Annotated in this window: 102 protein-coding genes and 8 pseudogenes (2 of these 110 running past the window's edge); 51 read left to right on the forward strand and 59 right to left on the reverse strand. The window is 70.1% G+C overall.

Going from position 1 to position 112,334, the window contains the following annotated elements:
* The 6 genes from AB0472_RS19665 to AB0472_RS19690 all read left to right on the forward strand — a co-directional run.
* Positions 1 to 442, forward strand: partial view of a hypothetical protein gene (locus tag AB0472_RS19665; protein ID WP_366357735.1) — the 3' portion only. It extends 68 nt beyond the left edge of the window; the window shows 442 of its 510 coding nt (coding positions 69–510); its start codon lies off the left edge, out of view; its stop codon occupies positions 440 to 442.
* Complete coding sequence (locus AB0472_RS19670) at positions 439 to 2,160, forward strand: V-type ATP synthase subunit A (protein ID WP_366357736.1); 1,722 nt, start codon at positions 439 to 441, stop codon at positions 2,158 to 2,160. The genes AB0472_RS19665 and AB0472_RS19670 overlap by 4 nt, the downstream gene beginning before the upstream one ends.
* Positions 2,161 to 2,249: 89 nt before the next feature.
* A complete protein-coding gene (locus AB0472_RS19675; protein ID WP_366357737.1) occupies positions 2,250 to 3,629 on the forward strand; it encodes a V-type ATP synthase subunit B in 1,380 nt (459 codons plus the stop codon).
* Positions 3,626 to 4,246, forward strand: a complete 621-nt coding sequence (locus AB0472_RS19680) for a V-type ATP synthase subunit D (RefSeq protein WP_366357738.1) — start codon at positions 3,626 to 3,628, stop codon at positions 4,244 to 4,246. Before AB0472_RS19675 ends, AB0472_RS19680 begins: the two co-directional genes overlap by 4 nt.
* Before the next feature lie 680 nt (positions 4,247 to 4,926).
* A complete protein-coding gene (locus tag AB0472_RS19685; protein ID WP_366357739.1) occupies positions 4,927 to 5,133 on the forward strand; it encodes a hypothetical protein in 207 nt (68 codons plus the stop codon).
* A 249-nt stretch (positions 5,134 to 5,382) separates the two neighbouring features.
* The gene (locus tag AB0472_RS19690) at positions 5,383 to 6,057 is read left to right on the forward strand and encodes a CBS domain-containing protein (protein ID WP_366357740.1); all 675 of its coding nucleotides are present in this window, start codon (positions 5,383 to 5,385) and stop codon (positions 6,055 to 6,057) included.
* Between the two features lie 31 nt (positions 6,058 to 6,088).
* Here the strand turns inward: AB0472_RS19690 and AB0472_RS19695 are convergent, their stop codons facing one another.
* The 6 genes from AB0472_RS19695 to AB0472_RS19720 all read right to left on the reverse strand — a co-directional run bounded on the left by AB0472_RS19695 (position 6,089) and on the right by AB0472_RS19720 (position 13,498).
* A complete protein-coding gene (locus tag AB0472_RS19695) occupies positions 6,089 to 6,364 on the reverse strand; it encodes an acyl carrier protein (RefSeq protein WP_366357741.1) in 276 nt (91 codons plus the stop codon).
* Between the two features lie 5 nt (positions 6,365 to 6,369).
* Positions 6,370 to 7,905, reverse strand: coding sequence for a dihydrolipoamide acetyltransferase family protein (locus tag AB0472_RS19700; RefSeq protein ID WP_366357742.1), 1,536 nt, complete (start codon positions 7,903 to 7,905; stop codon positions 6,370 to 6,372).
* Between the two features lies 1 nt (position 7,906).
* The gene (locus AB0472_RS19705; protein WP_366357743.1) at positions 7,907 to 8,956 is read right to left on the reverse strand and encodes an alpha-ketoacid dehydrogenase subunit beta; all 1,050 of its coding nucleotides are present in this window, start codon (positions 8,954 to 8,956) and stop codon (positions 7,907 to 7,909) included.
* Entirely contained in the window at positions 8,953 to 9,954 is a 1,002-nt protein-coding gene (gene pdhA / locus AB0472_RS19710; RefSeq protein ID WP_366357744.1) for a pyruvate dehydrogenase (acetyl-transferring) E1 component subunit alpha, read from the reverse strand. Before pdhA ends, AB0472_RS19705 begins: the two co-directional genes overlap by 4 nt.
* A complete protein-coding gene (gene acsA, locus AB0472_RS19715; protein ID WP_366357745.1) occupies positions 9,951 to 11,819 on the reverse strand; it encodes an acetate--CoA ligase in 1,869 nt (622 codons plus the stop codon). The genes pdhA and acsA overlap by 4 nt, the downstream gene beginning before the upstream one ends.
* A gap of 164 nt (positions 11,820 to 11,983) precedes the next feature.
* Positions 11,984 to 13,498, reverse strand: a complete 1,515-nt coding sequence (locus AB0472_RS19720; RefSeq protein ID WP_366357746.1) for a DUF1254 domain-containing protein — start codon at positions 13,496 to 13,498, stop codon at positions 11,984 to 11,986.
* A 663-nt stretch (positions 13,499 to 14,161) separates the two neighbouring features.
* Here AB0472_RS19720 and AB0472_RS19725 point away from each other — a divergent pair.
* The 5 genes from AB0472_RS19725 to AB0472_RS19745 are packed head-to-tail and all read left to right on the forward strand — an operon-like array spanning position 14,162 to position 18,863.
* A complete protein-coding gene (locus AB0472_RS19725; RefSeq protein WP_366357747.1) occupies positions 14,162 to 15,340 on the forward strand; it encodes a 4Fe-4S dicluster domain-containing protein in 1,179 nt (392 codons plus the stop codon).
* Entirely contained in the window at positions 15,337 to 16,155 is an 819-nt protein-coding gene (locus AB0472_RS19730) for an FAD/NAD(P)-binding protein (RefSeq protein ID WP_366357748.1), read from the forward strand. The genes AB0472_RS19725 and AB0472_RS19730 overlap by 4 nt, the downstream gene beginning before the upstream one ends.
* Position 16,156: 1 nt before the next feature.
* A complete protein-coding gene (locus AB0472_RS19735) occupies positions 16,157 to 17,059 on the forward strand; it encodes an oxidoreductase (RefSeq protein ID WP_366357749.1) in 903 nt (300 codons plus the stop codon).
* Positions 17,056 to 18,387, forward strand: a complete 1,332-nt coding sequence (locus AB0472_RS19740; RefSeq protein ID WP_366357750.1) for a nickel-dependent hydrogenase large subunit — start codon at positions 17,056 to 17,058, stop codon at positions 18,385 to 18,387. Before AB0472_RS19735 ends, AB0472_RS19740 begins: the two co-directional genes overlap by 4 nt.
* Positions 18,384 to 18,863 (forward strand): hydrogenase maturation protease, encoded by a 480-nt coding sequence (locus AB0472_RS19745; protein ID WP_366357751.1) that lies wholly within the window; start codon positions 18,384 to 18,386, stop codon positions 18,861 to 18,863. Before AB0472_RS19740 ends, AB0472_RS19745 begins: the two co-directional genes overlap by 4 nt.
* Before the next feature lie 18 nt (positions 18,864 to 18,881).
* On the opposite strand, the gene AB0472_RS19750 is transcribed toward AB0472_RS19745, so the two are convergent.
* A complete protein-coding gene (locus AB0472_RS19750; protein ID WP_366357752.1) occupies positions 18,882 to 19,340 on the reverse strand; it encodes a cyclic nucleotide-binding domain-containing protein in 459 nt (152 codons plus the stop codon).
* 377 nt (positions 19,341 to 19,717) lie between these two features.
* Between AB0472_RS19750 and AB0472_RS19755 the strand changes: the two genes are divergently transcribed.
* Complete coding sequence (locus tag AB0472_RS19755; RefSeq protein WP_366357753.1) at positions 19,718 to 20,743, forward strand: 6-phosphofructokinase; 1,026 nt, start codon at positions 19,718 to 19,720, stop codon at positions 20,741 to 20,743.
* A gap of 40 nt (positions 20,744 to 20,783) precedes the next feature.
* Here the strand turns inward: AB0472_RS19755 and AB0472_RS19760 are convergent, their stop codons facing one another.
* A complete protein-coding gene (locus AB0472_RS19760; protein ID WP_366357754.1) occupies positions 20,784 to 21,674 on the reverse strand; it encodes a universal stress protein in 891 nt (296 codons plus the stop codon).
* Between the two features lie 268 nt (positions 21,675 to 21,942).
* Here AB0472_RS19760 and AB0472_RS19765 point away from each other — a divergent pair, with 268 nt between their 5' ends.
* Together AB0472_RS19765 and AB0472_RS19770 are read left to right on the forward strand one after the other, a co-directional pair.
* Positions 21,943 to 22,995 carry a class I fructose-bisphosphate aldolase gene (locus tag AB0472_RS19765; RefSeq protein WP_366357755.1) on the forward strand — a complete coding sequence of 351 codons (1,053 nt, stop codon included), beginning with the start codon at positions 21,943 to 21,945 and terminating at the stop codon, positions 22,993 to 22,995.
* A gap of 478 nt (positions 22,996 to 23,473) precedes the next feature.
* Positions 23,474 to 24,349, forward strand: coding sequence for a universal stress protein (locus AB0472_RS19770; RefSeq protein ID WP_366357756.1), 876 nt, complete (start codon positions 23,474 to 23,476; stop codon positions 24,347 to 24,349).
* Between the two features lie 331 nt (positions 24,350 to 24,680).
* On the opposite strand, the gene AB0472_RS19775 is transcribed toward AB0472_RS19770, so the two are convergent.
* The 4 genes from AB0472_RS19775 to AB0472_RS19790 form a co-directional block, all read right to left on the reverse strand.
* Positions 24,681 to 25,565 carry a universal stress protein gene (locus AB0472_RS19775; RefSeq protein ID WP_366357757.1) on the reverse strand — a complete coding sequence of 295 codons (885 nt, stop codon included), beginning with the start codon at positions 25,563 to 25,565 and terminating at the stop codon, positions 24,681 to 24,683.
* On the reverse strand, positions 25,549 to 25,899 hold the full coding sequence (locus AB0472_RS19780; RefSeq protein ID WP_366357758.1) for a DUF1918 domain-containing protein: 351 nt from the start codon (positions 25,897 to 25,899) through the stop codon (positions 25,549 to 25,551). The genes AB0472_RS19775 and AB0472_RS19780 overlap by 17 nt, the downstream gene beginning before the upstream one ends.
* Before the next feature lie 134 nt (positions 25,900 to 26,033).
* A complete protein-coding gene (locus AB0472_RS19785; RefSeq protein ID WP_366357759.1) occupies positions 26,034 to 27,428 on the reverse strand; it encodes a nicotinate phosphoribosyltransferase in 1,395 nt (464 codons plus the stop codon).
* 110 nt (positions 27,429 to 27,538) lie between these two features.
* Positions 27,539 to 28,234, reverse strand: a complete 696-nt coding sequence (locus AB0472_RS19790; protein ID WP_366357760.1) for a CBS domain-containing protein — start codon at positions 28,232 to 28,234, stop codon at positions 27,539 to 27,541.
* Between the two features lie 459 nt (positions 28,235 to 28,693).
* Here AB0472_RS19790 and AB0472_RS19795 point away from each other — a divergent pair, with 459 nt between their 5' ends.
* Both AB0472_RS19795 and AB0472_RS19800 read left to right on the forward strand, forming a co-directional pair.
* Positions 28,694 to 29,563 (forward strand): universal stress protein, encoded by an 870-nt coding sequence (locus AB0472_RS19795; RefSeq protein WP_366357761.1) that lies wholly within the window; start codon positions 28,694 to 28,696, stop codon positions 29,561 to 29,563.
* A gap of 103 nt (positions 29,564 to 29,666) precedes the next feature.
* Entirely contained in the window at positions 29,667 to 31,145 is a 1,479-nt protein-coding gene (locus AB0472_RS19800) for an AAA family ATPase (RefSeq protein WP_366357897.1), read from the forward strand.
* 224 nt (positions 31,146 to 31,369) lie between these two features.
* On the opposite strand, the gene AB0472_RS19805 is transcribed toward AB0472_RS19800, so the two are convergent.
* On the reverse strand, positions 31,370 to 31,828 hold the full coding sequence (locus AB0472_RS19805) for an Hsp20/alpha crystallin family protein (protein WP_366357762.1): 459 nt from the start codon (positions 31,826 to 31,828) through the stop codon (positions 31,370 to 31,372).
* Between the two features lie 292 nt (positions 31,829 to 32,120).
* Positions 32,121 to 32,603 (reverse strand): MarR family transcriptional regulator, encoded by a 483-nt coding sequence (locus AB0472_RS19810; RefSeq protein ID WP_366357763.1) that lies wholly within the window; start codon positions 32,601 to 32,603, stop codon positions 32,121 to 32,123.
* Positions 32,604 to 32,665: 62 nt separating this feature from the next.
* Between AB0472_RS19810 and AB0472_RS19815 the strand changes: the two genes are divergently transcribed.
* The gene (locus tag AB0472_RS19815; protein WP_366357764.1) at positions 32,666 to 33,577 is read left to right on the forward strand and encodes an alpha/beta hydrolase; all 912 of its coding nucleotides are present in this window, start codon (positions 32,666 to 32,668) and stop codon (positions 33,575 to 33,577) included.
* Positions 33,578 to 34,020: 443 nt separating this feature from the next.
* On the opposite strand, the gene AB0472_RS19820 is transcribed toward AB0472_RS19815, so the two are convergent.
* Positions 34,021 to 34,236, reverse strand: coding sequence for a hypothetical protein (locus tag AB0472_RS19820; protein ID WP_366357765.1), 216 nt, complete (start codon positions 34,234 to 34,236; stop codon positions 34,021 to 34,023).
* A 38-nt stretch (positions 34,237 to 34,274) separates the two neighbouring features.
* On the opposite strand from AB0472_RS19820, the gene AB0472_RS19825 reads away from it, so the two are divergent.
* A complete protein-coding gene (locus AB0472_RS19825) occupies positions 34,275 to 34,916 on the forward strand; it encodes a carbonic anhydrase (protein ID WP_366357766.1) in 642 nt (213 codons plus the stop codon).
* Positions 34,917 to 35,162: 246 nt separating this feature from the next.
* On the opposite strand, the pseudogene AB0472_RS19830 reads toward AB0472_RS19825, so the two are convergent.
* The 3 genes and pseudogenes from AB0472_RS19830 to AB0472_RS19840 all read right to left on the reverse strand — a co-directional run.
* Positions 35,163 to 35,525: pseudogene (locus tag AB0472_RS19830) on the reverse strand (fatty acid desaturase); the annotation flags it as partial.
* A 43-nt stretch (positions 35,526 to 35,568) separates the two neighbouring features.
* Positions 35,569 to 35,715, reverse strand: a pseudogene (locus AB0472_RS19835) (helix-turn-helix domain-containing protein); the annotation flags it as partial.
* 292 nt (positions 35,716 to 36,007) lie between these two features.
* Positions 36,008 to 36,931 (reverse strand): AraC family transcriptional regulator, encoded by a 924-nt coding sequence (locus tag AB0472_RS19840; protein WP_366357767.1) that lies wholly within the window; start codon positions 36,929 to 36,931, stop codon positions 36,008 to 36,010.
* A gap of 853 nt (positions 36,932 to 37,784) precedes the next feature.
* Between AB0472_RS19840 and AB0472_RS19845 the strand changes: the two are divergent.
* From AB0472_RS19845 to AB0472_RS19870, 6 genes and pseudogenes are all read left to right on the forward strand, one after another.
* Positions 37,785 to 37,931, forward strand: a pseudogene (locus AB0472_RS19845) (SDR family oxidoreductase); the annotation flags it as partial.
* A gap of 257 nt (positions 37,932 to 38,188) precedes the next feature.
* The gene (locus AB0472_RS19850) at positions 38,189 to 38,506 is read left to right on the forward strand and encodes a hypothetical protein (RefSeq protein ID WP_366357903.1); all 318 of its coding nucleotides are present in this window, start codon (positions 38,189 to 38,191) and stop codon (positions 38,504 to 38,506) included.
* 501 nt (positions 38,507 to 39,007) lie between these two features.
* Complete coding sequence (locus AB0472_RS19855; protein WP_366357768.1) at positions 39,008 to 39,517, forward strand: cupin domain-containing protein; 510 nt, start codon at positions 39,008 to 39,010, stop codon at positions 39,515 to 39,517.
* 71 nt (positions 39,518 to 39,588) lie between these two features.
* Positions 39,589 to 40,221, forward strand: coding sequence for a LysE family transporter (locus tag AB0472_RS19860; protein WP_366357769.1), 633 nt, complete (start codon positions 39,589 to 39,591; stop codon positions 40,219 to 40,221).
* A gap of 139 nt (positions 40,222 to 40,360) precedes the next feature.
* On the forward strand, positions 40,361 to 40,945 hold the full coding sequence (locus tag AB0472_RS19865; protein WP_366357770.1) for a TetR/AcrR family transcriptional regulator: 585 nt from the start codon (positions 40,361 to 40,363) through the stop codon (positions 40,943 to 40,945).
* Between the two features lie 485 nt (positions 40,946 to 41,430).
* Complete coding sequence (locus AB0472_RS19870) at positions 41,431 to 42,417, forward strand: zinc-dependent alcohol dehydrogenase family protein (protein ID WP_366357771.1); 987 nt, start codon at positions 41,431 to 41,433, stop codon at positions 42,415 to 42,417.
* On the opposite strand, the gene AB0472_RS19875 is transcribed toward AB0472_RS19870, so the two are convergent.
* The 6 genes from AB0472_RS19875 to AB0472_RS19900 all read right to left on the reverse strand — a co-directional run bounded on the left by AB0472_RS19875 (position 42,414) and on the right by AB0472_RS19900 (position 49,219).
* Positions 42,414 to 43,475 carry an IS630 family transposase gene (locus AB0472_RS19875; RefSeq protein WP_366357772.1) on the reverse strand — a complete coding sequence of 354 codons (1,062 nt, stop codon included), beginning with the start codon at positions 43,473 to 43,475 and terminating at the stop codon, positions 42,414 to 42,416. The two genes, AB0472_RS19870 and AB0472_RS19875, sit on opposite strands and share 4 nt — an antisense overlap.
* Before the next feature lie 441 nt (positions 43,476 to 43,916).
* Complete coding sequence (locus AB0472_RS19880) at positions 43,917 to 44,969, reverse strand: threonine/serine dehydratase (protein WP_366357773.1); 1,053 nt, start codon at positions 44,967 to 44,969, stop codon at positions 43,917 to 43,919.
* Positions 44,970 to 45,327: 358 nt separating this feature from the next.
* Positions 45,328 to 46,062: an SDR family oxidoreductase gene (locus AB0472_RS19885; protein WP_366357774.1), complete on the reverse strand. Its 735-nt coding sequence runs from the start codon at positions 46,060 to 46,062 to the stop codon at positions 45,328 to 45,330.
* Between the two features lie 562 nt (positions 46,063 to 46,624).
* On the reverse strand, positions 46,625 to 47,560 hold the full coding sequence (locus tag AB0472_RS19890) for a LysR family transcriptional regulator (protein ID WP_366357775.1): 936 nt from the start codon (positions 47,558 to 47,560) through the stop codon (positions 46,625 to 46,627).
* A gap of 238 nt (positions 47,561 to 47,798) precedes the next feature.
* A complete protein-coding gene (locus tag AB0472_RS19895) occupies positions 47,799 to 48,686 on the reverse strand; it encodes a pyridoxamine 5'-phosphate oxidase family protein (protein WP_366357776.1) in 888 nt (295 codons plus the stop codon).
* 74 nt (positions 48,687 to 48,760) lie between these two features.
* The gene (locus AB0472_RS19900; RefSeq protein WP_366357777.1) at positions 48,761 to 49,219 is read right to left on the reverse strand and encodes a VOC family protein; all 459 of its coding nucleotides are present in this window, start codon (positions 49,217 to 49,219) and stop codon (positions 48,761 to 48,763) included.
* Between the two features lie 110 nt (positions 49,220 to 49,329).
* On the opposite strand from AB0472_RS19900, the gene AB0472_RS19905 reads away from it, so the two are divergent.
* From AB0472_RS19905 to AB0472_RS19930, 6 genes and pseudogenes are all read left to right on the forward strand, one after another.
* Positions 49,330 to 49,866, forward strand: a complete 537-nt coding sequence (locus tag AB0472_RS19905; protein ID WP_366357778.1) for a CGNR zinc finger domain-containing protein — start codon at positions 49,330 to 49,332, stop codon at positions 49,864 to 49,866.
* A 324-nt stretch (positions 49,867 to 50,190) separates the two neighbouring features.
* Positions 50,191 to 50,823 carry a hypothetical protein gene (locus tag AB0472_RS19910; RefSeq protein ID WP_366357779.1) on the forward strand — a complete coding sequence of 211 codons (633 nt, stop codon included), beginning with the start codon at positions 50,191 to 50,193 and terminating at the stop codon, positions 50,821 to 50,823.
* A pseudogene (locus AB0472_RS19915) lies at positions 50,807 to 51,241 on the forward strand (transposase family protein); the annotation flags it as partial. The gene AB0472_RS19910 and the pseudogene AB0472_RS19915, both read left to right, overlap by 17 nt.
* 282 nt (positions 51,242 to 51,523) lie before the next feature.
* Positions 51,524 to 52,516, forward strand: coding sequence for an NADPH:quinone oxidoreductase family protein (locus tag AB0472_RS19920; RefSeq protein WP_366357780.1), 993 nt, complete (start codon positions 51,524 to 51,526; stop codon positions 52,514 to 52,516).
* 343 nt (positions 52,517 to 52,859) lie between these two features.
* Positions 52,860 to 53,552, forward strand: a complete 693-nt coding sequence (locus tag AB0472_RS19925) for an alpha/beta hydrolase (RefSeq protein WP_366357781.1) — start codon at positions 52,860 to 52,862, stop codon at positions 53,550 to 53,552.
* Between the two features lie 550 nt (positions 53,553 to 54,102).
* Positions 54,103 to 54,528, forward strand: coding sequence for a transposase (locus tag AB0472_RS19930; protein ID WP_366357782.1), 426 nt, complete (start codon positions 54,103 to 54,105; stop codon positions 54,526 to 54,528).
* 905 nt (positions 54,529 to 55,433) lie between these two features.
* On the opposite strand, the pseudogene AB0472_RS19935 reads toward AB0472_RS19930, so the two are convergent.
* Positions 55,434 to 55,592: pseudogene (locus AB0472_RS19935) on the reverse strand (pirin family protein); the annotation flags it as partial.
* An 82-nt stretch (positions 55,593 to 55,674) separates the two neighbouring features.
* On the opposite strand from AB0472_RS19935, the gene AB0472_RS19940 reads away from it, so the two are divergent.
* Complete coding sequence (locus AB0472_RS19940) at positions 55,675 to 56,847, forward strand: site-specific integrase (RefSeq protein ID WP_366357783.1); 1,173 nt, start codon at positions 55,675 to 55,677, stop codon at positions 56,845 to 56,847.
* A gap of 369 nt (positions 56,848 to 57,216) precedes the next feature.
* On the opposite strand, the gene AB0472_RS19945 is transcribed toward AB0472_RS19940, so the two are convergent.
* Complete coding sequence (locus tag AB0472_RS19945) at positions 57,217 to 58,119, reverse strand: tyrosine-type recombinase/integrase (protein WP_366357784.1); 903 nt, start codon at positions 58,117 to 58,119, stop codon at positions 57,217 to 57,219.
* Between the two features lie 101 nt (positions 58,120 to 58,220).
* On the opposite strand from AB0472_RS19945, the gene AB0472_RS19950 reads away from it, so the two are divergent.
* The gene (locus AB0472_RS19950) at positions 58,221 to 58,640 is read left to right on the forward strand and encodes an RICIN domain-containing protein (protein ID WP_366357785.1); all 420 of its coding nucleotides are present in this window, start codon (positions 58,221 to 58,223) and stop codon (positions 58,638 to 58,640) included.
* Between the two features lie 95 nt (positions 58,641 to 58,735).
* Here AB0472_RS19950 and AB0472_RS19955 read toward each other — a convergent pair whose 3' ends face one another.
* From AB0472_RS19955 to AB0472_RS19970, 4 genes are all read right to left on the reverse strand, one after another.
* Positions 58,736 to 59,389 carry a response regulator transcription factor gene (locus tag AB0472_RS19955; RefSeq protein ID WP_366357786.1) on the reverse strand — a complete coding sequence of 218 codons (654 nt, stop codon included), beginning with the start codon at positions 59,387 to 59,389 and terminating at the stop codon, positions 58,736 to 58,738.
* Positions 59,386 to 60,645: a sensor histidine kinase gene (locus AB0472_RS19960; protein WP_366357787.1), complete on the reverse strand. Its 1,260-nt coding sequence runs from the start codon at positions 60,643 to 60,645 to the stop codon at positions 59,386 to 59,388. The genes AB0472_RS19955 and AB0472_RS19960 overlap by 4 nt, the downstream gene beginning before the upstream one ends.
* Before the next feature lie 128 nt (positions 60,646 to 60,773).
* On the reverse strand, positions 60,774 to 61,916 hold the full coding sequence (locus AB0472_RS19965) for an extracellular solute-binding protein (protein WP_366357788.1): 1,143 nt from the start codon (positions 61,914 to 61,916) through the stop codon (positions 60,774 to 60,776).
* Between the two features lie 163 nt (positions 61,917 to 62,079).
* Positions 62,080 to 63,117: a LacI family DNA-binding transcriptional regulator gene (locus AB0472_RS19970; RefSeq protein ID WP_366357789.1), complete on the reverse strand. Its 1,038-nt coding sequence runs from the start codon at positions 63,115 to 63,117 to the stop codon at positions 62,080 to 62,082.
* Between the two features lie 330 nt (positions 63,118 to 63,447).
* Between AB0472_RS19970 and AB0472_RS19975 the strand changes: the two genes are divergently transcribed.
* From AB0472_RS19975 to AB0472_RS19995, 5 genes are all read left to right on the forward strand, one after another.
* Positions 63,448 to 64,395: a sugar ABC transporter permease gene (locus tag AB0472_RS19975; RefSeq protein ID WP_366357790.1), complete on the forward strand. Its 948-nt coding sequence runs from the start codon at positions 63,448 to 63,450 to the stop codon at positions 64,393 to 64,395.
* Positions 64,392 to 65,213, forward strand: a complete 822-nt coding sequence (locus AB0472_RS19980; RefSeq protein WP_366357791.1) for a carbohydrate ABC transporter permease — start codon at positions 64,392 to 64,394, stop codon at positions 65,211 to 65,213. Before AB0472_RS19975 ends, AB0472_RS19980 begins: the two co-directional genes overlap by 4 nt.
* 31 nt (positions 65,214 to 65,244) lie before the next feature.
* Entirely contained in the window at positions 65,245 to 66,510 is a 1,266-nt protein-coding gene (locus tag AB0472_RS19985; protein WP_366357792.1) for an extracellular solute-binding protein, read from the forward strand.
* 130 nt (positions 66,511 to 66,640) lie between these two features.
* The gene (locus tag AB0472_RS19990) at positions 66,641 to 69,661 is read left to right on the forward strand and encodes a family 78 glycoside hydrolase catalytic domain (RefSeq protein ID WP_366357898.1); all 3,021 of its coding nucleotides are present in this window, start codon (positions 66,641 to 66,643) and stop codon (positions 69,659 to 69,661) included.
* A gap of 82 nt (positions 69,662 to 69,743) precedes the next feature.
* Positions 69,744 to 72,557, forward strand: a complete 2,814-nt coding sequence (locus AB0472_RS19995; protein ID WP_366357793.1) for a family 78 glycoside hydrolase catalytic domain — start codon at positions 69,744 to 69,746, stop codon at positions 72,555 to 72,557.
* A 50-nt stretch (positions 72,558 to 72,607) separates the two neighbouring features.
* Here the strand turns inward: AB0472_RS19995 and AB0472_RS20000 are convergent, their stop codons facing one another.
* The 3 genes from AB0472_RS20000 to AB0472_RS20010 all read right to left on the reverse strand — a co-directional run bounded on the left by AB0472_RS20000 (position 72,608) and on the right by AB0472_RS20010 (position 74,802).
* Positions 72,608 to 73,540, reverse strand: a complete 933-nt coding sequence (locus AB0472_RS20000) for a carbohydrate ABC transporter permease (RefSeq protein ID WP_366357794.1) — start codon at positions 73,538 to 73,540, stop codon at positions 72,608 to 72,610.
* 5 nt (positions 73,541 to 73,545) lie between these two features.
* Positions 73,546 to 74,406 carry an ABC transporter permease subunit gene (locus AB0472_RS20005; protein ID WP_366357795.1) on the reverse strand — a complete coding sequence of 287 codons (861 nt, stop codon included), beginning with the start codon at positions 74,404 to 74,406 and terminating at the stop codon, positions 73,546 to 73,548.
* Positions 74,407 to 74,535: 129 nt separating this feature from the next.
* Positions 74,536 to 74,802, reverse strand: a complete 267-nt coding sequence (locus AB0472_RS20010) for a hypothetical protein (protein WP_366357796.1) — start codon at positions 74,800 to 74,802, stop codon at positions 74,536 to 74,538.
* A 3-nt stretch (positions 74,803 to 74,805) separates the two neighbouring features.
* On the opposite strand from AB0472_RS20010, the gene AB0472_RS20015 reads away from it, so the two are divergent.
* Positions 74,806 to 74,982, forward strand: coding sequence for a hypothetical protein (locus AB0472_RS20015; RefSeq protein WP_366357797.1), 177 nt, complete (start codon positions 74,806 to 74,808; stop codon positions 74,980 to 74,982).
* A 247-nt stretch (positions 74,983 to 75,229) separates the two neighbouring features.
* Here the strand turns inward: AB0472_RS20015 and AB0472_RS20020 are convergent, their stop codons facing one another.
* The 13 genes and pseudogenes from AB0472_RS20020 to AB0472_RS20080 form a co-directional block, all read right to left on the reverse strand.
* Entirely contained in the window at positions 75,230 to 75,577 is a 348-nt protein-coding gene (locus AB0472_RS20020) for a hypothetical protein (protein WP_366357798.1), read from the reverse strand.
* Positions 75,578 to 75,678: 101 nt separating this feature from the next.
* Positions 75,679 to 76,704: an alpha/beta hydrolase gene (locus AB0472_RS20025; protein WP_366357799.1), complete on the reverse strand. Its 1,026-nt coding sequence runs from the start codon at positions 76,702 to 76,704 to the stop codon at positions 75,679 to 75,681.
* Positions 76,705 to 76,776: 72 nt separating this feature from the next.
* The gene (locus tag AB0472_RS20030; protein ID WP_366357800.1) at positions 76,777 to 77,799 is read right to left on the reverse strand and encodes an alpha/beta fold hydrolase; all 1,023 of its coding nucleotides are present in this window, start codon (positions 77,797 to 77,799) and stop codon (positions 76,777 to 76,779) included.
* The gene (locus AB0472_RS20035) at positions 77,796 to 78,209 is read right to left on the reverse strand and encodes a cupin domain-containing protein (RefSeq protein WP_366357801.1); all 414 of its coding nucleotides are present in this window, start codon (positions 78,207 to 78,209) and stop codon (positions 77,796 to 77,798) included. The genes AB0472_RS20030 and AB0472_RS20035 overlap by 4 nt, the downstream gene beginning before the upstream one ends.
* A gap of 14 nt (positions 78,210 to 78,223) precedes the next feature.
* Positions 78,224 to 78,571: a carboxymuconolactone decarboxylase family protein gene (locus tag AB0472_RS20040; protein WP_366357802.1), complete on the reverse strand. Its 348-nt coding sequence runs from the start codon at positions 78,569 to 78,571 to the stop codon at positions 78,224 to 78,226.
* A 189-nt stretch (positions 78,572 to 78,760) separates the two neighbouring features.
* On the reverse strand, positions 78,761 to 79,717 hold the full coding sequence (locus AB0472_RS20045) for a helix-turn-helix transcriptional regulator (protein WP_366357803.1): 957 nt from the start codon (positions 79,715 to 79,717) through the stop codon (positions 78,761 to 78,763).
* Positions 79,718 to 79,819: 102 nt separating this feature from the next.
* Positions 79,820 to 80,359 carry an NAD(P)H-binding protein gene (locus tag AB0472_RS20050; protein ID WP_366357804.1) on the reverse strand — a complete coding sequence of 180 codons (540 nt, stop codon included), beginning with the start codon at positions 80,357 to 80,359 and terminating at the stop codon, positions 79,820 to 79,822.
* Between the two features lie 554 nt (positions 80,360 to 80,913).
* A complete protein-coding gene (locus tag AB0472_RS20055; RefSeq protein WP_366357805.1) occupies positions 80,914 to 81,537 on the reverse strand; it encodes a flavodoxin in 624 nt (207 codons plus the stop codon).
* A gap of 71 nt (positions 81,538 to 81,608) precedes the next feature.
* Entirely contained in the window at positions 81,609 to 82,382 is a 774-nt protein-coding gene (locus AB0472_RS20060) for an SDR family oxidoreductase (protein WP_366357806.1), read from the reverse strand.
* A gap of 41 nt (positions 82,383 to 82,423) precedes the next feature.
* Complete coding sequence (locus AB0472_RS20065; protein WP_366357807.1) at positions 82,424 to 83,275, reverse strand: aldo/keto reductase; 852 nt, start codon at positions 83,273 to 83,275, stop codon at positions 82,424 to 82,426.
* Between the two features lie 70 nt (positions 83,276 to 83,345).
* Positions 83,346 to 84,323: an aldo/keto reductase gene (locus AB0472_RS20070; protein WP_366357808.1), complete on the reverse strand. Its 978-nt coding sequence runs from the start codon at positions 84,321 to 84,323 to the stop codon at positions 83,346 to 83,348.
* Between the two features lie 293 nt (positions 84,324 to 84,616).
* The gene (locus AB0472_RS20075) at positions 84,617 to 85,756 is read right to left on the reverse strand and encodes an XdhC/CoxI family protein (protein WP_366357809.1); all 1,140 of its coding nucleotides are present in this window, start codon (positions 85,754 to 85,756) and stop codon (positions 84,617 to 84,619) included.
* Positions 85,757 to 85,932: 176 nt separating this feature from the next.
* Positions 85,933 to 86,313, reverse strand: a pseudogene (locus tag AB0472_RS20080) (molybdopterin cofactor-binding domain-containing protein); the annotation flags it as partial.
* Between the two features lies 1 nt (position 86,314).
* Between AB0472_RS20080 and AB0472_RS20085 the strand changes: the two are divergent.
* A pseudogene (locus tag AB0472_RS20085) lies at positions 86,315 to 86,920 on the forward strand (Tn3 family transposase); the annotation flags it as partial.
* A 300-nt stretch (positions 86,921 to 87,220) separates the two neighbouring features.
* Here AB0472_RS20085 and AB0472_RS20090 read toward each other — a convergent pair.
* Positions 87,221 to 88,198 carry an aldo/keto reductase gene (locus AB0472_RS20090; protein ID WP_366357810.1) on the reverse strand — a complete coding sequence of 326 codons (978 nt, stop codon included), beginning with the start codon at positions 88,196 to 88,198 and terminating at the stop codon, positions 87,221 to 87,223.
* A gap of 345 nt (positions 88,199 to 88,543) precedes the next feature.
* Here AB0472_RS20090 and AB0472_RS20095 point away from each other — a divergent pair, with 345 nt between their 5' ends.
* On the forward strand, positions 88,544 to 89,431 hold the full coding sequence (locus AB0472_RS20095; protein WP_366357811.1) for a helix-turn-helix transcriptional regulator: 888 nt from the start codon (positions 88,544 to 88,546) through the stop codon (positions 89,429 to 89,431).
* 140 nt (positions 89,432 to 89,571) lie between these two features.
* On the forward strand, positions 89,572 to 90,417 hold the full coding sequence (locus tag AB0472_RS20100; protein WP_366357899.1) for an aldo/keto reductase: 846 nt from the start codon (positions 89,572 to 89,574) through the stop codon (positions 90,415 to 90,417).
* Positions 90,418 to 90,790: 373 nt separating this feature from the next.
* On the opposite strand, the gene AB0472_RS20105 is transcribed toward AB0472_RS20100, so the two are convergent.
* Complete coding sequence (locus tag AB0472_RS20105) at positions 90,791 to 91,204, reverse strand: nuclear transport factor 2 family protein (protein WP_366357812.1); 414 nt, start codon at positions 91,202 to 91,204, stop codon at positions 90,791 to 90,793.
* Between AB0472_RS20105 and AB0472_RS20110 the strand changes: the two genes are divergently transcribed.
* Entirely contained in the window at positions 91,203 to 91,343 is a 141-nt protein-coding gene (locus AB0472_RS20110) for a hypothetical protein (RefSeq protein WP_366357813.1), read from the forward strand. The two genes, AB0472_RS20105 and AB0472_RS20110, sit on opposite strands and share 2 nt — an antisense overlap.
* Before the next feature lie 162 nt (positions 91,344 to 91,505).
* A complete protein-coding gene (locus AB0472_RS20115; protein ID WP_366357814.1) occupies positions 91,506 to 91,871 on the forward strand; it encodes a hypothetical protein in 366 nt (121 codons plus the stop codon).
* Positions 91,872 to 92,088: 217 nt separating this feature from the next.
* On the opposite strand, the gene AB0472_RS20120 is transcribed toward AB0472_RS20115, so the two are convergent.
* From AB0472_RS20120 to AB0472_RS20130, 3 genes are all read right to left on the reverse strand, one after another.
* A complete protein-coding gene (locus tag AB0472_RS20120) occupies positions 92,089 to 93,942 on the reverse strand; it encodes a CocE/NonD family hydrolase (RefSeq protein ID WP_366357815.1) in 1,854 nt (617 codons plus the stop codon).
* A 392-nt stretch (positions 93,943 to 94,334) separates the two neighbouring features.
* Positions 94,335 to 95,183, reverse strand: a complete 849-nt coding sequence (locus AB0472_RS20125) for an aldo/keto reductase (RefSeq protein ID WP_366357816.1) — start codon at positions 95,181 to 95,183, stop codon at positions 94,335 to 94,337.
* 97 nt (positions 95,184 to 95,280) lie between these two features.
* Complete coding sequence (locus AB0472_RS20130) at positions 95,281 to 96,606, reverse strand: MFS transporter (protein WP_366357817.1); 1,326 nt, start codon at positions 96,604 to 96,606, stop codon at positions 95,281 to 95,283.
* Positions 96,607 to 96,849: 243 nt separating this feature from the next.
* Here AB0472_RS20130 and AB0472_RS20135 point away from each other — a divergent pair, with 243 nt between their 5' ends.
* Entirely contained in the window at positions 96,850 to 97,770 is a 921-nt protein-coding gene (locus tag AB0472_RS20135) for a helix-turn-helix transcriptional regulator (protein WP_366357818.1), read from the forward strand.
* Between the two features lie 23 nt (positions 97,771 to 97,793).
* Here AB0472_RS20135 and AB0472_RS20140 read toward each other — a convergent pair whose 3' ends face one another.
* Positions 97,794 to 98,708, reverse strand: a complete 915-nt coding sequence (locus AB0472_RS20140) for a helix-turn-helix transcriptional regulator (protein ID WP_366357819.1) — start codon at positions 98,706 to 98,708, stop codon at positions 97,794 to 97,796.
* Between the two features lie 253 nt (positions 98,709 to 98,961).
* Between AB0472_RS20140 and AB0472_RS20145 the strand changes: the two are divergent.
* Together AB0472_RS20145 and AB0472_RS20150 are read left to right on the forward strand one after the other, a co-directional pair.
* Positions 98,962 to 99,134 (forward strand): annotated as a pseudogene (locus AB0472_RS20145) (IMP dehydrogenase); the annotation flags it as partial.
* Positions 99,135 to 99,175: 41 nt separating this feature from the next.
* The gene (locus AB0472_RS20150) at positions 99,176 to 100,063 is read left to right on the forward strand and encodes an aldo/keto reductase (protein WP_366357820.1); all 888 of its coding nucleotides are present in this window, start codon (positions 99,176 to 99,178) and stop codon (positions 100,061 to 100,063) included.
* Between the two features lie 67 nt (positions 100,064 to 100,130).
* Here the strand turns inward: AB0472_RS20150 and AB0472_RS20155 are convergent, their stop codons facing one another.
* From AB0472_RS20155 to AB0472_RS20185, 7 genes are all read right to left on the reverse strand, one after another.
* Positions 100,131 to 101,483: an MmgE/PrpD family protein gene (locus tag AB0472_RS20155; protein ID WP_366357821.1), complete on the reverse strand. Its 1,353-nt coding sequence runs from the start codon at positions 101,481 to 101,483 to the stop codon at positions 100,131 to 100,133.
* Positions 101,484 to 101,522: 39 nt separating this feature from the next.
* A complete protein-coding gene (locus AB0472_RS20160) occupies positions 101,523 to 102,608 on the reverse strand; it encodes an SMP-30/gluconolactonase/LRE family protein (protein ID WP_366357822.1) in 1,086 nt (361 codons plus the stop codon).
* 63 nt (positions 102,609 to 102,671) lie between these two features.
* Complete coding sequence (locus AB0472_RS20165; protein ID WP_366357823.1) at positions 102,672 to 103,418, reverse strand: alpha/beta fold hydrolase; 747 nt, start codon at positions 103,416 to 103,418, stop codon at positions 102,672 to 102,674.
* Positions 103,419 to 103,438: 20 nt separating this feature from the next.
* The gene (locus tag AB0472_RS20170; RefSeq protein ID WP_366357824.1) at positions 103,439 to 104,170 is read right to left on the reverse strand and encodes a 2,3-bisphosphoglycerate-dependent phosphoglycerate mutase; all 732 of its coding nucleotides are present in this window, start codon (positions 104,168 to 104,170) and stop codon (positions 103,439 to 103,441) included.
* 29 nt (positions 104,171 to 104,199) lie between these two features.
* Positions 104,200 to 105,477 (reverse strand): MFS transporter, encoded by a 1,278-nt coding sequence (locus tag AB0472_RS20175; RefSeq protein WP_366357825.1) that lies wholly within the window; start codon positions 105,475 to 105,477, stop codon positions 104,200 to 104,202.
* A gap of 193 nt (positions 105,478 to 105,670) precedes the next feature.
* Positions 105,671 to 106,048 (reverse strand): carboxymuconolactone decarboxylase family protein, encoded by a 378-nt coding sequence (locus tag AB0472_RS20180; protein WP_366357826.1) that lies wholly within the window; start codon positions 106,046 to 106,048, stop codon positions 105,671 to 105,673.
* Between the two features lie 50 nt (positions 106,049 to 106,098).
* On the reverse strand, positions 106,099 to 107,025 hold the full coding sequence (locus AB0472_RS20185) for an NAD(P)-dependent oxidoreductase (RefSeq protein WP_366357827.1): 927 nt from the start codon (positions 107,023 to 107,025) through the stop codon (positions 106,099 to 106,101).
* A 277-nt stretch (positions 107,026 to 107,302) separates the two neighbouring features.
* Here AB0472_RS20185 and AB0472_RS20190 point away from each other — a divergent pair, with 277 nt between their 5' ends.
* The 5 genes in view from AB0472_RS20190 to AB0472_RS20210 are tightly spaced (at most 50 nt apart) and all read left to right on the forward strand, a layout consistent with a single transcriptional unit that may run on beyond the window.
* Complete coding sequence (locus AB0472_RS20190) at positions 107,303 to 108,724, forward strand: aldehyde dehydrogenase family protein (protein WP_366357828.1); 1,422 nt, start codon at positions 107,303 to 107,305, stop codon at positions 108,722 to 108,724.
* A gap of 50 nt (positions 108,725 to 108,774) precedes the next feature.
* Positions 108,775 to 109,962 (forward strand): CoA transferase, encoded by a 1,188-nt coding sequence (locus tag AB0472_RS20195; protein ID WP_366357829.1) that lies wholly within the window; start codon positions 108,775 to 108,777, stop codon positions 109,960 to 109,962.
* A gap of 31 nt (positions 109,963 to 109,993) precedes the next feature.
* Positions 109,994 to 111,076 carry a zinc-binding dehydrogenase gene (locus AB0472_RS20200; protein ID WP_366357830.1) on the forward strand — a complete coding sequence of 361 codons (1,083 nt, stop codon included), beginning with the start codon at positions 109,994 to 109,996 and terminating at the stop codon, positions 111,074 to 111,076.
* 6 nt (positions 111,077 to 111,082) lie between these two features.
* Entirely contained in the window at positions 111,083 to 112,243 is a 1,161-nt protein-coding gene (locus AB0472_RS20205) for an iron-containing alcohol dehydrogenase family protein (RefSeq protein ID WP_366357831.1), read from the forward strand.
* Positions 112,244 to 112,292: 49 nt separating this feature from the next.
* Positions 112,293 to 112,334 carry the start of a MaoC family dehydratase N-terminal domain-containing protein gene (locus AB0472_RS20210; protein WP_366357832.1) on the forward strand. It continues 1,137 nt past the right edge of the window, so only the first 42 of its 1,179 coding nucleotides appear in the window; the start codon lies at positions 112,293 to 112,295; its stop codon lies beyond the right edge, outside the window.

The following is a 112,334-nucleotide window of genomic DNA, read 5'->3' on the forward strand; positions in this document are numbered from 1 at the left end:
CGAGGCCGCGGTGGAGCGTGCGCGTGCCGACGCCGCGCAGACCCTGCGTGCCGCGCGCGCCGACGCCGAGCGAGTCCTCGCGCAGGCGCGGGAGCTGGGCGCCGGGGACGGACGCGCCGAGGCCACCCGGGTGCGGGTGCGCGCCGCCGAGGACGCCTGGAGCCGGGAACTGGCCGCCCGCGCGGAGGTCTACGCGGACCTCGGGGCCGCGGTCCGTTCCGTCGTACGGCGGGCCCTGGCCGAGGGAGCCGTCCCACCCGACCGTCTGGCCCGGACCGCTCGGGCGCTGCTGGGCGCGGATGCGCGGGTCACGGCCCTGCCGGGCGGCGGAGTGACCGCCGATGTGCCCGGACGCCACCTCGACCTCCGTGCGGACACCCTCGCCGACCGCGCGGTGGAAAGCCTGGGCGCCCGGATCGAGAGTCTCTGGGGCGGGCCATGACCGTTACGTCCTCCCGGATCCTGCGGGTCGCCGGCCCGCTGGTGGAGGTGGCGTGCCCGGACTCCGTGGCCATGCACGACCTGGTGCTGCTGGGAACCGCCCGGCTGCCGGGCGAAGTGGTCGCCGTCCAGGGGGAGACGGCCACCGTCCAGGCGTACGAGTACACGGGCGGCCTGGCACCGGGCCACCCCGCCGAACCGCAGGGCCACCCGCTGGCGGTGCGGCTGGGCCCCGGGCTGCTCGGGGGTGTCTTCGACGGCCTGCTGCGGCCGCTGTCCGGGGCCGGCGACCTGTTGCCGGCCGGCGGACCGCAGGCCGCGGTGGACCGGCGCGGCTGGGCGTACACACCACGGGTCGCCGAGGGAACGCGCGTCGCGGCCGGTGACACCCTCGGCGACATCACCGCCGCCGTGCCCCTGCGGCTGCTGGTTCCGCCCGGCCTCTCGGGCGCGGTCGGCGCCGTCGCCGCCGCGGGCGAATACGCCGCCGACGCCGTGCTCGCCACGGTGGACGGGCACGAGGTGCGCATGGCACAGACCTGGCCGGTGCGCAGGCCGCGCCCGGTGGCGGAGCGGGTGCCCGCCGAGCTGCCGCTGCACACAGGGCAGCGCGCCGTCGACCTGCTCTTCCCGGTGGCCCGGGGCAGCACCGTCGCCGTCCCCGGCGGATTCGGCACCGGCAAGACCATGCTGCTCCAGCAGATCGCCAAGTGGTGCGACGCCGACGTCATCGTCTACGTCGGCTGCGGGGAGCGCGGCAACGAGATGGCCGACGTCATCGAGGAGCTTGCGGAGCTGTCCGACCCGCGCACCGGGGGCCGGCTGTCGGAGCGCACGGTGACGATAGCGAACACCTCCAACATGCCGATGATGGCCAGGGAGGCGAGTGTGCACACGGGGGCCACGGTCGCCGAGTACTTCCGCGACATGGGTATCGACGTCGTCGTCATCGCCGACTCGACGTCCCGCTGGGCGGAGGCGCTGCGTGAGTTCGCCTCGCGGATGGGCGAACTCCCCGCCGAGGAGGGCTATCCGGCCGGACTGGCCTCACAGCTGGCCGCGTTCTACGAGCGGGCCGCGGCCGTCCGCACTCTCGGCGGCGGCACCGGGTCGGTCACCGTGCTCGGCGCCGTCTCCCCGCCGGGCGGTGACCGCACCGAGCCGGTCACCGCGCACACCGAACGGTTCGTGCGGTGCCTGTGGAGCCTGGACCGCGACCTCGCCTACGCCCGCCACTACCCGGCCCTCTCCTGGACCGACTCCTTCTCCCGGGACGCCTCCGCCCTGGCCGCTGCCCACGCGCGCACCGGGGACCCGGACTGGGCGAGCCGGCGGGGACGGGTCGCCCGGCTGCTCGCCGAGGCCGACCGGCTGGCCGACCTGGTCGAACTCGTCGGCATCACGGCCCTGCCGCCGCGCGAGCGGATCAGCGTGCTCGCCGGGCGGCTGCTGCGCGAGGCCGTGATCCAGCAGAACGCGCTGTCCCCGGCGGACGCCTACAGCGCCCCCGAGAAGACGGCGGCTCTGGTGACGGCCACGCTGACAGTGGTCGACCACTGCCTGGAACTGGTGGACTCCGGCACCGCGGCGGACGTCGTGGAGGCGGTCGACTTCACTCCCCTGCTGAGAGCCCGCGAGGACGCCGGCCCGGCGGAGACCGTACCGGTGGCGGTCGCCCGCGACACGGTGCTGGCCAGGCTCGCGGAGGCGGCGACATGAGCGGGCCCGTGGACCGTGTGCGCCGCGTGGACCCTGCGGACCCTGTGGGCCCCCAGGCTCCGGTGAACCCCATCGACCTCATAAGCTCCGTGGACGTCGAGTACACCGGCGTGCGGGAGCTACGTGGCCCCCTGGTGGTCCTGGAGGGCGTGCACGGGGTCGGCTGGGACGAGTCCGCCACCATCACCCTCGAATCGGGTGAACGACGGCACGGTCTGGTGCTGGAGGCCGACCGGGACCTCGCCGTGGTGCAGGTGCTGGAGGACACCGCCGGCATGGACCGCGGCGGCACCCGCGTCGCCTTCTCCGGCTCGCCCCTGCGCATTCCCGTCGGCTCCGGGTGGCTGGGCCGGGTGTGCAACGGGCGCGGCGAACCGGCCGACGGCGGGCCGCCGGTGCTGGGCGCGACCCGGGCGGCGGTGGGCGGTGCCCCGATCAACCCGGTGCGCCGGGAGCCCCCGAACGAGCCGGTACTGACCGGCGTGACCGCCGTGGACGTCCTCACCACCCTGGTACGCGGTCAGAAGCTCCCGGTGTTCTCCGCGGCCGGGCTGCCGCACCTGGAACTCGCGGTGCAGATCGCGGCGCAGGCGACCTGCGGCGGCGAGGCGTTCGCCGTGGTCTTCGCCGGCATGGGGCTCACCCACGCCGACGCGGCGTTCGTCCGCGCCGGGCTGGCGGAGCGCTCGGCCGCCCGGGAGCTGGTCCTGCTCCTCAACACCGCCGACGACCCGGTCATCGAGCGGCTGCTGACCCCGCGGATCGCCCTGACGGCCGCCGAGCATCTGGCGTTCACCGAGGGCCGGCACGTCCTGGTGGTGATGACGGACATGACGGCCTACTCCGAGGCACTGCGCGAGGTGTCGGCCGCACGGGGCGAGATCCCCGCCCGCCGGGCCTACCCCGGCTACCTGTACAGCGACCTCGCCTCCCTCTACGAGCGCTGCGGCCGGATCCGGGGCAGGCCGGGATCGGTGACCGTCCTGCCGGTGCTCACCATGCCGGCGGGCGACATCACCCACCCCGTCCCCGACCTCACCGGCTACATCACGGAGGGCCAGATCGTGCTCTCCTCCGAGATGTACGCGGCCGGTACGTATCCGCCCGTCGACCCGCTGGCCTCGCTGTCCCGGCTGATGCGCCACGGCGCCGGAAAGGGACGGACCCGGGCCGACCACCCGGACCTGGCCGCGCAGCTGCTCGCCGCGCTGGCCCGCGCCCGGCAGGTGCGAGAACTCGCCGACCTGATCGGCCGACCGGCGCTCAGCCGCGTCGACCTGCGCCACCTGGACCTGGAGGATGCCTTCCGCCGGCGGTTCCTCGCCCAGGCCACGGACGAGAACCGCACCCTGGACGACTCCCTGGACCGGGCCTGGGAGGTCCTGCTGACGCTGCCGCGCAGTCAGCTCGGCATGATCCCGGCCGAGCTGCTGGACACCCATCGGGCCCCGTGGGAGGAGACGCCGTGAGCGGGCAGGGAAGCCGGGTGCCGGCCGGGCGGGCCGGACGGCTGCGACTGCGCCGCAGCCTCGCTACCGCGCTGCGCGGAGCGGATCTGCTCGAACGTAAACTCCGGCTGCTGCTCGACCGGGAGCGCTTGGCCCGTCAAGCCGCGGAGGAGGCCGGCGCGGTGTGGCGGCAGCGGCTGGCCGAAGCGGACACCTGGCTGGTGCGCGGAGTGCTGCTCGGTGGCGAGGCGGCGTTGGCCGAGGCGGTACCGGCGGACCGCGCCCGGGTCGACGTCGGATGGGCCGCGCTCATGGGCCTACGGCATCCCGCGACCGTCTCCTGGACGGATCCCGTACGCACCCCCGAGGAGCCGACCCCGCCCAACACCGCACTCGCGCACGCCGGGACCGCGTACCGCGCGGCGGTCCGGGCCGCCGCCGAGCACGCCGCCCACCGGGCCGCCGCGGACCTGCTCGCCGCCGAAGCCGTGCGCACTCGGCAGCGGGTCCGCGCCCTGCGCCGGCACTGGATCCCCCAGCTGCGCGGGCAACTCGCGGCGGCGGAACTGGCCCTGGAAGAATCCGAGCACGAAGAGGCGGTACGACGCCGCTGGGCCGCCGCCCGCGGCGCCCGGTGACCGGGATCGGTGTCCGGCCCCATGCCGCGGCCCGCCCGCCATGGTGTTCTGTGCACCCGCGACGCGGCCCGGCTGCGCGCTCGACCGCGCTTCCGTCAGCAGGGTTGCCGTCACCGGATGCAATCGCGCCGGCGCCGTCTGCCCTGACCAGCGTGAAGTGGTTGTACACGGTGTTCCCGACGCCCCGTGCCACGAGCGGCACAGCCACCAGGACGACGACCGCCAGGAGGACCTTGAGCCTGCGTTCCAGCCGGTCCACCGGCCGTTCCAGTGAGCCCGGACCGACATCGCCCCGTGCCGCGCCCGTTCGCCGGGCGGGCCGGACCGGCGTCGGTGGCCGGGAAGACGCGGTGTCCGCATGGCACGGCCCTCCGCTTCGCAATCGTCGTACGCCCCACCGTCCTACGCCGCCGCCCCCCGGCAGGGGCCGCACGGTCCTCGTGTGTGCCGTTCGGCCCCCCCTCGGGCGGGGCACCCGGGAGGGACGCTGGAATGTGCTCGGGCGGGGCACCCGGGAGGGACGCTGGAATGTGCTCGGGCGGGGCACCCGGGAGGGATGCTGGAATGTGTGTGACGCTGAGCGTCCTGGCCGTGCGGGCAGGCTCGACCCGTCTGCGCCGGCCGGGTGCCTGTCTCGGCAGGGTGCGGAAGCGACGGCTCTGCGGGCGGACGGAGCGACGATGAGCAAGCGCACTCGTGATGCCGGGCGGGCCGTGCGTGCGCGCTCCGGCGCCCGGTTGCCGTCGGCGAGCCCGGCCCGTCGACGGGCCGCCGGGCCGGCGGCCGGTTCCGTCCGCCGGCGTGGGAAGGAACCCGACTGGCTGCTGCTGACCGACGGCACATGGCGGCACGTCGAGACGATTCGCGTGCGGAGTCTGTTCGGTTGACGCCGACGTGCTTGGTCCTGTGCGCCGGGACCCCGGGACCGCCGTCCGCCCGTCCCGCGAACCCGTCGTCGCGCCCGGCAGCGCCGGTCGGGCGGCCTTTCGCCGATCGGCCGGTCGCCCAGGTGAGCTCGCATGCTCGCCGTCCGCTCCGCAGAATGGTGCTGTACCAGACCCGCCACGCGGGGCCCACTGCGGCACGGGCGAGAGCGCCCCGACCGCGCGGTGGGGGGCCCGCATCCGGGAGGCACCATGCATCACCGAACGGTCGAGGAGCTCATGACGCGGCGTGTCGTCCGGGCACGGCCGGACACCCCGTTCAAGGAACTGGTCAGGCTGCTGGCGGAGAACGACGTCACCGCCGTGCCCGTGGTGGACGATGTCGGGCGCCCCATGGGGGTGGTGTCCGAGGCCGACCTGCTGCGCAAGAGCGCCGATCAGGCCGACCCGTCGGGCAGGACCCCCATCCCGCACCTGGAAGCCTGGGAACGGGCGAAGGCCGAGGGGGCCCGGGCCGAGGAGCTGATGTCGGCGCCCGCGGTGTGCGCGCGTCCGGAGTGGAGCGTGGCGGAGGCGGCCCGCCTCATGGAGACCCAGCGTGTCAAGCGGCTGCCCGTGGTGGACGAGGCGGACCGGCTGCTGGGGATCGTCAGCCGTGGTGATCTGCTCCGGATCTTCCTGCGCGGTGACGACGCCATCCGCGAGGAGATCACCCGGGACCTGCTGCACCGCACGCTGGGGCTCGAACCAGCGGACGTGGCCGTGGAGGTGCGTGACGGGCGGGTCGGACTCAGCGGCACCGTGGAGTACCGGAGTCTGGTTCCCGTCGTGGAACAGCTGTGCCGGGGCGTGGACGGCGTGGTCTCGGTCGCCGGGGACCTGACCTGGCGGAGGGACGACGCCCGGCCCTCTCCCTCCGGCGCCTGACTCCGCGTCCACCTACCTGGTGCTCCGGGCCTCACGGAGCGGAACCGGCCGCGTCCGTGGATCTGTCGACCAGGAACCGGCTGGCATCCGCCAGGGTGGTGAGTTCCCGATAGTCCTCCTCGTCGATACGGACTCCTGTGCGTTCGGTCAGCAGCTCCACCAGGCTGAGGAAGTCGAGCGAGTCGAGTTCGAGAACGTCACGGAACCTGTCGTCCGGCTGGACGGGGGTGAAGTCGGCGTCGGGCACGATCCGCGTGATCGATTCCTTGATCACCGCCGTGGCCTCCGCGTCGGTCAGGGGCTTCACAGGACTCACAGCTCCTCCGGTTTTCGTAGCAGTCGGTCGACCGCCGTGAGGTAGCGCGCTCCCACGGCGCCGTCCGTGGCCCGGTGGTCGGCGGCCAGGGTCGCGGTCACCACCGGGCGCACGCCGAGCATGCCCCCGGTCGCCCAGGGCCGTTCGACGACGGCCCCGAAGCCGACGAGGGCCACCTGGGGCGGATGGATGACGCCGTAGACGCTCTCCACGCCCTGGTCGCCCAGGTTGGTGACGGTCAGGGTGGCGCCGGACATCTCGCTGCCGCGCAGCCGTCCCCGGCGGGTGCGCTCGACGAGGTCCTTGAGGCGTTGCATGAGGGCGTCGGGCGGGAGGTTGTCGGCGTCGTGGATCACCGGTGCCAGCAGTCCGCCCTGCCGCAGCGAGACCGCGATGCCCAGACTGACCTCGGACGCGGGGACGAACGCATCGTTGAGCCAGTAGCCGTTGAGGCTCGGCACCTCGCGCGCGGCCAGCGCGGCGGCCCTCAGCAGCAGGGCTGCCGACACGAGCCGCCCGGCGGGTGGACGGCATCGGTTGACCCGGCGCAGCCAGTCCTCGGCTGCGGTGAGATCGATGGTGGTGGACAGGTAGTAGTGCGGGATCTCCCGCTTGGAACGGCTCATGAGCTCGGCGATGGCCCGGCGCATGGCGTCCGTACGCTGTTCCGGGCCTTCGGCGGCCGGTTCGGCCGCGGGTGTGCGCCGACGCCCGCCGTTCGGCCGCTGCCGCTCCCGGTCACCTTCCCCGGCGTGGGCGCGCACGTCCGCCGCCCGCACGGCCCCGCCGTCCCCGGTGCCCTGCACCTCCGTCAGGTCCACGTCGAGGTCGCGGGCGAGCCGTCGTGCGTACGGTGTCGACCGTACCCTTGGCACGTGGGGCAGAGGTGCGTGTTCCACGTCGGTGCGGGTGATCCGTCCGCCGGGGCCGGTGCCGTGCAGGGTCGTCAGGTCGACGCCGCGCAGCTCCGCCAGGTGCCGCACCAGCGGTCCGGCCCCGAGCACCGGGACGACCTCGGCGGGCATGGGCGGTGGGGGCTGCACGGGTCCGGCCGTCGGGGGTACGGGCTGTCCGGTCGGCCTGTTCCGGGTGCGCGCCTGCCTGCGGACCGGCTCCCGGACCGGCTGCCGTCGGGGTTGCGGGCGTCCGCGCGGTGCTGCGGCCGGTTCCTGTCCGGTCGCCGCACGAACGGGCGCCTTCGGCGCGGCCGGGACCTCGGTGACGGCCGTTGCCCGGTCCCCCTCGGCCCCCGCTGTCACCGAGGTCCCGGAAACGGCCGCCCGTACCCCCGCCCCGGCCCCACCCTCGATCACGGCGAGCGGGGCCCCCACCGGCACCCGGGTTCCCGCCGGGACGAGGAGCCGCCCCACGGTCCCCGACTCGAAGCACTCGACCTCGATGGCCGCCTTGTCCGTCTCCACGACCGCCACGACATCGCCCTTGCGCACCTGGTCGCCTGGGGCCACGAGCCACTCCTGGAGCACTCCCTCGTCCATGTCCGCGCCGAGTGAGGGCATGGTGAACTCGGTCATGTCAGCCCGGCCTTCCGGTGGCCGGCGGCGGCTCGCCGACCGTGCGGCGGGCGGCCGCCACGATTCCGTCGGGTTGGGGGAGCGCGGCCTCCTCCAGCCGGCGCGCGTACGGTATGGGCACCTCCGCGCTGCACACCCGCTCGACGGGGGCGTCGAGGTCGTAGAAGTGCTGCTCGGTGAGGCGGGCGGAGATCTCGGCGGCGAGGCTGCCGGTGCGCCAGCCCTCGTCGACGACGACGGCTCGGTGCGTGCGGGCGACCGAGGCGCCGATCGTGGCGTCGTCCAGGGGGCGCAGGGTGCGCAGGTCGACGACCTCCGCGCTGATGCCGCCGCTCGCGAGGTCGTCGGCGGCGGCCAGTGCCTTGGGCAGGGAGCCGCCGTAGGTGATCAGGGAGACGTCCGTGCCGGGGCGGCGGACGGCCGCGTGGTCGAGGTCGACGGGGCCCGCGTCGGCGGGCAGCTCACCGGTGACGTTGTACAGGCTGCCGTGCTCGAAGATCAGCACGGGGTCGGGGTCGGCGAGTGCGGGGGCCAGCATGTGGCGGGCGTCGGTGAGGGTCGCCGGGGCCAGGACCCGCAGGCCGGGGATGTGCGCGTACCAGCCCTCCAGGCTGTGCGAGTGCTGGGCCGCGAGCTGGCGTCCCGCACCGGTCGTCATCCGGATCACGATCGGGACCGGCAGCTGGCCACCCGACATGTGCAGCAGGGTCGCCGCGTTGTTGAGGATCTGGTCCAGCGCGAGCAGGCTGAAGTTGACCGTCATGATCTCGACGACCGGACGCAGACCCGCCAGGGCCGCGCCGATGCCGGCGCCGACGAACGCGGACTCCGACAGCGGGGCGTCCCGGACCCGGTTCGGCCCGAACTCCTCCAGCAGACCGAGACTCACGCCGAAGCAGCCGCCGTAGCGGCCCACGTCCTCGCCCATCAGGAACACCCGCTCGTCGCTGCGCAGGGCCTCGCGCAGGGCCTCGCGCATCGCCTCCCGGTAGGTGCTCTTGTGCGCCGACGTGGTGGCGGGCTTCGCGGCACGGGTGCGGGTGGTGGTCATGGCGGGCTCGCCTCCACCGGGCTGGTGACGTACCTCAGCAGGTCCTCGACGGGCTCCTCGGGAGCCCGCTCGGCCGCATCCACCGCGGCGTCGAGCTCGGCGGCCAGCCGGTCCTCCAGAGCGCTGCGGGCCCTCCCGGACAGCTCCTTCGCCTCGTGCAGCCGCCGGGCGAACCCCTCGACAGGGTCGCGCTCCTTCCAGTGCTCGATCTCGGCCTTGTCGCGGTAGCGGTCGGAGTCGTACATGGAGTGGGCGCGGAACCGGTACGTACGCATTTCCAGGAAGTGCGGTCCGCCTCCGCCGCGTATCCCCTCGGTGGCCCGCCGGGCGGCGTCCTCGACGGCCAGGACGTCCATGCCGTCGACCGCCCAGGAGGCCATGCCGTACCCGGCGGCACGCAGCGCGAGGTCGGTCTGGGCCTGGTGCCGGGCCAGCGCGGTGCCCATGGCGTACAGGTTGTTCTCGCAGACCAGCAGCAGAGGCAGTCCCCACAGCGCGGCGAGGTTGGCGGTCTCGTGGAACTCGCCCTCGGCGAAGGCGCCGTCGCCGAAGAAACAGCAGGTGACCCGGTACCGGTCGGCCATGCGGTCGGCGAGGGCGAGGCCGGCCGCGAGCGGCAGGCCGCCGCCGACGATGGCGTTGCCGCCGTAGAAACGGCGGCCGGCGTCGAAGAGGTGCATCGAGCCGCCCCGGCCGTGGCTGCAGCCGGTCGCCTTGCCGAACATCTCCGCCATGATCGCCTCGGCCGGTACCCCGCGGGCGAGTGCGTGGCCGTGTTCGCGGTACGTCGAGACGACCGCGTCGTCGTCCGTGAGCGCGTCGTTGACGCCGACGGCCACGGCCTCCTCACCGATGTACAGGTGCATGAAGCCCCGGATGCGCGCCGCGCTGTACAGCTCCACGCAGCGTTCCTCGAACCGGCGGACGCGCAGCATCGACTCCAGCAGGGCCAGTCGGTGCGCGGCCTGACGGTTGGGCCGGGTTCGGGTGGTGCTCATGCGGACCGCTCCGTCCTCTGCGGGGTCTGCTGCGCAGCCTTCGGCGGGGTCTTCGGCGGGGACGTGGCGCCGTGCGCAGGGTCCTCCAGGGTGGAGATGTCGCCCTCGGGAAGACCGAGTTCGCGGGCCCGCAGCAGGCGGCGCATGACCTTGCCGCTGCGGGTGTGCGGCAGGTGCTGGTCGAAGGCGACCTCGCGGGGCGCCACGGCCGGGCCCAGTCGGCGGCGGGAGAAGGCCAGCAGGTCCTGCCGCATCGCCGTGGTCGGATCGTAGCCGGGGCGCAGCGCGATGAACGCCTTGACGATGTTCCCCGCCACCGGATCGGGACGGCCGATGACGCCGGCCTCGGCGACCGCCGGATGCTCAAGCAGGGCGCTCTCGACCTCGAACGGCCCGATGAGGTGTCCCGCCGACTTGATGACGTCGTCTGCGCGGCCGACGAACCAGTACCAGCCGTCCGCGTCGCGCCGTACCAGGTCGCCGGTGAGGTACCAGCCGTCCGTGAAGGCCGCCGCGGTGCGCCGCTCGTCGTGCAGATAGCCCCGGAACATGGACGGCCAGCCGGGCCGAAGCGCCAGCTCACCCTCCACGCCCGGCTCCTCCAGCACGGTGACGTGCCCGTCGGTCATCTCGGCGCGGCCGTCCTCGCCGCGCCGCAGCACCGCGGCGGTCACTCCGGGCAGCGGGCGTCCCATCGAGCCGGGGCGGATGTCGCAGGCGGCGAAGTTGGCGATCATGATGGCGCCGGTCTCGGTCTGCCACCAGTTGTCGTGCACCGGCAGCCCGAGCACGTCCCGGCCCCACAGCACGGCCTCCGGGTTGAGCGGCTCGCCGACCGAGGCGATGAACCGCAGCGCGCCCAGATCGAAGGAGCGGGGCAGGTCGTACGGCCCGGTCCGCGGTGTCGTCCGCATCAGCATGCGTAGCGCCGTCGGTGCCGTGTACCAGACGCTCACCCGCTGCTCGGCGAGGATCCGGTACCAGCGGCGGGCGTCGTAGTCGCCCTCGTCCACCACGACCGTCACCCCGTGCATGAGCGGCGCCACGATCCCGTAGGACATGCCGGTGACCCAGCCGGGATCGGCGGTGCACCAGTACACGTCGTCCGGATGCAGGTCGAGGGCGTACCGCGCGGTCACGTAGTGTGCCACGGCCGCGTCGTGCACGTGCACCGCGCCCTTGGGGGTGCCCGTGGTGCCGCTGGTGAAGTGGAGCAGGGCCATGTCGTCCGGTGCGGTGGGCGCGATGGCGAACATGTCGTCCGCGTCGGCCATGAGCGCGTCGAAGGAGAGTGTGCCCGCCGACGCGTCCGCTCCCTCGCCGACGATCAGAACATGCCGCAGACCGGGCAGCCGGTCGCGCTGTCCGGCGACCTTCCTGCGGTACAGCTCCGCCGTGGTGACCAGGACCCGGGCGTCGCTCAGCCGCAGCCGTTGGGCGACCGGGTCCGGGCCGAAGGCGGAGAAGAGCGGGCACAGTACGCTGGTGTTCTTCAGCGTCCCCAGGACCACGGTGTACAGCTCCGGGCACCGCCCGAGCAGGGTGACCACCCGCTCGCCCCGGCCGGTCCCGAGGGCACGCAGCACGTTGGCGAAGCGCGCCGTGGCTCGGCCCAGCTCCCCGTAGGTCACACACGTCACGGAGTCGTCCCGCCCGACGCAGCGCAGGGCGACCGCCGTCGCGCGGTCCGACGTCGCGTGCTGGTCCACCGCCTCGTAGGCGATGTTCAGCCCCCGCCCGCCGGGCAGTCCCGCCAGCCCGGCCCGCGCCCGCGACCACGAGAAGCCCGCGCACTCCTCGTCGTAGTCACGCAGGTTGGGTGTCACCCGTGGCGGACTGTCCTTCCGGACGGTCTCCCCTCGCATGCGGCCCCTCCTTCCTACGGGCCTCTTCCGATCATCCGTCCGGCCCGCCTTTCCCGCACCGGGAGAGGCGGGCCCCCGGCACCGGATCGCCGGGACCGGGGACTGAGGGCAACCGCCTCGCGCGATCGGCGGGGCGGCGACAGCTCCGCCGGCGTGCCGGGACGTCAGGCGACGCGGGTCAGTGGAGGGCACTCCCAGGTCGCGTCGATCACCTCGGGGCGGGGCCGGTACATGCGCAGGGCCACGAACCAGGTGCCTTCCTTCGCGGTGGGCAGCCAGTTGGCTTCCCTGTCCTCGCCGGGCGGCTCGCTCTGCAGGTGAAGGGTGAGTCCGCCGTCCGCGTCCCGCCGGAGGCCGGCGCTGCGGTCGCCCACCGAGTAGCGGTCGGCCGGGTTGGGGATGAGGTTCATGTCCTCCCCGTAGGCGGTCAGCGACCAGAAGGCGTCGACCGGTGGCAGCGAGCCGTTGGGGAAGTGCAGTTCGTACCGGCCTTCGGGGGCCAGCTTGTTGCCGTCCGCGTCGTCGAAGTTGAGCAGGTAGACGGCTTCGGCCGGGTCGTTGGCGGTGACGCCGATCAGCGACTGGTCGGCGGCGCGCTTGAGGAAATCGTCGCCGAAGCGTCCCATCTGCGGGGGAGGGTAGCGCCAGCCGTGGACGAGGTGGGCCCAGTCGCCACTGAGGATCTGCTGTCTGAGCAGGGGCACGCCGACGGCGGCGGCCCGGATCAGGCTTCGTTTCACGGCGTCCGGCTGGGCCTCGACGTCGAGGCCGGGGCCGATACCGATCTGGGCGAACTGCTGGAGAAGGACCTGGTGATGGGCGGGCGGAGGGTTTTCGGCCAGCATCGCGTTCAGGGTCTTCCACGGTCCCAGGGGATCCTCCTCCGCGGGGATCGGCGCCAGGACGTCACGGCTCTCGGGGACCTTCGCGTCCGGCTCGCCGAACAGGCTGAGCGGGGTGAGCCGGTACTGCTCCTGGAGTTCCCGGACGCGTGGCACGTCGTCGGGGGCGCTGACCAGGGTGCGGCCGAGGACGAGGACCCAGGGGCTCGGGGCTTTCTTCAGCTGTCGCACCCCGGCCGGGAGGCTGCCCCGCCATTCCGGGCCGACGAGGGCGAAGCTGCCCGCGCCCGAGCCGGTGGTGCGCTGACCGACGTAGTCGAAGTTGTCGGACGTGATCCCCACCAGTTCGAAGGTGAAGTACCGGTCGCCCATGTCCGGGTGGGAGAGGACGACCGGCTCGCTGCTGAGGTCCACCCAGGCCACCGAGTACAGGGTGTCGTTGTTGGGGCAGCCGCCGTCGCGGTAGGTCGCGTCGAGAAGCCGCTCGGCGTGCCAGAAGTGGTTGACGGGCGCGTACGGAACCGTCGAGGGGTTCCGCGGCTGCGTCACCCAGTCGTGCCTCAGCTTGGCGTTGTAGATGTACGGGAATCCGTAGACGAACGCCTGCTCGCCCAGTGTGTAGGCGTACTCGCCGCGCCAGTCGTCCATGCGCCCGGTCAGGATCGGTTTCACCGCCTGGCCCAGCGCGGGCACGAGGTCCGGCAGCTGGCGTGCGCGCTCGACCGTGGACTTCGGATGGCGGACCGCACGCCCGGCGGCCCGTGCCACCGTGACCGCTGCGCCGGCCACGTCCTCGGGTATCCGCCGCCAGGCAGGGTGCTGTGATGGTTCGGACATGTGGACACCACTTCGCTCAACCGCGTCGAGGTCAGGATTTCCGGACCCCGGCCGCGTGGTCACCCCCCTCAGCGGCCATCCTCCCGCGTGTCGCAGGTCGACGCAGCCGGAGAAGTCCCGGCCATGTCACCCACGTCGGCGACTCTCCCTCCTGGGGTGCGGACGTCACTCGTAAGGCCGAACGGTGAAGCCGGCCAAGAGCGGCAACCCGGGCAGGCGCACGTGTTCGGGACCGTGAGGATCCGCGAGTACGGCGTCCGCGCACGCTCGACGTGGAGCTGCGGGAGGTGCGCAGGGCGACGCGCACATCGTCGTCGACGCGTACGGGACGGCTCGGCGGCCGTAGTGGTGGGGTGGCCCAGTGACGTGCCTCTCCTGACCAGGGGCAAGGGCGCGATTCCATGTCGCCGTACGGCTCGGTGGCACGCTCGCCGACCGCTTGAGACGATGGCCGGAGGACCGCCATGGAAGTGCCGCGTCATGCGCCGGCGCATGACGCGGCATGCTGGTCCGGCCCCCCTGGCTGCGGCCGGAAGCCGACCGTGCCCGCCCTTGCACACGTACGTCTCGTCCCGCCCGTAGAAGGCCGGAACCGCTGCCCCGCGGACCGGAGACAGCGGGAGGACTCCGTGCCGCCGTCCGCCGTGCCGAAGGAGGCCGGTCATGACCGTCGACCCCGATGTGAACGCCCCTCCGGACCGCGCGTCCGACGGCCTTGTCATGGGCAAGGATGGCGTGGCAGCGCTGGTGGACGTGCTGATCAGACGCGGGTTCACGGTCGTGGGACCCACGGTGCGGGACGGTGCGATCGTCCTCGCGGAGCTGCGGTCGGCCGACGAGCTGCCGTATGGCTGGGGCGTCGAACTGGAGGCCGGGCGGTACCGGCTGGTCGAGCGGTCCGACGGTGCGGCCTTCGCGCATGCGGCGGGCCCGCAGTCCTGGAAGCCGTTCCTGCACCGGCCGCGGGTGCGGGAGTGGAGCGCCGACCGGGTGGACGGGCAGCTCGTCCTCACCGCCGACCCGTCCGTGCCCCCGCGCTACGCCTTCCTCGGTGTGCGCCCCTGCGACCTGCGTGCCATCGCAGTCCAGGACCGGGTGCTGACCGGCGGGGCGTACTGCGACCCCGGTTACCAGGGGCGGCGCACCGGGGCACTGCTGATCGTGGTGGAGTGCACGGAGCCCGGCGCCACCTGCTTCTGCGTCTCGATGGGCACCGGACCCGCCGCCGGCCCCGGCCACGACCTGGTCATGACTGAGGTGCTCGACAGGGACGGGCACCGTTTCTGGATCCGAAGCGGCAGTCCCGAGGGCGCCGCGATCCTGGCCGAACTGCCGGCCCGCCCGGCCGACCCGGAGACCCGGGAGACGGCCCGCGCGGGTGTCGCGGCCGCCGCGGAGCACATGGGCCGCACCATGCCCGAGGCGGACCTGCGGGAGCTGATGGCGGGAACGCTCGACGCACCCCGCTGGGACGACGTCGCCGGACGCTGCCTGACCTGCGGCAACTGCACCATGGTGTGCCCCACCTGCTTCTGCACCACCACCGAGGACGTCACCGACCTCACCGGCGACCACGCCGAGCGCTGGCGGTTGTGGGACTCGTGCTTCGACCTGGACTTCTCCCAGGTGCACGGCGGCCCGGTCCGGGCCTCCTCCCGCGCCCGCTACCGGCAGTGGATGACCCACAAACTCGGCACGTGGTACGACCAGTTCGGCTCGTCCGGCTGTGTGGGCTGCGGCCGCTGCATCGTCTGGTGCCCGGTCGGCATCGACATCACGGAGGAGGCCGCCGCCCTGTACGACTGGACACGGTCAGGGCAACCGGCGGCGGAGTCACCGTGACCAGAGTGGCGCCCCCGCTGCCGTACCGGGTCGCCGGCACCCGGGCGGAGACGGCGGACACCCGGTCGATCGAGCTGGTGCCGGCCGGACCCGGACTCCCGCCGTTCGCACCCGGACAGTTCGCGATGGTCTACGCGTTCGGGGTCGGTGAGGTGCCCGTCTCGGTCAGCGCCCTGAGCGGTCCCCGGGGCGGCCTCGTGCACACCGTGCGGGCCGTGGGCGCGGTCTCGTCCGCGCTGTACCGGCTGCAAGCCGGGGACACCGTCGCGCTCGGCGGGCCGTACGGTACCGGCTGGGACCTGACGGCGGCCGCCGGGCAGGACCTGCTGGTGATCGCCGGAGGCATCGGACTGGCCCCGCTGCGGCCGGTCGTGCACGCCGCCCTGGAACGGCGGTACGGCTTCGGCCGGCTCACGGTCCTGGTGGGCGCCCGTACCCCGGCCGATCTGGTCTACCGCGACGAGATCGCCGGCTGGCGCGGACCGGCGCGGGTGGCGGTGACCGTCGACCGGCCGGGCGCCGGCTGGCGCGGCGCGGTGGGTGTGGTCACCACGCTCCTGGACCGCCTCGACCTGCGCCCCGAACGGACCTGCGCGCTGGTGTGCGGGCCCGAGGTGATGATGCGTCACACCGCCCGCGACCTCGTGGCCCGGGGCCTGGCCCCGGACCGCGTCCAGGTGTCCCTGGAACGGAACATGCGCTGCGCCACCGGCCATTGCGGCCACTGCCAGCTCGGCCCCCTCCTGCTGTGCCGGGACGGTCCGGTCGTCGGCTACGACCGCGTGGCACGCCTGCTCCTGGTGAGGGAGTTGTGACATGGCCACCGAACCCCAGCAACCCCGACTCGAACCCGGAGCGGCTCCGGACCCCCGGCCCACGCTCGCCGTGTGGAAGTTCGCCTCCTGCGACGGCTGCCAGCTGACCCTGCTCGACTGCGAGGACGAACTCCTCGACCTCAGCCGGCGGGTACGGATCGACCACTTCCTGGAGATGACCCCGGTCGAGGGCGGCTCAGGCGGGGAGCGCGCGAAGCTGGCGGGCCAGGGGCCGTACGACCTCTCCCTGGTCGAAGGATCGATCACCACCGCCGAGGACGCCGAGCGGATCCAGCACATCCGCCGTGTCTCCCGGTCCCTGGTGACCATCGGGGCCTGTGCCACCGCCGGGGGCATCCAGGCCCTGCGCGACTTCGCCGACGTCGACGACTTCGTCGCCGCGGTCTACGCCCGCCCGGAGTACATCTCCACACTGGAGACCTCGACGCCGATCTCCGCCCATGTCCCGGTCGACTTCGAACTGCGCGGCTGCCCCATCGACCGCCGCCAGCTCCTCGAGGTCATCACCGCCCACCTGGCCGGGCGCAGGCCCCGGATCCCGAGCCATAGCGTCTGCTTCGAGTGCAAGCGGCGCGGCACCACCTGCATCACCGTGGCCCACGGCACCCCCTGCCTGGGCCCGGTCACGCATGCCGGATGCGGCGCCATCTGCCCCGCCTATGGACGCGGCTGCTACGGCTGCTTCGGACCGTCGAAGCAGCCCAACCTGCGGTCCATGGTCGCCCAGTTGCACCGCGACGGGATGAGCGAGCGGGACATCCTGCGTGTCTTCCACACCTTCAACGCCACCGCGCCGGAACATGCCCCCGTACCCGAACTCGCGGCCGAGGAGCGGCACAGCTCGCGGACCGACTCGGAAACCCGCCCGGAAAGGCCCGCATGAACTCTCGCGGAACCCGTGTGCTGCGGCTGGACGCGCTGGCCAGGGTGGAGGGCGAGGCGGCCGTCCACCTGCGCGTGCAGGACGGGTCGGTCACCGGGACAAGGCTGCGCATCTACGAACCGCCGCGCTTCTTCGAGGCCCTCCTGACCGGCCGGGGCCACACCGAGCCCCCCGACATCACCTCCCGCATCTGCGGCATCTGCCCGATCGCCTACCAGATGAGCGCCTGCCAGGCGATCGAGAACGCCTGCGGAGTCACGGTGGACGGACCACTGGCGGACCTGCGCCGCCTGCTGTACTGCGGCGAGTGGATCGAGAGCCACGCCCTGCACATCTACTTCCTGCACGCCCCGGACTTCCTCGGCTGCGCGGACGTGGTGGAACTCGCCCGCGACCAGCGAGCGGCCGTCGAACGCGGCCTGCGGATCAAGCAGGCCGGCAACGCGATCCTCGAACAGCTCGGCGGCCGGCCCGTCCACCCGGTCAACGTCCGGATCGGCGGCTTCCACCGGACCCCGGCACCGGACGAATTCCGCCCCCTGGCGGACCGGCTGCGGCAGGCCCGGCACGATGCGCTGGAAACCGTCCGCTGGGTGGGGGCCTTCGACTTTCCCGACGCCGTGTGCGACCACGCCCTGCTCGCCCTGCGCGACCCCGGCCGGTACGCCATCGACTCCGGTACGCCCACGGTCGTGGATCCGACGCCGCGCGACTTCCCCCTGTCCGACTTCGAGAAGCACGTCCGGGAGGAGCAGGTACCGCACTCCACCGCGCTCACCGCCACCCTCGACGGCCGCCGTTTCCTCACCGGCCCACTGGCGCGGTACGCGATCAGCGGCCGTTGGCTGCATCCCGTGGCGGCCGACGCGGCGCGGGACGCCGGGCTGGGCGATCCGGCCGCGGGCGGGGTCTGCGACAACCCCTTTCGGAGCATCGTCGTGCGTGCCGTGGAGGTCGTACAGGCCGTCGAGGAGGCCCTGCTGATCATCGACGGCTACGAGCGGCCTGCCCGGCCCGCCGTCGAGGTCCCGCCGCGCGAGGGGACCGGTGTGGGAGCCACCGAGGCGCCCCGCGGCCTGCTGTACCACCGTTACGCCCTCACCGGAGACGGCACACTCACCGGGGCCCGCATCGTCCCGCCCACCGCCCAGAACCAGACGGCCATCGAGGAGGACGTCCGCAGGGCGGTCCAGGCACGCCTGGACCGCGACGGACCCGCCGCTGACGACGACGAACTCACCCACCTGTGCGAACGGGCCATCCGTAACCACGACCCCTGCATCTCCTGCGCCGCCCACTTCCTCGACGTGACCGTGGAACGTCCGTGAGCGGCCGGGTCGTGGTGGTCGGCGTGGGCAATCCCCTGCGCGGTGACGACGGGATCGGCCCGGCGGCGGTGGAGACGCTGCGGGGGCGGGTTCCCGACGGCACCGTGCTGGCGGTCAGCGACGGCGAACCCGCGAGGCTGCTCGACCTGTGGCGCGACGCGGACACCGTGATCGTCGTGGAAGCCCTCCGTACCCACCCGGCCCGGCCCGGTGAGCTGCACACCCTGACCTCGGCGGAGGCCGCCGGGCACGCACGGGCCACGGCGAGCACGCACAGCTTCGGCCTGGGAGAGTGCCTGGCCCTGGCAGAGGCCCTCGACCGGCTGCCGCCGCGACTCGTGGTGCACGCCGTCGAGGTGGCCGACGTGGGACTCGGCGAAGGTCTGAGCGACGTGGTGCGCTCGGCTCTGCCCGAACTGACCGACCGAGTGGCCGCTTCCGTACGACGGGCGTGCGAGCACGGTCATGGGCTGTAGGGCGCCCGCTCCGCACGGTCAGGTCAGTCCGCCGCTCCCGTAGGGGGCGTACAGGTCGAGGAGGCGGATCCGGGAGGCGTGCAGCCGTTGGGCGAGCACCTGTCCGACCCAGACCGCGATCGCCCGGCCGAACCCGGCGTCCTGGGCACACGCCTCCAGGACCGCCCCCGCGTCGAACTCCCAGGCCCGCACCGGGCTCATCGCCTCGGCCCCCAGATGCCACAGGTAGGGAGGGAAGTGCCAGGACCAGCCGACGAGTTCCCCCGGCCCGAGGGTCTCGACGACGGCGGGACGCCGGCCCGGCACATGGAGGTCCAGGGCGACGGTCCCGGTGCGCACGACCCAGAAACGGTTGGCGCGCACCCCCTCCTCGAACAGCCGGGTCCCGGCCGGGAAGGAGACCTCACGGGCGAGTCGCATCAGCCGCTCGCGGTGCACGGACTCAAGAGCCCTCGTCATGGTGGTCGCGGACGCCATCGCACAGGCTCCCTTCAGCGGGGCGGACACCTCCAGCCTGAGCGCATCTGCGGACCGGCACCACCGGTCGGTACGGGGGCTCTCCGGCCCGCGTGCGCGGCGCCGCAGCCGGCAGCGGCCACCTGCGGTACCGGCGGCGTGCGCGCCCGCAGCACCGGGAAGGCGCCGCCCGGACCACACCCGGTGGGCTCGTGGGCGCGTACCCGTCGTGCGAGGTTGCCGCCCGCGTCCCGCCGGCACACCTCGCGGTGGGACGGACCGGCAGGGCGCGCTCCGGCATCCGGCCCCGGAGCGAGTCGCCGACGGGAGCGCCGTCGCACAGAATGGATCTCACGACCGACAGAGAACCTCACCCATGCCCAGAGGGGGAGGGAACCATGAAGGTAGGAGTTCTGACCGGCGGCGGTGACTGTCCCGGTCTCAACGCCGTGATCCGCAGCGTCGTACGCAAGGGGGTCCAGGAGTACGGCTTCGAGTTCGCCGGCCTTCGGGACGGCTGGCTGGGCGCGCTCCGCGGCGACGTGATGCCGCTGGGTGTCCCCGAGGTGCGGGGGATCCTGCCACGCGGCGGAACCATCCTCGGGTCGTCCCGCACCAACCCGTTCAAGCACGAGGACGGCGTACGCCGTATCCAGGCCACTCTCGCCGCGCAGGGCATCGACGCCCTCGTCGTGATCGGCGGCGAGGACACCCTGGGCGCGGCGGCCGAGCTGAGCCGCCAGGGGATCTCGATCGTCGGCGTGCCGAAGACGATCGACAACGACGTGCCCGGCACCGACTACACCTTCGGCTTCGACACGGCCGTGGGCATCGCGACCGAGGCCATCGACCGTCTGCACACCACCGCCGAGTCGCACATGCGCACCCTGGTGGTGGAGGTGATGGGACGGCACTCCGGGTGGATCGCCCTGCACGCCGGTGTCGCGGGCGGTGCCAACGTGATCCTCGTCCCGGAGCGGCCGTTCGACATCGATCAGGTCTGTGCGTGGGTGAAGAGGCGCTTCGAGTTCCACTACGCGCCGATCGTCGTCACCGCTGAGGGGGCTGTGCCCAAGGAGGGGCAGATGGTCCTCAAGGACCGGTCGCTGGACGAGTACGGTCATGTGCGGCTGTCCGGGATCGGCGACTGGCTGGCCCGGGAGATCTCGCAGCGCACCGGCACGGACGCCCGTACGACGGTGCTCGGTCACGTCCAGCGCGGCGGCACGCCGAGCGCCTTCGACCGGTGGCTGGCCACGCGCTTCGGACTGCACGCCGTCGACGCGGTCAAGGACGGCGCCTTCGGGACCATGGTCGCCCTGAGCGGCACCAGGATCGTACGGGTCCCGATCCCCGGCGCCGAGTCGAAGACCAAGATGGTGGATCCGTCGCTGTACGACGAGTTCGGCGTGTTCTTCGGCTGACGCCCGAGGAGTGCCATGACGTGCCGGGGTGCCGTCGGCGTCAGCCGTCGTGCGGTACGACCGCCACCGGGCAGCCGGCGTGGTGCAGTACCGCGTGCGTGACCGGGCCCAGCCGGCCCTCGCCGCCGCCCCGGCCGGCGCGGCGTCCCACGACCAGCAGGTCGGCTCCGCGAGACGTGTTCAGGAGTGCCTCCGCGGGGTGGAGGAGGACGACGTCCGCGCGGACCGTCACCTCCGGGTACTTCTCCTGCCGGGTGCACAGGGCGTCGGACAGCCCCAGGACCTCCTGGTCCTCCCAGGTGGCGCGGTCCTCCTCGGTCACGAACAGCGTCCGGGGCGACACGGCCTCGGCGGGAAACGCCCATGACTGCACGGCCCGAAGGACCGCGCCGCGGGCCCGGGCTTCCCCGAACGCGAAGTCCGCCACCTCGTCGACCGGGCGGTGCGCGTCGAAACCCACCACCACCTGAGGGGCGGTCCCCGCCGGGCGGGCGCCGTTCCCGAAGTCGCCGGGCCGCCGACCGGGTACCACGACGACGGGACAGTCGCCCGCGGCCGCCACACCGAGCGCCACCGAGCCGACCGCGAGGCCGTTGAAGCCGCCCGAGCCCCGTGCGCCGACGACGAGCAGCCCGGCATCGCATGCTGCGGACAGGAGAGCCTCAGCCGGGGCTTCGGCGCGCTGCGAGCCGTCCAGCCGCAGATCCGGATAGCGGGCGGCGAGGTCGGCGATCACTCCTTGGACGATGCGTTCGCCCACGCGGCGCAGCGTTTCCCCGGCCTGGTGGGGAACCGTACCCCCGGGAAGCGGTGGAGCGGCGTGCACGAGACGCAGAGGGACACCCCGCAGCACCGCTTCCCGCGCTGCCCACTCGGCCGCGGCGAGGCTGTGCCCGGATCCGTCGACACCCGCCAGCACGGCGTGACTCATCACTTCCTCCTTCGCCACCGGGCCCGTTCACGCCCTCCTCCCCTGTTCCACGGCGGTGCCTTCGGCAGTCCCGGTAGGTGACAGGTTCGCCCGCTCGTGGGCCGTTCGGCCCCGGTGAAGGACCCGACCGGCTCTGCCGGACGGGCCGCCCGCGCGGATGATGGACAGGGAACCCGCGACGCGGCCGCACGGACGGTGGCACGTCCTGCTGCCCGCACGTGTGAGGCCGTCTCCATCGGCATTTCGCAGGACAGGAGAGGCGGAGACCATGACCGACATCCACGAGCTGCTGGGCGACGAGGCCAAGGACCTGCTCACACACTCCGCCCAGGGGATACCGAGGGAGGATCTGGTACTGCCCGGCTCCGACTTCGTCGACCGGGTCGTGTCCGGGACCGACCGCTCGCCCCGGGTGCTGCGCAACCTGCAGTCACTGTTCGACCACGGCAGGCTGGCCGGCACCGGATACCTGTCGATCCTGCCGGTCGACCAGGGAATCGAGCACTCCGCGGCGTCGGCGTTCGCACCGAACCCGCGCTACCTCGACCCCGCGAACATCGTCGAACTCGCCGTCGACGGCGGCTGCAACGCGGTGGCCAGCACCCTCGGTGTGCTCGGCGCCGTGTCGCGGCGCTACGCACACCGGATCCCCTTCATCGTCAAGCTCAACCACAACGAGTTGCTGACCTACCCGAACCACTACGACCAGATCATGTTCGGCGACGTCCAGCAGTGCTTCGACCTCGGCGCGGCGGGCGTCGGTGCCACGGTCTACTTCGGTTCGGAACAGTCGGACCGCCAACTGCGGGAGGCGAGCGAGGTCTTCGCCCGGGCCCACGAACTGGGCATGTTCACGGTGCTGTGGTGCTACCTGCGCAACTCCGCGTTCAAGAAGGACGGCGTGGACTACGCGGTGTCCGCCGACCTCACCGGCCAGGCCAACCACCTCGGCGTGACGATCGAGGCCGACATCGTCAAACAGAAGCAGGCGGAGAACAACGGCGGCTACCGCGCGCTGGGCTTCGGCAAGACCCACCCGCTGCTGTACGACAGGCTCACCACCGACCACCCGATCGACCTCACGCGCTGGCAGGTCGCCAACTGCTACATGGGCCGGGTCGGCCTGATCAACAGCGGCGGCGCCTCGGCCGGCCAGGGGGACCTGGCCCAGGCGGTGCGGACCGCGGTGATCAACAAGAGGGCCGGCGGCACGGGCCTCATCACCGGCCGCAAGGCCTTCCAGCGTCCCACCGCCGAGGGCATCGAACTCCTGCACGCCGTCCAGGACGTCTACCTCGACGACAGCGTCAGCGTCGCCTGACCAACCTGACCAAGCGGTGGCCGGAGGCCCGGCGTCGGCGCCCAGGAATCGATGCCCTGACCGGCAATCGACGCCCGTGCCGACCAGGGCGGGGGTGCGAGGTGGCCCCGGCGTGCCGCAGGCGCCGCTCGCCATCTTCCGGGGAGGGCGCCTGACGGGTGAAGACGTCCTACTCGACGTGGGTCCGCTCGTTGCGCCAGGCCACCGTCCGGCCGAGCGGGGTCCCGCGGTCCGGGGCGGCAGCCGACTCATAACGTCCGACCAGCGGGTATCCGCCCACCGCGTGGCCGGTCGCCGAGAGGTAGGTGCCCTTGACACAGGCACGCGAACGGAACCACCGGCACGGTCGGTCTCAGAGGACCGAAGGTCCTCCTGTGCGGGCCGAAGCGCCCCTCGCCACTCCCGGAGCTGAGTGCCACGGTGGAGTTCACCCCATGCGCTGCACGAGATGGCAGCCCGGTGAAAGGCGGTGGGCAGGATGACACTTCCTCTGGTGGTGGGCGTCGACGGATCGGACTCGTGTCTACTCGCGGTCGACTGGGCGGTGGACGAGGCCGAACGCCACGGACTGCCGCTGCGGCTGGTTCACGCCTCCCTGTGGGCGCGCTACGAGGCGGGCCTTCCGTCGGTGAGTCAGGGGCACCCGTCCGAGCAGCTGCTGGCGGAGCACGTCGTGGCCTCCGCGGCCGAACGCGCCGAACGGCGCAGCCCCGATGTCAAGGTCACCACCGACATCGTCCCTGAGGACGCCGCGGACGCTCTCGTACGCGAGGGCGACGACGCGTTCGCAGTGGTGACGGGATCACGCGGCCGCGGTGAGCTGAAGGGGATGCTTCTCGGGTCCGTCGGCCTGGCCGTGGCGGGCCGGGCGCACTGCCCGGTGGTCGTGGTCCGGGGCGATCGGGTGGGCCTGGCGGGTCGGCACGAGCGGATCCTGCTCGGCCTGGGCGAAGCCGGCACGAGCACGGATGCCGTGCGGTTCGCCTTCCGCGAGGCCGAGCTGCGTGACTGCACCCTGGACGTGGTACGCGCCTGGCGCAGGCCGGCCTTCGACAGGCGCGGCGAGCGGGTACGGGCCGGGGGACCGGCAGACGGATACGAGGAGGGGGCCTCGGCCCTGCTCCACGCTCAGCTCGAAGCCGCCATCGCCGAGCATCCGCACGTCCGAACGCGTCGGACGACGCCTGAGGGCCCGGCCGGCAAGGTCCTCGTGCACCGGTCGGCGGCCGCCGACCTCGTGATCGTCGGGACGCGCCACAGGAAGGGCCACTTCGGCCTCCAGCTCGGTCGCGTGAGCCATGCCCTGCTGCACCACAGCCAGTGCCCGGTCGCGGTCGTACCGCAGAGTCACTGAGTGCTTCCAGGCTCTGCTCCCCGACTCCGGATCCTTGCCGCTGACTGTCGTCGGTGTCGTGGTCGGGCGCCGAAGGGCGGGACCCGAGGGCGGACGGACGATGAGCAGGCGCACCCGAGTCGTCCCGCGAACCCGGTGCACCCGCTGCGGTGCCCGCCTGCCGTCGCACGGGACGGCGCGGCTGCCCGTCTCGAACCGCGCGGGCGCGACGAGGGCAGGACAGTACGAGCCTCACGCGGGACCGCGTGGGCCATCGGCGCCTCGTACGAGTGCCCTGCCCCCGGCACGGCCACGGAGACCTCCGGCACACGAGTCCGACGGCTGCCGCGGCTTACGCAGGCGCGGACGGAACCGCGATGACGGGGCAGCGCGCGTGGTGCAGCACTCCCTGGCTGACCGAGCCCAGCAGCATGCCGGTGAAGCCTCCGCGACCCCGGGTGCCCACCACCAGACCCAGCGCGTGGGCCGAGGCGTCGGTGAGTACCTGCACGGGATGCCCGACGACCAGTTCGTGGCGCAGGTCCACCTCGGGGTAGCGGGCCCGGCGGCCGGCCACGATCTCGGAGAGCAGCCGTCGGCACTCCTGCTGCGGCTCGTGCTCGTCGAAGGTCCTCAGCGGCCCGGTCTGCCAGACGAAGAGCGCCCGCAGGGCGGCACCGCGCAGGGACGCCTCCTCGAAGGCCACGTCGACCGCGGCGGCGGAGTGTTCGCTGCCGTCGACGCCGACGACGTAGTACGAGGGGTCCTGCGTGACGTGCGCCGGTTCGGGCACGACGACCACGGGGCACCGCGCGCGGGCCATGACGGGCACGGCGACCGAGGCGGACCCGAACACCTCCTGGGCCCGGCTCAGATGTCGCGAGCCCAGCACGACGGCCGTGGCGTCGCGGCTCTGCTCCCGCAGTACCCACACGGGGTCGCCTTCCGAGAGGAGCGGCTCCACGTCGAGCTGCGGGTGCCGGCTCGTGACGAAGTCCGCGGCCTCTTCCAGCACCCGTTTCCCGGCCTGGTGCAGCGCCTCGTTCCATGCCTCCCACGACGGAGGGATCTCCGGTCCCCGACGAAAGCCCCTGGTCGGGACACCCTCGACGTGGACCGGACGCAACGGCAGCCGACGACGGACAGCCTCGTCGGCGGCCCACTCCAGCGCCATCCGGTGAGCGGGATCGGGATCCACACCCACCACGATCGGACGACGGTCACCGGGCCGTGACATGGCCGCCTCCGGTCATGGGCTCGCCGGGAGCCGACGATGCCCGTGCGGACACGCCGACGGGACGAGGTGCGGACGTCAGATGCCTGATGCAGGCGTCCGGCCCGGGGAAGTACAGAGTCACCCGTCCGTCCTCGGCCCAGCGCACGTCGTACGGCGGGCTGCCGTCCGGGTGGTGGACTCCGACGACCTCGCCGTCTCGTGCGACGACTCCGGCCGCGGTGCCGCGTACGACGATCTCGTCACCGACACGGGCGCGCATCGACGTGCCGATCTCCTCGGGGCCGGAACCGGGCACAGCCCGGTCGCCCTTCTTCACCGGTGCGGGAACGGACATCGCCCTCGCCTCCTTCCTGCGGTGACGCGGACAGCGCCGCCGATTCCATTGAGCGCCACGGTAAGGATGATCCGTCAGTGGCCGTTTGGCTCCTGGGATGGGCCTGTTGGCCCCTCCGCCGTGCCCGGGGCCGATCACCGGGCGCGGTCGGAGAGCGCCGGTGCGCGGGAGACCGCCGGGCCCGTGGAGCCGGCGCGATGCTCGGGACCCAGTCGGGCTTCGATGTCGGCGCGCACCGATGCGGTCAGCGCCTCGAGGGCTGGGGAGCGGACCGGCCTGACGGGTTCGGGGTCGCGGACCCGGCGGGCGGCTGCGGGCAGAACGGCGATGTCCCCGCGGAAGCGCTCGCGGGCGTCCTGCCACCGGTCCGGCGATCCGGTTCGCCGACCGTCCCGCATGACCGTCTGCAGCAGGGGCCGGGCGGAGTCCGGCGGGTCCTCTCCGCACAGGGCTATGACGTCGGGCCGACCGGCGCGGCGGAAGACCTGTTTGCGGCCCGGTGCCGTGACTTTCGCCGAGGACAGCTTCATCACGGGGCGGCCGTCGTATTCGACTAGCTTGTAGGCGGCGTCCAGGTAGGGGGCGTCCGCGGCCACGCCCACCCGGGTGCCCACGGCGTACACGTCGATCGGCGCACCGGCGCGCACCAGCCGTTCCACGCCGTACTCGTCCAGCCCGCCGCTGGCCACGATGCGCACGTCGGCCAGCCCGACGGCGTCCAGGACGGCGCGGGCCCTGCGGGCGAGTGCGCCGAGGTCGCCGCTGTCCAGGCGGATGGCGCAGCCCGGGCCCCGCTGCAGATCGTTCAGGACCCGCGCGGCGATGCGCACGCCTTCCTCGGTGTCGTAGGTGTCGACGAGGAAGGTGACGGGCCCGGGATGGGCGCGCGCGAAGGCGTGGAACGCCGCCTCCTCGTCGGCGAACGCCTCGATGTAGGAGTGGGCCATGGTGCCCGAGGCCGGGATGCGCAGGGCGGTGGCGGCGGCGACGTTACTGGTGCCGGCGAAGCCCACCATGGCGCCGAGACGGGCGGCCTGATGGCCGGCCGACGGGCCGTGGGTGCGGCGCAGCGAGAAGTCCACCAGGGTGCGGCCCGGCGCGGCCAGGACGCAGCGTGCCGCCTTGGACGCCACCGCCGTCTGGTGGCAGACCTGGTTCAGCAGGTACGTCTCGACGAGCTGGGCCTGCGGCAGCGGGGCGGTCACCTCCAGCAGCGGCTCGTCGGCGAATACCGTACGGCCCTCCGGTACGGCGCGTACCTCGCCGTCGAAGGCGAGGCCGAGGAGCGGTTCGAGGTCCGGTACGGGGCGGTGCAGGGCGGCCGCGAAATCCTCGACGTCGGCCCGTTCCACGCGGTAGCCGGCGAGGAAGTCGAGCGCGGGTTCCAGACCCGCCGCGACGAGGAAGCCCCGTCCGGGCGGGAGGTCGCGGACGAAGAGGCTGAAGGTGGCCGGGGCCCGCATGTCCTCCCGGAGGTAGGACAGGGCCATGGTCACTTCGTAGAGGTCGGTGGTGGTGACGTCGGACATGGTGATCGCCGCCGGATGAGGTCGTCCCCTGGTCACCAGTCTGACCACGCGGCGGGCCGGACGAAAGGGGAGCTGCGGGCGCCGGACGCACCAGGGCCGGTCGGCCCTCGTCACACCAGGCCCTGGTCGGTCGGCGACGAGAGCCCGTCCGCCCGGCGCGGATCGCCGCCGGGCACGAGGTCGAACTCCACGTCCACCACTCCCTCGACGGCCCGTACCAGCCGTGCGGCCACGGGGACCAGGGAGATGTCGCGGACCCGGCCCGCCAGCGTGACGACCCCGTCGTGCACGTCCACGATGACGGTGGAGCCTGGTAGCGGGAAGAGGTACGACACGATTTCGCGCCGGACCTCCTCGGCGATGGCCTCGTCCCCGCGCAGGAAGACCTTGAGCAGGTCGGCGCGGCTGACCACACCCACGAGCAGCCCGGCGTCGTCGACCACGGGCAACCGCTTGACCTTCTCGCGGGCCATGATGCGCGCGGCCTCGGCCAGCGTGGTGTTCGCCCGGACGGTGACGGCGGGTGACGACATCAGGTCCCCGGCGGCCAGCGCGCCGGCCTTCGGTACGTCGCCGGGGCGCGGCAGCGCGTAGCCCTTCTCGGGGCTGTCCCGGAGTTGCTCCGTGGGCAGCAGGTCGGCCTCGGAGACCACTCCTACGACCCGCCCCTCGCCTGCCAGCACGGGCAGGGCGCTGACCCGCCACTCCTGCATCATGCCCACCACGTCCTTGAACGAGGCCGACAGGCCGACGGAGGCGACCGTGTGGGTCATGACATCGCTGACGATGTGCGGGTTGCTGAACATGGCGACTCCGTACGGTGTCGACGCCGCGTCAACCCGCGTCGTCGATGAGCGGCTCGATCACGCCTTGTAGTCGTCCTTGGACACCGTGCCGCTCGCCTTGACCACGTCTACCCCTGGCGGTGCGTCCTCGGCTCTCTCAAGCATGCCGTTCCTCTCTGCGCGCAGGTGACAGGCGGAACCTGGACCGGCGGGGGAGACGGGTCGTGCGGCTCCGCAGAGGCCCATCGGGCCCAGGAGCAGGCCGGAGAGGTCCCCGAGCCGGAATCGTCACCGCCCTGCCTCCTCTCGTGCCGGTTCCACGCTGCCGGCCGTTGCTCCGCGTGCGGTGGGAAGGGGATCGGGGGGACCCTCGATGGAGAGAGCGCAGTACGCCCGGCTTGCAGGCGACGTCCGGACCAGCCACCCCGTCGGACCCGTTCACCGTCTGTTCCAGCTTCCTACGAGACGGAGGCCGCCGCCATGAAACCAGTCGTCACCGTGGGCCTCGACGGCTCGACCGAGAGCCTTGCCGCTGCCCGCTGGGCCGCCGACGAGGCGGAGAAACGCAAGCTCACCCTGCGCCTGCTGCACGCGTGGCCACTGCTGGCGCCGGAACCGGCTCGTGTCCCCGCGGAAGTCGACCAGAACTACTGGGCGAGGCGTCTCGTCCACACTGCGCAGGCGGAGCTCCAGGCACGCCATCCGGGCCTGTCCGTCATCGGGAGCCTGGTCGCCGACGACGCCCAGAACGCCCTGCTTCACGCGGCGGCGGAGTCGGAGATGACCGTGCTCGGTTCGCGGGGGCTGGAGTCCGTCCAGAGCTACTTCCTGGGTGACGTCAGCATGCCCGTCGTCGCAAGGGCCGAGCGGCCGGTGGTGCTGGTCCGCGCCGGGAGCCGGGAGGAAGGACCGCCCTCGGCCGTCCCGGGGCGCGTCGTCGTGGCCCTGAAACTGCACGGGGCCTGCGACGACCTGCTCGACTTCGCCTTCCACTCCGCCGCGGCCAGGGGCCTTCCTCTGCTGGCCGTCCACGGCCGAAGCGTGCCGATCCATGCCCGTGTGCCCTGGGGTGTGGACCACGACGTCGCCGAAGAGATCAGACGGGACGTGCAGCAGCGGTTGAGCAAGGCGCTCTGTCCCTGGCGCGAGAAGTACCCGCTCGTGGAGGTGGCCGACGGCATCGGTCTCGAAAGCCCGGCCAAGGCCGTCGTGCAAGCGGCCGAAGGCGCCGCGCTGCTGGTAGTCGGCCGCCGCGAGCACCGTCATGGTCTGGCGCCCCACCTGGGTCCGGTGGCGCAGGCCGCCATCCATCACGGGCGCTGCCCCGTCGCGGTCGTTCCCCATGGCTGAGCCGGGCCCCCGCGGGGAAACGGTGCCGTCGGCGCCACCGCCGGATGTGTCCGTGCTCCGGTGCGGTGCCCGGAACGACGGCGAGCCGCCGCCGCGCGCGGAGGTGTGCGAGACCCACACCGCGATCGTGTTCTTCGCCGGCGACCGCGCCTACAAGGTCAAGAAGCCGGTGGATCCGGGGTTCCTGGACTACACCACCGTCGAGGCCCGACGGGTCGCGTGCGAGCGTGAAGTCGCTCTGAACCGGCGCTTCGCCCCGGACGTCTACCTGGGTCTTGGCGAGTTCCGCAGCCCCGACGCGACGGTTCCCGAACCGCTCGTGGTGATGCGCCGCATGCCGGCGGACCGCCGCCTGTCCCGGCGGGTACGGCAGGGGGCCGCCGTCGACGACGTCCTGCGGGCCGTCGCCCGGCAGCTCGCCGCGTGGCACGCGGTGGCGCCCCGCGGCCCGGACGTGGACGAGCAGGGCACGCGGGACGCGTTGTCAGCGCGCTGGGAGGCCAGTTTCACGCAGGTCCGCACGATGGCCGACGACGGCTTCGGGCTCGAGGGCGTGCCGGAGGCCGAGCGGCTGGTGCGCCGCTATCTCGCCGGGCGCGAGCGGTTGTTCGACGCCCGTATCGAGCAGGGGCGCGTGGTCGACGGCCATGGCGACCTGCTCGCCGAGGACGTCTTCTGCCTCGACGACGGCCCCCGCGTCCTGGACTGCCTGGAGTTCGACGACCGTCTCCGCTACGTCGACGGCCTGGACGACGCCGCGTTTCTCGCCATGGACCTGGAACGGCTCGGCGCCCCGGAGGCCGCGGCGTTCTTCCTCGCCCGGTACGGCGAGCACTCCGGGGATCCCGCGCCTCCTTCCCTGTGGCACCACTACGTCGCCTACCGAGCCTTCGTCCGTGCCAAGGTCTCGGTCATCCAGGCCCGCCAGGGCGCGCCCGGCGCGGAAGCGGCGTCCCGCCGACTTGCTTCCATGACCCTGCGCCATCTGCGTGCCTCCACCGTCTGCCTCGTCCTCGTCGGCGGACTCCCGGGCAGCGGGAAGTCCACCCTCTCCGGAGCCCTGGCGGACCGGCTCGGCGTCACCCTGCTCAGCAGCGACCGCATCCGCAAGGAGCTGGCGGGCATCCCGGCGGAGCAGTCCGCGGCAGCCGACTACGGCGAGGGCCTGTACACGCCCCGGTGGACGGCCACGACCTACGCCGCACTGCTCGACCGCGCGGGCGTCCTGCTTTCCTTGGGCGAGTCCGTCGTGCTGGACGCCACGTGGTCCGACGCGGCACGGCGCGAGGCCGCACGGCGCACGGCCGAACACGCCAGCGCCGACCTGGTGGCCCTCCACTGCCACGTTCCGGGCGACGTCTCGGCGGCCCGTCTGAGCACGCGCCCTCCCGGCCCGTCCGACGCCGGCCCCGGCATCGCCGCCGCCATGGCGGCCTTGGAACCGCCGTGGCCCGAAGCCGTACCGATCGACACCAGCGGCCCGTTGGAGTCCGCGGTAGCGCAGGCGCTGACGGCCGTACGGCCGTGGGGTACAACAGGTCAGGCCCCGGTCTTCCGCCGTCCCCGCATGGCGCCGGACTGAGAGGCACGGGTTACCGGGCCGGCCAGGAGCCTGCGGGACGACCGCGAAGCTGGGGGAACGAACGGCACCTCCGGCCTCGCTGCGCCAGGGGGCGGGACCGTGTCGGGCGTCGGGATGGGCTGTGCTGCACTCTTTGGGGCTGGTCACCCCCCGCGGTCGCGCGGGTGCGGACGGAGGGTCGGCCGTCCGCACCCGTCGATCGTGCCCCTGCGGGAGCGGCGGCTTCAGCCCTCGATCTCGACGTGATGGGGCTTGGCCGCCTGAGCCTTGGGGACGGCGACGGTAAGGATGCCGTCGGCAAGGGTGGCGTGCACGTCCTCGGCCTTCACCTCGGTGGGCAGCAGCGCCCGGTATTCGAATTGCCCGGTGCGGCGTGTGGCGCGGCGCAGGACGCCTTGCCGTTCGCGCTCCTTCAACTCCCCCGTGATGTGCAGTTCCCGACCGCTGACCTCCACGTCGATGTCCTCGCGCTTGATACCGGGCAGTTCGCACTCGACCTTGTACGCCTCGTCGGTCTCGCTCAGGTCGGCCAACGGCGCCCAGGCCATGGACTCCGTCCAGGATGGCGCGCTGGACTCCAGGAACCGGTTCATCCGCTCGAAGAATTCGTCGAACTCGGCTGTTATCGGCGGGTAGGTCCGCTCCAGCAGGCCGCCGTGCCGGTGTCGTGCGGGCAGAGTCATGAGGCTCACCTCCGCGAAGTGAACTCGAAAAGCCGTGTGACTCCCGCTCTCCATCATGAGCGGCGGATGCCCGGTCTGCGACTCGCACCGGCGCGGCACGGACGCGGTGGGAGGACGCGCTTCGGCGAGCCGACACCCCTGGCGACTGGGGTGGGCAGGGCGGCGGTGCCCCCGTCGGCGTCGACCCCGACGTTCGACGAGGGGGAACCGCCGCCAGTGTCCACGGATCGTTCGAATCCCGCCGACGGCTGTCACCTCGGGTCGGCCGGTACTGTCCGGCGATCGGCCGTCCTCAGGTGACCTCGCCGAGATCCTCATGGAGCCGTGCCGCGGCTTCAACGCTCGACGGCCGACTCGCGACAAGCCGGGCCAGGTGTGCTTCGAGGGCCTCGAGTTGCTCGGGCCCCATATGCGCCGCCCAGCGCTCGCGCACATCGTCGAAGAGCGAGGCGCCCAGCGTCATGATGTCGCGGCCGCGGTCGGTGACCCGCAGCCGTTTGAGGCGGCCGTCGCTCGGGTCGGGCTCCCGCTCGACGTATCCGAGCTTCTCCAGTGCGGCGATCGTCCTGGCAGCGCCCTGTTTGGAGACCGAGAGCCGGCGGCCGAGCTCCGAGGCCGTGTCCGCTCCCTCGCCGATGGCGCGCAGGGCGAACTCATGCGATGCGCGCACGCCCGGGTGCCCGCGGTGCGCCAGTTCGCCGTGCACGTCGTCCACCATCGACTGGAAGCCGCCGAGAAGCAGCAGCGCGAGTTCAGCGCCCGGTGAACGTGCCATGCGACGAAGCATACGAGAAACGAAGGTCGACAATCATGTTGTCGACCTATAGATTGACAACTATGTTGTCGATCGAATCTAGGAGAACGATGGATCCCATTGCCGGCGGCGCCACCATCCCGGGCGTCGAACACCACCATGTCAGCCTGAACGGGACCGAACTGCACTACATATCGGCCGGAACCGTCGGCTCTCCCGTCATGCTGGTCCACGGCTTCCCCGAGACCTGGTGGGTCTTCCGCAAGCTGATCCCTCTACTCAGCGAGCACCACCGCGTATTCGCCCCCGACCTTCGCGGCTTCGGCGACTCCGCCACCGCGACCACAGCGCACGACAGTGTGACCGCGGCCCAGGACCTGAGTGAACTGATCGCGCGGCTCGACGCGGGCCCCGTCCACCTCACGGGCCAGGACATCAGCGGCCCCACCACGTTCCGCGTCACCGCCACACGCCCCGACCTCGTGCGAAGCTATGCGGCGATCGAGACCGGGCTGCCCGGGTTCGGTGTCGAGGCGCTCGCGGACGTCGCCCACGGCGGCGCCTGGCACATCGGCGTGCTCGCCGCCCCGGGCATCCCCGAAATGCTGCTCGCCGGACGAGAACGGGCATTCCTCGCGCGGTACGCGATCCCGTCGCTCTGCGTGACCCCCGACGCGTTCACTGACGACGACATCGACGAACTAGCCCGCTCCTACGCGCGACCCGACGCGTTCAACGGCGCGGCCGGACTGTATCGATCGATGCTCCGCGAAGGCGACGAAATCCGCCAACTGGCATCCCGGAAACTCACCACGCCCGTGCTCGCCGTCGGCGGCAGGTCGGCAGAGTTCACCCCGGCGACCCTGCGCCAGGTCGCCGAGGACGTCAGCGCCCTCTCCCTCGACGGGATCGGCCACTATGCGGCGATGGAAGCCCCCGACAGGCTCGCAGACGGCCTCCTGTCCTTCTACGAGAAACTCGACAACCTGGGGTAATGCGGGCCGGTCCACGATCACTGACACCCTGGCACCGCAAGACCCTAGGTGGGGCCACTTCGCCTCGCCACCACCCCTCAGTGCCCCGAACGCCCCTCAACCTGGGGCCAGTTGGAGTCGCCCCGGTGGGGCCGCTGAACGCCGTCCCAGCGAGGATCACCCACCCCGGGATGAGACCGGCAGCCCGATTGCGTGTTTGGGCATCACGGAGGCGTCTGTGCACATGGCGCACGAGCACGGGACGGCTGCACCGCTGGGAGGACGGCGCAGCCGGGCGGGCGGTCCCGCAGGATCCGCACAATCTGCGGGGTGCGCGGGCGCCGCCGGGGAGTCGGGCCCGCCGCGCCGCCCGTCCGGGTGGCCATCCTGCGGCCCATCCGGTTGCCGTCCGGCTGCGGCACGCCAGCTCCGCACCACCGGTTCCCCGAACAGCTCATAGACGCTCACCTGGGCAGGTCACGCACCACGACAGACACCACCGCGAGAATCACGGTGGCCACCGCGATGCTGACCATCACCGCGCGTGCGTTCCACGGCGGCAGCCGCTTCGCCGTGCGTTCATGCACGTCGGCATCATCGTGGCCATCCGACTCGGGCGGCAGCCGATACGCCCCCAGCGAGGCTGCCAAGGGCTTCGCATCAGCGTTGTGAGCATCCACGCACTGCCAACGAACGATCCGGCTCGTAGGCTTCGGCCGTGACCGAGATCAAGACCCCGACGCCCCGCGACGCCTTCGAGCTCCTGCTGGCCGGTAACCAGCGCTTCGTCGCAGGCACCCCCGAACACCCGAACCAGGACGCCGTCCGCCGCGCCGAGATCGCACCGTCCCAGCAGCCCTTCGCCGTGCTGTTCGGGTGCTCTGACTCCCGGCTAGCCGCCGAGATCATCTTCGACCGCGGCCTGGGTGACCTGTTCGTGGTGCGCACCGCCGGCCACGTCATGGGCCCAGAGGTTCTGGGCAGTCTCGAATACGGCGTGGACGTGCTGGGCTGCCCGCTGGTCGTGGTTCTAGGCCACGACTCGTGCGGCGCGGTCGGCGCGGCGTGCGCCGCCCTGGAAAACGGCATCACGCCAGCGGGGTACATCCGGGACGTCGTGGAGCGGGTGACGCCCAGCGTGCTGGCAGCGCGGGCCGCCGGACACGTTGAGCCGCAGGAGATCCTCGCCGAGCACATAAGGCACACCGTCGACCTGCTGCTGGACCGCTCCCGGGTGCTCGACGAGAAGGTCGCCGCCGGCCAGGCTGCCGTGGTCGGTCTGTGCTACCGCCTGTCCGACGGCAGCGCCCGACTCGTCGCCTCTCGCGGCCTCGACGCGGCGGTCCCCACCGCGTCCTGACCGCCCGGTCTCTGCGACGACCCGCAGGGCACGGTCGCGTTCGGGTACCAGCCGTATCTTCTCGCCCTTGGTCACTCGCGGGCTGTCGATGAACACCTTGATGCTCTGCGCCTGCCCGGCCCTTACCGGGCGATGGCAGGGGTGGTGGGTGGCTTGCGGGCAGCGGGCCGGATCTGCCAGCAGGGGGCTGAAAGCGAGTTCCCGTGTGAGGTGCCCTTTGGGCACAGCTTCGTGGGCAGATGCGCGTCACACGTGGGCGGTGCTGATACTGGCTCGCCGCAATGGCGCTCCTGCTCGGTGGAGACTGGCGAGTGCTTGCCGGTAGGAGGCGATCAGTCCTGTTTCCAGGTACTCCACGCCCAGGTCCTGGCAGTGGTGGCGGACGATGGACCGGGCCTTGCGCAGGTGTGGGCTGGGCATGCTGGGGAACAAGTGGTGTTCGATCTGGTGGTTCAGTCCGCCCAGGGCGAGGTCGGTGAACCAGCTGCCGCGTACGTTGCGTGCGGTGAGGACCTGGCGGCGCAGGAAGTCGGGGCGGTCGTTGCCGGTCAGGATCGGCATGCCTTTGTGGTTGGGGGCGAAGAGGCAGCCGAGGTAGAGGCCGAACAGGCCCGGCATCGGCCCATCCCGCAAGGTCACGGAGCACGTCCAGCAGCGACAGTCCGCGCTCGGTCACTGTGTAGTCGACCCGCGGCGGCGTCACGGGGTGCACCGTTCGACTGACCAGCCCGTCACGCTCCAGTGCCCGGAGCGTCACACTGAGCATCCTCTGGGTGATCGGGTTGACCAGCCGTCGCAACGTCCCCGTCACCCGACGGGACCGGCTCACAACGTCGCACAGGCCTACGCCGCTCTCGCCGTCGATCTGCGTGCGGGAAAGACAACGGTTCCGGGCTTCGACCACGCCCGTCGTGCAGCACCGCCTGCTCGACACCATCAAGCAGGCGTCGAGGACTCGCGCCACTCAGTCGTTCCTCGGCTGACACCGCCCGGCTGTCACAGGGACGAACCGTGAGGGCCCACATCGCCGGTGGGCCCTCACACGGAGGCGGGATCCGGCAACGGCCGCAACGGACTGTTGCCGGAACGAATCAGACCAGTCGGGCCTGCCTGCGGTATCGGCCGGGAGCCACACCGGTCACGCGCTTGAACGCGTGACTGAAGGCACTTTCCGAACGGTATCCGTACTGAGTTGCGAGCGAGGCAAGCGTGCGGTTTCCGGTGCGAAGTTCCCGTGCTGCGGACCGGATTCGCCATGTGGCGAGGTATTCGAGGGGAGGCGTGCCGACAAGTTCGCTGAAGCGCGCCGCGAAGTGCGAACGAGACATACCTGATTTGGCGGCCAGTTCGGCCACCGTCCACAGATGGGCGGGGTACTCGTGCATGAGGGAAAGCGCTGTGCCGACGGCAGGATCGGCCAGAGCGGTGAGCCAGGCCTGGCCGCTCGAGCCCTGCGCGGCGACATAGCTGCGGAGCACCTGTACAAGGACGATGTGCGCCAGACGCTCGACGATCAGGGCGCTCCCGATCTCCGGGGCAGCCGTCTCCTGGCGCAGCATGTCCAGTGCGGTACGGATGGCACCGGCCTCGCCCGTGTCCGCGGGAACATGCACGAGCGGTGGCAGCACGTCGAGGAGGACCGCCGCGTTGGCGGTGTCGAGTTGGAACCCGCAGCCCACGACGACCCCGTCCGGTGGGCTGTCTGAAGGGCCGACACGCACCGTGCCGCCCTCGACGAAGCCCTTGAAGACCTCGCTGCTGGGTTGAGCGGGGACCGCGGGATCGCTGGAGAGCCGATACGGGCGGCCGTTGCCCAGCAGATAGCAGTCACCCGCCACAGCTCGGATGGGCGGGGCGCCTTCGGTCTCCACCCAGCACTCGCCTTCGAGGACGGCGCCCAGCTTGATGTGCTGGTATCCGGCGAAGGAGATCGCCCATGCGCCGACCGCTTCCAGCCGTGCGAAATTCGCGCTGCGCATGTCCAGAAGGGCGAGAACATCGTTGAGGGGATCCATCGGCTCCCTTATCAGCGTGTGGCAGAGCCTCGTCAGCGAGACTTCGAGCCAAGTCAACAGTGGGGATAAGACAGGATAGGCCAGTAGCGAGTCCTGGTGATCCGCGGCAGGATGTGTGGACAGGCTGCCTCACGGCCGATGGTCGCAGTCGGCGAGGAGGGCAGATGGAAAACACAGCCCAAAAGGATACTGCTTGAATTCTTGCGAGGAAGGATCCTCCGCGCAATGCGCAAAGATCCTCGATGCGTGCGCCATCGTCCTCGATCACCGAATCGCAGGTCCCACGCCGACCCCGCTCGCGTCCCCGGAAGTCTCCATGGCACATCGGTGCACACGGTGACGGTGCTGCGAGGTTTTCCTGACGGACCCGACGGCATCGCGCGTCCGGCTGCCGGTTTCGACATCCCCGCGAAGGAGTTCCGCCATGTCGGCCCCGTCCGCTCCCACAGGGCTCGGCGGCCGGCGCCGAGTTGGTCCTCGCCGGTTCTGCCCCCCCCAGAAGTGGAGCGCACCGCGGAGAGCCTGACAGGGACAGCGGAAGTCGTCCTGTTGGACATCACCGACGAGGACTCGATCGCCGGCCTCGCCCAGCGGGCGGGCGCCTTCGACCATCTGGTCTCCCCGGCCTCCATCCCGGCCAACGGCCCGCTCGCCGAGTTGGAGTTCGAGGCGGTGCAGCGAGCGTTCGCAGCCAAGGTGACCGGACCTCTGCTGCGGGCCGGGCAGGAGGGCGGCTCGCTGACGTTCTTCTCCGGCTTCGCCGCATGGCGTCCGGCTCCCGGGCGCACCGTGATGGCCACCACCAACGGCGCCGGCGTTCCTGGTGCAAGCCCTCGTCGTGGAGGTCGCCCCGGTGCGGGTCAACGCCATCTCGCCGAGAATCGTCGACACCGATGCCTGGGACCGGCTCGGCGACGACAAGTCGGCCGTTCTTCGTCAGATGGCCGAGAGCAGCCCGGCACGACGGGTGGGAATGGTCGACGACGTGGAGCAGGCCGTGCTGTTCTCCATGACCAACCCGTACGTGACCGGCACGGTCCTGCACGTCGACGGCGGTGCCCGACTCGCCTGGCAGGGGAACGGCCTGCGCCGTCCTGCGGGGCGTCGAGACCACGACGGCGATTGCCCCCTGCCGGCTCGCCCCGCACGGCGAGGCGCGGTGGCCGGGGGTGGCTTGGGGGCATGGGCGACGGCTCAGGCCAAGTTGCCCGCTGGCAGACGCCGTCGCCTGGACGTGTCGACAGGGCGGAAGGCATCATGCAGAACCTTCCGGAAGACCAGCGGGCCCATCAGGACAGGTCAGCCGTCGCCGACGAGCTGCGTGCGGCGCTCGTGGCGTCCTTGTCCGAGGGCGCTCGCTGGGTCCGAGGCGCTCGCCGGCATCGTCTTTCCGGCCGAGGCGGCGGGACGGTCACGGCTGAAGGCAGCGGTGATCGGCGGATCGAGCACTTCGAGATCCCGCGGCACGACCTGGCGGGCGTCGCGGCGGCGCGGCGCTTCGTCCGTGGATGCCTGCAGCGATGGGACGCCGTGGAGCTTTCCGACACGCTGGAGGTGATCGCGTCCGAAGGGTGACCAACGCTCTCATCCACGCCGACAGCGCAGTCGATGTCCGCATGCGCGAGTACGAGGACCACATCCGGCTGGAGGTGCGGGACTCCGACGCCCATCCTCCGCTGCCGTCGGCCATGCCCGTCACCGACGAGGACGCACAGGGCGAGGCCGAGCACGGCCGTTGGTCTGCTGATCATGGAAAGCCTGGCCACCGTCTGGGGGAGTTCGCCCCACGGCCGGGGAAAGACGGTGTGGATGGAACTGGAGCACCAGAAAAGAGACCACTACGCCTGACCGGGCACGCGACCGACAAAATGAGCGGTGCGACCAGGACACCCTCGGCTCTTTCATTCGAGTATTCGGCATCCATATTTCTTGCGCGAGAGTCCGAGGGGAGGCCGTTTTCGAATCCTCCGTCGTACTCTACGAACGGGACGGGATCAACGGCGATATAGCGTATAGCGCCGTTTTCGTGACGGGAACCCCGTACCGAATCCCTGAAGTTTCCGATGGAGGTTTTCCATGACGTCGTTCTCCACGCCGCCCAAATTCATCTCGCCGACCATACTGCCATCCGAGGAGCAGAAGGCCGTGTGGTTCCTGGGGGCTCTGGTCACGCAGCGCGTGTCGTCCGAGAGCACCGGCGGCACCCTGGCGGTGCTGGAGCACCGCGGCGAGCGCGGTTACAGCAGTCCGCTGCACCGTCACGACAACGACGACGAGACCTTCCTCGTGCTGGACGGCGAGCTGCGGGTGGAGGTCGACGGCGAGAGGCGGAGCGCCGGTCCAGGCAGCATCGCCGTCCTGCCGAAGGCCCGGCCTCACGCATTCGTCGTCACCAGCCCGACGGCTCGCTTCCTCACCCTGCACACCCCCGGCGGCTTCGATACCTTCACCCTTCAGGCCGGATCGGAAGCGAAGCCCCCGTACCTGGTAACGCCTTCCGGCCTTCCTCCGCTGGACCCGGCCGAGCTGGCCCGGGCCGCCGCGGCGTTCGGCATCGAGATCCTCGGTCCGCCGCCCACCGCCTGAGCTCGGCGTCCGAGCGAGAAGGCCGCCTCCACGCGGGAACAAACGACTGCCGCCCCGGTGCTCAGGAAGGCATGCCCTGGTCATCGTTGATTGCTCTTCTCACTGTCTGGCTCCTTGCGCTCGCCAGCCCGGGACCAGACTTTCTGGCAGTCACGCACGCCGCGATGGCACGATCGCGACGGGACGCCAAGTGGGTGGGTCTCGGTGTGACGAGTGCAAACACCCTGTGGATCTTCGGCAGCCTCGCGGGAGTCACCGTGCTCCTGACGCGGGTACAGGTCGTCTACGAGACCATCCGCATCGCCGGCGCTCTGTACCTGCTCTACCTGAGCTTCCAGATGTTGCGCTCGATCAGGCGGCGAGGAGAGTCGGTGCCGGCCGCCGCCGTCGTCAAGGCCGAGCCCCGTTCGCGAGCGGCCGCCTGGCGCGTCGGCGCCCTGACGAACTTGGGCAATCCCAAGGTCGCGGTCTTCTTCACGAGTGTCTTCGCGGCGATTCTCCCCGCCGACCTCGGCTGGGGACAGCGCATTGCCGCCGGTCTTTCCCTCGCGGTCATGGCAGCGGCCTGGTTCTCGGTCGTCCTCGCCCGAGTGTTCTCCCTGCCCAAGATCGCCGCGGGATACCATCGGGCGCGCCGCTACATCGACGGCGTGACCGGAGTGGTCCTCGCCGGACTCGCCGTCCGTATCGGCATCGAGGGCTGACAACCTCCCGAGGACGATGAACGCCCCGCGGCCGACCGCACCCCGTCGCAGCGGCCATGCCTTGGGCCCGGATCGACCGGAGCCTGATTGCCTTCCCGAACAAAGACGTACTAGTCTGTCCGATTAGGGAGGAGCGATCATGGCAACCCAGATCCGCAAGACGAAGTCCGAGGAGAGGATCCTCGCCGCTGCGGCGGACCTGTTCTACGCCCACGGCCTTCGCGGTGTGGGCATCGATCAGGTCATCGAGGTGTCAGGAGTCGCGAAGTCCACCCTGTACGCACACTTCCGCACCAAGGAACAACTGGTGGCGGAGTATCTCCGCAGGACGGACACCTCATGGCTGGCGCAGCTGTCCGCAGCGGCCGAGCGCGCTGGGGACGATCCGCGCGAACAACTGGTGGGCCTGTTCGACGCACTCACCGACGCTTTTGATCGTCACGGCTTCTTCGGTTGCCCGTTCGTGAGCGCGGCGGTGGAGGCCGAAGCAGGTTCGGAAGCGCACGCCGTGACCGAACAGCACTCGGTGCACCGGCAGGACTGGCTCACGGAGCTCGCCACGCGCGCCGGAGCCGCGGACGCCGCGAGTCTGGCCCGGCACATCGGCCTCCTCATCGACGGCGCTCTGACATCGGGCCGGCTGCTGCAGGACCGAGCCGTCGTGGGCGAGGCCAAGACGGCGGCGAAGCTGCTGGTGGCCGCGCACATCCCGGTCACCGTCTGATCTCTTAGCATCCGCTCGGCACGCGCCCGCGGTGGGCCGGCGGCCGCCCCTCACACCGGTCATCGTCGAACGGCCGCATGTCACCGACGCCGTGACGCCGAGCCGAACCGTCCCTTGAGCACCCGCACGGTCGCAGCGCGCCACGGCCCGCTCGTCTTTCCGAGCCCGCGGTGATGCCTCCGCTTGTGCCGGGTTGGCACGGCGCAGCCCTTTCAAGGGCGCCAGATGCGCTCAGGTGCACCCGAAAGCGCGGGTCCGTCTCTTCTCACTGCGCGGCTGCGCCACGACGGCCCCCTCGGCCACCCTCGCTCGCCCACGGACACCGTTGCCCGAAGCGCATGGGACCGCGATCACCCCTCAGGGCTGCCTCCGCCGCGGACCGCTTGCTTCCCTTAATCAAACGAACTAGTCTGTCCGATTAAGGGGAACTGGTCGCGTCGCCCTACCCGACACGGGTTCCCGACGCACATCCGAAGGCGACACCAATGCGTGCAGTAGTCCTGGAAGAGTTCGGCGCCCCCATGGTGCTGAAGGAGATCGCAAAGCCCGTGGCCGGTCCCGGCCAGGTGCTGGTGCGAATCGAGGCGAGCGGCGTCAACCCGCTCGACATCAAGATCGCTGCCGGTCAGGCAGCGCACGCCAAGCGCACTCCCCCGGCGGTGCTCGGCCTGGACATGGCCGGCGTGGTGGAGCAGGTCGGTCCGGGTGTCAGTGGGTTCGCCCCGGGCGACGAGGTCTACGGGATGACCGGCGGTGTCGGCGACCTGCAGGGCTCGCTCGCCCAGTACGCAGCGGTCGACGCGCGCCTGCTGGCCCACAAGCCGAAGTCTCTCGACATGCGCCAGGCAGCCGCACTCCCGCTGGTGACCATCACGGCATGGGAGGGCCTCATCGACAGGGCGCAGGTCGGCGTCGGCCGCAAGGTCCTGATCCACGGTGGGGCCGGCGGTGTCGGGCACGTGGGTATCCAGATAGCACGTGCACGTGGCGCCGAGGTCTTCGGGACCGATGCCCCGCACCGCCTCAAGGCCGTCGAAGCGCTCGGAGCGACCGCCATCGACTACACCGCCGAGACGCCGGACCAGTACGTCGCCCGCCTCACCGATGGTGAGGGCTTCGACATCGTCTATGACACCGTCGGCGGCCCGGTCCTCGACGCGTCCTTCGCCATCGTGCGGACCTACACCGGCCACGTGCTCAGTTCCCTGGGCTGGGGAACCCACAGCATCGCCCCCCTGTCCTTCCGCGGCGCGACCTACTCCGGCGTCTTCACCCTGGCGCCCATGCTGACCGGCCGCGCCCGCGATCACCACGGTGAGATCCTGCGCGAGATCACCGGCCTGGTGGACGCGGGCAAGCTCACGCCGACGCTGGACCCCCGCCACTTCTCCCTCGCCGACACAACGGATGCGCACACCGCCGTGGCGGACGGAAGCGCCACCGGCAAGATCGTCGTCAGCATCGGCCACTAGTCTTCTGAGTCAGGAATTCTGTTCAGATAACTGGCGAGGCGTTCGAGGATCTCGTCCGCCGTCTTCGTCCAGACGTAAGGCTTCGGGTCGGTGTTCCAGGCGGCGATCCAGTTGCGGATGTCCTTCTCCAGGGCTTGGACGGACCTGTGGACGTCTCGCCGTATCTGTTTGTTGGTCAGTTCGGCGGACCATCGCTCGACGAGCTTCAGCCAGGACGAGCCGGTCGGTGTGAAGTGCAGGTGGAAGCGGGGGTGGGTCAGGAGCCACTTCTTGATGGCGGGGGTCTTGTGGGTGGCGTAGTTCTCGCAGACCAGGTGGACATCCAGGCCGGCAGGCACCTCTTTGTCGAGCTTGATCAAGAACTTCTTGAACTCCTCGGCCCGATGCCGACGGTGCAGGGAGCCGATGACCTTTCCGGTGGCGACCTCAAGAGCCGCGAACAGGGTGGTGGTGCCGGCCCGGACGTAGTCATGCGTCGCCCGCTCGGGAACCCCGGGCATCATCGGCAATACGGGCTGGGACCGGTCCAGGGCCTGGATCTGCGACTTCTCGTCGACACAGAACACCAAGGCCCGCTCTGGCGGGTCCAGGTAGAGGCCGACGACATCGTGGACCTTGTCGACGAAGTACGGGTCAGTCGACAGCTTGAAGGTCTCCGATCGGTGCGGCTGCAGTCCGAAGGCCCGCCAGATCCGTGACACGGACGACTGTGAGAGGCCCATCTCGTTGGCCATAGACCGCGTCGACCAGTGCGTCGCGTTCTTCGGAGTGGATTCCAGTGTCCTGGCGATCACCGCGGCGACCTGTTCGTCCGTCACTGCCCTGGGGCCGCCCGGACGTGGCATGTCTCCGAGACCGGCGATCCGGTACTGCACGAACCGGGCCCGCCAGCGGCCCACCGCATGAGGCGTGGAGCCGAGTTCAGCAGCCACGTCCTTGTTGGACGCACCCTCGGCGCAGGCCAGGATGATCCGACACCGCAATGCCCATGCCTGCGGCGTGGAATGCCGCCGCACCCACCCCTCGAGTGCGGCCCGTTCCTCGTCCGACAGCGTCAACTCGCCCTTCGGCCGCCCCGTCCGCGCCGTGGAGCAAGCCTATACATCTGAACAGAATTCCTGACTCAGAAGACTGGGTCCTGTCGTCAAATTCCCGTCGTCGCCCGGAGGGCGGCTCCGCGGCGTCAGGTGCGTGCTCTGGGGGTCCCCCGGCCGGAGGCTGGGGGAGTGCCGGGCCCTGACCGTCCTACTGGATGTACTCGGGTCTGGGCCCGGTGCGGCGAGAGTGCGTGCATGGCGTCGTGGGGCAGGCAGGAACTTGACGACAGGGCCTAGGCCGGATCGACGGCACCGGACAGGTGGCCCCGGAAACCCGGTGGCAGGGCGTGGGCGGCTGCGGCCGCCCACCCGCCCCTTGACCCACCCCCTGCGAGCGGACCGCGTTCACGCCGAGGACCGCACGGGGAGTCGTGCCGGAGACAGCCGGATCGCCGGCCGCCGCTATGCCCGGTCAGGGCCGTCATGGACGAGATCACTGGGATCGGTGTTGGCGCCGCACAGGACGACACAGATCTTCTCGCCGTCGGCGGGACGGTAGCCGTAGCTCTGGCCGACGGCCCGGGCGGACGAGTCCTCTCGGTGCAGGTCCGGTGAGGTGAGCGCGGCCAGGGCGGTGGCGGCACCGTGCTCGACGACGAGCCTGCGGTGGTCCCACAACATACGGCGCGCGCGGATGATCTCCGTGTCCGGCACGATCACGGAGTGCACGCCGTCCTGCTGGGCGGCGTACAGCGCCATGTGGGACGTGCGCCGGGCACCCAGGGAATCGGCCGCCACGGAATTCAACGAGACGTCGACCGGCCGCCCCGCTTCCAGTGCGGCGTTTAGGGCACGGCAGAACTCGGGCTCGACGGCCACCGTGCGGATGCCGTGGTGGCCGGCAGCGGTGGCCACGCCGGCCAGCAGACCACCGCCCCCGACGGCGACGACCACGGTGTCCAGATCCGGGATCTGCGGCAGGATCTCCTCCAACAGCGTGCCGGCGCCAGCCGCGATCAGAGGATGATCATAAGCATGTGAGGTGAGGGCGCCGCTGTCAGCGGCGAAGGTCTCGCACGCAGCCAGTGCCTCCGCGTACTCGCTGCCGATCAGCCGGACGTCGGCGCCGTAGGAGCGGAGTTTGGCGACCTTCACCCCTGGCGCGTTCGCCGGAAGGAAGACGGTGGCCCGCACACCCTGCTGCTGAGCGGCCCATGCACAGGCAAGTCCGGCGTTGCCGCCGGACGCGATGGTCACACCTGCATCGGGCAGTGTGCCGGCCTCACGGTGCGACTGGATGAAGTTCTGCGCGCCACGGGCTTTGAAACTCCCGGTGTGCTGCATGAACTCCATCGCCAGCCAGAAGTCACAGCCCTGCTCCTGCCCTTCGCCGAGGGTGCTGCGGGATGTCACCGGAACGGCTCCCGCGTCGACGGGTGCGACCGTCACGGGACGGACGGATCCGGTGATCCGGTCGGCAGCGGCCTTGATGTCGCTGTAGTTGAGGTGATGCATGGTCGTGCTCCTGCAGGGTGGGAAGGCCCCGTTCGGCTCAGCGCCGAGGGCAGACATGCGTCGTGGCGCGAACATCTCCGTACGCTGCGGGATCAAAAGGGCCCGGCGCCCAATCTATCGACACGACGCGCACCGGTTCACCTACGGCTCTCCGACATCCGGCAAGGTCGGCAGGGTCCGGATCCGGCGGGACGCTCTCTCTTGACCTGCAGGCCAGGGCGGGTCGGGTGGACCGGCGACGGCTGGCCCGGGAGGGGGCCGGATGCTGCGCTGGACTCGGTGGCCATCACCGATCGGCTCCTTCCGTGGACCGGGGTGTCGCTGCTTTCGGCGCATGCAGGGTGGAATGCCGGTCGCCTCAGACGAGACGGCCACCGCCGTCGACATGCAGCACCGTGCCGGTGACGAACGGGTTGCTCATGGTGAAGAGCACTGCCTGTACCAGGTCGTCGACAGCACCGACGCGGCGGGCCGGGTTGCGCTCGGCCACCCCGCGAAGGAATTCCTGCTTGCCGTCGCCGAGTCGGTCCCAGGCGCCCGAGTCGACGATGCCAGGTGATACGGCATTCACCCGCACGGGGGCGATCTCGACGGCGAGAGCCTCCACCAGGAACGCCAGCGCGCCGTTGGTCGTGGCCATCACGGTGCGCGCAGGCGTGGGCCGCCATGCGGCGACGCCGGAGAAGAAGGTGAACGAGCCGTTCTCCCGCACCTGTCCCACCAGGTGCTTGGCCAGCATCAGCGGGCCGGTCACCTTGGCTGCGAAGGCACGGTGGACGGCCGCGAGGTCGAGTTCGGCGAGCGGCCCGTTGGCCGGTATCGCGGCAGTGGACACCAGATGATCGAAACTGCCGACGCGCTTCGCGAGCATGGCGATCGAGTCCTCGTCGGTGATGTCGAGCGAGACCACCTCCGACGGTCCGCTCAGGTCCTGCGCGGTGCGCTCGACCTTCTTCGGGTCCGGGCCGGCGAGGATCAGTTCGGCCCCCGCGGCAGAGGCTGCCCGAGCCAGCTCCCGGCCGGTGTGCGAACCGGCACCGACGATGACCAGTCGTCGACCTTGCAGGGCTTGGACAGCGGGCGTGACAGACACGAGGGGCTCCTTCGCGGGTGACAGGCTGACGCGTTCGGTGCGTCGGCCACCCTTGTAGCCTCCGGGTCTGCGCTCCTTGAGTCCAAGGACTGCTTCTCATCCGTGGCATGAAGAATCTTTATGCCACCGATGAGGCCTCGGTCCGATCGGCGACTCCCGGCACACCTTCGCCGCGCCCCACGCCTTGGCACGAGCCCGAACGATGCCGATGAAGCGGGCCGTGACCCGGTGCGATGACGTCCCCGTCGACATGTTCGGGCGTGCCCAGCGCGTCGAGCGCCCGCATACGGTCGCCGTGGAACATGTGGGTCAGCGGTTGAGGGCCGGACAGCCGGGAGGTGGGGTGACCGGTCACGAGGGCGTCTCCCGTGACGAGGGCGCCATGGTTCGGCAGGAGACAGGCGCAGTGGCCATCAGGACAGGTGTGCCGTACCCGGAGCGCAGTCGTTCGGCCGATCCGCTGTGGTGGTCCTGGGGGCGGCCGGTGTCGGTCAGGGCGCAGCTGTCGCCGTCTTTGGTGTGTCCGGCAGCACTCCCGACCTGCGGGACCTGCTGGGGTGGTTCACGAGGGCCCTCGCAACGGGTCCCGGGGATCGCCCGGTGCCTCCGGATCGGGGAACCCCGCGGGATGCAGGCGCGCGTGCCGCACGAGGAAGTCGGCGAAGGCGGTCGTGAGCGGGTCGGGACTGGTGCGGGTGTAGGCGGTGAGCCTGCGACGGATCGGCGGGTCGGGGCGGAGCACAGCACCCTCGAAGTGCCGCGGGAGGATGTCCGCGGGCACCAGAGCCGGACCGAGGCCGGCGGCTGCCAAAAGCGGTGCGGCTGAGGTCTGTTGCGCCCGGACCGCCGCTCGTGGGGTGAAGCCTGCCTGCGCGCAGACGTCGTCGACGAGGGCGGCCAGGCCGTTGTGCGGTGCGTAGTGGACCCAGTCCCGGTCGGCGAGCGAGGTGAGGGCGACGGACCGGGCGGGAACGCCTGCCAGCGGGTCGTCGCTGGGCAGTACGACGGCGAATTCCTCTGTGCCGAGATCGTGCTGTGGACCTTCCCAGTCAGCAGGCGAAGGTCCGATGGCGAGGTCGGCGCCGCCGGCGGCCATCGCGGCCGTCAGCTGTTCGGTGTGCGGGTATTCGTGCAGCAGCACCCGCACGCCGGGGTGCTGACGGCGCCATGCTTGCAGGACGGTGGGCAGGAGGCCGAGACTCACGGAGTAGACGACGGCCACCGCGAGCTCGCCTTCGTCCAGTCCCATGGCACGGCGAGCAGCCCGGTGGATGCGCTCGGCCTCGGCAAGAGCGGCGCGCGCATGGGGCAGGATGGCCCGCCCCAGGGGAGTGACGGCCACCGATCGCGGCAGGCGCTCGAGGAGGGGACCGCCGAGGGAGCGCTCCAACGTCCGCAATTGATGCGACAGGCCGGGCTGAGTGACGTGAAGCTGCTTGGCCGCCTGGGTGAAGGAGCCGTTGTCGACGACTGCGACGAGATACTCGAGCTGCCGCAATGTCGCCGTGGACGAGCTAGCAGGCATCGGTATGGGTGGCCGCGGAGATCGCCTCCACTGCGCAGGGGAGGATCCTGTCTTCGTGTGTGGCTCCGCGGAACCTCGCTGCCATGGCGGCCCCTTCCTGGGTCAGGCCGAATGCTACGTCTTTCCTGCGTCCCGCGATCGCGTGGCCGCCAGGCCCCCTCGCACACGGGGGCGGCGTAGGCCTCGTCGGCTCCTCCCACGCACAAGCACGTCACGTCAAAGGGGCGGGATTGGCGGGGGAGAATTCCGGTTCAGCCCAGCGCAGCGGCACGGCGGCGGGGGTCTCGACGGTGTGGGTCACGGTGAAACGGACCCGGCGGGCGCCGTCGGCCGCGGACTCGGTCCGGGCCCGGCCGGTGAGCTGGAGAGCCGTGCCGTCCGTCCAGTCGAGGAAGAGCAGTCCGGCATGCGGGTCCATGGCGAGGTTGCCGAGGCTGAGGAACATGGCATTGCCGGGATAGTCGGGCCAGGTCAGTTCGGTGGACGAAACGGGCCGGACGAATCCCGGATTGCCGCCACGGTGGCTGGCCTCGGCTCCGGAGGGGCCCGTCGTTGCGAGGAAGAAGGTGTCCGAGGCGGCGACGAACGCCGCCTGCCGGTCGGTGAGTTCGCGGCCGTGGACGGATGGACCGGGCCGGGCGTCCGGATCCCACCGGTACTCTTCGCGCCGCTGGATGTACTTGGGGCAGTTGGCGAACACCCTCTCCGCCGCGATCGTGAGGCCCCGGTCGGTGGGCTGCGATCTGCCGTTCAGACGCATCCGGCGGCGGCTGCGGGGATCGAGGGCAAGGGTGGCGACCGCCGTGTCCTGGCGGGCGAGCACGGGCGCCAGCGGATCGCAAGGAAGGACACCGCCCGTGACCGAGATCTGCCGTGGGCCGGTGGTGCGCACGAAGCCCGGCCGACCGCTCAGCGGCGACGCCCAGACCCGACCGGTCCCCGGGTCCGCCGCGCCGACGATCAGCAGGGGCTGGAGTTCCAGGAAGGCCGCGGCCACCGGTTTGATGCCGTCGCCGATCGCGCGACCGACATGGTCGGCTGCCTCACGCAGGCCTGACTGTTCCTGCAGCGCGAGCGAACCCTCGTGGTAAACGCTCATGATCACAGCCCTTCATTCGGCTCGGGCGTCGGGTGCCATGGGGGCGCCCGGACCCCTGTGGGATCCGGGGGGAACTAGAAGAATCCGCAGGTGGGGGAGGACTCGTGCGGGGCGGGTGCACCCTTGACTCCCTGGCTGACGGAGATCTCCAGACGGGTGCCGTCCGGGTCGTGGAAGAACAGGCCACCGGAGTCGGCGCCCTCGCTGTGGGCCACCACTCCGTCGTGGGCGAAAGTGACGCCGTGTGCGCGCAGAGCGGACCGGTACGCCTCGAGCCGCTCGACGGAGTCGGCGGTCAACGCGAGATGGTGCAGTCCGGCGTATGTGCCCTCGAACGGCTGCGCCGCCTGCTGCCAGAGGGTAAGGACCGGGGCGTCGCCGTCACCGTTGCCGAGGAAGGCGTACTGCCGCTCGTCCTCCGAGCCCCGGGCGAGCACCACGAAGCCGAGAACTTCCTGGTAGAAGGCGAGTGAGCGATCGAGATCGGTGACGTTCAGGCCGACGTGGCCCGTGCGCAGGATGGTGGCTGACATGGCGGCTCCTTCAGGATCGATGTAACTATTGAAAGGGATTTTAAGGGTTAGTGGCGACCGGGTCAACCGGTCACGTACTCTTGACTGGTTAGCAAGGAAGGAGTTGCCCCATGTCCGCCGACCCCCGCCCCCTCACCGGTGAGCCACTCGCCCTCGATCTGCTGAACACGCGTTGGCAGCGGGACGGGGTGGCTGAAGACCTGCTCACCGGGACCGAAGGCCTCTCCGTGTGGCTGGAGGCGAACGGGCTGGACGGCCGGTTCGGAGCCGCCGCGGCGGTCCTGAGGCACACCCTTCAGGCCCGCGACGCCCTGGCCGCGATCGTGGACGGCCCGTCCGAGAAGGGTGCTCCGTCCGTCGACGCCGTACTCGCTCACGGCCGCATCCGTGTCACCTTCACCACCGAAGGCCCGGGCGAGGTGGCCGAGTTCGACGACCCCTCGTGGGGCCCGGCGTGGCTGGCCGTCCGTAACTATCTGAGCCTGCTCAGCACGGCACCCGACCGCATCCGCGGCTGCGCTCATGAGACGTGTGTACTGCACTTTTTCGACACTTCACGCAACGGCACCCGCCGGTGGTGCTCGATGGCTTCCTGCGGCAACCGGGCCAAGGCGTCCCGGCACTACGCCCGCTCGAAGGAGAGCTGAGCGCTCGCTCGCGCCTCCGGGCCGCAGCAGGGTCAACCACTGGGTGGAGACCCACATCAACCCCGGGTCGACTCACGGGCTGATGCCGGCACGGCCGACGTGACGAGGGGGCGAGAGCCATGACGCCGATCGACTGCATCGTCTCCGCCGCACGCCCTGCTGCGTAGCTCACGCCCGGCCGCAGCACGCGTCATACGTTCTTCAGGCAGCCGTCCCCCCGAGCCGTCCAGCCTCCACCGGTGCACATACTCCTACCGTTGCGGGGGGCGCCCGCCCACGCAACGGCCCCGCCCGCCCGGCATCCCGGCGGGCCGTCAACCCATCATGCCGCTGTCCGACGAAGTAGAGCAGCAACTGGCAACAGGACTCTGTGTGTTGGTTGTCGGCCTGCGGGCGTCCTCGGCGGCCGGCACACTGCACTGGTGGGGCAGGGCTGGAGGGCAGGGGCCCGTGTCGGATGCGGTGATGACTGCGTGGATCGCTGCAGGTTCGGCGGTGGCCGGTGTGCTCGCGGGCGGTGCGGTCACAGGGTGGTTCACGCTGGCGGCCGCTCGGAGACAGGCACAGAGCACGGTCGACGCGGCGGCCCGGCAGGCGGATGCGGCCTGGGAGGCGGGGCGCCGGCAGGCGGATGCCGCGTGGGAGGCCGGTCGGTTGCAGGCCGATGCCCAACTCGACGTGGCCCGGCAGACGCTGACCGCGCAGCGTGAGGTGCGCCGGGCCGCCTACGCTGCCTTCCTCGCCGCCATCGACGCCGGCCATCAGCGTCGCCTCGACTGGCAGCGGGCTTTGGGCACCTCGAACCGTTCGGTGTCCGGCCCAGCGTCGATGACGGCCAGTACCCCTTCGAGCGCAGCCGGACGCAGCGAGCTGGCATTGGCGCGGGCCAAGAGTGCCCACTCACGCCGCGACCGGGCGGCGGTGATCTGGTCGGGGTCCGTTGGTGCCCACCCGTGACCACACGATCGCCAAGCAGTCCAAGAACTATCGCTATTCCACCAACCACCAGGTTGTCATCGACGCCGACACCCGCCGGGTCGTCGTGGTCGGCCAGCCGCTTCCGGGCAACCGGAACGACTGCAGGGCATGGGCGGAATCCGGGGCCAAAGCCGCCGTCGGCAAGACGATGACGATCGCCGACGGCGGCTACCCCGGCACCGGACTGGTGATGCCGCACCGCCGCCGGGCCGGCGAAGAACTCCCCGACTGGAAACAGGAGCACAATCGCTCACACAAGCAAGTCCGCGCCCGCGCCGAGCACACCTTCGCCCGTATGAAGACCTGGGAGATCCTCCGCGACTGCCGGCTCAAGGGGGACGGCGTCCGCCACGCCATGCTCGGCATCGCCCGGCTGCACAACCTCAACCTCGCCGGACAGGCGCGGCGGCCACCGGCCGAGCAGTCTTGGCTCCGTCGACTCGAAGATCAGTTACGGGACAAGCCTTAACGAGCGAAAATGGTGATTCCCGCGTGAGTGAGACGCATGTCACGCGGGGTGAGAAGGGTGGAGGAAGTGAATCTCCTCGTTATGCTCGCCCGTCCGATTCTCATGTCTGCGCGTCCGGACATTTGACTTCACGTAAGCGATCGGTGAAAAAGGTACCGGCGTCATGTGATGCTGATGCAGGCGGGATGAAAAAAAGGGGATGATCGCGAAATGATTTCTGGTCGTGCATGGCGACTGGTAAAGTTCGGCGCACCAGCCGACTCCATCGAACTACAGCAGATGACCTGGCCCGAGCCTGCGCCGGGCCAGGTCTTGATTCGCGTGCGGACGGCCGGTGCGGGATATCCCGACGCCATGATGGCCGCAGGCCATTTTCCGCTGCTGGGAGATCCGCCCTTCGGCCTCGGTGAGGAGGCGGCGGGGGAGGTGGTCGCGGTCCCGCCGGGATCGCGGTTCTCCGTCGGCGATAAAGTGACCGGCATCACCGGCTTCCTCGACGGGTGGGGCGGATACGCCGAATACACGTACCTGCGCGAGGAATCCACGATCAAGATCCCGGCGCGGATGACCGCCGAAGAAGCCGGAGGCTTCCCGATCGCCTTCCGCACGGCGTACGCCGGCCTGGTCGACCGCGCACCCCTCGAAGCCGACCAGGTGCTGCTGGTGCTCGGCGCTGCCGGCAGCAGCGGCGGCGCAGCCGTACAGCTCGGCAAGGCGCTGGGCGCGACGGTGATCGCTGTCGCCGGGAGCCAGGAGAAGCTGGACTTCTGCAGGCGCCATGGCGCCGACCAGGTTGTGAATCATCGGACCGAGGATCTGCCCGCGCGTGTCGCGGAGCTCACCGGCGGCCATGGAGCGGATGTCATCTTCGACCCTGTCGGCGGGGGCACGGCGCTCACTGCACTGCAGGCGATCGCCCGCAACGGGCGCATGGTGCTCATCGGTCTTGCGAGTGGCGAGCCCGTGGCGCTGAACTCCATGGACATGCTGCTGCGCAACTACTCGGCTGTGGGTGTCCTCGCCACCCCCGGCAGCGCGGTGGCAGAGGCGGTCGTATGGGACCGCCTGGCGGACCTAGCGGAGGAAGGCGCGATCGGTACGCCGGTGGGTCACGTGTACGACTTCTTGGACGTGCCTGACATGATTGCCCGGCAGTCGGCGCCGGCAGCGGGCAAATCCGTCGTACGGATGACCGCGGAATGAAAGCGCCCGGCGGGCGCGACGCCGGAAATGCCGGCGTCGCCCTGGACTCCCTCGCTTACCGATCGGGACGGCATCGCCGGTCGGATGTGACCTGAGCAACTCGATACTGTGCGAAGCGCGCGACACGTCTCCTTGATCACGGCCGAAACGTGCAAACAAATATCGCAGACTCCTGAGCATGTCCTTCGCCGGAATGGCTGTCTAGTGTGAGACGTGCTGAAAGGGTGCCCCACTAGTGTGGGCGCGTCATCTGTTCCGTGACGCCTTCCGGACGACGACCATCAGAGCCCATTTCAGGAACCCACGTAATTCATCAAGACATAATGACCCGAGGGGACGACGCATGTCTGCTGACACCTACAGGCAGCCCACCATCCTGCTGGTTCACGGAGCCTGGCACGGTGCCTGGTGCTGGGGAAAGCTCATCCCTGAGCTCGAGTCGCGAGGATGGGACGTCGCGACCGTGGACCTTCCGAGCGCTTCGGCCGAGGCGGAGCACCCGGCAGGGATGCACGACGATGCCAAGGTGATCCGCGAGAAACTCGCCGCGATCGACGGGCCCGTGGCGGTCGTCGCACACTCCTACGGCGGTATCCCCGCCACCGAGGCTGCGGCCAAGGCCAACAACGTTTCCCGCCTGATCTACCTGGCGGCATTCCAGCTCGAGGAGGGTGACTCGCTGGCCAGCCAGTCCGGCGGGGCCCTTCCGTCCGGCGAGACCGGCACGCTGCCCCCGAACCCCGAGCACCGTGAGTACTTCTACAACGGCGTGACCGACGAGGACGCCGCCTGGGCAGCGGAACAGTTGGTGCCGCAGAGCATCAAGTCCTTCAGTGAGCCGCTGACCGCCACGGCCTGGAAGAACGTGGAGTCACGGTACATCGTCTGCGAACTGGACAACGCGCTTCCGCTGCAGTTCCAGCAGGGACTGGCGGCCCGGTCCGGCAAGTCCTATCAGCTTCCGGCGGGACACTCGGCGTTTCTGTCGCTGCCGGCGGAGCTGGCCGAGACGATTGCTGTCGCGCTCCTGGACTGAGCCCGTTCACCGCGGCTGACACCTCCGACCCGGCGCAGCCCCACGCTACCTATCCATGGCGCCGCCGCTTGCCGAGCGTTGTCGGACCTGGTGCGCGGACAGGCAGACGACCTGCTTTTCACCACCGTCACCTGGACGGGCCCGCGGCAGGTGACCCCTACCTCGTACCGGACCACATCGGAACACAAGTCCAGTGCGCTGCAGGGCCGTTACTGAGCTCTTCGGGTTGTTGTCTCCTGTTGAGTGAGTCTGACTCTGAGTCCGGTGCCGGTGAGACAGCCGTCGATCGGGTCGGGGCGGAGCCGGATGTGGCGTAGGCCCCGGCGGACTCGGACTGGCCCGCCACACCGCTCGCCGCTACGCACGCTGCGAGAACCCCGAGGCCCTCACCGATCAAGCCATCCGCACGACCCGGCTGGACGCCTGGCGGCCCTACCTGATCAGCCGCTGGAACCAGGGCTGCACAAACGCCTCCGCCCAATTCCGCGAGATCCAGGCCCAGGGCTACCCAGGCCGCACACCACAAGCCGTCCGCCGCTTCCTACGGTCGTTGCGCGACGGAGCGAAAACAGCGCCCGCACCTCCACCTAAACCCCAGGACCTCTGCAGCTGGATCACCCGGCACCCCGGACACCTTCGAGCCGAAGAGGAACAACAACTCGACGACGTACTCTCCCGCCGCTCGCAAATGCCCGCGCTCCGAGGCCACGTCGAGTCCTTCGCCCGCATGATCTGTGACCGTACCGGCACCTGTCTGCCTGCCTGGATCCGCGTCGTCCGTGCCGATGACCTGCCGCACCTGCATGCATTCAGCGACGGACTCGAACGAGACCTGGACGCCGTCATCGCCGGTCTTACTCCGCCTTGGAGCAGCGGCCCCGTCGATGGTCACGTCAACCGGATCAAGATGCTCAAACGACAGATGTACGGACGGGCCTCGCTGCCACTCCTGCGCAAGCGAGTCCTCCTCGCATGACGCTCCGTCACCGCTTCACGAAAATCCTGACTGAACCAGTCGATGACGCCGCCGCGGGCCAAGACCTGGGGACGCATCGGCCGCACACCGGTGGTGCGGGTGCGGGGCCGTGGCTCCGGCCGGGTGTCGATGGCCGGGACGGTCTGCTACGGACCCGGCAGGCGCTCCAGGTTGATCTACGCCGTGCGCGAGTACCACGGCCGCAAGGGAAACGGCGCACCGGCAAATTGCCCCGCCCCGCCGCGTACCCGTTGACAGTCCAGCAGAGCGTTTGGCGCACTCGCGGACTGAGTCGGTTCACGTATTCAGATCCCTCCACGGGAGGATCGGGCAGTTCTGTCTGGGGATCAGCCGGGCCAAGTAGTGGCCGACCTCGCACGTTGCCCAGGGCGGGCAGACGCCGGTCCAGAGCGACGTTGCGGCTCCACGAGCTGTTCCTCGCGGCGGCTTCCCGAGCCGTCGTCCGGGGAGTCGTCGCTGTTCGCGGGTGCACGGACATCCCAGGCCTACATCGGGACTTCCCAGACCTGTGCCACGCGCCGTCCTTGTGGAGACTCCACAACCGGGAGTGTGGTGAGTCTTCTTCCTGAGAGGGCGGGGATCTGCCATCGCCGAGGGACGGGCGACTCAGCGGCGCCTCGCGCCGCGAGCTCGGAAGCGCGGAAGCGAGGGGGACGGAGGTAGGGCGAGCGAAGCTTTCTGCAAGGACTTGACTACTCGTCAGTAAAGTCAGCATGGGGTCAGCATCGGTCCGGCCAAAGCCGACCACGGTTGGCGAAACCTGCACTTTGAGGTGGGGTGGAACGGGTGATGAGAAGGGGCTTTGCTCATGCAGTCTGAGCGAACCGGGCGGGCATGTTTCGCCCCGCCCGGCCATGCGGGTGCCGGACTGGAAAATGTTCAGTTCAGCGTGCTCGTCCCCGCGGTTTCAGCGGTGTCTGCGGTAGTTCGGGAGCGGGAAGGGGTGCCCCGTCGTAACCCTTCACTTCCCCAGATCGCGACCCGCTCATCCAGTCCTCGCGGGCCTGCTTGATATCCTCCTGCGTACGCCCGACGAAGTTCCACCGCATATCGAACCCCATCGCTGTTCCTGCTGCTCAGCGGGGATTGAGACCCCTGCTGGTCAGCAAAAGGTCAGCATCGGTCGTGGGGAGTCGGTTCGGCGTGGCACTGAGTTCGTTGCCCAGGGGGATGGGGTCGTTCTTCAAGGAGTGCGGGCATCCGCAGTCGCGATGGGCGAAGTGCCCCCACCCCTACGCGGTCCGGTACCGGTCGGCCGCCGGCAAACAAGTGGAAGAGTCCGGGTTCGCCAACAAGGACTTGGCCATCGAGCGCTTGACGGAGGTCTACAAGGAGAAGCGGACGGCGAAGCAGGGGCAGCCGAAGGCGGACCGTATCCGGAAGTACGGGGCGATGCGCTTCGCGGACTACGCCGAGGAGTGGAAGGCCGGCCAGCGGCATTTGGCTGTCCAGTCGGTCAAGCACCTCGACTCGCTGCTGGACCACCATCTCTACCCCGCACTCGGCAGCCGACGGATGAACTCCTTCGACCACAAGGTCGTCGACGGATTCATCCGCACCATGGAACGTAACGGTGTCGGTCTGGCCACCCAGTCCAACGCCTTCGACAAACTGCGCGCGATCCTCCTCGATGCCCAGCGTCTCGGCATCTACCCTGAGAACCCCGTGGCCGGAGTCAAGGCGCCGCAGTACGACCCCGCGCGCGCCGTCATCCCCTCCCCGGAGCAGTTGCGCGGGATACGTACCGCCGGCGACGACGCGTTCATGCTGATCGTCGACTTGATGAGCGGCTGCGGCCTGCGCAACGGTGAAGCGGCCGCGGTGAACCTCGGCAACATCGTGGCCGACAACGTGTACCGGGTCAGGGAACAGGTCATCATGGCCACCAGGGAGTACGGACCGCTCAAACACCGGAAGCCGGGGGAGTACCGTGACGTTCCCCTGCCAGCCCGGGTCAGGGAGACGATCGAGTGGTATGCCGAGAGGCACGGAACGGTCGACGGCTGCCTTCTGCGCCAGGCAACCGATCCCAGCCGGCCGTACCAGCACTACGCGATGGACAATCAGTGGCGGCGGATCCGGGCGTCAGGCACGGTAGACGTTCCTGAGGGGATGGTGCTCTACGGGAACCGTCACTTCTTCGCGTCGAACCGTCTCAAGAACGGCATTCCGATCACGGACGTCGCCGAGTGGATGGGCCACAAGAGCATCGACGTGACCTTCAAGATCTACCGGCATCTCATGCCGGGATCGATCAGCTCCGCGGCACAACTCCTCAACATGAGCCTGACTGCTTGAGCTCGCGCTATGGAACAAGGAGCCGCTGTGGGGGTAGCTGTGTAGCAACGGTCCGTTGGGCGATGCCCTGCGGGTCGGTGGTCAGATCGAGGGGCATTCGCCGCTAAGCACCGGCAGTTTTCGGCTCTGGATTACTACCAACGCGCTGTTGCCGTAGGGCGCTGGTGATTTGGCCGGGGAGAGGACGTCGCGAATTGCTGGGGCGCAGTTGCATCGTGCTTCGTTTATCCCGGGCAGCCCGAAGTGGTCGTCCGATTCGCCTGCCGCGTCGTGCAGGGAGGTGCCAGGCTGCCCCCGCCTCGTTGTGAGTCGCAGGACTCGGGGAGGCCCGGGACAACCGCCTGTTCGTGCTGGCTGTGGTCAGGCTGCCTAGACGAGGTTCTGGTTGAGGACCTGGGCAGCTGAGCTGATCGATCCCGGCATGAGATGCCGGTAGATCTTGAAGGTGACATCGATGTTCCTGTGCCCCATCCACTCGGCGACATCGGTGATGGGGATCCCCTGAGTCAAGCAGTTGGAAGCGAAGAAGTGTCGAAGGCTGTAAAGCACCATCCCCTGGGGGACGTCAATCCGTCCCTGAACCTCGATCCGCCTCCATTGGTTGCTGAGGCTGTAATGCGGGAACGGCCGTGAGGGATCACTCGGGTGGCGCAGTAGATAGCCATCTGACGTTCCGTACTTCTGGGCGTACCACTCGATCGTCTCCCTAATCACGACTGGCAGTGGAACGTCGCGGTACTCGTTGGACTTGCGGTGCTTCAGGGGCGCGTACCGGCCGGTCGTCTGGTTCACCTGCTCGCTGACCCGGTAGACATCATCGGCCACCATATTGCGGAGATTCACTGCAGCTGCCTCAGCATTGCGTAGGCCACAGCCGCTCATCAAGTCGGCGATCAGCCGGAATTGGTCGTTGCCAGCCGTGCGCATCATGCGTAGTTGCCCGGGAGACGGGATCACTGCGCGTTTGGGGTCGTAGAGTGGGGCCTTCACCCCGGCGAGAGGGCTCTCATGGAACAGCCCAAGTCGATGGGCGTCGAGCAGGATTGCCTTGAGCTTGTCGAATGCGTTGGCCTGGGTTGCCAGACCGGCACCGTTTCGCCCCATGGCCTGGATGAAGCTCTCGACGACCTTATGGTCAAACGTACTCATACGCCGACTGCCCAACAGGGGGAAGAGGTGCTGCTGCAACAATGAGTCAAGGTGACGCACCGAAGCTGGGCCCAGGTCCCGCTGGCCAGATTTCCACTCGATGGCGTATTCCTCGAAACGCATGGCCCCGTACTTCTGGATGCGTTCTGTTTTGGATAGAGATCTGCGTACGGAACGCTTCTCGTTGTAGATCTCCGCTAGACGACCGATCGCCTTTTCCTGAGTTGTACGTACTCGTCAACAAGAACAGCGGCAAGTACCTGGAGCTCCCCGCCGCCTCGACCACCGCGGGCACGGCGGCCGACCAGTGGCAGGATTCTGCCTGTGACTGTCAGCTGTGGACCTTCCAGTCCCGGAGCGGCGGCGCGTGGTCCCTGCAGAACGTCCACAGCAACCTGAAGCTCGACGTGAGCAACTCCTCCACCTCCGCCGGCGCGGCCGTCGTCCAGAACAGCGCCTCCGGCGGCAACTCCCAGAAGTGGACCCTGACCAGTGCGGGCGGCGGCTACTACAAGCTCGCCAACGTGGGCAGCGGCCTGCTGGCGGGCGTGGCCCAGTCCTCCACCGCCAACGGCGCGTCCGTCATCCAGTGGAACGATGTCAGCGTCGACGACCAGCTCTGGAAGATCGTCCGCGTCAACTGACCCGGCGAAAGGACAGTCCGCGCCCGCATGTCCATGTGTCGGGCTCGTCGGCACAGCAGGCGAGTCCGGCCGGCCGTATGGCCCCTCAAGCTGCCCTATGTGAGCCCCAGCAGACCCTTCCGCACCGCCACGGACACCGCGGCCGCCCTGTTGTCGACGCCGAGCTTCCGGTAGATGCGCACCAGGTGCGTCTTGATCGTCGCCTCGCTCAGGAACAGGGACTCGGCGATGGCGCGGTTGCTCTGGCCGTCGGCCATCAGCCGGAGGACTTCGCGCTCCCGGTACGTCAACTCCGGTGCGGTGCAGGCCACTCGGCCGACGAGAGCGCCGACGATCTCGGGCGCGAGGCCCATACCGCCCACCGCGGCGCCGCGCACTGCCCGGAAGAGATCCTCTGGTGGTCCTGCCTTGAGCACGTAGCCGCGCGCTCCGGCCTCCAACGCCCGCACCACGTCGGCGCGCCCCGAGTAGCTGGTCAGCATCACCACGGGCAGGTCCGGAGCCTTGGCGGCCAGCGCGCGAACCGCCTCGACACCGTCGGACATGCCGAGGCCCCCGGCTGCCCTCTCGAAGCGAAGGTCCATCAGTACGACGTCGGGTGCCAAGGTCACCGCGAGACCCACTGCCTCCTGGGCCTCGGAGGCCTCCGCGATCACCTCAAGGTCCGGCTCGCTCTCCAGCAGGGCGCGCAGTCCCGCCCGTACGACCGCGTGGTCGTCGGCGATCAGCAGGCGCAGTGGGGCCGTCATCGGAGCGCAGCTGTCGGGCTCTCGGGCCGGAGCGCACCGGACCCCGAACGGACCGGAAGCGTGGCCCGGATCCGGGTACCGCGCCGTGGGGCGCTGTCGACGGCCAGACAACCGCCGTACTCCCGAAGCCGCGCCCGGGCCGCCGAGAGGCCGAAACCACGGCCCGAGGAGCACTCACCGCTGACATGTGCGGGGTCGAAGCCGACGCCGTCGTCGCACACCTCCAGCTCGGCGCGGTCGGATTCCTGGCGCAGCGTGACGAGCAGGCTCGTCGCCCGCGCATGCTCACGCACGTTTGCCAGCGCGCCCTGCGCCACCCGGAACAGCGTGACCGCCGCCTCCTCGCTCAAGCCGGGGCGGTGGGCTCCCACCGAACAGAAGCGTACGTCCAGCGCCGTGCCCTCCTCCTGTGCCCGCAGACACAGCAGCTTCAGAGCGCCTTCCAGACCGTCCTCGGCGACGACGGAGGGGGTAAGGTCGCGGATCATCCGCCGGGCCTCCGCCAGGCCAGCGTCCAGGCCGTCGGTGACCGCGCGCAGCCGGGCACGGGCAACGTCTGGACGTTCCTCCCAGTCCCGTTCGGCCGCCTGCAGCAGCATCAGGCTGCCGGAGAGGTCCTGGGCAAGCGTGTCGTGCAGGTCTCGTGCGATGCGTTCGCGTTCCGCCAGCACACCGGCCCGACGCTGTTCCCGCGCCAGCACATCACGCGTGCTGCGCAGCTCCTCCACCAGATACTGACGCTCCGTGGCGTCCCGCTGCTGTGCCTGGTACAGAGCCACCGTGCCCCAGACGGCCGCCACCGGGATCAGCACCATCTCCGCGTCGAAGCCCCCTGCGCTGCGCGTGAGTTGACTGACCAGCAGGAGCGTGATGGCGCCCACCGCGACGGCGGCCGTGCGGCCCCCGAGCGCGCGAAGTGCCACGCAGCCCAGCGGTACCGCGCACCACACGTAAGCGCCGGTCAGCGGCGGCGGTGTGAGGACCACGAGGTAGGCCCAGAGCAGGAGCAGGGCGGTCATCCAGGCATGTCGGGCAGGCAGGTTCAGTTTGTCTCCCAGGGCCAGTCCGGCGGCGTACGTGACGGCGAGCAGCGTGCTGACCGTCACGATGTCCCAGCACAGCCAGATGTCCAGCCGGGCGAACCGGACCATCGCCGCACCGACGACCAGGAAGAAGACGAGGTGCGTCAGGTGCCGCGGCGCGAACCACCTGCCGAGGACGGCTGCTGACGGGCAGGTACGGCAGAAGCCGGGCACGGCAAACCCCCTGGAGAGATGATCCGTCGGGGTCTGTGAGTCTATCCGGCACCTGTATGACTCGTGTGAAGAGCTGTGCCTTGTGGGGCTGCCGGGACGGGAGCGGTTCCCGGCAGCCCCACCGCTGGTCAGGCTCCCGGGTGCAGCCCGGGCCAGCCGGGCGTGGGGTCTCCCTTGACCTCGCCGAAGTACAGGGCGAAGGTCTGCTTCCAGCGCTCCACCCCGGCGCGGTCGGCCATGAACTTCGGGAAGCCGTCGACGTGCGCGTTCGGGTACTCCCAGATCGGCTTCAGACCGCTCGGGGGAGTGATGTCGGTGCGCACCGACCAGCCGTTGAAGGAGTTCTTCTGCGATTCCACGGACAGCTGCCAGTTGAGGTACAGCTTGGCCGCGGTCGGGTTCTTCGCCCGCTTGAGGACGGCCGCGCGCTGACCCCAGCCCATGAACGGGTGCCCGTCGGCGATCACGAACTTGGCGGGGGACGACGACGAGACCGCCGAGCCCGCGGTGCCGATGCCGATCGCCTTCTGCCCGGCGAAGACGGCGTCGCCCGGTGAGTTGCTGCCCCGGGCGAACCGGACGTCCTGCGCGGCGAGTTCGGCCACCCACTGCCAGCCGTACTTCTGGGCGTAGAGCGAGTAGAGGTAGAGGACGGCGTCGTCGTCGTGCGGGTAGGACGAGGCGATCTGTCCCTTCCACTTCGGGTCCACCAGGTCGCGCGGGTCACGGGGCGCGTCCGAGCCCACAGCTGCGGTGCCGTAGAGGAAGCTGAAGGCGATCGCCGAGACGGCGACCCAGGCGCCCTGCGGGTCCCGGAACGCGGGGTACAGCTTCGAGAACCCGGCGGGCTTGTAGTTGAGCAGTCGGCCCTGCTGCTTCCAGCGGTCGAAGTCCTGGAGGGTCTGCAGCTGTACGACGTCGGGGACGAGAGTGTCGGTGGCGAACTGGTTGTCGACGCGGACGTCGTGGTACTTGCTGTAGTCGACGACCAGCGTCAGGTCGATGTCCGGGAAGCGGGCCTTGAAGGCCGCCTTGGTGCCGTCCTGCTGGGTCGGTGTGTCGCCGCCGGCGTAGACGACGAGCTTTCCGCCCTCGCGGAGAGCGTCGCGGTAGAGCTCGTCGAGAGTGCGGGTCTCCTCCGGGCCGGCCGAGTGCCGGGCGGCGGTGGCCGTGGCGGCCCGGGCGGAAGCGGCCGAGGCGGCTGTCACGCCGAGACCGAGGGCGGCGCCCGCCCCGGTGGTGAGGACACGTCGTCTGCTGAAGCTGGACACGCTGAGGAGACCTCTCTGCTGGGGGGTGGCTTTGCGGACCCGGGCGCCGTGGGCGATCGCCATTGTGGTGCGGGGGAGCGGGACGCCGCGTCGTCCGGGCGGATCGGTACGCCGACGAAAGGTGGAAGTCCCGTTCAACCGAACGGTTGAACGCCGCCGGGGCCTACCTTGGCGGTGAGGCCGTGGTGCGGCGCACCACCAGCGTGGGGGACAGCTTGACCTGGACCGAGGGCTTGCCGCGGTCCGCGATCCTCTCCAGGAGCAGACGCGCGGCGTTGCGGCCCATCTCCGCGCCGGCTTGGTCGACGCTCGTCAGGGAGATCGGGCCAAGCGCGGCGAAGGTCGTGTTGTCGTAACCGGCCGCCGACAGGTCGGCGGGCACCGACAGCCCTGCCTCGGCGACCGCCTCCAGCACGCCCATGGCGACGATGTCCGCGCCCGCGAAGACGGCCGTCGGCCGGTCGGGGCGTGCGAGCAGTTGCTGCGCGCCCTCGTATCCGCCCTGCTGGGTGTAGCTGGTGGAGACGACGTCGATCCCGCCGGTCAGGCCGAGGTCGCGCATCGCCTGCCGATAGCCGTCGGCACGCTGGGCGTTGGGCATCTCGGCGATGCGGGTCGGGTCGGTCTCATGGTGCTCGATATGGGCGATCCGGCGGTGTCCGAGCGCGGCGAGGTGGCCGACGACCAGGGCGGCGCCCGCCATGTCGTCGTCGGCGACGGTGTCGTAGACCGGGGAGTGGCCGTGGCGGCCGACGACGACGGTCGGGACGATGGAAGCGACGTGTTCGAGACGGGCGCGCGAGGAGACGGGGGCGACCAGGACGAGACCGTCCATGCCGCGGTCGATCATGGCCTCGGTGACCCGGGCCTCCTCCTTCTCCCCGTTGCAGCCAGGTCCGAGCAGGACCTGGTAGTCGGTGTCCCTCAGGCAGCCGGTGACGCCGTCGAGGATCTCGGGGAAGAAGGGGTTGCGGATGTCGGGCAGCATCACGCCGATCGTGTACGTCTGCCCGCGCAGCCCCCGCGCCGCCGCCAGGGGCCGGTAGCCGAGCTCGTCGATGGCACGGCGCACCTTGGCACGCATCTCCGGGCTGGCCCCGTAGGCGTTGCGCAGCACCTTGGACACCGCGGTCGTGGACACCTGGGCGTGCCGGGCGACGTCGACGATGGTGACGCGGCGGGGTGATGCGGGCGGCTCCAAGAGGCTCCTCCGAGTCCATGGGCAACGTTGGCGGAAAGTGTACGGAGGATCGTCCTGATCGGTAAGTGCTGATGACACCCGGGCGCCACTCTTCGAGGAAGCCTCGCCGTAACAATTGTGCAGCGTGTACGGCATCTTGACGTCACGCGGAGGGCTCTCTAGGGTCTGGCAGCATCCCGTGGGAAACGTTACCCATCGGCCCCACGGGCACGCGTTTCCCGGCGTCGCCCCGCCTCGCCGTCCACGAAGTCGACAGATATCTCGTCCCGTCGAACCGGTGCACCCTCCACCGGACCTCTTCTGAAACGTTTCAAGAAAGCGGGTCCGCCCGTGACTCTCGCTCCGAACGCCCAACTCTCCGATCGCGGCCGCCCACCGGACCGCGCCCCGGCCGCTTCCGCTCGTCGGGCCCGGACCACGCCCTCGTGGTGGTTCACGGCACCGGCCCTGCTGCTGTTCACCTTCGTCGTGCTGGTGCCGAGCGCCCGTGGGGTGTACTACGCGTTCACCGACTGGGACGGACTCGATCCCCACTACTCCTTCGTGGGCCTGGGCAACTTCGCCGACATGTCCCGCGACACCGACGCGGTGCAGGCCGTCTGGCACACCCTGCTGATCGCCGTGTCGATCACGGTCGTACAGAACGCGGTGGGCCTGCTGCTCGCCCTCGGTGTCAACTCGGCCATCAGGACCCGCAACGTGCTCAGGGTGTTCCTGTTCGCGCCCGCGGTGGTCACCCCGATCGTCACCGCCTACCTGTGGCGCAACCTGCTCGGCCCGGACGGCGCGGTCAACAGCCTGCTCGGCGCGGTGGGCCTGGGCGACTGGCGGCAGGACTGGCTGGGCAGTCCGGACCTGGCGCTGTGGGCGATCGTCGGCGTGATCGTCTGGCAGTTCGCGGGCTACTCCATGGTCATCTTCCTGGCCGGACTGCAGTCCGTACCCCAGGAGGTCCACGAGGCGGCGGCGCTCGACGGAGCAGGTCCCGTACGCCGCTTCTGGTCGGTGACCCGGCCGCTTCTGGCCCCGGCCTTCACCATCAACCTGATGCTGTCGGTCATCGGCGGGATCAAACTCTTCGACCAGGTCTACGCGCTGACCGGCGGCGGACCCGGGCACGCGACCGACACCCTGTCAACCCTCATCTACAAGGACGCCTTCACCCTCGGCGAGTTCGGCTACAGCATCGCCCTCGCGGTGGTCCTCACGATCGTCGTGGCGGTCGTGTCCACCGGACAGTACGTGGCGCTGTCCCGCAGCGAGAGGGCCGCCGCATGAACCGCTACCGCCCGCGTACCCTCGCACTCGAACTGGCCATGATCGCCGCCGCCCTGGTCGTCGGCTTCCCGCTGTACGTCCTCGTCAACCTCGCCCTGCGGCCCGCGTCGGACACTTCCTCGCCGGTGCGCCCGACCGGCTCGCCCACCCTGGAGAACTTCACCCACGCCTGGCAGCAGGGCTCGCTCGGCGGGGCCCTGGCCAACAGCGTGCTGGTCACGGTGTGCAGCGTCGTGATCGTCCTGGCCGTCTCCGCCCTCGCCGCCTATCCGCTGGCGCGCGTCACGGCCCGCTGGTCGCGCGGCACCTACCTGCTCGTCCTGCTGGGCCTGGTGCTGCCGTTCCAGCTCGCCTCGCTCCCGCTGTACCAGACCATGCGCGACCTCGGCCTGCTCGGCACCCCCTGGGCGCTCGTCCTCTTCTACTCCGGCCTGCAGGTCCCGCTCACCGTCTTCCTCTACGCCGGCTTCCTGCGAGCCCTGCCCCGGGACTTCGAAGACGCCGCGATGATCGACGGCTGCACCCCGCTGCAGGGTTTCCGTCACGTCGTCCTGCCCATGCTCAAACCCGTCACCGTGACCGCTCTCGTCCTCAACGCGGTCGCCGTGTGGAACGACTTCTTCACCCCGCTGCTGTACCTGAGCGGCAGCGCCCAGCAGACCATGCCCGTCGCCATCGCCGGCTTCGTCGGTCAGTACGTCACCGACTGGAACCTCATCTTCGCCGCCCTGGTGATCAGCATCCTGCCCGTCCTGCTCCTCTACTTCCTCCTGCAACGCAGCATCATCAACGGCTTCGCCGGCGGCCTGCGCGGATGACACCCGCCCGCTTCTCCGCAAGGGAGACACCATGAAGAACCGCACACTCACCGCTGTGGCCGCCGCGACCACGGCCGCCGCCCTCCTGGCCGCGTGCAGCGGCGGCACCAAGGCCGGATCCGCGGGCGGCGGCGCGAAGACGCTGACGCTGGCCTCGGTCGACCAGGGCTCGATCGAGGACGTCGTCAAGGCCTTCGAGAAGGCCAACCCGGGCGTCACGGTCCGCTACACCACCAGCGGTGCCGACCAGTACCAGCAGCAGATCCGCACCCAGCTGTCCTCCGGCACCGCACCGGACGTGATGTCGGTCTGGCCCGGCAACGGAAACCCGGCCGCCACCTACGTCCTCGCCAAGCCGGGCTACCTGCGCGACCTCTCCGACCGGCCGTGGGCCGCCAAGATGCCCCCGGCCATCAAGAGCGTCGCCCAGTACCAGGGCAAGACCTACACCGCGATATTCGGGCAGAACGGCATCGGCGCCGTCTACAACCAGCAGGCCATGGCCGACGCCGGTCTCACCCCGCCGGACACCTGGACCAGGCTGCTCGCCTTCTGCCGGGCCGCCAAGGCGAAGGGAACCCCCGCGTTCGCCCTGGGCATCCAGGACAACTGGGTGACCCAGCTGGTCCTCTACGGGCTCGTCGCCACCACCGTCTACGGCCCTGACCGCGACTTCGACCAGAAGATGCAGGCCGGGCAGACCACCTTCGCGCAGTCCGCGTGGACCACCGCGCTGAACAAGTACGTGACGATGGAGAAGACCGGCTGCTTCCAGAAGAACCCCCTGGGCACCAACTACGAGGCCAGCCAGCAGCTCGCCGCCACCGGCAAGACACTCGGCATCGTCCAGGGCAACTGGGTCATCGCCCTCCTCAAGCAGAAGAACCCCAAAGGCACGTTCACGTTCAAGGCGCTCCCCGCGACCGACGACCCAACCACGACCCTCGTCCCGGCCGCGGCGGGCGCCGGCTACGGCGTCAACGCAAAGACGAAGAACCCCGAACTAGCCCTGAAGTTCGTCGACTTCGTCATGTCACCGCAGGGTATGAACCTGTTCGCCAAGAAGCAGGGCGGCCTGCCCGCCCTCCCGGACACGGGCTACCAGGCCGATCCCTCGCTGACCGAGCTGTCGACGTTCATCGGGGCGAACCGCACCGTGCCCTTCATGGACCAGCGCTGGCCCAACGCCAAGGTCCAGCAGACCATGCTCAGCGGCCTCCAGGAGATCTTCAGCGGGCAGACGACGCCCGAGAAGCTCCTCAAGGAGATGGACACCGACTACAAGGCCGGCTCATGAGCCGCGACGCCGACCGGAAGGACGAGGAGTGAGCGATGAAGTGCGCGACACACCGGACGAGGAGCCTGAGAACGCGGCCGGACCGCGCCGCCGGACCGTGCTCGCGGCGACCGCGGGCGCCGTACCGGTCGTGACCGGCGGCACGGCTGCGCAGGCCGCACCGGCCCGCCCCGTGGAGGATGGCACCGTGGACGGACTGACCGTGGAGCACCGCTGCGACCCGCTCGGCGTGGACGCCGCGCGCCCTCGCTTCGGCTGGCGCATGCGCTCCGCCGGACGCGGGCGGAGCCAGGGCGCCTACGAGATCCTGGTCGCCGGCTCACCCGGCAGACTGACCGGCGGCCGCGCCGACGTGTGGAGCAGCGGCCGCGTCCGCTCCGCCGAGTCGGTGGCCGTCCCCTACGGGGGCAAGCCGCTCCAGGCCTCGACCCGCTATTACTGGACCGTCACCGTCTGGGACACCGAGGGCCGCCTGGCCGGCCGCGGGCCCGTCGCCTCCTTCGAGACCGGCCTGATGAGCACTGACGGCATCATCGGCTGGGACGATGCGCAGTGGATCGGGATGAAGGGCAAGGCACCCAACTCGCCCGGCGCACCCATGCTGCGCACCGAGGCGCCGCTTCGGGGCAGGGTCCGCGAGGCACGCCTGTACGTCTCGGCCCTCGGGGTCTGCGAGACCCACATCAGCGGCCACCGGGTCACCGTCCCCCAGGACGGCGGGACCACCGAGGAACTGCTGGCCCCCGGCTGGACGAACTACGACACCCGCGTCAACTACCTCACCTACGACGTCACCCACCTCGTGGCCCGCGAACCGGTCGTCACCCTGGCGGCAGTCCTCGGCAACGGCTGGTACAACGGCCGCATCTCCGACGGCAGCACCTACTACTCCAAGGACGGCAACGCCCTCGCCCTCAAGGCCAAGCTGCTGATCCGCTACACCGACGGAACGACCCAGTCCCTCGTCACCCGGCCGGACGGCTCCTGGAAGGCCACCGACACCGGCCCCTACCGGGCCGACGACATCTACGACGGCCAGACCTACGACGCCCGGAAGGAACTGCCGGGCTGGACCGCGCCCGGCTACGACGACTCCGCCTGGTCGGACACCGAACGAGTCCCCTACGAGACCAGATACCCACATGCTCGGGTCACCGCCTACCCGGCCGAGACCGCCCGATTGATGAGCCGCTGGGACCGCCGCCCGCAGTCGGTCACCGTCTACACGGGCGTGAGCGGTGACGGCAGGGGCCGGATCGTCGTCGACCCCCACCGGACCGTGACCGACCCGCACCGGGCGGCCTCCGCCCAGGTCACCCTCAGCGCCGGCGAAACCGCTGTCTTCGACCTCGGCCAGAACATGGTCGGCGTACCCCGCTACCGCCTGCGCGGGCCGGCCGGAGCCCAGGTCACTTTCCAGTTCGGCGAGATGATCAACGACAGCAGCACCGGCGCCGACGGCCCCGAAGGCTCCGTGTACCGGGCCAACCTCCGCAGTGCCAAGGCCACCAGTACCTACATCCTGAGGGGCGACCGGCACGGCGAGACCCACCAGGACTCCTTGACCTTCTACGGCTTCCGGTACGCCTCCGTCACCGCGACCGAGACGGTCACGATCACCGGACTGACCGGAAAGGTCGCCACCTCCGCGATCCGCGAGACCGGCACCCTCACCACGGACGATCCAGACACCAACCAGCTGATCAGCAACATCCGCTGGGGGCAGCGCGGCAACTACCTCTGGGTGCCCACCGACTGCCCGCAACGTGACGAACGCCTCGGCTGGACCGGCGACACGCAGGTCTTCTCCGTCACGGGCTTGTACAACGCCGATGCCGGGCCCTTCCTTGCCGACTTCCAGGACACCGTCGTCGACTCCGCGGCCGTCTACGGCATGGGACAGGCCCAGTTCACCGGCGTCGCCCCCGGCGGACGGTACAACTTCCCCGGTGGCGGAAGCGGTTGGGCGGACTGCGGAGTCGTCCTCCCGTGGACGCTGTGGCAGATGACCGGCGACGCGGCCGTCGTCGAGCGCAACTGGCCCGCCATGACCCGCTACCTCGACTGGATCCGCGAGCAGACCGGCGACACCTACGCCGGGCAGGGTTCCCTCACCGGCGACTGGCTCGCCCCGCAGAAGACCAGCGCCCAGCTCATGAGCGACGTCTACTACGGCTACGCCGCCCACCTCATGGCACAGATGGCCCGAGCCGTCGGCCGCCCGGCGGAAGCCACGACGTACGAGCAGCTCTTCGGCGACATCAAGAAGGCGTTCACCACGAAGTACCTCAGCACAGAGGACGGTACGGTCACGGTCAGGTCCAGCCTCGGTGACGCCTCCCCGATCGAACCCGGCTCCGACCCCAACCAGAAGACCGAGGACAACAGCCAGACCGCCCTGCTGTGGGTGCTCAAACTCGGCCTGTACGACACCGAGTCCCAACGCCGCTCCCTCGTCGGCCACTTGGCCGACAATATCGGCAACGACGCAGCCTACAAGGTGGCCCACCCAGACAGCAGCCGGGTCAAGTACGCGGAGAACACCCTGTCCGTGGGCTTCCTCGGCGTCAACGTCCTCGCCCCCGTACTCAGCGACGAGGGCCGCACGGACCTGGCGTACGAACTCCTGCACCAGGACGCGCTGCCGTCCTGGCTGTTCTCGGTGCGAGGCGGCGCCACCACCGTCTGGGAGCGCTGGAACTCGTACTCCAAGACGGACGGCTTCGGCCCGGTCGGCATGAACTCCTTCAATCACTACGCCTACGGCGCCGTCATGGAGTGGATGTACGCCTACATGGCCGGCATCGCCCGCGACCCGGCCGGACCCGGCTTCAAGCAGTTCGTCCTGCAGCCGCACCTCGACCCCACGGGCAGGATCACCCATGTCACCGGCTCGCACGAATCGCCGTACGGCGAGATCACAAGCGAGTGGCGGGTGACGGACGGCGGCGCCGTGCTGTCGTACGAGACGGTGGTGCCCGCCAACAGCGAGGCCACCCTGCGTCTTCCGGCGATCTCGGCCGACTCCGTCCGCGAGGGGCGGACCCCGCTGGCCAGCGTCGAGGGTGTGCGATTCCTCGGACACGCGGACGGCGTGGCGTCGTACCGGCTGCCCTCCGGCTCGTACCGCCTGACGAGCCGGCTGCGCTGACCGAAGCCGGGTGCGCAGGGCAACCGCAGAACTGTAGCTGAAACGTTTCAATCACCTTGCTCTCCTGTGAAGGGAACCCTCTTTGAGAACCCCGAACGCCGCTGCCACCGCGGTGGCGGCGGCTCTGCTCGCCCTCACCGCCTCCGGTGTGGCCCAGGCCGCGCCGCCGACCTCCAGAGCCGCCGTGTCACGCGCCGAAGACCTGAAGACGGACAACAAAGCCGACCCGATCGGCATCGACGACCGGGCCCCACTGCTCTCCTGGCGGCTGGACGGACCGAGCCGCCCCTCAGACCCTCAAGTCGCCTACGAGATCCGAGCGGCCCACTCGGCGGACGCGCTGCGGCGAGGCCGGGCCGACGTCTGGCGGTCGGGCAAGGTCGTGTCTGCCGCATCCGCCAACATCCCCTTCGGCGGCACGCTCACGGCCCGAGAGACGGTTACCTGGCAGGTCCGCGTATGGGACGGCGGCGGTCGCGTCTCGTCGTGGAGTTCTCCGGCGACCTTCGAGATGGGCCTGCTGAACGCCTCGGACTGGTCCGCCCGCTGGATCGAGAACTCCTCCTACGACTACACCCGCCCCGACGGCACGGTGTCGCCGCTGCCGGTCTTCGGCAAGGCCTTCACCGTGCACGGCAAGGTGGCGAAGGCCCGGCTTTACATGACCGGTCTGGGCATGTATGCCACCAGCCTCAACGGCAGCCCGGTCAGCGCCAACGTGCTGGAGCCAGGCCAGACGACGTACTCCGCCGAGGTCGCTTACCGCACCTATGACCTCACCCGCCAACTGCGCGCCGGCACCAACACGTTGGGCATCGAGACGGGCAGCGGCGCCTACCAGCGCGTCAAGACGCCCGGGCACTACTTCTTCGGCGGCAGGCTGGAGACGTACACCGTCTACGGCGAGCCCAAGGCCATCGCCCAGCTGGAGATCACCTACACCGACGGCCGACGCGAGACCGTCAAGACGGACACCTCCTGGCGCACCGCCCTGGGACCTACCACTTACTCGTCCTGGTGGAGCGGCGAGGAGTACGACGCCCGCCGGTCCGCGACCGCTCCGGCCTCTGCCGCCAGGCTGAACGGGCCCGACTGGCAGAACGCGTCCCTGGCCGAGCTCACCTCCACCACGACCCCACGGGACACCACACCCCTGCGGGCCGACCCACGGCCCCCGGTCACCTTGGCCCAGACAGTCGAACCGGTCTCCATCACCCCCGACGGCAAGGGGTCGTACATCCTCGACTTCGGCGCCAACCGCTCCGGATGGCCCGGCCTGAAGGTGTCGGGACCCGCCGGGACCACGATCTCCATGATTCCGGCGGAGAAGCTCAAGGCCGACGGAACACTGGACATCTCCTCCACCGGAGCGACCGACACGGAACAGATCGCCTACCGCTACACCCTCTCCGGCCACGGCATGGAGACCTGGCACCCGCGCTTCACCTACAGCGGCTTCCGCTACCTGAAGGTCGACGGCCTGCCCACGGTTCCGAAGGCCGACACCGTCACCATGCAGGTGATCCACGCCTCCAACCCCCGGGCCAGTGACTTCACCTCGTCGAACCAGCTGATCAACGAGATCCACGCCATCACCCTGCGCTCGATGCAGAGCAACATGATGTCGGTCCTCACCGACTGCCCCGACCGGGAGAAGGGCCCCTACACCGGCGACAACCTCCACAACATCGACGCCCTGCTGACCGACTACGACCTCTCCTCCTACGAGCCCCAGCTGGTGCGCAACATGGCCACCGCCCAGCGCCAACCCGGCGACGAGTCACCGGGACTGATCGCCAACATCGCACCGGAGTTCCACCGCGTCGCCCCGGTCAAGCTCCAGTACCCGCAAGGGACGATCGAGTTCCTCGACGAGGTCAACTGGGGCGGAGCCGTCATCCGTATCCCCTGGCAGCTCTACAAGACCTACGGCGACACCCGCACCATGACGCTGTACTACGACACCATGGTCAAGTGGCTCGACTACGAAGCCGCCAACAAGGCTGCCAACAACGGCGACATCCCAGGGCTCGGCGACTGGTCCGCCGGCGACAACACCACGCCCATGCAACTGGCGATACTCGCCGGCTACTACACCGCCGCGCACGACATGACGCAGATCGCCAAGGTGCTGGGCAAGAAGGAGGACCAGGGCAAGTACGCCGCGCTCGCCTCCACCCTGGCCGACGAGTTCACCACAAGGTTCCGCCACCAGGACGCCAAGGGCGTCTACTACGGCAGCGACAGCGAGACATCCAACGCCATGGCGCTGGACGCCGGCCTGGTCCCCGCCGCCGACCGGCAGCAGGTCCTCGACCGGCTGGTCGCCTCCGTCCGCAAGGCCGGCGACCACATCACCAGCGGGTCGGTCGGGCTCGGTCCGCTCTTCCGGGCCCTGCACGCGGGTGGACGCGACGACGTCATCTACGACATGGTCGTCAACCCCACCTCGCCCGGCTACGGATACCTGGTCGCCAGCGGCCACACCACCCTCTCGGAGTCCCTGGACGGCTCCGGCTCGCAGAACCACCACTTCCTCGGCCAGGTCGATGCCTGGCTCGTCAACGGACTTGCGGGCATCAACCAGACCACGGACTCCGTCGGCTATCGTGAGCTGGAGATTGCCCCGGCCATCGTCGGAGACCTCACCCACGCCTCCGGCAGCTACCGGACTCCGCAGGGGGTGGTCAGCAGTGCCTGGAGCAAGGACAGCGATGGGCGCTTCACGCTGGAGGTCAACGTCCCGGTCGGCAGCACGGCAGTTGTCCGGGTGCCGGCTGATGCCCAGGCCCGCGTCACCGCGCACGGCTCCAGCAGACCGATGCCCGGGGCCCGTACCCGTTTGACCGCGAACTATGGTGTTGCGGCGGGCAGTTACACCTTCACCGTCGGCTGACGTCCGTTCTGGCACGGCCTGACGGCGCCCAGTTGCGAAGCTGGGTGCCGTCAGCCCTTGATGGCGCCGGTGAGGACACCGGTCCTGAAGTGCTTCTGCATGAACGGGTAGACGACGAGCAGGGGGACGAGGGTCAGGACGACCACGGCCATCTGCAGGGAGAGGGGCGCGGTCTCGGCGTGGGCGTCGCCGAACCCGTTGTTGACGGAGCCGGGCAGGCCGTTGCCCCGGTTCACGTACGTCAGCAGGACGTACTGCAGAGGCCACTTCTGGCTCTCGGTGGGCATGTAGAGCATGCCGTTGAAGAAGGCGTTCCAGTAACCGACCGCGTAGAAGAGGGTGATGACCGCGGTGACGGCACGTGAGGTGGGCAGCACCACCGACCACAGGATCCGCCAGTCCCCGGCGCCGTCCATGCGGGCGGCGTCGATGAGTTCCGCGGACGTGCTGGAGTAGAAGGAGCGCAGGACGAGGATGTTGAAGACCGACACCGCGCTGGGCAGGATCAGGGCCCAGTACCTGCCGTAGCCGCCGAGGCCGGTGACGACGAGGAAGGTCGGGATCAGGCCGCCGCTGACGAACATGGTGATGATCAGCAGGGTCAGGATCGGCCGGTGGGGGTAGGAGCGGGCGCGGGACAGGCCGTAGGCGCACAGCACCGAGACCACCATCGAGATCGCGGTGCCGACGACGGTGATGCCCAGGCTCACCAGCACCGAGGTGCGCACGGTCGGGTCGCCGAGCATCTCCCGGTAGGCGGCCAGGGTGAGGCCGTCGGGCCAGATGACGAGTCCTCCGGCGCGGTTGACGGCGGCCTGGGTGGAGAAGCTGGTGACCACGATGATCCACAGGGGGACCAGGACGACTGCGACGACCACGGTGAGCGCGGCGCTCTTGCCGGTGTTCCCGACCGCTGTCGGCTGTTCGTCCCAGACGGGGCTCTTGCCGCTGCGGCGCCGGCGCAGCGGGACGGCAGTGCTCATGTTGCTCATACGCGGTACAACCCGTCCTCTCCGAAGGCGTGCGCCAGTTTGTTCGCACCCCAGATCAACAGCAGCGAGATGACGCTCTTGAAGAGGCCGGCCGCGGCTCCGTAGCTGCAGTTGTTGGTGGCGATGCCGTAGTAGAAGGAGAAGGTGTCCAGGACGTCCGCCGTCCGGTGGCCGACCGCCACGCGCTGGAGCAGGAGTTGCTCGAAGCCGACCGTGAGGGCGTTGCCCAGGCGCAGCACGAGCATCAGGACGATCACTCCGCGCATGCCCGGCAGCGTTATGTGCCACATGCGGCGCCAGCGGCCGGCGCCGTCGACGGTGGCGGCCTCGTAGAGGTGGGTGTCGATGGCGGCGAGTGCGGCGAGGAAGACGATGATCCCCCAGCCCGCCTCCTTCCACACCGCCTGGGCGGTGACCAGGAGGGCGAAGGTGTGCGAGTCGGTCATCACGTCCCAGGTGCCGATGTCGTGCCGGCGCAGGAACTGGTTGAGGACGCCGGCGCCGCCGAGCATTTGCTGGAAGATCGTGATCGTCAGCACCCAGGAGAAGAAGTGGGGGAGGTAGACGATCGACTGGATGAGGTTGCGCAGGCGCTCGCTGAGCACGGTGTTGAGCAGCAGGGCCAGGACGATCGGGACCGGGAAGAAGAGGACAAGCTGGACGAGGCTGAGGTAGAGCGTGTTCTTCACCGCGCCCCAGAACAGCGGGTCGTGGAAGAGCGTGGTGAACTGCTCCAGGCCGGCCCACTGGCTGTGACTGACGCCGACCAGGGGGTCGTAGTACTGGAAAGCCGTGATCAGGCCGAACAGTGGTACGTAGTTGAAGACGAGGAGCAGGACGACGGCAGGGATCGTCATGATGACGAGGGACCTTGTCCCGGCGCAGCCGGATGCGCCAGTGGAGTTTCACGTCCTTGGCCGGCTGCTGTTTCGGGCTGCTCTGCTCGGTCTCGGCGGCGATCGTGGCGGTCACGGTGGTGCTTCCCCTCACTGACCGGTGCCGTACTTCTCCAGGACATGGGTCGTCAGCCATTGCCTGAGCCGGTCGCCGCCGCTCTTCCAGGCGGCGATGGCGGCTTGGACGTCGGAGACCTTCTGCTTGCCGTGGCAGCAGTCCTTGATCGTGTCCTCGACCGACTGCGCCGCGTCCGCGGTGGCCAGGGAGGCGGGCAGGCTGATGTTCATGTTCCAGAACACCGGCTTGTAGAAGTACTTGACGTTGGCCGCCTGCCAGGCGGCGAAGTCCTTGGTCACCTTGTGCTGGGTCTGAGCGACCAGGGGCGCGAGGTGATCAAGGACGCCTTCACGGCACACAACGCCCGTGAGTCGGAGTGGGCGGGCGCCCTCAGCAGGGACGAGCAGGAGACGCTGATCGCCCTGCTGGAGAAGCTGACCACGCACTCCGTGCACTTCGACGCGCGGCACCGGACCTGACCGGAACGGTGGTGTTCGTCGCTGCCCTTGAGGGGCAGCCGGTCAGGCGCTGGTCTCCCGGCGGATCAGCCGTACCTCTTCGATGTCCAGGCGGGTCTGCATCTGCTGCAGGAGCAGAGCAGTGGTTCGGGGACGCGGAGGCGCCCGGAGGCGACACTGCCGACCAGGATCGCGAGCCCGATGGCGACGAGGAGTTCGAGACCGAGCAACGGGAATCTCCGGGTGACAGCAGGACGAGGGACGGCCGTCAGGGTAGCGGGATCACGAGAACAGCGCGCCCGCCGCCACCGGGGACACCGTCCGACCGCGTAGCGGGGTGGCGCAGCGGGACCAGGCCTGCCCACGCAGCAATCGTGCGGCCTCCGGGATCGGCGCCTATGGTGTAGGGCTCGGCGTCCAGTGGCAGCCTTGGCGGGTCGAGGACGCCATCGACGGAGCCGGGCGCATCGGCCTTCACTTGGACGAGATCGACGCCCGGCAGCAGGCGCTCGGCCCGCTTCAGGTCGCGTACCAGGGCGCGGGGGCGCAGGCCGAGACGCCGGGCGGCCTCGACGGCGTGGACGCCGATGGTGCCGGTCGCGCCGAACGTCAACATTTCGATGAGGTTCCGGTCCCGGGGCATGAGCGGTCTTGGGTGAGAGCGGGGGATGTGGACCGGCCGGGGCGTCCTCACCTGCCCCGGCCGGTCTCCCGCGGTCAGAGGTTCTTGGCGAAGAACTCGGTCAGCTTGTCCACGGCGGCGTCGACGTACTGGTCGATCCAGTAGGTCTCGATGTGCTGCGCTCCGTCGATGAGGAACAGCTCCTTGTCCTCGGTGCCGGTGGCCAGCGCGTGGGCCTCCTCGGTCATGTACCGGGTGTCGGCCTCGCTCCCGGCGATCATCAGCAGTGGCACATCGATCAGGCCGAGTTGGTCGGTGGCGTCGAAGGCCATCAGGTCGAGCAGGCTGCTCATCGTGTACTTGAACGTCGAGCCGGGGTGGGCGTGGGTCCGCCAGTAGTACGCGTAGCCCTGCCGGTACAGGGCGAACGGCAGGGCCGCGATCTGTTCGTCGGTCATGTCGGCGTCGCCGGCGTACCGGATCGTGCCGCCCGCGGCTTCCTCGGCGCGTGCTTGGGACGCCTGCCGCAACCGTTCCTGGACGGTGTCCGCCTGCGAGTCCTGCAGTCCGTCGCGACGCACGCGGCCGGAGTTGAACATGCTCAGCGTGGCGACCGCGCGGAACCGTTTGTCGGACTTCACCGCGTTCAGCGTGTATCCGCCGCCGCCGCAGATGCCCAGCGCACCCACCCGATCGGTGTCGACGCCGGGGAAGCCGGCGATGAAGTCGGCCATCCCGTGCACGTCCTCGGTGCGGTGGTAGGGCTTGTCCACGCTGCGGGGCTCGCCTTCGCTGCCGCCCTGGAAGGAGGCGTCCGCGGCGATCGTGATGTAGCCCTGCTCCGCGAGCCGCTGCGCGTACCGGCCCGAGGTCTGCTCCTTGACCCCGCCGTTCGGGTGCGCCACCGTGATCGCGGGGAACGAGCCGTTCGGGTCGTAGCCCGCCGGAGTGTAGACGTTCGCCGCGATCTTCAGTCCGTGCAGGGTGTAGCCGACCGGGTGGATGTTGACCTTGCCCGGTTCGTTTGCCGTGATCGCGTACTCGTAGACCAGGCCGAAGGGGTGGTCCCGGTAGTCGAGGACCGGGCCGGGGCCCGTCGCGTCTGCCTGCGTGTCACTCATGGGATTCCTTCTGATGTCGCGCCCGGCGCTGGGCGCGGTGGGTGGGGGACGTCGGCTGGACTGTCCTGCCGGTCAGTCCAGGCCCTTTTCGGCCAGGAACTCGGAGATCTGGTCGGCGATCTCGACGTTGTTCAGGTCCGACTGGAGAAAGTGGGTGTTGCCGGTGATGCCGATGTCCGGCAGCAGGACGAGACGGGCGTCGCCGCCGTGCCGGTTGACCGCGTCGACCCAGAGGCGGGCCATCGCGAGGCGGACCCGCCAGTTGTCGCGGCCGGCGATGTCGGTCGGCTCGGTCGGGATGTTGTCGCCGTAATAGACGACGATCGGGACCTTGGTCAGGGCTTCGAACTGGGCGAGCGGGACGGGGACGGCGGTCATGGTGCCCGCGGACGACGGCATCGGCTCCGGCTCCTCACCCTCGGGGAAGACGAAGCCGCTTCCCGGCTCCAGGGCGACGACGCCCTTGACGGAGCTGTTGCGCATGGTGGTGAGCCAGCCGAAGCCGCCCGCGTGCGAGTGCGTGACCAGGACGCCGGGGCCGGTCCGGTCGAAGAGTGCCGAGACGCCGTTCGCGAGGACCTCGCCGTCGATGGGGCCGGTGTCGGGGACCATGGAGCGGAAGAACTGCTCCAACGCCTCGGGGCCGCTCGGGAACCGGCTGCCCGGGTAGAGGTCCGGCCACAGCCCGAAGCGGAACTGGTTGTAGAACCACTGGTCGGTCGTCGCCGCGTCGATGGTGGTGCTCACGGTCGTCTGGCCCGCGCTGCCGCGGCGCGGCTCGTCCAGCGTGTACACCGTGAAGCCGCGGCGCAGAAAGAGCGTCTGGAAGCCTTCGCGGCCGTCCGGGGTGGTGCCCCAGCTGGTGCCGGCCTGTTTGTAGCCGTGCCACAGCACCAGCGGCAGCGGGCGCGGGTTCTGCGGGATCTGGTAGAAGACCCGGGCGTGGTCGCCGTGGATCGTCTGCCCGGCCGGGTCGGTGGGGTTGCGGGGGTCGAAGGTGCCAGGCGTGCGCACCAGGGTGCCGCCCACGGCGAAGCCGCCCTGGCCGGTGAGGGTCAGCGGGGCGAAGCCCCGGCGGGGACCGGAGCTGTTCATGCCGACGCGCCTGCCTCTTCGTAGACGTCGTCGGTGACGAGCTCGCCCCACTCGACGTCGGGTACGTCCGGGGCGCCGGAGCCCTCCGACAGCGCGATGTGGGTCATGAAGCGGTCGGGGGCCGCGCCGTGCCAGTGCCACTCGCCCGGCGGGGTGTGGACGGTGTCGCCGGGGCGCATCACGATGGTCCTGCCGTCACGTGTCTGCACCAGGCCGATGCCCTCGGTCACGTGCAGGGTCTGGCCGACCGCGTGCCGGTGCCAGGCGGTGCGGGCGCACGGCGAGAACCGCACCACGCCCATCCGCAGCCGCGACGGGTCCTGCCCTTCGACGACCATGTCCACCCAGACATCACCGGTGAAGCGTTCCGCGGGAGCCTTGGCGGTGGGCTTCTTCGCAAGGAGTTCCATGTCGTCCGCCCGCCCTACTTCGCAGTACCGTCGGTGGCGTCGGCAGCGTCTTCCACGATGCCCTTGAGCTGGACGAGCGCGCCCATGCCGCTGGGCCATCCGGCGTAGAACGCCACGTGGGTGAGGGCCTCGACGAGTTCGTCCCTGCTCAGCCCGTTCTCCAGAGCGAGCTTCAGATGGCTGTCGAGCTGGCCGGGCCGGTAGGTGGCGGCGAGGACCGCGACGGTGATCAGGCTGCGGTCCCGTGGAGACAGGCCCTCGCGTTTCCATACGTCGCCGAACAGCACGTCGTCGGTGAGCTGGACCATCTTCGGAGCGAGATCGCCGAGCAGCTGCTGAGCGCGGCTGGGCTGGTCGGACATGGCTGCTTTCCTCTCGGAGACCGCGGAAGCGGTTGAGTGGGAGAAGTCGGCCCGGGGCGCTCCGGCCGGGAAGGCCAACCAGGCACCGGTGCCGCGGACGCGCCCGGACACCGGGGCGCAGCAGTCAGTCTTGCCTTCCGATCAGGGCTCCGGCCAGCAGAAAGAGGGGCCCTGTCATTGCCTGGGTGGTCACTGCCCCCCAGGACCGGCCCGGGGCGTGCGGACGCGTCCCGCCGTCAGCCGGGGGCCGTCGGTCCTCTCGCCGTCGGGGCGCGGGCGCTGGGGGCGGTCCTTGTCGAGGAGGGCCACCTTGTCCTGATCGGGGCTGTCGGGTTCGGCGAAGAAGATGACGAAGCGGTGTTTCGGGCTGTGGTCCACCGGCATGGACTCGTGGCCCAGGTGCAGGTCGCCGACCTCGGGGTGGTGGAAGAGGCGTATGCCCGGGGCGTGCGGCTTGATGTCGTAGCGTTCCCACAGCGTCGCGAACAGCTCGCTCTTCGGTACGAGTTCACCGACCAGGTCGGTCAGATCGGGGGCGCCGGGGTCGGTGCCCGCGAGCATGCGCAGTCGGGCGACGCAGGCTCTGGCCCGCTCGTCCCAGTCGTCGAGGACCTCGGGAGCCCGGGGGTGGAGGAAGACGTAGCGGGCGATGTTGCGGGTCTGCGGTAGCTGGTCGTCCAGGCCGGCGAACAGCCGCAGCGCGCTGGGGTTGCAGGCGAGCACGTCCAGGCAGCGGTCGAGAATGAACACCGGGTTGGGGCGCAGCCGCTCGATCAGCGCCAGCACACTGGGACGGACCTCTCGGGGCGGCAGTTCCGCCGACCCGGCGGAACCTGTTCCGGCGAGCACGGCCAGATCGCGCAGGTGCTCTTGCTCATGCGCGTCCAGACGAAGGGCCCGGGCGAGGGAGTCGATGACGGAGGGGCTGGGGTGGATCTCCTTGCCCCGCTCCAGACGGATGTAGTAGTCGATGCTGATCCCGGCCAGCGCGGCCAGCTCCTCCCGGCGCAGTCCGGGGGTGCGGCGTATTCCCACCGCGGTCAACCCCGCCTGGTCCGGGGTGATCTCGGCGCGGCGCGCCCGCAGATAGCGGCCGAGGCCGCTGTCCGCCGACTTGCCGTTCCCGTCCTTCACCGTACGCGCCATGGAACCCATGGTGCCCGCTCATGGCCTGGGACGTCGCTTCAGGGGGGCGCGCAATGGCCTTGGCGGGCGTGGGCAGGGCGGCCAGGGAGGGGCCAGGAACGTTCAGGGTGTGTGCCGGTCTTGTGGTCGGGTGTGGGTGACGGCGGAGCGCACCGCTTCCACGGCCTGCTGGATCCGGGCGGGTTTGGCGCTCAGGGGTCGGATTCCGCCGTTGCCGGTGTCTCCCTGTTGGAGGGTGAGGCGCCCGTCGGCGGGGCAGACGCGGTCGAACCAGTCGGGGCGGACCATCGTGTACGGGGAGCCGGAGGACCGGACGAGCCACTCGGCTCGCCGCTTCCAGTCGATGACGGGCTCGTATCCCTGCCCCGTGCCGGTCACGTAGAGCGTGGACATGAGGGCGATGCGCGGCCGGCGCGATCCGAGCGTGTGGAAGGCCTTGGCCACGGCGCCGTGGTCGACTCGCTCGTGGTCGCCCGCGTCGGAGCCGTGCGTGACGGTGATCGCGTCGACGCCGCGGGCGGCATCGGCCGGTGTTTCGGACCGGGCGAGGTCGCCGACGACACCCCCTCTCGAAGGTGCGGGGCTGAGGGTCGTGCGGTAGGCGGGGCTGCTCCGCGCGGCGTGGGCCGTGCTCCGCTCCATCACTGGTGGGGCTCCGGCTTGAGGAGGGAGCTCGCCGCAACACCGGGTACGGTGGAGGCGGCGATCAGCAGGCTCGCGTCCATGCCGGACGGGAAACCGGCACGGGCACACTCGTGGGCTGCGCCGCGAGGAACTCGACACCCTCGCGGGCGTCGGCGTCGACTGCCGCGCGTCTGGAGTGCGGCACGGAGACCCGTCCGGTGGGCCGGGAGGCAGCGGCGTCGAAGGCACCGCGCAACGCAGCGGCGGCGGCCTACCCTCGCGGGCGGCGGCCCGGCACAGTGCGACGCACGGGATCGTCCGGGGCGCGGGTCGGACGGGAGGCGTCCACGCGCACTCCGGCGGCGGCCGCGCGGCACACGCGTACTGCGGGAACACTGAGCGGCCGGCGGCCGGGCGCGGCCACGGCAGCGCAGCAGTGCCGCCCGGCGAGACGGGCCGCCGCCAGATCGGGATCCCGGCTACGCGGCCACGACAACGCCCCTGACCCCCGGCCGCGCTCCGGCTCCTGTCCGTCACCTGCTCGCGCTGCCACATGACGCGCTCTCTCTCGGTCAGGCGAGGGGAAGACGGGCGCGCCGCAGCCACGCCTGGACGTCGGCGTCGGCGTCCCGGACTTCCTCACCGCGCACCGCGAGTCCCGTTCCGATGGTTGCGCCGCGGCAGGAGGCCCGGTAGTCGCGCTCGGTGGTGCCGAGACCGCTCATGGCATACGTGGTGATCGGGAAGACGGTCTTGCCGCGGAAGTCGAACTTCTCGGTGAAGGTCGACATGATCATGGGCGCTCTGACGTTCCAGATGGGGCTGGCCAGCAGCACGGTGTCGTAACGCTCGATGGAGGAGGGGAGGCCGACGATGGCCGGTCGTGCGTCGGCTTCCTGCTCGCGGACGTTGCGTGCGACCGTCTTCTCGTAGTCGCCGGGGTAGGGGTCGACGGCTTCGATGCGGTACACATCGCAGTCGATGCGCTCGCTGATCATGCGGGCGAGGACTTCGGTGTTTCCGGTCTTGAGGTTGGTGCGCCCGCCGTAGGAGTAGTTCTCGCCGGGCCGGGAGAAGTAGGCGAGCAGGATTCGCCTCCCGGGCCCGGTCGTCGAGGCGGGTCGTTCAGTGGACTCCCGTGCGGCCTCCCCGCTTCGCGTGGAGGTGGAACAGCCGGTGATCTGGGCACCGGTCATGATGGTGGCTCCTGCCAGAAGTGCGCCGCGAAGGAGTGTGCGCCGCCGCGGCGTTGCGAGTTCGTTCACTGTCATGCGTCGGTTCCGTGAGAGAAGCGGACGGCGTCGAGATCCGCGCGCACCTCCCGCGGCTCGGCTTCCACCGGAAGGTCGGCCGGGTCCAGCACGCCGTCCAGGGAGCCGGCTTCGTCGCTCTTGAGTGCGCCGAAGAGCCCTGTCCAATCGGACTGCTCTTCGCCCTCGGCGGCGATGAGCTCGAACGTCTTTCCCAGTGCGGTGCTGGTCAGCAAGGAGCGGACGAGTGTCTCGGCGATCTGGTCGCGGGCGATCCCGCCGTCGACCGTGCCGCCCTGTTCCAGTACGAGGCGCCGCTGGGTGGGGCCGGCGTCGTCGAACCAGCCGGGGCGGACGATCGTGTAGGGCAGTCCGCTGGCACGCAGCAGGCGCTCGGAGCGCCGTTTCCAGGGCGAGTTGCCCGGGATGTCGCTGCGGGTGGCGTAGATGGAGGTCATCAGCGCCACCCGCGGCCGGGCGCCGTCGAGTGCCCGCAGGAGGTTGCTTACGCCGCCGTAGTCGACACGGCGGCGGGTCTCGGGGTCGCCGCCGGAGCCGTGGGTGAGGACGATGGCGTCGGCTCCGCCGACCGCGCGCTGCAGTGAGGCGGTGTCCTCGAGGTCAGCCTGTACCAGTTCGACGCCGGGCAGCAGCCGTTCGGCTCGGTGCACGCCGCGTACGAGTGCGCGCGGGCGCAGGCCGTGCCGCCCGGCGGCCGCGACCGCGAGCCGTCCGATACTGCCGGTCGCGCCGACCATGAGTACGTCGGTGATGTTCTGCTTCGGGGACATGGCGGAGCTTTCTCCTGTGGGGGGTGTCGGCGCTTGCCGGATCAGCTGTCCAAGCGGCGCTTGCTGAGCCAGGTGACCATCTCCGGGTCGTGGTGGTCGAAGAACAGCGAGCTGCCGGTGTCCAGGGTGGCGATGGCCGCCATCTGGTCGTCGCTGAGCTCGAAGTCGAAGATGTCGAGGTTCTCCGCCATGCGCTCGGGGCGGACCGACTTGGGGATGGCGATGACGTCTCGCTGGGTCAGCCAGCGAAGGACGACCTGGGCCACGGACTTGCCGTGCTTCTCGCCGATCTCGCTCAGCAGCGCGTTGGTGAAGAGGTCGTTCTTGCCCTCGGCGAAGCCGCCCCAGGACTGGATCTGTACCCCGTGCTCGCGCATGAGGACCTGGTAGTCGGCGCGCTGGAAGAACGGGTGGGTCTCGATCTGGTTGACCGCGGGGGTGATCTCGTTGTTGAAGATCAGGTCGAGGAGCCGGTCGGGGTAGAAGTTGGCGACACCGATCGCCTTGGCCAGGCCGGCGCGGTGCAGATCCTGCATGGCCCGCCACTGGCCGTAGACGTCACCGTAGGGCTGGTGCATCAGGTACAGGTCGAGGTAGTCCAGACCGAGCTTCTTCAGCGAGGTCTCGAAGGCACGCTCGGTGTTCTGCTCGGCGGGCGCGTCCTGGACATACAGCTTGGTGGTGACGAACAGTTCCTCGCGCGGGATCCCGCTGCTCTTGATGGCGCGGCCGACGGCCTCCTCGTTGCCGTAGGAGGCGGCCGTGTCGAGGAGGCGGTAGCCGGCGGCGAGGGCGTCGGTGACGGCCTGCTCGGTCTCCTCCAAGGGGATCTGGAACACGCCGAAGCCGAGGATCGGCATCTCTACGCCGTTGTTCAGAGTCACGGTCTGCATGGGAATTCCTTCTGTGTGTTCTGTACGTTCTGCGCGGGGTGAAAGGACGAGCGGTGGGCAGCCGGGACGGTCAGCGTTCGAGCATCCGCAGGCCGGCTTCCGTATGGGTGGCTCCGGCCGCCGCGGGGAGGCTGGTCAGCCTGTCCAGCTGAGCGGCGGTCAGCCGCACGGCGTCGGCGGCGGTGTTCTCCTCGACGCGGTGGACCCGCTTGGTGCCCGGGATGGGGGCGATGTCGTCGCCCTGGGCCAGGAGCCAGGCCAGGGCGACCTGGGCGGGGGTGGCGTCCGCTTCCGCGGCGACGGCCTGGACCTCGTCGGCGAGGCGCAGGTTGCGCCGGAAGTTCTCGCCGGTGAAGCGCGGGTTGCCGTGCCGGAAGTCGCCCTCCTTGAAGTCGTCGGTCGAGCGGATCGTGCCGGTGAGGAAGCCGTGGCCGAGGGGCGCGAACGGCACGAAGCCGATGTTCAGCTCGCGCAGCAGCGGCAGCACCCGGGCCTCGGGATCGCGGGTCCACAGCGAGTACTCCGACTGCACCGCGGTCACCGGATGCACGGCGTGCGCGCGGCGGATGGTGTCGGGCCCGGCCTCGGACAGGCCGATGGCGCGGACCTTGCCCTCGGCGACGAGCTCGGCAAGAGCGCCTACGGTGTCCTCGATCGGGATGTCCGGGTCGACCCGGTGCTGGTAGTACAGGTCGATGTGGTCCGTGCCCAGGCGGGTGAGCGAGCCTTCGACGGCGGTGCGGATGTTGGCCGGGCTGCTGTCGAGGTGCCACACCCCGGCGCCCGCGTGGGAGACGAGGCCGAACTTCGTCGCCAGCACGACCTGGTCGCGGCGACCCCTGAGGGCCCGGCCGAGCAACTCCTCGTTGGCGTACGGCCCGTAGATCTCGGCGGTGTCGATGAAGGTGACGCCCAGCTCCAGGGCCCGGTGCAGGGTGCGGATGGACTCCGCTTCGTCGGTTCCGGAGTCGGTGTAGCCGTGGGACATTCCCATGGCACCGAGACCGATTCGGGAAACCTCCAGGTCACGCAGCTTGATGTAGCGCATCGGCTCTCTCCGCTTGATCGCCTTCCGGCGGGTTCCTCTCTGGCTCGGAATCCACTTTCGCGCCGTTTCTCTCCGTGTGGCAGGCCGGGTTCTGCGGGGGAATGACAGGGCCCCCCACCGTGGGGCCGACCAGGTGAGAGCGGTATGACACGCATGCCGAGGCTCCTGGGGCACCAGGAGCGGCGGCGATGTGGAGCCGGGCCGGTCTCTGCGGGCCCACCGGTGACCACGAGCGGTACTCGGCCCGCCGTCGCGTCGGCACGACACAGCACCCCACTCGCCTTTCACCCGGGTCATGACCTCGCCAGGCTGAGGACCGGGGCCGCGGGGTGGATCGGGCCGGTGCTGTGAGTCAGGGGGAGGCCGGTGCCGTGGTGGGTGTGGGCGATGATCTCGGCGGTGATGGAGACGGCCGTCTCTTCGGGGGTGCGGGCGCCGAGGTCGAGGCCGATGGGGGAGTGCAGGCGGGCCAGTTGTACCTCGGGCACGCCGGCTTCACGCAGGCGTTCCAGGCGCTGGTCGTGGGTGCGGCGGGAGCCCATCGCGCCCACGTAGGCGAGGGGGAGGCCGAGAGCCCGGCGGAGCAGGGGGATGTCGAACTTGGCCTCGTGGGTCAGGACACAGACGGCCGTACGGGCGTCCACTTCGGCGCGGTCCAGGTAGCGGTGCGGCCAGTCGAGGACGACCTCGTCGGCGTGGGGAAAACGGGTGGGCGTGGCGAAGACGGGGCGGGCGTCGCAGACGGTGACCCGATAGCCGAGGAAGGACCCGGCCCGGCTGAGGGCGGCGGCGTAGTCGACCGCGCCGAAGATCAGCATCCGGGGCGAGGACGCGTGGACGTGGACGAGTACGGACAGGGGATCGGGACAGGTGTCGCCGTCCCCTCCCACCTCGATACGCCCGGTGCGCCCGGCGTGCAGCAGTGCCCGGGCCTGTGCGGCCACCCCGGCGTCCTCGCGCGTGCCGCGACCCAGGGATCCCTCGTGCGCGCCGTCGTACCCGACGAGACTCAGCGTGCGTCCCAGCAGTTCCGCCGGGCCGTCGACGACGTGGGCCACGGCGCTGGGGCGGCCGTTTCCCACGGCTTCGAGAGCTCGGGTCAGGTGCGGCAGGGCGGTGGGTTCGACACGTTGCACCAGCACGTCGAGCTCACCGCCGCAGGTGAGGCCGACCGCGAAGGCATCGGAGTCGGAGTAGCCGAAACGTGCGCGCCGCGGGGGCCCGCCGGAGTCGAGGATCTCGCGGCACAGGTCGTAGACGGCTCCTTCGACGCAGCCACCGGAGATGCTGCCGACCGCGTTGCCGTCGGTGTCGACGGCGAGCGCGGTGCCCGGGGGCAGGGGCGCGCTGCCGCTGACGCCGACGACGGTGGCGAGGGCGAAGGAGCGGGCCTCGCCGCACCACGAGTGCAGCGTGTCCGCGATGTTCAGCATGGATGGTCCTTTGAGAAAGGTCCTTCGAGAAAGCTCGGAATGAACGGGCCGCCGCCGCGCCGCGGGGGAACGGAAGTACGCGGCGGCGGCCCGGGCCGTCCCGCGTTTCCGCGGCACGACGTGGGGTGCGCCCCGGCGGTGACGGCCGCACCGGCCGGGACCGCCCGGTGCATGACTCAGAGCAACGCCTCAGCGGTGATGGGCAGTTCGCGGATCCGGCGGCCGGTGGCGTGGAAGACGGCGTTGGCGATGGCGGGCGCCACGCCGACCAGGACGACCTCACCGAGTCCCTTCACGCCGATGGGGTCCGCCTCGTCGTCCCGGCCGTCGAGGTAGATCGCCCTCAGGTCGCGGACGTCGGCGTTGACCGGGACCAGGTAGTCGGCGAGGTTGGCGTTGACGATCCGTCCGTCGCGGTGGTCGGTGACCGTGTGTTCCAGCAGGGCCGCGCCGATACCGCCGACCATCGCGCCGATGGCCTGGCTGTCGGCCAGCTTGGGGCTGATGATGCGGCCCGCGTCGAAGACCCCGAGCATCCGCCGCACCCGGACCAGACCGGCACTGGCCCGCAACAAGGTCGACGTGAAGAAGGTGCTCACGGCCTGGCCGGACATACTGCGGATGGCCGGCTCCCTGGTCACCAACCAGGTCAGGGCCTACGACCTGCTGCGGATGTTCGGCCGCGGGGGCCACCCCACCCTGCTGGTACAGGCGGTCGCCGAGTACGGGCGGATCGCCAAGACCCTGCACCTGCCGTCGTCGACCCGGTCGACGACACCTACCGGCGTCAGATGCACAAGGGCTCACCGTCCAGGAGTTCCGTAACAAACTCGCGCGCGACATCTGCCACGGCAAGAAGGGCACCATCCACCAGGCGTACCGGGACGGGAGGGAGGACCAGCTCGGCCCGCTCGGCCTGGTCCTGAACGCCGTCGTGCTCTGGACGACCCGGTACATCGACGCCGCCGTCGCCCAGCTCCGCGCCGAGGGACACGAGATCCGCGACGAGGACGTGGCCCGGCCGTCCCCGCTCAAGCACCGCAACCTCAACGTCCTGGGCCGGTACAGCTTCACCGCCACCTCGCCGACCGGTCGGGCACCCTGTGCCCGCTCTGGGACCCGGACGAGGCCGGGCTCGACGACGAGGACGGCGCGGAGGGCTGACGGGCCCCAGGTACCAACGACGAACTTGGCGTCGAACCGCTCCTTGCCCAGCCGCTCCACGAGACCGGTGAGGTACTTCAGCTGCGCGGCCGTGATCCGGTCCTTCTGCGCCGCGGCCTTCCACTTCCCGATCTCTTCGCGCATCCGCCCGTAGTACTCACTGTCGGCCGCCGTGCGCTTCGCCTCCGTCTCCGGGCTGCGGAGGTGACCCGCACGCCCTCGTGCCAGGTCTGGGGTCGGCGACGACGCTGGGCGCTCGACGGCGGCCCCGAGCTGTGGGCCCGGCAGTGGTTGGCCGGATCAGAAGAAGGTGGGCAGGCGCGGGGTGTAGGGGTCTTCCAGTGCGGCGATCTCGTCGTCGGTGAGCATGAGGTCGAGCGCGGCGACGGCGTCGGTGAGGTGGCGGGTCTTGGTGGCGCCGACGATGGGCGCGGACACGACAGGGTTTTTCAGCACCCACGCCAGTGCGACCTGGGCCATCGGGACACCGCGCGCGTCGGCGATCTTCTGGACGGCGTCGACGATGGCTTCGTCGGTGTCGACGAACAGGGGGCGGCCGGCGTAGTCGGTGTCGGGGGTGGCCTTGGCCCGTAGGGTGCTGTCCTGGCCCCAGGGGCGGGCGACACGGCCGCCGGCCAGGGGACTCCAGGGGATGGAGCCGACACCGGAGTGGGCGAGGAGGCCGAACATCTCCCGCTCCTCCTCCCGTGCCAGCAGGCTGTACTGGTCCTGCATGGACACGAAGGGCGTCCAGCCATGGCTCCGGGCCGCATGCTGCATGGTGGCGAACTGCCAGGCCCACATCGAGGAGGCGCCGAGGTAGCGGACCTTGCCGGCCTTGACGACGTCGTGCAGGGCTTCCATGGTCTCCTCGACCGGGGTCTCCGGGTCGAAGCGGTGGATCTGGTACAGGTCGACGTAGTCGGTGCCCAGCCGGGTCAGGGAGGCGTCGATCTGCTCCATCACGGCCTTGCGCGACAGCCCCGACCCACCGGGGCCGTCGTGCATGGGGTTGAACAGCTTGGTGGCCAGGACGACGTCGTCGCGCTTCGTGTACTTCTTGATCGCGCGGCCCACGATCTCCTCGGAGGCGCCGTAGGCGTAGATGTTGGCGGTGTCCCAGAAGGTGATCCCGGACTCGACGGCCTGGCGGAAGATCGGTTCAGCGCCTTCGTCGTCCAGAGCCCACGGCATCTGCGAGGTGTCGCCGAAGCTCATGCATCCGAGTGCGATCCGGCTGATCTTCAGCCCCGAGGTACCCAGACGGGTGTACTGCATGACGCGCTCCTCATCGTCGGCGCAGCCGGCCGACACCGGCTGCTTCAACATCGAGGCTAGGCAGCCGACCGTCGCGGTGGGAGATGCTGCCAGCACCCCCCAACCGGGCAAGCACACGCCCGCTGCCTAGGTATGGGTCGCCTGGGGGGGCGGTGCTTCCTGGCCACCCGACGGGCGCATATCACCCCCGGACCAGGCCGGCCGGACCCGCGGGCAGGTGCGCGCGACGCCCCTCAGCCCGGCATATCGTGCGCTGGTGCAGCGGACGCCGCCGTGCGGGATGGTGCTGAGGGGGGTGCTGGCAGCATCTCCCACGTCCACGGTGGGGCCCGTAGCGTGAAGGGCATGAACAACCGCAGCGAGGTACGGGACTTTCTGATCTCACGCCGCGGCAAGGTCACCCCCGAGCAGGTGGGCCTCGTCGACCACGGCGGCACCCGCCGTGTGCCCGGTCTGCGACGCAGCGAGGTGGCCGACCTGGCAGGGGTGTCGGTGGAGTACTACACACAGCTCGAACGCGGCAACGTGCGCGGCGCCTCCGAGAGCGTCCTGGACGCCGTGGCCCGGGCGCTGCAGCTGGACGAGGCCGAGCGGGCACACCTGTTCGACCTGGCGCGCGCGGCCAACAGCGGCACGGCGGTGCGCCGCCGTCCGGCGGTACAGCGGGTACGTCCGGCCATCCAGGCGATCCTGGACAGTCAGCTGTCCCCGGCCTATGTCACCAACGGCCTCGCGGACGTCCTGGCCACCAATACGCTGGGCAAAGCACTCTTGTCTCCGCTGTACGAGGACCCCGCCCGCCCGGTCAACGCCGCACGGTTCCGGTTCCTGAACCCCCGCGCGGCCGGTTACTACCTCGACTGGGAGGCCACCGGCCGCGACGGCGTCGCCGGGCTGCGCCTCATGGCCGGCAAGAACCCCTACGACAAGGCACTCACCGATCTGATCGGGGAGCTGTGCACCCGCAGCGAGGAGTTCCGCACCCGGTGGGCCTCACAGGACGTCCGCGCTCACCGCACGGGAGTCAAACGGCTGCACCACCCGGTCGTCGGTGACCTCGAACTCTCCTACGAAGCCCTGGAACTGCCTGCCGATGCCGGTCTCGTGCTGATCGTCTGCACCGCACAACCCGGCTCGTCCAGCCGCCAGGCCCTCGACCTGCTTGCCAGCTGGGCTGCCGCGCCCGACCCCGTCGAGCCCGCTCAGGAAGAACCGAGCGACCGCGGCCGGTAGCACCCGGCCCACATTCCTCACACCATCCAGCCCGCCGTCGGCCACCGGCCGAGCACGGGCGGCGAACCGCCGTTCCCCCACGTGCCGGTGCGCCCCCTCGCGCCCTTCAGCACCACCTCGAAAGGTTCACCATGTCCAAGATCCCCCATGTCACGCTGAACAACGGCGTCCAGATGCCGATCCTCGGCTTCGGCGTCTTCCAGGTCCCCGCCGAGGAGACCGAGCGGGTCGTCACCGACGCCCTGGCCGCCGGCTACCGCCACCTCGACACCGCCGCCGCCTACGGCAACGAAGAGGCCGTCGGCAAGGCCGTCAAGAACAGCGGCATCGCCCGTGACGAGCTGTTCATCACCACCAAGATGTGGGTCAACGAAAAGGGCGAAGAGGGCGCCAAGGCGGCCTTCGACACGTCCCTGCGCCTGCTCGGACTGGACTACCTGGACCTGTACCTGATCCACCAGCCCTTCGGTGACTACTACAGCTCCTGGCGCGCCATGCAGGACCTGCACCATCAGGGCCTGATCAAGGCGATCGGCGTGTCGAACTTCTACTCCGACCGCCTGGTCGACCTGATCGACCACAACGAGATCACCCCCGCGGTCAACCAGATCGAGACCCACCCCTACTTCCAGCGCGCCGCCGACCAGGCCCTCATGGCCGAGCGCGGCGTGCAGATCGAGTCGTGGGGCCCGCTGGCCGAAGGCCGCAACAACATCTTCGGCGACCCGACGCTGAGCGCCATCGGTGAGGCGCACGGCAAGTCCGTGGCCCAGGTAGTACTGCGCTGGCTGACCCAGCGCGGTGTCGTGGTGATCCCCAAGTCCTCGCGACCGGAGCGCATGGCCGAGAACCTCGCGGTCTTCGACTTCGAGCTGACCGCCGACGAGATGGACCGCATCGCCGCCATGGACACCGGCGCAAGCATCGTCTTCGACCACCGCGACCCGCAGACGGTCAGCGCCGTCGGCGGGTACCGCCTCGGCTGAGAACCCTCTGCGTCTTCCTCGCCTGGGCGCCGGCCCGCGGTGCCTCCCGCGCGCTGGGAGCACCTGGGTGTCGGAAGGGGGCGCGGTTGCCTTCGCCCCCTGCACCCGTCCGATCGGAAGCAGCCGGCAGAAGCCTGGGCGCGAGAGCCCAGGCTTCTGCCGGCTGTCGGGTCCTGTGGCATGAGGGAGCCACCGGGCCCGCCGGCACGCGCCGGCGGGCCCTGACTACCGACACCGCAATCAGCAACCCAAGTGCCGACTGGTCACTCTTATAAACGGTTCATCTCAAGGGCTCAGCGCCAACGGCTGTAGCGATGGCCCCCATGGCCGTACCTCGCGTCACCGCGGCAAGGAGGTACTGGTGGGACGGAGCTCACTCGATCCCGGCTGCCCGCCGAAGTTCGACGAGGTCCCAGTAGAAGGGACGGACGTCAGTGACCTTGCCGTCCTCGATCCGGAACAGTTCGGCGGCCGGCATTTCCCACGGCGATCCGTCCTTGGCTACGCCCTCGACGTCGACCAGGCCCATGACGCGGTGGGGGCCCTCTACGAGGACCTCCCGAACGGTGATCTTGCAGAAACCGCAGCTCTCGAACAGCTTGGCCATCGCGGCGTCGGCCTCAGCCCCACTCCACTGCCCGGGCATCGGGGAACCAGTGGGCTGCGTCATGACGTAGTCGTCGGAGAAGTAAGCGCCGAGTTCGTCGAGAGTCCCACGGTCGGCGGCCTCGTAGATCTTGCGGACGATCTCACGGTTGCGGTCGGTGACGGACAGCGTCGTGGGCATGGCGATACTCCTTGAGGATGGGCGCGACCGTATCGACCGGCAGATGTCCGAGTTGCAGGGCGCGCGCGACCGCCTCGACGACATGATCACCGAAGCGGCGGGGTCCGGCCACTCTTACTGCCCGTACCTCCCAACCTGAACAGGACCAGCGGCCGCCCTGCTGGACCCGATCGGACTGGCGCGGCCCGCGCTCGCCGAGGACGGCAACCCCACCTTTCACATCGGTCAGGACCACGGCTCCAAGGACGTCGACTTCAGCAACGCGCTGCGGGCCCGTGTCAATGACGGCCGCAGTTCCGTCGTGGCGGGTGCAGGCAGCGCCTACCAGGTCAGCCACACCGCTGCCACCACCGACCGGGAGCGCCCCGAGGCGTACGTCCAGATGGACATCCACGCCTGGGGCAGCGCGACGACCTGTATGCGCCTGAACCTGCGCCGCTCAGGCCTGTACCTCGTCGGCTGGCGGGACACGACTCCGTTCGGCGAGAACTGCTCCGACCTGGAGCCGCGCAACAAGCCAGCAACCGAGGTGACATGGCCCGTGGAGCACGGCACGGCGCAGGGGTTGGTCAGCGACGAGAACAACTGGGCCACCTTCAGTGGGCGCTTCAACTGGATCCTCCGTCAGCCGTTCGGCTTCCGTGACCCCAACCGGCAACAACGGTGAGGCCGTCGACGTCACCCTGCACACGGCGGTCGACTACGCCCACTACCTCCTGGCCACGGCACTGCACCGCTCCTGACCCGACGTCCGAAGGTCCCCGGCACATCCCCGTGGGCGGGGCTGCTGTTCCCGGGAAGAGCAGCCCCACCACCGCTTTCACGCGGGCCTGTTGGCGGCCCCTCGCAGCTGCGTGCGGGCGATGCGCCTGTGCCACTGAGCGTCAGCCGTTGGGCCCCCAGTACAGGGGAACGCTGTAACCGTTGCTGGTGGCTGTGACGTCACTTCGTGCCGTGGCGTAGTACTCATGGGGAAGCAACGGCAGATCGACCGTCGACGGATGCCGGCGATCGCTCAGGATCGAGTAGACGCCGCCCGGCAGGCTCTGCAGCTGCGGCTTCGTGTTGAAGCACGGATCCGTGGAGAGTGGGATGAGGGTCGCACACGAAGCCGAGGGGGCCTGCGTCGTCAGCATCAGGCGCAGCGCGTGGTCGGGTGCGATCGACCACTGTCGTGGACGCAGAGCGACATCCAGCCGATAGGTCCGGTCCGGTCGCAAGTAGTCGTCCGCGACTGCGGTCTGATAGGGACGGACGGCGAGCCCGTGCTTGTCCTGCCACGACTTTCGCCGGTCAAGACCCCGCTGGCTGCCGACGAGCGCACCGTTGCTGATGAGCGTCGCCGTCCCGCCCGGGGCTACATCGTACAAGGAGGCGATCAACTCGAGGTTGGCGTTGCTCGACTTCGCGTACACGGTCAGGGCGATCGGTCCGGAGAGGGTGGCGCCGTCGGGCGCCGGTGCCGAGTTGTAGGTGAGCGTGCCGTCCGGCAGGCTTGGCTGTTCCCAGGCCAGGGACTGCGACGCGGCCGCGGCGGACCGGGGGTGCGTGGAGAGGGTCCCGTCCGTGCCCAGGTACAACGCCCGGTACCTGTCCACCATCGGGTAGGTGCTCGCGTTGATCCAGCGAGCCGAACCCACCTCGTACAGGTGCATCGGCGTCGTCGTCCGGTCGATTCCGGTGTTCTCGCCCTTGAGGAAGGTGTCGAACCATTCCAGCCAGATGGTGGGGTCGAGCCCCATCGTGTGACTGCCGTTGTTGACGATGACCTGGTATCGACCACTGACGTGCTGGTCGAAGCCCATCGGCCCACCCACGGGCCGGCCGGCCGCGGCGTTCTGCAGGCCCGCGTAGGTCATGAGCGAGCCCTCGTCCTCCACGTCGTTCCAGCCGGACCACAGCAGCGTGGGGATGTTGTTCCTGACGATCGCCCGCGTGTCCTCGACGGTGCCGCGTTCGTTCCAGTACGACCGCGCGTAAGCCGGATCGCCGCCCGACAGGACGTCCGAGTAGAGGCGCTGGTAGTAGGCGGTTACGGTCGGTCCGATCAGATCGCCGATGCCCGGCAGCGCGGCGGCGTTCTTCGTGGCCACCCCGCCGTTGAGGAACACGCCGTGCGGGAAGGCCTCTCCGACCCCGGAGCACGCCGAGACGACCGCTTCGAGCGGCGACTTCGGGCCCACCGCGGCGGCGGTGTTGATCGCCAGGACCCCCGGGCCGGAACAGCCCTCGAGGCCGACCTTGCCGTTCGAACCGTCCAGGTGCGCGGCCCAGTTGACGATCTCGACACCGTCCTGACGATCACGCGGGCCCTGGCTGTCGTACTGGCCGCCCGACGTTCCGGTACCGCGAGGCCGCACGGTGACCGCGATGTAGCCGTGCTGCACGAACCCCGCCGGCGCTCCGGGCAGATAGGTGTTCGCCTCATCCGTGTACGGCGTGAACTGCACGATCACCGGGAACTCTCCCGGCGCTCGCTGCCCGGTCGTGGGATCGGCCGGATAGGCGATCGTCGAGTTCAGTTCGACGCCGTCGTCCATCCGGACCGGGACATGGTCGTCCACGGCGACCCCGTATTCCACGGGCCCTGGCTCCCATCTGCCGCCGGGCCAGGGTGTCTGCGTGTGCGCGGGAGCCGCCGGACCGGGTGTCCCGGCCGCCGCGGGGACGGTCGGGACGCTCAATAAGCACATCGTGATCATGAACGCTCGCCACGCGACCACTCGACCGTTGGCCATGTCAACGCCTCCGTCACATCGTGTACGTATATGCGAACGCTGGACCGGATTTTCGAATAGGCTATGAGGGTCGAGCTGGATATTGTCAAGACTCGCGTCGGGTATCGAGTGTGTCTCGTGAGGCGAGCGGGGCAGTGGGCAGCGATGCGTGGCACGCCGTCTTCGACGCTTGAGAACGCAGCCCGTACCGGGAGTGAGCCGCCCGCTCGGCTCGCCGTACGTCGCGTACGAGTGCGCACGGGCGCAGGCCACGCCTCTGCGCGGCCTGCGCTGCGAGCAGTCCGATGCTGCCGGTCGCGCCGACCCTTTCCTCCGGCGTGGGCGCCAAGGGCCGCATGGTGCGGGGTACCCACGTCAGGAAGCTCCGGTGAAGCGCTGTCGCGCCTTCCGGGTCAGTCGTGAATGCGGACGTTGCCGATTCGGCTGACCGCGGCCGGGTCGCGGTGGTCGAAGAACAGCGAGCTGCCGGTGTCCAGGGTGGCGATGGCCGCCATCTGGTCGTCGGTGAGCTCGAAGCCGAAGACGTCGATGTTCTCCTTCATCCGGTCGGCGCGGACCGACTTGGGGATGGCGACGACCTCGCGCTGGACCAGCCAGCGAAGCACGACCTGCGCGACGGACCTTCCGTGCTGCTCGGCGATGCCGCTGAGCACCGGGTCCGTGAAGAGGTTGTTCTTGCCCTCGGCGAAGCCGCCCCACGACTCGATCTGCACGCCGCGCTCGCGCATGAGCTCCTGGTCGGCGGTGCGCTGGTGGAACGGGTGGGTCTCGATCTGGTTGACCGCGGGCGTGATCTCGTTGCGGTCGATGAGGTCGACGAGCCGGTCGGGGTAGAAGTTGGAGACACCGATCGCCCTCACGCGGCCTTCGCGGTGCAGCTTCTCCATGGCCCGCCAGGAGCCGTGGACGTCGCCGTAGGGCTGGTGGATCAGGTACAGGTCGAGGTAGTCCAGGCCGAGCTTGTTCAGCGAGGTCTCGAAGGCGCGCGCGGTGTTCTCCTCGCCGGTGTCCTGCACCCACAGCTTGGTGGTGACGAACAGTTCCGCGCGCGGGATGCCGCTCTTCTTGATGGCGCGGCCGACTGCCTCCTCGTTGCCGTAGGCGGCGGCCGTGTCGAGGGACCGGTAGCCGGCGGCGAGGGCGTGGGTGACGGCCTGCTCGGTCTGGTCCGGCGCGATCTGGAAGACGCCGAAGCCGAGGATCGGCATCGTGACGCCGTTGTTGAGAGTGACGGTCTGCATGGGATGTTCCTTGTGTTGTGGAGCGGGGTGGGACAGATGGCCGGTCAGTCTGCGGTCGAAGCTCCGGCCGAAGAGGCGTGGTTCACGGTGTTTCCCTTCACGACGCGCGCCGGGCGGGCCGGAGGAGGACGGTGGCCACGACGCTGACCGCCACCACCGCCGCGGCGATCAGGAGGCTGGTGTGCAGCCCGGAGACGAACCGGGCCCGGTCGGCGACCAGCGCACCGAAGACGGCGACGGCCAGGGCGCCGCCGAGCTGACGGGCCGCGTTGAGCACACCACTGGCGACGCCGGCCCGCTCGGCGGGCACGCTCTCCAGCAGCAGGGACACCAGCGCGGTCACGGCCATCGCACCGCCGGCGCCGACGGGCACCATCAGCACCACGGACAGCCACACGGGCCCGCCCGCGGGCACCGTCACCATCGCGAGCAGGCCCGCCGCCATGAGGCACTGACCGATGATCACCGGTATGCGCGCACCGAACCGCGTCGCGAGGCGGGCGGCGACGGGGCCCATGAAGGAGGTGAGCACGGTCATCGGCAGGAATCCCACACCGGTGGCCAGCGCGCTCAGCCCGTGCACCTGCTGGAGGTACAGCCCCAGCAGGAAGATCATGCCGTAGAAGCCGACGTTCAGGGCGAACCCGACGGCCGCAGAGAGCGACATCGTGCGGGAGCGCAACAGCGGCAGCGGTGTCATCGGATGCCGGCCACGGGCCTGCGCGACCAGGTAGGCGACGGCCGCCACGACCGCCACGGCGAAGGCGACCAGGACCCGCGTGGTGCCGAACCCCTCCGCACCGGCCTCGATGACCGCGTACGTCAGCGCGCCCATGGCGGCGACGGCGGCGACCTGCCCGGTCCAGTCGAACGGCACCTCCTGCCGCGGGGAGGACGGGGCGCGCCTCAGGAGCAGCAGGGCCACCGCGCCGACGGGCAGGTTGACGAAGAAGATCATCCGCCAGTCGATCACCGTGAGGAGGCCTCCGGCCACGGGCCCGGCAGCCGCACCCACCGAGCCGCTCACGCCCCACAGAGCGATCGCCTTCGCACGCTCCGCCGGGTCGGGAAAGGTCTCCCGCAGCAGTGCGAGCGAGGCGGGAACGACCATGGCGGCCCCGGCTCCCTGGACCAGCCGCGCCGCCACCAGGACGCCCAGGTTCGGCGCTGCCCCGCACACCGCGGACGCCAGGACGAACAGGCCCAGGCCGACGGCGAACGCCTGGCGGGCCCCGATGCGGTCGCTGATCGCGCCGGCGGACAGCAGGAACGCGGCGAAGGCGAGGGTGTACCCGTCGACCACCCACTGGAGCCCGGTCATCCCGCTGTCGAAGCCGCGTCCGATCGAGGGCAGGGCGACGTTGACGATCATCGCGTCGACCATGATGGTGAAGAAGCCGAGCAGTACGGCGGCCAGCGCCATACGTCCCCCCGACCTGCTGTGCGGCGGCAGTCCGGCCGTTCCTGTATCTGGGGAGGTGGATGAGGCGGACACGGACACGGGACGGTCTCCTGTGCTGGAAGGCTGGGGTGCTGACAGGTATCGAGCCTCGCGCCTTTTCGGGCGCAGTGGCAGGCCGGGCCGTGCCAGGGAGCGGTGTTCGGGGGTATGACAGGGCCTCCCACGCGCCTGCCACGCAGGTCAGCGCGGTGTGACACTGGCGATATGGCATCCGAGCAGAGCACTGGCAGGAGCGGCGACATGGAGCTGGGCAGGTTCCTGTACGCGCGCCGCACCCAGACCAGCCCTGAGCAGGTCGGTCTCACCGTGGGCACCGGCCTGCGCCGTACCCCCGGCCTGCGCCGCGAGGAGCTGGCGACGCTCGCCGGTATGAGCATCGACTACTACGTCCGCCTGGAACGTGGCAAGGAGACCCGCCCCAGCCCCTCCGTGCTCGATGCCCTCGCCCGCGCTCTGCAACTCGACGAGGCCGAGCACCAGCACCTGCGCGAGCTCGCCACCCGGGCCGCCCGCTACGCCCCCGAGCCACCGCCGCCGCCCAGCCGGACCGTGCGCCCGCATCTGAAGCTGGTCCTGGAGACGCTGCGGCCGAGCCCCGCGTACATCATCAGCCGCAGCATGGATCTCCTCGCGTGGAACTCCGGAGGCCTCGCCCTGTACGCGGGTCTGGACGACTGGCCGGTCAAACAGCGCAATCTGGCCCGCTATCTCTTCCTCCACCCGGCCGCACGCACCCTCTTCCAGGACGACTGGGAGTACCAGGTCCGCGGCTGCGTGGCCAGGCTCCGCGCCCAGGCGGGCATCGATCCGGACGCCCCTGACCTGACCAGCCTCGTGGGTGAACTCCTTTTGAAGAGCCCGGAGTTCGCCAAGCTGTGGGAGCGCTACGACGTGGTCGGGCGCAAGAAGGCCCAGAAGACCTTTCACCACCCGCAGGTCGGCGACCTCACCCTCAGCGGCCAGAGCATGCACATCGAAGACACCCCGGGCCAGCGTCTCGGCGTCTACACCGCCGAACCGGGGACCCCGGACCACGACGCCATGCTCCTGCTCGACCTGACCGCGCCGCAGTCCGCCGAGCGTCCCGGTACGAAGGCCGACCAGGAAAGGCGCATGCGGTCCTGAACAGAACCCTGGCGGAGCCCGGTTCAGGGGGAGGGCGACGTGGCTTCGTCCTCGTTCGAGGACGGTTCGCGGGGCGCCGACTGGGACCCGAGCATGTCCAGGAGAACGAGAGCGTCGTGGTCGGCCGTGCCCGGCTGGGCGTAGTACGTGATGAGACGATGGCCGGGAGTGCCTTCCAGCTCCATGGTCTGGTAGCCGAGGGTGAGGTCGCCGACCTCGGGGTGGTGGAAGGTCTTGCGGCCGTGGGTGTGGCCCTTGATGTCGTAGCGCTCCCACAGCTTGGCGAACTCGGGGCTCTTCAGCAGAAGCTCACCGGCGAGCCGTGTCAGGTCCGGGGCGTCGGGGTCGGTGCCGGCCAGCGCGCGCAGCCGGGCGACACAGCCGCGGACCTGCGTGGCCCGGTCGTGGAAGAGGGTGCGTGCGGCCGGGTGGAGAAAGACGTACCGGGCGATGTTGCGCTGCCTGACCGGCCACTCCTCGATCCCGGCGAGCAGTCTCAGTCCGCCGGGGTTGGCCGCGAGCAGGTCGTTGGTGCGGCTGACCACGTGTGCGGGGTTCGGCCGCAGACTCTCCAGCACCAGCTTGACGCCCGGCCGTACGGTCCGGCTGGGCACCGTCGGGGGTTCCGGCGCGGTTCGGGCGGCAAGCGCGGCCAGGCTGCGCAGGTGCTCGTGTTCGTCTTCCTCCAGGCGCAGGGCGCGGGCCAGGGAGTCCACGACGGACGGGCTGGGCCGGGTTTCACTGCCGCGTTCGAGGCGGGTGTAGTAGTCGTTGCTGATCCCGGCCAGGGTGGCCAGTTCCGCACGGCGCAGCCCGGGCGTGCGGCGCAGCCCGGAGGCGACCGTGAGGCCGGCCTCGGCGGGGGAGATCCCGGCCCGGCGGGCGCGCAGGAAACGCCCCAGCTCGGTTCCCCCGCTCATGGGCTGCTCACGTGTCATGCTCCGAGTGTGCGGTCGCCGGTAACCGGCCGGTAGGCGTGTGGGGGGCCCTGTCATACCCCGGAACCTGGTTCTCCGGCACACCACGGTCTGGCACGTGACACGCGTACGCGAGAACGTGGCCGACGTGGGCCCCGTCGCCTTGCCGAACGGCCGCCCCGAGCACATCCGCAGGTCGATCGACGAGTGCGAGCAACTCTGATGTACGGCGCCCGAGACGTCCGGGTCGATGTCGATCGGCGCGGTCGGCGCGGGCGGCACCATCAGCCGGGTCGGAGCCCCGCGGTACGGCCAAGTCCCGTTCAGTCGGAAGACCGGATCGAGCCGGGCCGTGTCTTCGACCGCACCGTCGACCTGGACGACGTACCGGCCGCCCACCGCGCGACGGCCGGCCGTGAGGCCTTGAAGGTCCTCGCCCAGCCCTGATCCTCACTCACCGTCCCGTCCCCACCCATCAAGGAAGCGCCATGACCGGCAACACCCCCCTCCTCAAGCTGAACAACGGTGTCGAGATGCCCGCCTTGGGGCTCGGCGTCTACCAGAGCCCTCCGGAGGAGACCGCCGCCGCGGTCGAGACCGCCCTGCGGGACGGCTACCGCCTGATCGACACCGCCGCCGCGTACCGCAACGAGCAGCAGGTCGGGGAGGGCATCAAGCGCTCCGGGGTGGACCGCGACGAGATCTTCGTGACGACCAAGCTGTGGCTGAGCGACTACGGCTACGACTCCGCGCTGCGGGCCTTCGACACGAGCCTGGAGAAGCTCGGCCTGGACCACCTCGACCTGTATCTGCTGCACCAGCCGGTGCCGCTGGAGCCCGAGCCCTGGTTCGCCGCCTACAAGGCCGCCGAGAAGCTCCTGGCCGACGGCCGGGTACGGGCGATCGGCGTCTCCAACCACACCCCGGGCCTCCTGCGCACGCTCATGGAGCGGACCGACGTCGTCCCGGCGGTCAACCAGGTCGAGCTGCACCCCTACTTCATCCAGCGTGAACTGCGCGAGGTCCACGCCCGGTTCGGGATCGCCACCCAGGCATGGTCGCCGATCGGCGGGATCACCCGGTACTGGGAGCACGCCGCCAACGGCGGACGCAGCGCCCTGGAAGAGCCCGTCGTGACCGCGCTGGCGGACAAGTACGGGAAGACCGCGGCCCAGGTCGTCCTGCGCTGGCACATCGAGCACGGGACCTGCGCGATCCCGAAGTCCGTCAAGGCGCACCGCATCGCGGAGAACTTCGACGTCTTCGGCTTCACCCTCACGCCCGACGAGGTGGCCGCCATCGACGCCCTCGACACCGGGCTGCGCAGCGGCCCCGACCCGGAGGTCATCCGGCTGGACACGTTCGGCACCCGCTGACGCCCAGGCCTGTGTGCCTCGGAGTCGTTCTTCCGAGGCACACAGGTTCGACAGCCGCGGACGAGGACTACGGCTGCTTGGTGAACAAGCTCGAGAGCCGTCCGACGTGCTCGAGGTCGTCGAGCTTGCGGGCGCCGACGATCCATGAGCCCACGTCCTGCTCCGGAGCCGCATCCCGCCATTTGGCGGCGAGTTCGTCCCACGTCACACCTCCCCGCGCGCTGTGGCCGCGCGGGTGGTCGACTTGTTCGGAGACTTTCCGGCCGTCCCGGGTCGTGATGGTGACGACGGCGCCCCGGCCGTTGGGGGCCTGGGCTTCCAGAAGGGGGTTCACGAGCACTCGGATGCGGGCCCGCAACGGGGCGAAATCGGGGTCGTCGAGCATGGCGGGGAAGCGGGACTCGCTCAGCGGGAGCCCTCCACACAGCAGAGCGACCGCGAGCATGTCCTGTACACAGATGTTGCGCATGCGCCGGTCGTCCACGACGCGCAGGGCACGGGCCGGCATTCCCACCTCCACCGCGGAGATCGTCTCGGTGTCGATGGCGTGACGTGCGACGAGGGTCAGAGCCGCCTCGACGGGAGCATGGATCGGATAACCGGCCCGCAGGAACTTGAAGTTCGCCCCCATCACCGCGAAATCCGTGCCGAGGGCGCGAGTTGTGGCTTCCGCGGCGCCGTCCGCTCCCCAGGCGTCGAACAGGCCGTGCGGGTCACCCAGGACGTCGTCGCACCCCTCGAATCCGGTGGCCGCCATCAGTGCCGCACTGACACCGGCCATCGCGTACTGACCGTTGCAGAACGCCTTGCTGATGTGCCGTTTCTCCTGGAACAGGGCGCAGAGCCCGTTCGCCTGGAACGTGGCCAGTGCCATGGCGTGGCAGTACCGCTCGGGGGCCAGCCCCATCAGCCGGCTGCTCGCCACCGAAGCGGCGACGGCGTGCAGGAAGTCGGAGTTGAGGTGATGACGTTCCTTGACGCCGAACAGGCCGCCGCACGCCTCGATGAGCCGGACGCCGATGTCGTAGCCGAGAACCACGGCGTTGAGGAGTTCCCCGCCGGTCGCGCTCTGCCGCTCGGCCATGGCCACCGCCGCGTGGACCAGGGTGGCGCCCGGGTGACCACCGACGACATGCGCGCCGTCGATTTCGTCCGCGTGTCCCGCGGTTCCGTTCGCAAGAGCGGCGAGCGGCGCCGAAGCGCGAAGGCCGGTGCCCAGCACCCGGGCTTCCGGAGGGCCTGCCATCCCGGCGACGTACTGTGCCGCGAGTGTGCCGGCGGGCTGCGCTCTGCCGAAGTGGGCACTGGCCATCTCGTCCAGGATCACCTGCTTCGCGCGTTCGCGTACTTCCTCGGGAATCCGCTCCACCGAGGTGGAGGCCGCGTACTCGGCAAGGGTGAGGGTCGTCGATCGGGTCATGATGCGTGTACGTCCTCCTGCTCCGGGTTTCGGTACCGGCTAGGCGCCGGCGCCTCCGCCGTTGGACTGGGCGTCTCCGAGGCCGAGTGCGCGGAAGGTGTAGACGAAGCCTCCGTTGTCGCCGCCGACCACCAGGTAGCCGTCGTGGGTACCGGGTTTGATGACGAGGTTGGTGGTGAGCAGTTCGGGAGCCGGCATCGTCTGCGGCACGACGATGGTCGTCAGCAGCGCGCCGTGGGGGCTGTAGACGTAGATCTTCCCGTCGCCGAAGGCGCACTGGTAGATGTTGCCGTCGGCGTCGACGGCGTTGGAGTCGAAGCCGCCCACGCCTTCGTTGCCGTACATGCCGACGCTCGGGTCGACCACGCCGGCGTGGTCGGCGGACAGGGGCAGGTAGTCGGTGCGTCCGGCGCGGAACTCGCTGACCCACAGGGCCGAGTACGTCGGATCGAAGGAGATGCCGTTCGCCCCGGCCAGGCCGTCCATCACGAGGGTGGGGTGCGTGCCGTCCGGATCGAACCGGATCACCCGGCCGGTCGGTTTCCAGGGGGTGCCCTGGAAGTCGGTGACGAACAGGGCACCGTCCCGGTCGAAGGCGATGTCGTCGGCCGCCAGCCGCCGCCCGAGTACGTCACCCGACACGACGGTGGTGAATCCGGTGCCGTCGGGGTTCATCCGGTCGATCCTGCCGTTGAGGTCGGTGAGGTAGATCTTGCCGTCGGCAGGGCTGAACTGCAGCGAGGTGTACATGCTGGCCGAGGCCTGGTGAATGCCCTTGATCTCGCGGGTGCGGACGTCGAGCGCGATGACACTGGGCCGGCCGGCCGGTGCGGTCGAGTGGACCATGTACAGCTTGCCGTCCGGACCGAACGCCGGCCCTTCCAGCGCGGTGATGTGGCCGAGCGGGCCGGGCGGGTCGAGCGGCGCGACCTTGGCGAACAAGTGGGCGCTGATCGTCTTCGTCTCGTTTGCGGATCCGCCCGCGTGGGCCGGCTCAGAGCCCTCGGCGGCGGCGCCGGTGACGCCGCCGGCGATCAGCAGCACCCCGGCCACGCCGGCGGCGATGATCGTGCGGTGGCGCCCGCGGCGGGCGACACCCCGGCCGAAATCATGTGCGAACCTCATCGATCCTCTTTCTCTCGTTGCGACCGTTGCGGCGCAGATGCACAGGCCCTCACGTGGAGGCGGTCAGGCGATGTCCACTGCCTCGAGGAGCAGCTCCGTCACCGCTTGGGGCGCCGTGACCATGGCGTCGTGCGTCGCGTGGAGGACGCGGTACCGGAACCCGGGGTCATCGGCATGCCGCTTCTGCACCCTCTCCAAGGCATGCGGTTCCAGAGTGGTAGGCACGCATTCGATGAACATGCCGGGGTGGCTCCAGGCACGGTCGGTGTTTCCCACCGGGTCCTGATACGTCTTCAACGGCTGTGCCGTGGTGCGGCTGTTGATCCAGGCGGAGTCCTCCGGATCGGTGACGCCGTACCAGGAGGCGTCCGAGGGCGGGATGTACCAGCCTTCGCCGCCGTTCTCCGCCATCGCGACGTGTCCGGCGGCGCGGGCGGGGCCGACCATGTCGCCGTGCGACTCTCCGGTGCGGGGGAGGTGGGCGTCCAGGTAGACGATGCTGCGCACCCGGTCCGCGATCCGTTCCATCGCGCCGGAGGCGACCATGCCGCCGTAACTGTGGGCCACGAGGACGGCGTCCTCGATGTCCTCGAACTCGAATGTCGCGACGAGGTCCTGGACGTGGGTGTCCAGGCCGATGCCCGGACTGAGCAGATGGGCCCGCTCACCGAGGCCCGTCAGCGTGGGCGTGTACACCACATGGCCTTCCTGTCGTAGCGCGGCGGCCACGTGCTTCCAGCACCAGCCGCCGTGACGGCCGCCGTGGAGGAGCACGAAGGGTGGACGTGCCGAGATCGGCGTTGCCGACATCGCAGGTCATCTCCTGTTTTCTAGGGGGACGAAAGGTGAAAACCGCCGGGGACGACGGGACGGAGCGCATCGTCGAGGTCGAAGCGCAGCGGGACACCGGTCGGGATGTGCAGCCTGGTGATGGCGTCGTCGGAGAGACCGTCGATGAGTTTGACGAGGGCCCGCAGGGTGTTTCCGTGCGCCACGACGAGGACGGTTCTGTTCGCACGCAGGTCGGGGACGATGGCCGATTCCCAGTACGGCAGCAGCCGGACAAGGACGTCTTCGAGGGACTCTGCCGGCGGAACAGGAACGCCCAGCCCGCGGTAGCGGACGTCGGTGTGCCGGCTCAGGGGATCGCCCTGCCCGGCGGGCGGCGGTGGGACTTCGTACGACCTTCGCCACCGAAGGAGTTGTTCCGCACCGAACTCGTCGCCGACTTGTTGCCTGTTCCTGCCCTGCAGGGCCCCGTAGTGGCGCTCGTTGAGACGCCAACTGCGGTGGACGCCGATCCAGTGCCGGTCGGCGGCGTCCAGCGCGAGGTCGGCGGTGGTGATCGCGCGGCGCAGCAGCGAGGTGTGCACCACGTCCGGCAGCAGCCCGGCCCGTGCCATCAGCTCCCCGCTCCGGCGAGCCTCGTCCCGCCCCCGCTCGGACAGCGGGACGTCGACCCAGCCGGCGAAGAGGTCCCGTGCGTTCCAGACGCTCTCTCCGTGACGCAGGAGCACCAGCCTGCGGGATGAAGGATGATTCTCGGCGTCCCGCACCCGCATCGCCCTGCCGCCGTCCCTTCGTGGTCGGCTCAGACCGCGGCTTCCGCCGTGGCTCGTTCGAGGTCGAGCTGCCGGGTCTCGCCGACGACGAGCACGCAGATCAGGCTGACGAGACAGAAGCCGGCCAGGATGCAGCCGAAGGCGAAGCCTCCGAAGGAATCGATGACGGAAGCCGCGATCAAGGGAGGAACGGCCCCACCGACCATCCCTGCCAGGCTGTAGCTGAGGCCTGCCGCGGTGTAGCGGTAACGGGTGTGGAAGAGCTCGGAGAGGAACGCGCCCTGCGGTCCGGTGGCGACTCCGGAGATGAACATCGTCACGGGGACCCCGATGGCGAAGACCGCGCGGGAGCCCTGGTCGAGGATGGGGAACAGGGCCAGAGCCCATACGACGGCCACGGAGGCCGCGCCGACGATGACCCAGCGCCGTCCGATGCGGTCGGAGAGGACCGCGCCGACCACCACACCGGCGGAGATCGTCAGGCCGCCCACCATGGCCATGGCGAGCACGAAGGTCCGTGGCAGTGCGAGGACCGTCGTGCCGTAGCTGACCAGGTAGGTTCCGCCGATGTAGGTGAGGGCGAAGCCGACCATCACCGTGCCTGCGGCGAGCAGTATCTGCAGCGGCTGGAGCTTGAAAGCATCGAGGAACGGGATCCGGGAGGTGCCGGACCGTGCGGCGTTGTTCTTGAACACCGGGGTCTCGCCGATCCGCAGCCGGATCCAGAGGCCGACGACGACGAGCAGGAAACTGGCGAGGAAGGGGATCCGCCAGCCCCAGCTGGTGAACGTGTCGGTGCTCATGAACAGCGCGGTCAGGAAGAAGGTGCCGTTGGCGAGCGTGATGGCGCCGCCTCCGCCGAAGTTGGCGAACGACGCCCAGAGACCGCGTTTGCCCTTGGGGGCGTGCTCGGAGGAGAAGAGGACGGCGCCGGCGAACTCGCCGCCCGCGGCCAGTCCCTGCAGGACGCGCAGTACCACGATCAGGATGGGGGCGGCCACGCCGATCTGGTTGGCGGTGGGCATACAGCCGACGAGGATGGTGGCGAGTCCCATCAGCATCATGGTGGCGATCAGGGACTTCTTGCGTCCCAGGCGGTCGCCGAAGTGCCCGAACAGGAGGCTGCCGAACGGGCGGGCCACGAAGGCGACGCCGTAGGTCGCGAAGGAGGCGACGGTGCCCGCGGCCTCGCCCAGCGCCGGGAAGAACACGTGCGGGAAGACCAGCGCGGCCGCCGTGCCGTAGATGCCGAAGTCGTAGAACTCGATCACGGTGCCGATGAAGCTGGCCGTCGCGACCCGTTTCATCCCCGGATGATTCGCCGCATCGGCCGTCGGGCCGGGGGCTCCGAGTGGTGGGATCGTCTGTTCCTGTGAGTGCGTCATTGCATCTCCCTGTTGTCGACGCGGCTTCGTCGCGGCGTCAGAAGGGCCGACAGCCGGAGGGAAACCGGTCCGTCGACAGGGTGCGGCGGTGCGCCGCGCATGCTCTGAGTGAGCGTCAGTCGAGGAGCCCGCGGGTGCGCAGTACCTCTTCTGCGACCCGGAAGGCCTCGCCGGCGGCGGGCAGGCCGCAGTAGACGGCCGTCTGGAGCAGGATTTCCTTGAGTTCGTCGACGGTGCAGCCGTTGTTCAGAGCGCCCTCGATGTGGTGGCCGAGCTGCGCAGGGCGGTTGAGCGCCGTCAGCATGGCGATGTTGATGATGCTGCGCTGCTTGCGGTCGATGCCGTCCCGGGCCCAGATCCTGCCGAAGCAGACTTCTTCCGAGTACTGCTGGATGGCCTCGTTGAAGGCGTTGCGGTTCTTGTCCTTCTTCTCCACGTAGTCGGGCCCCATGAGCTCACTCAGGATGCGCCGACCACTCTGGCTGGTGTCCAAGACTGATCTCCTTGTGCGGACGGGAATGGATGGGGGATGCCTGAGGTCCCTCAGCCGCGCTCGAGGGTTTCCCGGACCTCTTCGGCGGTGAGCTCGACGGTCACTCCGGCTCGCTCGTTCTGCAGGTGCATGGGCGACTGCGAGTCGCGATGGCCCCAGCCGCGCGCCAGCGCGTCCTTGACGTCCTCGTAGGCCGCTTCGGCGCACTTCATCGGGACGTCGAGCTGTTCCGCCAGCTCCAGGGCGAGCCGGAAGTCCTTGTCCGCGAGGACCAGGGCGAAGGACGGCGGGTCGTAGGCGGACTGCAGATAGCGGTCGCCGACGCGGTCGAAGGTCCTGGATCGGCCGATCGCCCCCTGCCGCATGGCGTGCCAGAGGGCCGTGGGCTCGACTCCGGCCTTCACCCCCAGCGTGAACACCTCGGCGATCGCCGTTCGGATGGTGAGGCTGGCGCAGTTGTGGACCAGCTTGGCGGTGTTGCCGGCGCCGATCTCGCCGACGTACATGACCTGGTCCCCGATGGCCTGGAGCACCTTGCCGTGGCGGTCGTAGGCGTCGCGGTCACCGCCGACGTAGATCGCGAGCTTGCCCGACCGCGCGCCCTTCGGACCGCCGCTGACGGGAGCGTCGAACAGATCGACACCCTTCTCACGGCAGACGGCGTGTGCTTCTCGCACCACAGTGGGGGAGTTGGTGGTCAGGTCGAACCAGGCGGTGCCGGGGCGCATGGTGCTCAGCAGCCCGTGTGCGCCCAGACCGACCTCCTCCATCTCCTTCGGCCCCGGCAGGGAAGTGAAGACCACGTCCGCGGCTTGTCCCACCTCGGCGACCGTTTCAGCCCATGTCGCGCCCGCCTCCTCCAGCGGCTCGGCTCCCGAGCGTCGGAGATCGTGGACGACGAGGTCGTAACCCGCCTTGCGGAGATTGAGCGCCATCCCGGTGCCCATGGCACCGAGCCCGATAAAGCCAACCTTCATGAACCTGTCCCTTGTCGTCGATGGACGAGACGTCGGCGGGCCGGCTGTCGACACGGCCGAGCCTGGCTAATGAGAGTTCGTATATAAGAACTCAAGACCGTATGTGCGATCGACGGTAAGGTCCCGCACTGGGCGTGTCAACGCTCGTGCGCAGTGCTCTTTTCCTGTGCGTAACACCGAGGACCCATTGACATGCCTGAGGGGCCTTCCTAGTCTCACGACTGTAAATACGTACTGAGGTTCGTAAATGCGAACTAAGGGCGACCTGGAGGTTGACGTGATTGAACGCCGTGAGGTGCTGATCAACGGTGAGTGGGTGCCGTCGGCCGGGGCCGGGGTCATCGAGGTCGAGAACCCCGTGACAGAGGAGGTCTTCGCCACGGTCCCCCGCGGGGACGCGCAGGACGTCGACCGTGCGGCAACGGCCGCCGCGGCGGCCTTCGACGAGTGGTCACGGTCCTCGCTCACCCGGCGCTCCGAGGTGCTGCACGCCCTCGCGGACATCGTCGAGAGCCGGGCCGACGACATCACCCGGACGATCGTCACGGAGATCGGCGAGCCGCTGTCCATCGCGACCGGGCACCAGACCCTGTCCACCGTGCGGCACCTGCGCAACACCGCGGACGCGCTGAAGGACGTCGACTGGGACGTGCAGGTCGGCGACTCGCTGGTGCACCGGGCTCCGGTGGGCGTCGTCGGAGCCATCACCCCGTGGAACGTCCCGCTCCTGATGATCGCCATGAAGGTCGGCGCGGCCGTGGCCGCAGGCTGCACCGTGGTCCTGAAGGGCACCGAGATCGCGCCGATGAGCTCCTACTTCTTCGCCGAGGCGACGCTCGAAGCGGGCCTGCCCAAGGGCGTGTTCAACCTCGTCTCCGGCAACGGCCCCGAGATCGGGGAGGCCCTCGCAGCGCACCCGAAGGTCGACATGGTCTCGCTGACCGGATCCCCCCGGGCCGGCAGCAGGGTCATGGAACTTGCCTCGGCGTCGGTCAAACGCGTCGCCCTGGAACTCGGCGGCAAGTCCGCGAACCTGATCCTCGACGACCTTCCGGAGGCGGACCTGGAGCGCGCGGTCACCGCGGGCATCGAGGACGCCTTCCGCAACAGCGGGCAGGTGTGCGGCGGACTCACCCGCATGCTGGTGCCCCGCTCGCGCCTGGCGAAGGCGGAGGAGATCGCCGCGGCGCGGGTGGCCCGCTACGTCCTGGGCGACCCGTTCGCCGCGGAGACCACCCTGGGACCGGTGGTGTCCGGGGCGCAGCGTGACCGGGTGCGCGCGCTGATCCAGGCAGGCGTCGACGAAGGCGCTCGCCTCGTCGCGGGTGGCGGCGAACAGCCGGAGGGCCTGGACAAGGGCTACTTCGTCAGGCCGACCGTCTTCACGGGCACCCCGGAGCTGCGTATCGCCCGGGAGGAGATCTTCGGGCCGGTCGTGACGATCATCCCCTTCGACTCCGAGGAGGAGGGGATCGCCATCGCCAACGACTCGCAGTACGGCCTTGCCGGCGGTGTCTGGGCCGCCACCACCGAGCGGGCCCGCGAGGTGGCGCTGCGCCTGCGGACCGGCCGCGTCCGCCTCAACGGCTCACCGGTCAACGCCCGCGCCCCGCACGGCGGTTTCAAGCTCTCCGGCATCGGCCGGGAGAACGGCCGCTTCGGCATCGAGGAGTTCCTTGAGTACCAGTCCATCGGATGACCGCCCGGACACACCCCGGTGCATGACCGGATCGATGACGGAGGCTGTTCATGACTGCCCTTGAGGGCGTGAAAGTGATCTGTGTAGGGCAGTTCTACTTCGCCCCCTACTGCTCGATGCTGATGGCCCGCCTCGGCGCGGACGTCATCAAGGTCGAAGCCCCGGAAGGGGACCCCTACCGGCGGCTGCCCGCCGTCGACAAGGACGGCACCTCGGTCCAGTTCCGCTTCCTCAACTCCGGCAAGCGGACCATCCGCCTGGACCTGAAGAACCCTGCCGGACAGGAAGTGCTGCGGAACCTGGCCAGGAACGCCGACGTCGTCGTGCAGAACCTCTCGCCCGGAGCGATGGACCGCTTCGGCCTGGGCTACGAACAGCTCAGCGAGGTCAACCCGCGCCTGATCATGGCCTCCGGCACCGGTTTCGGCTCCTTCGGTCCGTATGCGGGTGAGCCGGCCATGGACCTGACGATCCAGGCCCGTACGGCGATCATGAGCACGACCGGCTTCGAGGACGGCCCCCCGGTCCGCACCGGCCCGTCGGTGGTCGACTTCATGGCCGGCACCCACCTGGTGGCCGGCGTCCTGGCCGCGCTCTACCAGCGCACGCGCACCGGGCGCGGCCAGCATGTCGAGGTCTCCCTGCAGGACGCGATCATCCCCTCGCTGACGTCGAACATCGCCGGTCTCATCAACAGCGAGGGCGCGAGCCCCGAGCGCACCGGCAACCGGCACGGCGGCATGGCGGTGGCGCCGTACAACGCCTATGAGGCGAGCGACGGTTGGGTCACCGTGCTGTGCCCGACCGACGCGCACTGGCGCAGGCTCTGCGAGCTGATGAACGACCCGGCCACCGAGGGCTCGCGCTTCGCGGACATGAAGGGCCGCTGCGCGCACATGGACGAGGTCGACGCCGTCGTGACGCGCTGGACCCGCACCCGGTCCAAGGACGACCTGGCCCGGACGCTGAAGTCGGCGAACATACCGTGCGCACCGGTCGTCACCCTGCCGGAACTCCTCCACGACCCGCATGTGCGCGAGCGAGGCATCCTGCGCGAAGTGGCCGACGAGCAGGGCACGTTCACCACGCTCGGCAGCCCGTTGTTCCTCTCGGACTCACCGATGGTCGAGCCGTTGCGTTCAGGGGCGCTGGGTGAGCACACGGACGAGGTCCTCGCCGGTGAACTGGGCATGTCGGCCGAAGAGATCGCCAAGCTGCGCGACGCGGACGTCATTTGAGCGGCCGGAGACGGAAAGGAGCTGAACCGTCATGACAGTTGACGCACGCATCGCGGTCCTCCCGGCCGGGCAGCAGAAACTGGAGATCCGGGACGTGACGCTCGACGTCCCCGGACCGTACGAGGTCGTCGTACGGCAGAAGGCGTTCGGGGTGTGCCACAGCCAGCTCGACCGGATCTACGACCCCGCACGGACCGAGTCCATGGTGCTCGGACACGAGTCCATCGGCACCGTCGTCGCGGCCGGCGACGAGGTCCGCTACGTGAGGCCCGGCGACGAGGTGCTCATCACCTGGATTCCGCGCACCCCGCTCGACGGCCGCCCTCCTGCGCCTTCGCAAGTCGCCTTCCCCGACGGCGAGTTGGCCAAGACCCACAACACCTTCACCTGGGGCACCCACGCGGTCGTCGACGAGCAGTACGTGGTCAAGGCTCCACCGGGCACCCCGCTCGACCTGGGCTCGATCATCGGCTGTGCGCTCATGACCGGTGCCGGCGCCGTGATGAACAGCGCCGACGTCCGCCCCGGGCAGAGCGTCGCGGTGTGGGGCGCCGGCGGCGTCGGACTGTGTGCCATCGCCGGGGCCGCCATCCTCGGGGCCTCCCCGGTCGTCGCCGTGGACGTGGACGACGACAAGCTGAAGCTCGCCCGGCAGTTCGGGGCGACCGACGTGGTCAACGCCAGGAAGACCGACCCGGTGGCGGCCGTCCGGGAGCTGACCGGACACGACGACGGGACGCGGGGCGTCGACTACGCCTTCGACTGCACCGGCATCGGCGCCAACATCCCCGTGAGCCTCGCGTCCGTGCGCCCCGGTATCCGTGGCGCGGGCATCCGCGGCGGCGCCGACGTGCTCGTCGGCATCCCGCGGACGCCCTTCCAACTGGACAGCATGGATCTGCTCAACGGCGAGAAGAGCCTGCTCGGCTGTGTCGGCGGCAGCTGCGACCCGGCCCGCGACTTCCAGACCTTCGCCGAGTGGACCCGCGACGGACGGTTCGACCCGAGCGCCCTGGTCACCGACCGGTTCACGCTGGACGAGCTCAACACCGCGGTCGAGACCCTCCACGAGGGCCGGGTCCGTGGCCGTGCCGTCGTCGAACTCGAGGGATGAGCCCGAATGGACCTGAAGTTCCGGCATACGAGCCCCGCCTCTCGCACCTTCTGCGGCGACGACGCTCTGGCCGCCCTGCCCCGTGAACTCGCCCGAGTCGGTGCTCGCCGAGCCGTCATCGTGTGCGGGCCCTCGATCGTCAAGCACACGGCGTCGCTGAACCGGGTGCACGACGCGCTGGGGGAACACCTGGTGGGCCAGTTCGACGGCGTCACCGAGCACAGCCCGCTCCCCGTGGTGGAGCAGGCTCGGCGGTTCCTGGCCGACCATGACGCGGAAGCCGTGATCGCCGTCGGCGGCGGATCCGCGGTGGTCACGGCACGTGCCGCCTCGATCCTGCTCGCCGAGCAGCGCGACATACGGCAGCTGTGCACCCGGCGTGAGGCGGACGGCAAGCTGGTCAGCCCGAGGCTCACCGCCCCGAAGCTGCCCCAGTGGGTCGTACCGTCCACCCCGACGACCGCCTACGCCAAGGCCGGCAGCGCGGTGCGCGACCCGGAGACGGGCGAGCGACTGGCCCTGTACGACCCGAAGACCCGGGCGCAAGGCGTCCTGCTCGACCCGGCGATGGCGCTCACCGCACCCGCGCGACTGACGTGGTCGGCCGCACTCAACGTCTTCGCGATGGCTGTCGAAGGACTGCAGTCCCGCCACATCGACCCCCTGGCCGACGCACAACTGGCCCACGCCCTGCGCACGGTGATCGGGTGGCTTCCGCACCTGCGCACGGACCCGGAGGCCGCCCGGCCACGACTGCACCTGATGCTGGCGGCGCTGATGAGCGGCCAGGGCAGCGACCACACCGGAGGCGGTCTCGCGCAGGCCCTCTCGCACGCCGTGGGACCCCGCTCCTCCGCCGCCAACGGCGTCGTGGAAGCACTGCTGCTGCCACACGCCATGCGGTTCAACGCCGGCGTGATCGGCCACCGCCTCACCATGCTGGCCGACATCCTCGGCCTCCCCGACCGCAGCGCGGAGGCGGTGATCGGAAAGATCGAGCGGCTGCTGGAGCTGTTCGAGGTCCCCGCCCGCCTGCGGGATCTCGGAGTCTCCGAGAAGGACCTGGTGGAGGCGGCCGACCACGCCCTGGAGGACTGGGCCATCACCAGCGGGCCCCGGGTGCCCGACCGGATCGACGCCCTCGCCCTGCTCACCAATGCCTGGTAGGCGACCGACCGCCCCAGAGCACGACTCATGGGAACTGTGAGGAACTGTGATGACGACGACGGAAACCGAGAAGAGCGACCAGAGCGCCGGA

Origin of the sequence: Streptomyces sp. NPDC086777 (assembly GCF_040702065.1) — a bacterium.
GTDB lineage: Bacteria > Actinomycetota > Actinomycetes > Streptomycetales > Streptomycetaceae > Streptomyces.

Excerpts from the sequence above, each read along its gene's own strand:
- AB0472_RS19670 (WP_366357736.1), top strand. The coding sequence starts at position 439 with ATGACCGTTACGTCCTCCCGGATCCTGCGGGTCGCCGGCCCGCTGGTG.
- AB0472_RS19685 (WP_366357739.1), top strand. The coding sequence starts at position 4,927 with ATGAGCAAGCGCACTCGTGATGCCGGGCGGGCCGTGCGTGCGCGCTCC.
- AB0472_RS19690 (WP_366357740.1), top strand. The coding sequence starts at position 5,383 with ATGCATCACCGAACGGTCGAGGAGCTCATGACGCGGCGTGTCGTCCGG.
- AB0472_RS19700 (WP_366357742.1), bottom strand. The coding sequence starts at position 7,905 with ATGACCGAGTTCACCATGCCCTCACTCGGCGCGGACATGGACGAGGGA.
- AB0472_RS19705 (WP_366357743.1), bottom strand. The coding sequence starts at position 8,956 with ATGACCACCACCCGCACCCGTGCCGCGAAGCCCGCCACCACGTCGGCG.
- pdhA (WP_366357744.1), bottom strand. The coding sequence starts at position 9,954 with ATGAGCACCACCCGAACCCGGCCCAACCGTCAGGCCGCGCACCGACTG.
- acsA (WP_366357745.1), bottom strand. The coding sequence starts at position 11,819 with ATGCGAGGGGAGACCGTCCGGAAGGACAGTCCGCCACGGGTGACACCC.
- AB0472_RS19720 (WP_366357746.1), bottom strand. The coding sequence starts at position 13,498 with ATGTCCGAACCATCACAGCACCCTGCCTGGCGGCGGATACCCGAGGAC.
- AB0472_RS19725 (WP_366357747.1), top strand. The coding sequence starts at position 14,162 with ATGACCGTCGACCCCGATGTGAACGCCCCTCCGGACCGCGCGTCCGAC.
- AB0472_RS19735 (WP_366357749.1), top strand. The coding sequence starts at position 16,157 with ATGGCCACCGAACCCCAGCAACCCCGACTCGAACCCGGAGCGGCTCCG.
- AB0472_RS19740 (WP_366357750.1), top strand. The coding sequence starts at position 17,056 with ATGAACTCTCGCGGAACCCGTGTGCTGCGGCTGGACGCGCTGGCCAGG.
- AB0472_RS19750 (WP_366357752.1), bottom strand. The coding sequence starts at position 19,340 with ATGGCGTCCGCGACCACCATGACGAGGGCTCTTGAGTCCGTGCACCGC.
- AB0472_RS19755 (WP_366357753.1), top strand. The coding sequence starts at position 19,718 with ATGAAGGTAGGAGTTCTGACCGGCGGCGGTGACTGTCCCGGTCTCAAC.
- AB0472_RS19760 (WP_366357754.1), bottom strand. The coding sequence starts at position 21,674 with ATGAGTCACGCCGTGCTGGCGGGTGTCGACGGATCCGGGCACAGCCTC.
- AB0472_RS19765 (WP_366357755.1), top strand. The coding sequence starts at position 21,943 with ATGACCGACATCCACGAGCTGCTGGGCGACGAGGCCAAGGACCTGCTC.
- AB0472_RS19770 (WP_366357756.1), top strand. The coding sequence starts at position 23,474 with ATGACACTTCCTCTGGTGGTGGGCGTCGACGGATCGGACTCGTGTCTA.
- AB0472_RS19775 (WP_366357757.1), bottom strand. The coding sequence starts at position 25,565 with ATGTCACGGCCCGGTGACCGTCGTCCGATCGTGGTGGGTGTGGATCCC.
- AB0472_RS19780 (WP_366357758.1), bottom strand. The coding sequence starts at position 25,899 with ATGTCCGTTCCCGCACCGGTGAAGAAGGGCGACCGGGCTGTGCCCGGT.
- AB0472_RS19785 (WP_366357759.1), bottom strand. The coding sequence starts at position 27,428 with ATGTCCGACGTCACCACCACCGACCTCTACGAAGTGACCATGGCCCTG.
- AB0472_RS19790 (WP_366357760.1), bottom strand. The coding sequence starts at position 28,234 with ATGTTCAGCAACCCGCACATCGTCAGCGATGTCATGACCCACACGGTC.
- AB0472_RS19795 (WP_366357761.1), top strand. The coding sequence starts at position 28,694 with ATGAAACCAGTCGTCACCGTGGGCCTCGACGGCTCGACCGAGAGCCTT.
- AB0472_RS19805 (WP_366357762.1), bottom strand. The coding sequence starts at position 31,828 with ATGACTCTGCCCGCACGACACCGGCACGGCGGCCTGCTGGAGCGGACC.
- AB0472_RS19810 (WP_366357763.1), bottom strand. The coding sequence starts at position 32,603 with ATGGCACGTTCACCGGGCGCTGAACTCGCGCTGCTGCTTCTCGGCGGC.
- AB0472_RS19815 (WP_366357764.1), top strand. The coding sequence starts at position 32,666 with ATGTTGTCGATCGAATCTAGGAGAACGATGGATCCCATTGCCGGCGGC.
- AB0472_RS19840 (WP_366357767.1), bottom strand. The coding sequence starts at position 36,931 with ATGGATCCCCTCAACGATGTTCTCGCCCTTCTGGACATGCGCAGCGCG.
- AB0472_RS19850 (WP_366357903.1), top strand. The coding sequence starts at position 38,189 with ATGCAGAACCTTCCGGAAGACCAGCGGGCCCATCAGGACAGGTCAGCC.
- AB0472_RS19855 (WP_366357768.1), top strand. The coding sequence starts at position 39,008 with ATGACGTCGTTCTCCACGCCGCCCAAATTCATCTCGCCGACCATACTG.
- AB0472_RS19860 (WP_366357769.1), top strand. The coding sequence starts at position 39,589 with ATGCCCTGGTCATCGTTGATTGCTCTTCTCACTGTCTGGCTCCTTGCG.
- AB0472_RS19865 (WP_366357770.1), top strand. The coding sequence starts at position 40,361 with ATGGCAACCCAGATCCGCAAGACGAAGTCCGAGGAGAGGATCCTCGCC.
- AB0472_RS19870 (WP_366357771.1), top strand. The coding sequence starts at position 41,431 with ATGCGTGCAGTAGTCCTGGAAGAGTTCGGCGCCCCCATGGTGCTGAAG.
- AB0472_RS19880 (WP_366357773.1), bottom strand. The coding sequence starts at position 44,969 with ATGCATCACCTCAACTACAGCGACATCAAGGCCGCTGCCGACCGGATC.
- AB0472_RS19895 (WP_366357776.1), bottom strand. The coding sequence starts at position 48,686 with ATGAGCGTTTACCACGAGGGTTCGCTCGCGCTGCAGGAACAGTCAGGC.
- AB0472_RS19900 (WP_366357777.1), bottom strand. The coding sequence starts at position 49,219 with ATGTCAGCCACCATCCTGCGCACGGGCCACGTCGGCCTGAACGTCACC.
- AB0472_RS19905 (WP_366357778.1), top strand. The coding sequence starts at position 49,330 with ATGTCCGCCGACCCCCGCCCCCTCACCGGTGAGCCACTCGCCCTCGAT.
- AB0472_RS19910 (WP_366357779.1), top strand. The coding sequence starts at position 50,191 with ATGCCGCTGTCCGACGAAGTAGAGCAGCAACTGGCAACAGGACTCTGT.
- AB0472_RS19920 (WP_366357780.1), top strand. The coding sequence starts at position 51,524 with ATGATTTCTGGTCGTGCATGGCGACTGGTAAAGTTCGGCGCACCAGCC.
- AB0472_RS19925 (WP_366357781.1), top strand. The coding sequence starts at position 52,860 with ATGTCTGCTGACACCTACAGGCAGCCCACCATCCTGCTGGTTCACGGA.
- AB0472_RS19945 (WP_366357784.1), bottom strand. The coding sequence starts at position 58,119 with ATGCGTTTCGAGGAATACGCCATCGAGTGGAAATCTGGCCAGCGGGAC.
- AB0472_RS19955 (WP_366357786.1), bottom strand. The coding sequence starts at position 59,389 with ATGACGGCCCCACTGCGCCTGCTGATCGCCGACGACCACGCGGTCGTA.
- AB0472_RS19980 (WP_366357791.1), top strand. The coding sequence starts at position 64,392 with ATGAACCGCTACCGCCCGCGTACCCTCGCACTCGAACTGGCCATGATC.
- AB0472_RS19985 (WP_366357792.1), top strand. The coding sequence starts at position 65,245 with ATGAAGAACCGCACACTCACCGCTGTGGCCGCCGCGACCACGGCCGCC.
- AB0472_RS20000 (WP_366357794.1), bottom strand. The coding sequence starts at position 73,540 with ATGAGCACTGCCGTCCCGCTGCGCCGGCGCCGCAGCGGCAAGAGCCCC.
- AB0472_RS20005 (WP_366357795.1), bottom strand. The coding sequence starts at position 74,406 with ATGACGATCCCTGCCGTCGTCCTGCTCCTCGTCTTCAACTACGTACCA.
- AB0472_RS20020 (WP_366357798.1), bottom strand. The coding sequence starts at position 75,577 with ATGTTGACGTTCGGCGCGACCGGCACCATCGGCGTCCACGCCGTCGAG.
- AB0472_RS20025 (WP_366357799.1), bottom strand. The coding sequence starts at position 76,704 with ATGAGTGACACGCAGGCAGACGCGACGGGCCCCGGCCCGGTCCTCGAC.
- AB0472_RS20030 (WP_366357800.1), bottom strand. The coding sequence starts at position 77,799 with ATGAACAGCTCCGGTCCCCGCCGGGGCTTCGCCCCGCTGACCCTCACC.
- AB0472_RS20035 (WP_366357801.1), bottom strand. The coding sequence starts at position 78,209 with ATGGAACTCCTTGCGAAGAAGCCCACCGCCAAGGCTCCCGCGGAACGC.
- AB0472_RS20040 (WP_366357802.1), bottom strand. The coding sequence starts at position 78,571 with ATGTCCGACCAGCCCAGCCGCGCTCAGCAGCTGCTCGGCGATCTCGCT.
- AB0472_RS20045 (WP_366357803.1), bottom strand. The coding sequence starts at position 79,717 with ATGGCGCGTACGGTGAAGGACGGGAACGGCAAGTCGGCGGACAGCGGC.
- AB0472_RS20050 (WP_366357804.1), bottom strand. The coding sequence starts at position 80,359 with ATGGAGCGGAGCACGGCCCACGCCGCGCGGAGCAGCCCCGCCTACCGC.
- AB0472_RS20055 (WP_366357805.1), bottom strand. The coding sequence starts at position 81,537 with ATGACCGGTGCCCAGATCACCGGCTGTTCCACCTCCACGCGAAGCGGG.
- AB0472_RS20060 (WP_366357806.1), bottom strand. The coding sequence starts at position 82,382 with ATGTCCCCGAAGCAGAACATCACCGACGTACTCATGGTCGGCGCGACC.
- AB0472_RS20065 (WP_366357807.1), bottom strand. The coding sequence starts at position 83,275 with ATGCAGACCGTGACTCTGAACAACGGCGTAGAGATGCCGATCCTCGGC.
- AB0472_RS20070 (WP_366357808.1), bottom strand. The coding sequence starts at position 84,323 with ATGCGCTACATCAAGCTGCGTGACCTGGAGGTTTCCCGAATCGGTCTC.
- AB0472_RS20075 (WP_366357809.1), bottom strand. The coding sequence starts at position 85,756 with ATGCTGAACATCGCGGACACGCTGCACTCGTGGTGCGGCGAGGCCCGC.
- AB0472_RS20090 (WP_366357810.1), bottom strand. The coding sequence starts at position 88,198 with ATGCAGTACACCCGTCTGGGTACCTCGGGGCTGAAGATCAGCCGGATC.
- AB0472_RS20095 (WP_366357811.1), top strand. The coding sequence starts at position 88,544 with ATGAACAACCGCAGCGAGGTACGGGACTTTCTGATCTCACGCCGCGGC.
- AB0472_RS20110 (WP_366357813.1), top strand. The coding sequence starts at position 91,203 with ATGGCGATACTCCTTGAGGATGGGCGCGACCGTATCGACCGGCAGATG.
- AB0472_RS20105 (WP_366357812.1), bottom strand. The coding sequence starts at position 91,204 with ATGCCCACGACGCTGTCCGTCACCGACCGCAACCGTGAGATCGTCCGC.
- AB0472_RS20120 (WP_366357815.1), bottom strand. The coding sequence starts at position 93,942 with ATGGCCAACGGTCGAGTGGTCGCGTGGCGAGCGTTCATGATCACGATG.
- AB0472_RS20125 (WP_366357816.1), bottom strand. The coding sequence starts at position 95,183 with ATGCAGACCGTCACTCTCAACAACGGCGTCACGATGCCGATCCTCGGC.
- AB0472_RS20130 (WP_366357817.1), bottom strand. The coding sequence starts at position 96,606 with ATGGCGCTGGCCGCCGTACTGCTCGGCTTCTTCACCATCATGGTCGAC.
- AB0472_RS20135 (WP_366357818.1), top strand. The coding sequence starts at position 96,850 with ATGGCATCCGAGCAGAGCACTGGCAGGAGCGGCGACATGGAGCTGGGC.
- AB0472_RS20140 (WP_366357819.1), bottom strand. The coding sequence starts at position 98,708 with ATGACACGTGAGCAGCCCATGAGCGGGGGAACCGAGCTGGGGCGTTTC.
- AB0472_RS20150 (WP_366357820.1), top strand. The coding sequence starts at position 99,176 with ATGACCGGCAACACCCCCCTCCTCAAGCTGAACAACGGTGTCGAGATG.
- AB0472_RS20155 (WP_366357821.1), bottom strand. The coding sequence starts at position 101,483 with ATGACCCGATCGACGACCCTCACCCTTGCCGAGTACGCGGCCTCCACC.
- AB0472_RS20160 (WP_366357822.1), bottom strand. The coding sequence starts at position 102,608 with ATGAGGTTCGCACATGATTTCGGCCGGGGTGTCGCCCGCCGCGGGCGC.
- AB0472_RS20165 (WP_366357823.1), bottom strand. The coding sequence starts at position 103,418 with ATGTCGGCAACGCCGATCTCGGCACGTCCACCCTTCGTGCTCCTCCAC.
- AB0472_RS20170 (WP_366357824.1), bottom strand. The coding sequence starts at position 104,170 with ATGCGGGTGCGGGACGCCGAGAATCATCCTTCATCCCGCAGGCTGGTG.
- AB0472_RS20175 (WP_366357825.1), bottom strand. The coding sequence starts at position 105,477 with ATGAAACGGGTCGCGACGGCCAGCTTCATCGGCACCGTGATCGAGTTC.
- AB0472_RS20185 (WP_366357827.1), bottom strand. The coding sequence starts at position 107,025 with ATGAAGGTTGGCTTTATCGGGCTCGGTGCCATGGGCACCGGGATGGCG.
- AB0472_RS20195 (WP_366357829.1), top strand. The coding sequence starts at position 108,775 with ATGACTGCCCTTGAGGGCGTGAAAGTGATCTGTGTAGGGCAGTTCTAC.
- AB0472_RS20200 (WP_366357830.1), top strand. The coding sequence starts at position 109,994 with ATGACAGTTGACGCACGCATCGCGGTCCTCCCGGCCGGGCAGCAGAAA.
- AB0472_RS20205 (WP_366357831.1), top strand. The coding sequence starts at position 111,083 with ATGGACCTGAAGTTCCGGCATACGAGCCCCGCCTCTCGCACCTTCTGC.